Source organism: Chitinimonas sp., assembly GCF_036568685.1.
Lineage (GTDB): Bacteria > Pseudomonadota > Gammaproteobacteria > Burkholderiales > Chitinimonadaceae > Chitinimonas.
The window spans coordinates 1-105,240 of sequence record NZ_DATCSC010000129.1 but is presented as its reverse complement, the minus strand read 5'-3'; the positions used below and the strand labels follow the sequence as shown (position 1 = coordinate 105,240).

Genomic DNA, 105,240 nt, shown 5'->3' with positions numbered 1-105,240 from the left:
CACCTCGGCCAGCGGCAACAGCACCACCGCTACCGATACCGAGGGTTACTCGGTCGACGTGACCGCACCGAGCAATGCCACCACCGCGATCTCGGTCGACAACATTACCGCCGACAACATCGTCAACGCCGCAGAGGCTGCAGGCAATGTCACCGTCACCGGCAAGGTCACGGGCGAATTCCAGGCTGGCGATAGCGTCACCCTGAGCGTGAACGGCACAAGCTACACCACCGCCGTAGCCGCCAACGGGACCTACTCGGTCTCGGTCAAGGGTGCTGACCTCGCCGCCGATACCACGATTAATGCGACCGTCGCCGCCCATGACGCCGCCGGTAACGTCGGTACCGTCAGCGGCATCCATACCCACGGCGTGGACGCCACGGCCCCGAGCAATGCCACCACGGCCATCTCCGTCAACAGCATCACCGCCGACAATGTGCTCAACGCCGCCGAAGCGGCGGGCAATGTCACCGTCACGGGCAAGGTGAGCGGCGAATTCCAGGCCGGCGATACCGTGACCTTGCTGGTCAACGGCGCGAGCTACACCACCACCGCAGCGGCCGACGGCAGCTACTCGGTCTCGGTCAAGGGTTCGGACCTCGCAGCCGACACCACCATCGATGCCAGCGTGCAGGCCCACGACGCCGCCGGCAATGCCGGCACCGTGAGCACGGTCCATGCACATACGGTCGACACTACCGCACCGAGCGCATCCATCACCGTCGACAAGGTCACCGCCGACAATGTGATCAATGCGGCGGAGGCAGCTGGCAACGTGACCGTCACCGGCAAGGTCGCTGGCGAGTTCCAAGCCGGCGATACCGTCACCCTGCTGGTGAACGGTGTGAGCTACACCACCACCGCAGCGGCCGACGGCTCCTACTCGGTCGCTATCAAGGGTTCCGACCTCGCGGCCGACACCTCCATCAACGCCAGCGTGTTGGCACATGACGCCGCCGGCAATAGCGCCACGGCAAGCACAGTACACAGCCACGCGATCGATACGACCGCACCGGGCGCGACCATCACGGTCGACAGCGTGACCGCGGACAATCTCATCAACGCCGCCGAAGCAGCCGGCAACGTGACCGTCACCGGTAAGGTGAGCGGTGAATTCCAAGCCGGCGATACCGTCACCCTGCAGGTCAACGGCGCGACCTACACCACCACCGCCGCAGCCGACGGCAGCTACTCAGCCTCGATCAAGGGTTCCGACCTCGCGGCCGACACCTCCATCAACGCCAGCGTGTTGGCACATGACGCTGCAGGCAATAGCGCCAACGCAAGCACCGTCCACAGCCATGCGGTCGACGTCGCCGGCCCGAGTGCGACAATCACGGTCAACAGCATTACCGCCGACAATGTGCTCAATGCCGCCGAAGCCGCTGGCAATGTCACCGTGACCGGCAAAGTCGGTGGTGAATTCCAGACCGGAGACACCGTCACCCTCGTGGTCAATGGCACCAGCTACAGCACCACGGCCGCCGCTGACGGCTCCTATTCGGTCTCGGTCAAGGGTTCCGACCTCGCGGCCGATACGACCATCAATGCCAGCGTGGTCGCGCATGACGCTGCCGGCAACACGGCCACGGCCAGCGCGGTCCATAGCCACACGGTGGATACCAGCGCGCCGAACAATGCCACGACGGCGATCAGCGTCGACAACATCACCACCGACAACGTACTCAATGCCGCAGAAGCGGCTGGCAATGTGCTGGTGACCGGCAAGGTCACGGGTGAATTCCAGACTGGCGACACCGTCACCCTGCTGGTCAACGGTGCGACCTACACGGCGACGGCAGCGGCCGATGGCAGCTACTCGGTCTCGGTGAAGGGTTCCGACCTCGCCGCCGATACCACCATCGATGCTTCTGTCGCCGCCCACGACGCCGCCGGTAATCTGGGCAGCGCCAGCGCAGTCCACAGCCACACCGTGGATACCAGCGCGCCCAACAACGCCGGCACGGCGATTTCGGTCAACAGCATCACCGCCGACAATGTGGTCAACGCCGCCGAGGCTGCAGGCAACGTCACTGTTACCGGCAAGGTCACGGGTGAGTTCCAGACGGGTGACACCGTCACCCTGCTGGTCAACGGTGCCACCTACACCACCACCGCGGCAGCCGATGGCAGCTACTCGGTGTCGATCAAGGGTAGCGACCTCGCCGCCGATACCACCATCGATGCCAGCGTGCAGGCACACGATGCCGCCGGCAACGTCGGTACGATTGCCACCGTCCACGCCCACACGGTCGACACCACCGCACCCAGCGCCACCATCACCGTCAACAGCATCACGGCCGACAACCTCGTCAATGCGGTGGAAGCCGCCGGCAATATCACCGTCACTGGCAAGGTGGCCGGTGAGTTCCAGGCTGGCGACACCGTCACCCTGCTGGTGAACGGCGCGACCTACAGCACTACGGCGGCGGCCGATGGTTCCTATTCGGTCTCGGTCAAGGGTAGCGATCTCGCCGCCGATACCACCATCGACGCCAGCGTCACGGCACACGATGCCGCCGGCAACAGCGCCGTCGCCACGATCGTCCACAGCCACAACGTGGATACCACCGCACCGAACAGCGCCAGCACCAGCATCTCGGTCAACAGCATCACGGCCGACAATGTGCTCAATGCCGCCGAGGCCGCCGGCAACGTCACGGTCACGGGCAAGGTCACGGGTGAATTCCAGACGGGTGACACCGTTACCCTGTTGGTCAACGGCGCCACCTACACCGCGAGTGCAGCCGCCGACGGCAGCTACTCGGTGTCGGTCAAGGGTTCCGACCTCGCCGCCGATACCACCATCGACGCTAGCGTCGCGGCCCACGATGCCGCTGGCAATGTCGGCACCGTGACGACGGTCCATGCCCACACAGTCGATACCACAGCGCCCAGCGCCAACATCGCAGTCAACAACATCACCGCCGACAATGTGCTCAACGCCGTCGAAGCCGCCGGCAACGTCACGGTCACCGGCAAGGTGACGGGTGAGTTCCAGGCGGGCGACGCCGTCAACCTGGTCGTGAACGGTACGACCTACAGCACCACCGCTGCGGCCGACGGCAGCTACTCTGTGGCCATCAAGGGCTCCGACCTCGCCGCCGATACCACCATAGACGCGAGCATCATCGCCCACGACGCGGCCGGCAATACCGCCACGGCGACCACGGTGCACGCGCATACCGTCGATACCACGGCACCGAACGCAAGCATTGCGGTAAACAACATCACGGCGGACAACGTGCTGAACGCCGCCGAGGCCGGTGGCAATGTCACCGTCACCGGCAAGGTCAGCGGCGAATTCCAGGCCGGCGATAGCGTGACCTTGGTAGTGAATGGTGCGACTTACACCACCACGGCCGCTGCGGATGGCAGCTACTCGGTCTCGGTCAAGGGTTCCGACCTCACAGCCGATACCACCATCGACGCCAGCGTAATCGCCCACGACGTTGCCGGTAATACGGCGACGGCGACCACGGTCCACGCCCATACCGTCGACACCACCGCCCCGAGTGCAAGTATCACCGTCAACAACATCACCGCCGACAACGTACTCAACGCCGCGGAAGCGGCTGGCAATGTGGTGGTAACCGGCAAGGTGACGGGGGAATTCCAGACCGGCGATACCGTGACCCTGCTGGTCAACGGTGCGACCTACACCGCCACGGCCGCCGCCGATGGCAGCTACTCGGTCTCGGTCAAGGGCTCCGACCTCGCCGCCGATACCACCATAGACGCCAGCGTGATCGCCCACGACGCTGCCGGTAATACGGCAACGGCGACTACGGTGCACGCCCATACCGTCGACACCGTCGCGCCGAGCGCGACCATCGCGGTCAACAACATCACCGCCGACAACGTGCTCAACGCCACCGAGGCTGCGGGCAACGTCACGGTAACCGGCAAGGTCAGCGGGGAGTTCCAGACTGGCGACACCGTCACCCTGCTGGTGAACGGTGCGACCTATACCACCACGGCAGCGGCCGATGGTTCCTACTCGGTCTCGGTCAAGGGCTCCGATCTCGCTGCCGACAGTACTGTCGACGCCAGCGTGTTGGCGCACGACGCCGCTGGCAACACGGCGACGGCGACCACGGTCCACACCCATACCGTCGACACCACCGCACCGAACGGCGCAAGCACCGCGATCTCGGTCAACAACATCACAGCCGACAATGTGCTGAACACCGCCGAGGCCGCCGGCAATGTCACCGTGACCGGCAAGGTCACCGGTGAATTCAAGGCTGGCGACGCCGTCACCCTGCTGGTGAACGGTGTGAATTACGCCACCACGGCCGCGGCTGATGGGAGCTACTCGGTGTCGATCAAGGGCTCGGACCTTGCTGCTGATACGACGATCGACGCCAGCGTGGCAGCGCATGATGCCGCCGGCAACGTTGGCACGGTGACCACGGTACACACCCACACGGTAGATACCAGTGCGCCGAGTAACGCCACCACCGCCATCTCGGTCAACAACATCACCGCCGACAACATCGTCAACGCCGCCGAGGCTGCGACCAATATCACGGTCACCGGCAAGGTCACGGGTGAATTCCAGACTGGCGATACCGTCACCCTGCTGGTGAACGGCACGACCTACACCACCACCGCGGCGGCCGACGGCAGCTATTCGGTGGCCGTGAAGGGCTCAGACCTGGTGGCCGACACCTCCATCGACGCCAAGGTGGCGGCGCACGACGCTGCCGGCAACCTTGGCAGCGCCACCAGCGTGCACAACCACAGCGTGGACACCACTGCCCCGAGCGGCGCCACCACCAGCATCACGGTCAACAGCGTCACCGCCGACAATGTGATCAATGCCGCCGAAGCCGCTGGCAACGTCACCGTGACCGGCAAGGTGACGGGTGAATTCCAGGCCGGCGATACCGTCACCCTGGTGGTGAACGGCGTGAGCTACGCCGCTACGGCCGCCGCTGACGGCAGCTACTCGACCTCGGTCAAGGGTTCGGATCTCGCCGCCAACACTACCATCACGGCCACCGTGGCAGCGCACGACGCGGCCGGCAACGTCGGTAACGTCTCGGGCACCCATACCCATGCCGTGGACCTGAGCGCGACCGCCAGCATCACACTCAACTCGGTCACCGCCGACAATATCGTCAACGCCAGCGAGGCCGCCTCCACCGTGGCCATCACCGGCACAGTGGGTGGCGACGCCCATGCTGGCGACACCGTGACCCTGACCGTGGGCAGCAAGACCTACACCGGCACGGTGCAGAGCGGCAACACCTACAGCATCAATGTGGCCGGTAGCGATCTGGTTGCCAGCGGCAGCCATAACCTGACCGCCTCGGTCACCACCAGCGACGCTGCCGGCAACCCGGCCAATGCCAGTACCACCGGCAGCTACAACGTGAACGAGTACGCTCCGGTCTCGAACCCGGTGGCGGTCACCGGCACCGAAGACACCAACTATGTCTTCAACTGGAGCGACTTTGGCACCACCGACGCCAACGGCAACACCGGTCTCTCGATCAAGATCACCAGCCTGCCGGCCGATGGGGTTCTGCAGTACAACAATGGCAGCAGCTGGGTGAGCGTGACCAACAACCAGCTGATCACCCAGACCGATATCTCGGCCGGCAAGCTGCGCTTCGTGCCCGATACCAATGAGTCGGGCATAGACAGCTACAGCACGCCGGGGGTAGGTGACCAGAAGCAGGACTACGCCCGCTTCACCTTCAGCGCGACCGACGGCCCCAATACCGGCAACAGCGCGACCATAGCCATCGATATCACGCCAGTGGCGGACAAGCCGACCATGACCATGGCGGGCGGCAGCCTGCCCACGACGCCGCCGACCGGTAATGGCCTGACGCTGGACTACTTCAGCAAGATGTCGAACTACGACAGCAACGCCGCCGGCAATGTGGCCACGCTGGAAGCCGCCATGAAAGCACTGACGCCCACCACCACCAGCGTGGTGACCAGCGTCAACTACGACAACGCCAGCCACAACGCGGTGGGTGAGGACGACGGCGTGCGCGTCACCGGCCTCGTCTACCTCGAAGCCGGCAAGACCTACACCTTCAGCGGCTACCGTGATGACACCTTCCGCCTGGAGATCGGCGGCACCGTGGTGCGCTCGGACAATTTCAATACCTGGGGCAGCTATACCACCACCGCCTACACCCCGAGCACCAGCGGCTACTACACGCTGGAGGCCTTCCAGTACAACGGCAACGGCATCGGTGCGTTGAGCATCCAGGTCTCGGTCAATGGCGCCACCGCCGGCGCATTGGGCACCCTGCCTCTCTACACCGGCATTACCAGCATCGATACCGGCGGCGGCCAGCACGGCAGCTTCGTCACAGTGGGTGGCGGCGGTTACTACCCGGCGGTCTACAACCAGGGCAACACCAACAGCTGGATCTCGGTCTCCAAGCTGGTCCCGGCCACGCCCGATACCGATGGCTCGGAAAAGCTGACTGTCTCGCTCAGCGACCTGGCCAATGGCGTATCCATCCGCGACGGCAGCGGCCACAGCTTTACCGCCACCGCCACCTCGCGCACGCTCAGCCTGGCCGGCTGGGACCTCAATACCCTGCAGGTCAAGGCACCGACCAACTACACCGGTACGCTCAATATCAGCGTGCTGACCACCAGCACCGAGACCGCCAACGGCTCCAGCGCGGTGACCAGCAGCTCCTTGGCGATCACGGTCAATGCGGCGACCGCCACCACGCCGATGATGGTTGCCTCGCTGGCCAGCGAGGACAGCCACGCCACCGCGGCCAGCAGCGCGGCCGATACCAGTCATGCCACGACCACCAGCACGCTCAGCCATGACCAGGGCAGCACGGCCATCAATACCAGCAAGCTGGCCGTCGCCCTGCCGCATGCGCCTGTCGCCAGCGAAGACGTGCTGCACCAGCCCGTCGTAGCCAGTGCCGCGCCGGCAGCCGGTCAGGGTGCTCAGTCACTGCATCTGGGCGGGGATACCTTCCGTTGGTCCTTGGCCGACAATCATGCTGCACCGGCCAGCAGCCCGCTCAAAGCGAGCGATGCCAGTACCGCCGGCAGCCACGGGCTGGATCTGCGCGACCTGCTGCAGCAACGGCACGAGCTGGGTGGCGACCTGAACCAGCATCTGACCAACCATGATGCAGACAAGGCCACGACCGTCGCTGGTAACGGCCCGGCCGGGCAGGATGCCAACCGTCCGCCGGCACCGCTGGCGCACGAACAGGCACCGCTCCTGGATAGCGATGCCTCGGGGCATGCGGCGCTGATGGCGGAATTGTTGAAGAAGGCGGACACCGGCCACAACCATCATTAAAAGCCAACTGCCCGGCCACCCCTTGGGTGGTCGGGCGGATCAGCGACCCGCTTGCAATTGGGTGGCGTAGGGGCCGGTCATGCCATGGATGCCAAGCTGTTGCAGCGTGCGCCATTCCGCCTCGGCGTGTACTGCCTCGGCCAACACCAGGAGGCCCGCGCCGCCGGAGACACCGACGATGGCCTTGAGCAACTGTTGATTCCCGGCTTGCTGATCGATATCGCGGATAAAGCTGCCGTCGATCTTGAGATAGTCCAACCGCAGATCGTAGAGGGCGGGAATACGCCCGAACTGGCGGCCAAAGTGTTCCACCCCGAGCTTGGCACCATGGCTGCGCACCAGTGCGGCCAACGCTTCCAGGCGTTCGTACTGGCCGCCCAGCCCCTGCTCGTTGACCTCCAGCCATAAGCGGCGGCAGGCCGCTGCATGACGGGCCAACAAGGTAGACAGCGCCTCGAAGAAGGTCAGGTCGGCGATCGAGGCCGGCGCCAGATTGACAGCCAGCTGCTCGTCACCCTGCTGCAGCCGCTCACAAGCCAGCTCCACCGCGATCAGGTCCAGCTGCGGCAAAAGACCCAGACGGGCCGCCATGGGCATGAACTGGCCGGCAGTCTGCAACTTGCCATCTGCCCCCCGCAAACGCAGCAGTACCTCCTGGTGCAGCACCGCTCCCTGCCTATCGAGTACCGGGAAGCTCGCCAGCGTGAATTGCCGACGGGCGATGGCCGACTCCAGCATTTCCCGCCACTGTGCTGCGGTCTCGGCACTATCCTGTTCCAACCCCGCTACCGCGATCCCCGCCTCGCCCCCGGCCTCGGCCTGCGCCAGGGCCTGGTCGGCCAGCGCCAATACCCGCCGCTCGCCGTCCTCGTGTACAAAGCAGACCACGCCAACGTGCGCACCGCCGGCGCCGCTCAAACCGCCGGCTAGTGCGGTTACCGCCTGCAGGCAGGCCCGGCCGCAGGCCTCCGCCTCGGCGCGATCCACGCCGGGGAGGATGACCGCGAAGTCGGCACCGTTCAGGCGGGCCAATACCGCCTCGGTAGAATCGGGCAGCGATTGCGTCAATGCCGCCGCCACCTGGCGCAGATACTGATCTGTCGCCGCCCGGCCATGGTTACGGTTGAAGCCAGCCAAATCCTCCAGCCGCAGCAGCAGCAACGCCCCCTTGGCGGCTTCCTCGCCGCTCAGTGCCAGCCGCAGACGGCCCAGGAAATAGTCGCGGTTGGGCAGACCGGTCACCGCGTCACGGTTGGCCTGGGTGCGTAGTTCATCGATCCGGTCGGCCTGCTCGGCGAACATGGCCTTGACCCGGTCCACCATGGCATTCATGGTACGTACCACCAACCGGAGCTCGGTCACGTCCGGCTCGCGCATGGTGATGAAGTTGCGCTCGCCAATGGCCGCCGCTTGCTGTACCAATTCCCGCAAGGGTTTACGTACCCAGCGGATCAGTACGGTCACGGCGATGCCCGACACCAGCCCGGTCACGGCCATGACCAGCAGGAAGGTCAGCATGCCCCTCCAGAGCGACTGGTAGGCAAAACGCTCATGCGCTACCACCACCACGCGACCGGCCTGGTTCCAGCCGCTGGACACCTGGGCCACACCCGGTTTGACCTGCAGCGGCAGGAGCCTTGGGAACCAGGCCGGGACTCGGTCCGGTGCCGTGTCGTTGCGCCGCTCAATCACAGTACGGCCATGCACGTCCTCATAGCGGATTAGGCGGAAGTGGCCCGAATCGAACAGCGCACTGACCATCAGCTCCACCATTGCCGGGTCCTTGCTCTGCTGCGACATCGAGAGCGCCAAGGAGGCGGCGTTGTCCGCACTTTGCGTCAACAGCTGCTGCTCCAGATATTGCTTGGCGGTAGTGAGGTTGACGGTAAAGCCGCCGGCAAAGGCCAGCAGGGTGGATAGAAGAACGATCAACCAAAGTTGTCGGAGTAGGGACATGGCAATTACTTCCCAAAAAAACGGACAGGGAATCGGTTCATGGCTCGAAACCTTCGGCACGCATGCGGGTCAGCAGCTCGGTCCAACGCGACAAACGCTCGACCGATGAATTAGGCTGGCGACCACCACCCACCCACACGCCGTTGCTGTTGAAACTGAAAACCGGGGTCAAGTCCGGCCGTCGCGAAGCCGGCCGTATATCACCGATCAGATTATCCAGGACCAATGGTTCGGCATCGGGCTGGGAATAATAGGTCAGCACCATATGCGCCTGACTGATGCTGCTGCCAGCACCACCGATACGCGCCTTGACGTAGGTCAAACGCATTTTGTCTATGGGCACGCCCAGATAGCTAAGGCTGAAATACTTGGCGATCACGAAATCCTCGCAATCACCCGCCCCCTTGCCCAGGGTCTCCAGTGGCGTGGCCCAATAATCGTCGAGACCCCATACCGTCGGGTCGTCGCTGAAAACAATCTGCCGGTTGAAAAAGTCGTTGACCAGCTTGAGCCGCTCCGGCTCGCTACCTGTCGCATTGCGCAGCAAATCGCGCCAAGCCTGGAATCGCGGCAGGTTGGCCGCACCCCAGCGCTGGCTATAACTCTTTTGCAGCTGATCGAAGTTTGGCAAACACAATGCCAACGTCATCGACAAAAGGATTAGTATTACGCTTTGGCATAAATGGATAAAACCAGGCCAAATCTTTGTAAAGACGGTTCTTTTAGGCGGGATGCAATTATCCAATGGCATCGGGCTGTCTATCGGCACCGTTGTTTATCCACAGGTCAATTAGCTTTGACTAATGGAAAGTCATTGATTTATAAGTGTTTATATTCAATTGAGCCGATACAATAAGCAATCGCAAGGCTTATGGGTGACCACAAAAAATGCCAATGGCGCCCAGCGACAGTACCCAAGGCACCTTACAGGAAAGACCGACCTAGATGAAGACGAAATACCAGCTGGCCGTGCTGGCGAGCATGATAGCCCCGCTCTCAGCCCTGGCAGCAGAGCAGCCGGCCACGCTCAAGGCCGCGGTCGAACAGGCGATCATGCAGAACCCCGATGTCCTGTTGCGCTACCACGCGCTGACCGCTTCCGACCATGAGCGGCAGGCTGCCAAGTCTGGTTGGCTGCCCAAGGTCGACCTGCAGGCCAGCACCGGTCGTATGCGTAGCGAGTCGCCCATCCTGCCGCGCGAGAGCTACACCGATACCGCAACCACGGTGCAACTGCGCCAGACCCTGTTTGACGGCTTTGCCACGCTCAATGACGTGCGTCGCCTGAGCCATGCCCGCCAGGCCCGCTACTTCGACCTCCTGGCCACCACCGACGATACCGCACTGGAGGCGGCCCGTGCCTATATCGACGTACTGCGCTACCGCGAGCTGGTGGAACTGGCCAAGCAGAATTATGCCAAGCACGCCGAGATCCACAGCCAGCTGCAGGATAAGGTCAAGGCCGGCGTAGGCCGCCGGGTCGATCTGGAGCAGGCTGCTGGCCGCTTGGCGTTGGCGGAATCGAACTGGCTGACCGAACAGAGCAATCTGCAGGATGTGGCCGCTCGCTTCCAGCGCATGGTAGGTGACTATCCTGCCGGCCAGCTGGCAGCCCTGCCCAATCTCGATACCAATCTGCCACAGCGCGAGGGTTTTCTGGCCGACACCATCAGCCGCAACCCGACCTTCCGTTCCGCCGTGGCCACCATCCGTTCCAGCCGGGCCGATGCCGAGCTGCGCAAGTCCAGCCGCTGGCCGACCCTGGAGCTGCGTGCAGCGCAGAGCTATGAGAAGAACCGCAACGGTCTCTCCGGCGAATACAAAGACAGCAGCGTGATGCTGGTGCTCAACTACAACCTGTTCAACGGCGGCGCCGACAGCGCCCGTATCCGCCAGTACGCCGAGCAGCTCAATGCCGCCTACGACTTGCGCGACAAGGCCTGCCGCGATATCCGGCAACAGGCCCAGATCGCCTGGAACGACCTCAGCCGCATCCAGGAGCAGATCCGTTTGCAAAGCCAGCACGAACTCTCCACCGCCAAGGCACGCGATGCCTACCGGCAGCAGTTTGACATTGGCCAGCGTTCCCTCCTGGACCTGCTGGACACCGAAAACGAGCTGTTCGAGGCTCGCCGGGCGCTGACCAATGCCGAGGAGGACCTGAACCTCGCCAAGGTACGCGTACTGTCCTACTCCAGCCGCCTTCTGCCAGCGCTGCAACTGCGTCCGGTGGTCGACCCCATCGAGGATGAGAACGGCGGACTGGATGCCAAAGACGGTCAACTGAGCTGCAACACCAGCCTGCCGCCGCCGGCCACGCTGGATAAGCAGGGTCTGTTACCGCCCCCAAGCGCCAGATGAAAAAGGGAGCCGCCGGCTCCCTTTTTTGTATGCAACGAGCTTACTCGACCGGCTCGCAGGCGAGGACGATGCCGTCTTCGTCGGCATACAGCCAGTGGCCCGGGGTAAAGCTGACACCGGCAAAGTGCAGTACCAGGTCGCGGCACCCCTCGCCCCGCTTGACGCTCTTGCGCGGATGGGTGCCCAAGGCCCGAATGCCGACGTCCTGGGTCTTGAGTTCAGCCGAATCGCGCACGCACCCCCAGACCAGGATGCCGGACCAGCCGTTCTGCACCGCCAATTCACCCAACTGACCGCCAACCAGGGCGCAACGCAGGCTGCCACCACCGTCCACGACCAGCACGCGGCCGTGCCCCTGCGTTTCCAAGGCCGAGCGAACCAAGCTGTTATCTTCAAACACCTTGAGGGTGGCTATCGGCCCGGCGAACTGGGTCCGCCCGCCATAAGCCTGGAAGATGGGGTCGACGACCTGTACCCGGTCGCCGTGGTGGTCGCTGATATCAGTGGTATGAAAAGGCATGCTCCGCACTCCGTGGGTGGACATAGAACGAGCCTAGCAAAACGGGAAGCACAAGGCTTCCCGTTTGTCAGCAGGCGCGGGCTGCGCGCAACACTACGCCTATTTCAGGCCAAGTACATCCTGCATGTCGTAGAGACCGGCAGCCTTGCTACGCAGCCAGCCGGCGGCGCGCACAGCGCCCTGCGCAAAGGTCGCGCGCGAGCTGGCCTTGTGGCTGATCTCCACCCGCTCGCCGTCGGCCATGAACATGACCGTGTGGTCGCCGACCACATCGCCGCCCCGCACGGTGGCAAAGCCGATGGTGGACGGATCGCGCGCGCCGGTCACGCCTTCGCGGCCGTACACAGCACATTCCTTGAGGTCACGGCCCAACGCACGCGCCACTGCCTCGCCCATCCCGAGGGCAGTGCCGGACGGCGCATCCACCTTGTGGCGATGGTGCGCCTCGACGATCTCGATGTCGTAGCCTTGGTTCAGCACCTTGGCGGCCATCTCCAAGAGCTTGAAGGTCAAGTTGACGCCCACGCTCATATTGGGGGCAAAGACAATGCCGATATCGGCGCCGCCGGCCTTCAGCGCTGCCTTGCCGGCGTCGTCAAAACCGGTGGTACCCACCACCAGATTGACCCCCAGCTGACGGCAGATCGCCAAGTGGGCGAGCGTGCCTTCCGGGCGGGTGAAGTCGATCAGCACATCCGCCTCACGCAACGCCTCGGCCGCGTCGGAGCGGATCAGTACCCCGGTCTCCTTGCCCAGCACCAGGCCGGCATCGGTACCCAGGCTGGGGGCGCCTTCACGATCCAGCGCGGCGACCAATCGGCAATCCGGGTTGGCCAGGACGGTTTCTATCAGCACCTTGCCCATGCGGCCGGAGGTGCCGGCGATGGCAACCCGAAGCGGCCCGCTCATTGCCCTTGTTCCTTCTGGGTGGCCTGCAAGGCCTTGGCAGCTGCACGCGGATCTTCCGGTGCCTTCTCGGCGACGTTGGCCTTGGCTTCAAGGGTCTCGCCACCCATGCTGATCACACGGTCGCCGTCGAACATCACGTTGTAGCGCTTGTTGTTCTGCAACTTGCCGCCGCGGCTGTCGTAGTAGATGTAGTCCCAGCGGTTGGGGTGGAAGGCATCGACCAGCAGGGGCGAGCCCAGCAGGAAGCGGACTTGCGAGCGGGTCATGCCAAGCTTGAGCTTGGCAACCTGGTCGGCAGTCACGACGTTGCCTTGCGGCACATCCAGCTTGTAGGGAGTAAGGTAGCTGCAGGCAGAGAGGCCGGCGAGCAACAGGGCGATCAGCAGTGTACGCATGGAATACTTGAGCAGGAGTAGGAGCGTTGGAGACTGCGGCAAGGCGCGGAAGTGCCGTATCATACCTAGGTTCTGTTGCCATGGGTCCGCTCGACGCATCCTTGCGCCAGATCTGATGCGGCCACGCTGCCGCCGGGCGGCCCGGACACCCCATGGGGGCGCCCTTCCCGCCGGTTGCCAGCAACAGCAGCTAAACTAGTTACCCATACTTTATTGCGGACGCGATTATGAGCAAAGCAAGCGATCTCAAGGATGCCGGTCTCAAGGCGACCGGCCCGCGGCTGAAGATCCTCAACCTGTTCGAGACCAGCGAGCAGCGCCACATGAGTGCGGAAGAGGTCTACCGACTATTGCTGGATGAGCAGGATGACGTCGGGCTTGCCACGGTCTACCGGGTGCTGACCCAGTTCGAGCAGGCCGGCCTCCTAGTGCGTCACCACTTCGAATCCGGCAAGGCCGTGTTCGAACTCAACCAGGGCGGTCACCATGACCATCTGGTCTGCGTCAAATGCGGCAAGGTCGAAGAGTTCTACGACCCGGAGATCGAAAAGCGCCAGGATGCCATCGCCGACAAGCACAACTTCCTGATCCAGGACCACGCCATGTATCTGTATGGCGTGTGCGCCGACTGCCAGACCCGCCTGGCCGGGAAGCTGAAGAGCAAATGATCCCCTGGCTGGGCCGGGCGCTCGCCTTTCCACCACTGGAGAGCGCGCTGCAGGAGCCCAATGGCCTGCTTGCCGCTGGTGGCGACCTGGGCCCGGATCGGCTGCTGTTGGCCTACCAGCAGGGCATCTTCCCCTGGTTCTCGCCGGGTGATCCCATCCTGTGGTGGAGCCCGGACCCACGCATGGTGCTCTACCCCCAGGAGCTGCATATCCCACGCTCCTTGGCCAAGACGGTACGCAACCGGTCCTACGAGATCCGCCTCGATACCGCTTTCCGGCGGGTGATCGAAGCCTGCGCGCAGAGCCCGCGCCCAGGTCAGGACGGTACCTGGATCGTGCCCGAGGTGGCCGATGCCTACAGCCGCCTGCACGAACTGGGATGGGCCCATTCGGCGGAATGCTGGATGGACGGTGAGCTGGTTGGGGGGCTCTATGGTGTGGCCATCGGTAAGATGTTCTACGGTGAATCCATGTATGCCCATCGCCCCGATGCCTCCAAGCTGGCCTTCGTGCACCTTGTGCAGTGGTTGCGCGCGGCCGGCTTTGGCCTGATCGACTGCCAGATGCGCACCGCCCACCTGAGCCGCTTTGGCGGGCGGGAGATAAGCCGGAGCGAGTTTCTTGCCACGATGCGGCGCTTGATTGCCCAACCCGGCCTGACGGGCCATTGGCAGTATCAGCCGCCCGCCGGGCTGGGCGGCCTAAACGGAGGCGAGGTGCCATGAGCCACCCCAGCGATAGCCGCCTGATCCGGCTGCAGTTCTACGCCACGGCCCCCTACCCCTGCAGCTACCTGGACGATCGCATGGCGCGCTCGCAGGTAGCCATTCCGGCCGAACTGATCGACACCACCATCTACAGCCAGCTGGTACGTAACGGCTTCCGCCGCAGCGGCCTGTTTACCTACCGCCCCTGGTGCGACCAGTGTCGCGCCTGTGTACCAGTACGGCTGCGGGTGGCCGAGTTCCAGCCCGACCGTACCCAGCGCAAGGCCTTTCGCCGCCACAGCGATCTGGAGGTGGCCATCCTGCCCTTGGATTACCACGACGAGCACTACCTGCTCTACCACCGCTACCAGCAAAGCCGGCATAGCGGCGGCGGCATGGATGAGGACAACCGCGAGCAGTACGAGAACTTCATCCTCAAGAGCCAGGTAGATAGCTTTTTGGCCGAGTTCCGGCTGGGCGGGCAGCTCAAGATGGTGAGCTTGGTCGATCGGCTGGACGATGGCCTCTCCTCGGTCTACACCTTCTTCGAGCCCGATGATCTGCAAGCCAGCTACGGCACCTACAACGTCCTCTGGCAGGTCGAGATGGCACGCCAGCTCAGCCTGCCCTATGTCTACCTGGGCTACTGGATAGGTGAATGCCGCAAGATGGCCTACAAGACCCGCTACAGGCCGATCGAAGGCCTGCAGGATGGCGCCTGGCGGCTGTTGCCCGACGAGGCCTGATCGCCTGAAAAGGCGTTAAGCGCCCACCCTGAAATGGGCGACGTGCTGCTGCAATTCACCCACCACCTGCCGCAGGCGCTCGGCGCCGGCATCGATATCACGCATCGCGCTGGCGGCGGACTCGATACGCTGACCGATCTCGCCCATGCCGACCGCGGTCTCTTCGGCAGCCGCCGCCTGACCGCGGGCCGTGGCGGCGATCTCTCCGGCCAGCTCACGCATCTCACCCGTCGCACGGACAATGGCATCCTGGTCCGCCATGGCGCTGCGCATATCGGCCGCACCTTCGCGCACACCGCCACTGAGCTGTCGTACCGCTTCAGCCGCAGCACGGGTGGCGCCGCCTATCTCCTGGGTCATACGGGCAATATCGGTGGTCGAAGTCGCCGTGCGCTCAGCCAGTTTGCGAACCTCGTCCGCTACCACTGCAAAGCCGCGGCCCTGCTCACCGGCACGCGCTGCCTCGATGGCCGCATTGAGCGCCAGCAGATTGGTCTGTTCGGCAATCTCCTTGATGACTGCTGCCACCGAATCGATCTGCGCCGCCGCCTCGCCCAGCTGTTCGATCATGGCCGATGACTGCTGGCTGGCTTCGGTCAGCCGCTCGGTCGCCGCCTGTGAGCGGCCCATGGTCGCCTGCGCGGCCCGCGCCGTCTCTGCCGCCCCATCGGCCTGCTCAACCGAGTGCTGGGCATTGCGGGTCACATTCTGCACGGCGGCAGCCAGGGCGGCGGCGGCCTCACCGGCGCGCACCGCCCGTTCACTGGCCTGCTCGGTCAATCCGCGGGTATCGCTGGCGCGCTGCTTGAGCTCGCCGGAGATCCCATCTACCCCGGCGACGGTACGCTGGATCAGTTCGATGGTATGGGCCTGCTCCTCGATCAGCCGGTTGACCGAACGGGCGGTATCGCCAATCTCATTGCGACCAAAGTCCGGCAGGCGGCGGGTCAGATCGCCCTCGATGCGCTGCAGGAAGTCACGGATGTGCCCCAGTGCACCGGAGATACCGCCGGCTATCCACCAGACCGCCCCGAACAACAAGACAGCCCCGACCACGATCACGGTCAGGATGGTCAGTTGAGCGCGACGGGAGGTAGCAGCCTCTTCCTCGTTATGGCGGCGGGCATCGTCCTCTATCAGGCCACTGAACTTCTCCATGCTGCCCTCCAGCCGCTCGAAGCTGGTGGCGAAGTCGGCATAGGCGGTATCGGCATCAGCGGCATGGGTGGCGAATTTTTCCTGCACGAGCTGCGCCTGCCGGGCATAGCCACCCAGGTCAGGCTTCAAGACCTCCAACGCAGCACGCTGCTGTGGCGGCAAGGTCGCCTTGTCGTTCTCGCCCACCAGCCGGTTGAAGTTGCCCAGGTGCTCAGCCAGATCGTCACGCACCGCTTTGAGCTCCTCGGCCTTGGGACTGGCCTGGCTCGCCAGGCGGTACATATTGAGCACATCGGAACGGATGGCGTCGTGCATCATGTCCGCCTCGGTCTGGTTACGCAGTACCGAGACAATCTGCTCCGAGCGCTCGATGGCCGCAGCCAGATTGCGACTGCTGACATAGCCCACGGTGCCGACGGCCAGCAAGATCAGCATGGCGATCGCGCCCAGTAGGAGGAGCCGGGCTTTGATCGTGATATGTTTCATTGCTCCGCCATCCATTTATTTGACCCTGCGGGTGCCAGACAACACCGGCGCCGCGGCAATTCCCCCCTCTCGCGGCGGCGAGGGCGGGGCGCGGAACCTATCAGTAAGGGGCCGTTGAATTGTCATCACTCAAGAGCGCCCGGGTCTCCCGGGCGAAGCATGAATGTTTGAGTTATCGCTTAGCGTTGAGCTTCCCTATGTATAGCCGATCCCACCCCGGCCGAACGGAGCGCTGATGCGCTTCCCCCCCGCAGACGCCCGCCACCTGCACCTGCATCTGGCCGACGCCGCCTCCGGTACACCCTGCCAGTGGTGGCATCTGGAGATCGCGGCCCGCCACCAAGCCGGTCCCGCTTCAGCCCCCGCTCGCCTGCTGGGCACTTTGCTACGCTGGCCCGGCAGCGCCTGGATGACGCCGCTGCTAGACCGGCTAGGCCTGCCGGGCCTCGCCCCCTACCGCTTGCCGCCACCTGCCCAACGCCTGCAAAGGGCCGAAGATGCGGCCCTGGCTGCCGCCTGCCTGCTAGGCGCGCTGGCAGGGCTCGGCAGCCTCAATGCCACGCGCGAAATGCTGCTGGTACTACTGGCTCTCCTGGGCGGCCTGGCTGCTGCCTGGCAAAGTGGTTGGCAGGCAGCCCGGCAGCGCCGCGAGCTGTTGCAACAACAGGCTGCCAGGGCAGCGCTGCTAACCCCCAGCGAATCGACCCTAGGCTTGACCGGCCTCTTGGTGGCGGCGGGCCAAGACTATGCAACGGCCCTCGCCCGCACCGAGCAGCTGGCCCTGCAGCCCAGCCAGGTCAGCCGGCTTGAGTTGGCACAACTGGGCTTGACCATGCCTGCCCGTGGCGAGGTCGCCTGGCAGGCAATGCAAGGCGGGCTGAGCTGGCTGCTCGGTGCGGCCGCCGTGGCTTGGCCCTGCTGGCTCACCGCCAGCCGCTGGCAGTTCATACCGGCCCTGCTGGGCCTCTTGCTGGTGCACTTCGTGAGCGCGGCAGAGCGCCCTCGGCAAGCTTGGCGGCGACCGCTGCAGCACCTCCTGGCGGCAATGGTCTGCTTGGCCGCAGGCAGCCTTGTTCATTGGCTCTGAATCCCACATCGGGCGCCACAAAGCGGCATTTACTTGATAACAATTCCCATTACTTTTACCATTCAGCATATCTCAACCCGGCCCAGCTCAAAGGACTCCTCCATGGTCTTGCTCCGTCGCACCCTGATCGCCGCCGCCCTGGCTGGCAGCCTGTTCGCCCAGGCCGAACCGGTCACCCCTGGCGCGGTTGCCGGCCACTACGCCAACCTCGTGCATGCCGGCTACCTGGATTCGATCCAGAGTGCCAAGGCCATGCAGACCAGCATCGAGGCCTTTCTGGCTGCACCGTCCGAGGACACCCTCAAGGCAGCTCGCCAGAGCTGGATCGCCGCGCGCGAATATTACGGCCAGACCGAGGCCTTCCGTTTCTACGGAGGCCCGATCGACGCCGAGGATGGCCCCGAAGGTCGCATGAATGCCTGGCCCATGGATGAAGCCTATGTCGACTATGTGCAAGGCAAGCCCAAGGCTGGCCTGATCAACAACGCCAAGGTCAAGATCACCCGCGAGGTGCTGGTTGCCGCCAATGAAAAAGGTGGTGAGGAGAACATCAGCACCGGCTGGCATGCGATCGAATTTTTGCTCTGGGGCCAGGACCTCAGTGCCGACGGCCCTGGCGCACGCCCGGCCAGCGACTTCGTCGATGGCGGCAAGCCCAATGCCGAGCGTCGCCGCACCTATCTGAAGATCGTGACCCAGTTGCTGGTGGATGATCTGGAGAGCGTGGCCAAGGCCTGGGAGCCGAATGCCAACAACTACCGCAGCAAATTCGTTGCCGATGACGCCTCCATCCAGAAGATGCTGACCGGCCTTGGCGCCCTGTCGCGCGGCGAGCTGGCTGGCGAGCGCATGGAAGTAGCGCTGGCCTCCAAGTCACAGGAAGACGAGCACAGCTGCTTCTCCGACAATACCCACCGCGATATCGTCAACAATGCCAAGGGTATCCAGAACGTCTGGGAAGGCCACTACAAGCGTGCCGATGGCAGCGAGCTGAGCGGTCCTTCGCTACGCGAGCTGGTGGCCGGCAAGGACGCCAAGGTTGCCGACAAGACCAGTACCGACATCGCTAACTCGCTGAAGCTGGCCGAAGCGATCCAGCCGCCGTTCGATCGCGAGATCCTGGGCAAGAACAGTGCCCCCGGCCGCAAACGTGTACGGGCCGTGATCGATGCCCTGAAACTGCAGGCCAATGATCTGGTGCAGGCCGCCAAGGTGCTAGGCATCAAGAACTTGAACACCAAGGTCTAAAGCACTTATTCTGCGTCGCCTCGGGGCACGGCCTGATCCAGGTCGTGCCCTTTTAGCTGGTAAAGAAGTCCCATGATGTCCATGAAGCCACTGCTCCCACTGCTGCTCCTGACCGGTACCGTCGTGGCCGGCACCCTGCTTATCGACAGTGTTGTCGTGCCACCTTTCGACCGGGCCGAGACCTTGCCCGGGGGTGACACCACGGTATTCGATACCGGCAAGAACGCACTCGCCCTGCCCAGCGCCACGCTCAATGATGCGCAGCGTACCGAGTTCGTGATCGGCAATTCCTTCTTCAAGAAAAACTGGGTGGAGGCGCCGTCTTCGACCACTGCGCGCGACGGCCTGGGCCCGCACTTCATCGCCCGCTCCTGCGGCAGCTGCCACACCGAGGATGGCCGCGGTGCACCACCGGACTTCGAGAATGGCTTGCAGAAAGAGCAGCCGGTCGCCTTGCTGTTCCGTCTTTCCATTCCCGGCAAGGATGCCCATGGCGGTCCCAAGCCCGAGCCCACCTATGGCGGCCAGTTCGCCAACGACGCGGTCAGCGGTGTGCAGCCCGAGGGCCAGGTAGCGATCAGTTACGAGGAAGTCCAGGGGCGTTTTGCCGACGGCGAAGCCTATACCCTGCTCAAGCCCAGCTATCGCTTCACCGATCTCAACTACGGCCCCATGCACCCCGCCACCGAGGTCTCGCCGCGCATTGCGCCGCAGATGACCGGCATGGGCTTGCTCGAAGCCATCAAGGAAAGCGATATCGAGGCCAACGCCCGCCGCCAGGCGGAGGCAGGCCAGGGCATCAAGGGCCGCACCAATCGGGTCTGGGATGCCTACGCGCAGAAGACCGTGCTGGGCCGCTTTGGCTGGAAGGCCAATGTCGGCAGCATTGCGCACCAGAGCGCCGGTGCCTTCAACGGCGATATCGGCATCACCTCCAGGCGCTTCCCCGCCGAAGAGTGCACCGCCAAACAGGTCGATTGTCGCAAGGCCCCGCGCGGCGGCAAGCTGGAGATCAGCGACAAGATCCTCGACCAGGTGATCTTCTACAGCCGTACCCAGGCGGTACCCGCCACCCGCAATCTGGAGGACCCGCGCGCCCAGCGTGGCCGCACCGTGTTCTACCAGGCCCAGTGCGCGGTCTGCCATGTGCCGAGCTACGTCACCGGCGACTTCAAGGCCATCCCACAGCTTGGCCGCCAGACCATCTACCCCTACACCGACCTGCTGCTGCACGATATGGGCGAGGGCCTTGCGGACAACCGGCCGGACTTCCTGGCCGGCGGACGCGACTGGAAGACGCCACCGCTGTGGGCACTGGGCATGATCCCGGTGGTCAATGGCCATACCCGCTACCTGCACGACGGCCGCGCCCGCAACCTGCTGGAAGCGGTGCTGTGGCACGGCGGTGAAGCAGAAGCCGCCAAGCAGCATGTGCTGAAGCTGTCGCGTGACGACAGAGAGAATCTGGTCCAATTCCTGCAGTCACTGTAAGTTTCGTGCGTCCGCCCTCTCCGCAGCGCGGGCGCCACCCGTTCAAGGAAATGCCCATGAAACGTCGCACCCTTGCCGTGTTGCCGCTGTGTATCGCTCTATTCGGCATGGCCGGCGCCGCCGAGCTCGATGCCGCTGCCACCGTCGCCAACTGGCAGTCCCAGCAATTGCCGCGCATCCAGGCCCTCAATACCGGCAGCAAGGCGCTGGACGACAGTCTGGCAGCACTCTGCCAGCGCAAGACGCAAGCCAACCTCGACGCCGCCCGGCAAGCCTGGCTGCAGACCTACCTGGCCTGGCGCGCCGTGGAGGCGCTGCCCAGCGGTCCGGCCCTGAGCCGCCGTACCGCCTGGCAGATCGACGTCTGGCCGACCAAGCCGCAAAAGGTGGAAGAAGCCGTGCGGCTGGTGGAGAAAGATGCACCGATCGCCGACAGCGTAGGTGCTACCGCGCAGGGTCTGCCGGCGTTGGAGTACCTCCTGTGGGGCGACGACCGTGCCAAGGCCCAGTTGGGCAGGCTGGCCTTCCGCCAGCGCTGCGAGTACGCCAATGCGCTCGCCGATGGCATTGCCGAAGAAGCCGATGGTCTGCTCAAGGAGTGGCAGACCTATGCCGCCACGCCACTGGACCACGACGCCGGCCGGCAGGCGTTCGAGGAGGGTGTCAACCTGCTGGCAGCCAGCATCGAAGCACTACGCGACAAGAAGCTGGCCCATATCGGCAGCCCCAAGCAAAGCCGGCAACTGAGCCGCCAGGACTTCGACGCCTGGCGCAGCCGTAATACCCGCGCCGGCCTGCAGGCCTCCCTGGATGCGCTGGAAAGCTTGTTCTTCGGTGCCCAACAGGGATCCAGCTTTGCCGACCGGCTGGTACAGGCCGAGAAGCCCATCCTGGTGCGCCGCCTGCGCGAAGAATTCGCCACCGCCCGCAACCTGCTGGCCAAGCAGCCTGAGGACATGGCCAGCTTCCTGGCCGCCAACCCGACGGCGGCCCAGCCGCTGCTCGACTCCTTCAAGCGCCTGCAGCAGTTGGTGGAGCTGCAGGTGGCCGACGCCGTAGGCGTGACCATAGGCTTCAAGGACAGCGACGGCGACTGATGCTGACGCGCCGCGACTTTCTCGCTGCCAGCCTCGGGCTTGCAGCGCTGCCGCTCTGGGCCGGCAAGGACGAGGGTCCGACCATACTCTCGGCCGCTTGGCGGGGCTCGCAGGGCTGGTGTGCCGGTACGCTGGCCCGTGCCGAGATCGAGCTACCCAAGCGTGCCCACGTGCTACTGCCCGACCCCACACGACGCGGCCAGGCCATCGTGGTAGCACGCCGGCCGGGCTACTACCTGGCGCGGATAGACTGGCAGCGCGGCAAGCTGCTGCAACTATTCGAGCTGGAAGACGACCGCAATCTGGTCGGCCACGCTGTGTTCAGCCCGGACGGTCGCCACCTGATCACGGCCGAAACGGACGAGCGCAGCGGCGAGGGCCGGCTGGCGATACGCGATGCGCGTACCCTCAAACGCCTGGCGGACCGCCCCAGCCATGGCGTCGGCCCGCACGAGATTTTGTGGTTGGATGACGTTACCCTGGCGGTCGCCAATGGTGGCATCCTGACCCTGCCGGAAACCGGCCGCTACAAGCGCAATATCGCCCGCATGGACCCATCGCTGGTCACCATAGACTGGCGCGATGGCAGCCTGTTGGCCGAATACCGGTTGGCCGACCCGCAGCTATCCATCCGCCATCTGGCGCTCACCGCCGACGGCACCGTGGGTGCGGCGCTGCAGAATGAAGGTTCGACCAGCGCGCCGCTGCTGGCCCTGCTGCGCAAGGGTGAATTCAAGCTGGCCAATACCCCGTCCGAGCTGGCTCAGGCCATGCATGGTTACGCAGCCAGCCTGTCCGCCCTGGGTAACCGCTTTCTGCTCAGCTGTCCGCAGGGCCAGCTGTTGACCGAATGGGACAGCCAGGGCCAACTGACCGCCCGGCAGGCCCTGCCGCGGGTATTCGGCACCGCCGCCATAGCGGGCGAGTGGCTGGCCAGCGGCGAAGGCGGCGAATTGTGGCGGCTGGAGCCGGGTACGCTGGCGTTGCGGGAGAGTCGCCGCTATCCCGGCATCGCATGGGACAATCACCTCACAGTTATCTGAGGGACCGGTCACCATGCAGTCCAGTTACACCCTGCCGCTCTATATGCTGACCGCGCTGGCCGAATTGCTCGGCTGCTACCTGCCGTTGCGCTGGCTGCAGGGCCAGGGCAGCCCCTGGCTGGTCGTACCGGCCGGCATCAGCCTGGCGGCCTTCGTCTGGCTGCTAAGCCTGCATCCGGCCGCCAGTGGCCGTGTCTACGCCGCCTATGGCGGGGTCTATATCGCCATGGCGCTGGCGTGGCTGTGGCTGGTCGACGGCCTGCGGCCCAGCCCGGCCGACCTGATCGGCGTTGGTCTGGCGCTCGCCGGCACCCTGGTCATTGTTTGCCAGCCCAAGGTCTGAGCACTGTGTCTACGCCAACCTATATCCACCCGGTGCTGTACCGCGACGAGTATCTGGTCGCCATCCACAAGCCCAGTGGCCTCCTGGTCCATCGCAGCGAGATCGACCGACGCGAGACCCGCTTTGCACTGCAGGAGGTACGCGACCAGATAGGCCAGCGGGTGCATGCCATCCACCGCCTCGACAAGGGGACCTCGGGCGTGCTGCTGTTCGGCCTGGACCCTGACAGCGCGCGTGCCGTATCGCGCCAGTTCGAGGCAGGCATGGTGGCCAAGCAGTACTTGGCGGTCGTACGTGGCTGGCCGGACGAAGCCGGGGAGATCAACCACCCGTTGAGCCGGCAATACGATGACTATGAGCAGGCGCCGGATGTGATCGCCCCGCCGCAGGATGCGCAGACCCGCTATCGCCGGCTGGCCACGGTGGAGCTGCCATACAGCGTGGACCGCTACCCGCAGAGTCGTTATGCGCTGCTGGCCCTGGACCCAGTGACCGGCAGACGGCACCAGCTACGGCGGCATCTCAAGCACCTGTCCCATCCCATCATTGGCGACGCCACCTATGGCAAGGGCCGCCACAACCGGCTGTTTACCGAGCTGTTCGGCAGCCAGCGCCTGCTGCTGGCCTGCACCCGCCTGAGCTTCAGCCACCCCGTGCTCGGTACACCGTTGACCGTGGTCGCCCCCTTGGCCGAAGACTTCGCCGCTGTCTGCCGCCAACTGGGCTGGCCGGATAGCGTGGCCTGAAGCTTGCTGCCTATTTTTTAGGCAGCGCCCAAACATCCCTTCGCCGCCAGCGACTTGCCGTAACTATCCACAGCCTGCGCACAGGCTTGTCCCGGTAGCTTGTTGATGAACCCTGATTTCCCCCGGCCAGACTGCCTGTTTTTTAGGCAACCCTAACAAAGTCTTCGCCACCAAGGGCTTGCCGGGGCTATCCACAGGCTGTGCACATGCTTACCCAGCGGCCATGTTGACAGTCCTCAGGCAGAGAACCGGCGCACCAGCCTTTGCAGCTCCGCCAGTGACTCCCTGCCGCCATAACGGCTTGCCAAGTAAACCGACAAGATGGCATCGATCGCTTCGGCACGGGCAGGCAAGGCCTGCTTGGCACGGCCGGCGAAGTCCATCGGTCCCTCAGCCAAGCCTTGCTGCAAGCCTTGTGCCGCCAACTTGCGGGCAAAGCGCTGCCAAGCCAGCCGGGCCGGGTCCAGGCGCGGTGGCCGCATACGCCACAACAGCCAGGCAGCCGGTACACCCAGCAGGACTGCCAGCCCGCCAAGGAACCAGGCCAGGAAGCGACCCGAGGTCAGGCCATCGATACCCAGGCCGGCCATGAGCTGGCGCTGCCGCTCCGGGCTGTAGCCCACCACCCACTGGTTCCAGCCGTTGACCGCACTGTCGATCAGCAGTTGGGCCTGCTTCACCCAGTTATTGTCCAAGCGCAATAGATAGGGCAGCTCATCGGCCGGTACGGCCGAGGCCAGGCCTTCCTGGATGCGGGCCGGTGCGACCTCGAAGGTCGGGTCCACCCGGCGCCAGCCCTCTCCTTCCAGCCAGACTTCGGTCCAGGCGTGCGCATCGGCCTGGCGGATGATCAGGTAGTCACCGTTGCTGTCACCACCCTGGTACCCCCCCACCACCCGCGCCGGCACACCGGCCGCCCGCATCACAAAGGCGAACGCGCCGGCAAAATGCTCGCAGAAACCCTGCTTGCCGCGGAACAGGAAATCGTCCACCACATCCTGTCCATATAGCGGTGGCGTGAGGGTGTATTGCAACTGTTGGCGGCCGAAAAAACGCAGCGCCTCATCCACCCGCTCAGCCGGCGCCAATCTCCGCCAACCTTCGGCCAACTCACGGGCGCGCGGGTTGCCAGCGCCCGGCAAGACCAGGGCACGGGCAATCAGTTCCGGTCGCTCCTCGCGACCCACGCGGTAGCGATCCAGGGCACTCAGTTCTATCCGCAGGCGCTTGTCCACCAACCGTCTCCCGATCAGCTGCAGATGGTCGGTGAGACGGCCCTCCGGTGGCTCGGCGGCCGGCAGATCCAAGGCCAGCAACCAAGGACGGAAGTGCGGCTCCAAGGTGATGGCGTAACGATAGCGCTGCTGACCAATGGCTTCGATACGCGGCGGCGGGTCGCTCGTGCTTTGCGCTTGGCTCCAGGTGCGGCCATCGTAATCATCGAATACCGGGCCACGCCAATACAGTTGCTCCTGGCGCGGCCGTACTCCCTGAAACACGACCCGGAAGGCAACCTCATCGTTACGGGCCATGGCCGAAAAACTGCCGGGCGCCATGCTGTCCGCCAGGCCCGAACGCGCCGCGCCTCGGTCTTGCGGCAAGCGCCAGAGCGGCCCTTCAATACGTGGGAAGAGCAGGAACAACAGGACCATGACCGGTAGCGCCTGCAGCATCAGTACACCGGCAAAGCGCAGCTGAGCCAGCGCCACCTTCCAACGTCCGGTCCAACCTTGCAGGCTATGCCAGCCCAACAGCAGCGTACTGACCAGTAGCACCATGCCGGCCAGATAGGCCGCCATGACCACGCTTTGGCTGAACAGGAAATTGGTCGCTATCAGGAAGTAGCTCAGGTAGACCAGCAGCAAGGCATCGCGCCGGCCTCTTGTTTCCAGTAACTTGGCACCCACCAAGGCCGCCAGTACCGCCACCCCGCCGGAGCGGCCCAGCAAGGTGTGGTAGTTGAAGAAGACCCCTGCCACCAAGGCCATGGTGATAGGCAACAGCAGCCAGGACGGTGGCAACCTGCCTTGTACCTGGGTCAGCCAGGCCCGCCAACCAAATAGACCTGCCAATGCTGCCAGCAACCACCACGGCAAGCGGCCAGCATGCGGTAGCAGTACCGCCGCCAAGACGGCCAGAAGGCCAAAGGTCTGGTTCCGATCCAGCCGCTCGGCACTCAAGACTTTTCCCCATACAGCGCAAGGGCTGCCAAGCAGGCTGCCAGGTGGGCCTCGCCCCCATCCGGCGACAACGCTTGTCCTGGCAAGCGCAGGCCATAGCTCAGCCCTTGCGCCTGCGCCATCAGCACCCAGGCGACAAGACGCGACAAACGTGCCTCCACCGGCATATCGGGTGGCAGGCTATCCCAGTCCAAACAGAGCGCTTCGGCGGCCTGCCCCTGGAATTCCTTGATCATCAGCACCGATTCGCGCGCCGCGACCTTCCAGGCGACATGACGCGGCGAATCACCGCGCTGAAAGGGGCGCAGGCCAGCGAAATCATCCTGCCCGCGGGGCGTCGCCCGACCCTCGCCTTCCCCATCGGCTGCCGATGGCAGCGCCGGGGGTGTCAGTTCGGCCTGCGGGTAGACCAGCACCCGCTGCTCGAAGTAGGCATAGGACCAGGCACGGAATACTCCCAGCGGCCAATGGGTCTCGATCCGCAGTCTTGGTGCATGCAACCAGCCGCGCCGTGACGCAGGCAGGCTCAACCACACTCTCTGGCTATCACCGGCAGCCACGTCAGCGCCGCTTGATTGCTCTCCATAGCGCAGCAGCAGGTTGTGGCGGGGTAGCCGGCTGAGGTTCTCCAGCACGATCTCGAAACGGGCACTTTCACCGGCAAAGCAGGGCTCGCTGCGGCCTGCCAGCAGATCAAGGCCTAACAGGTTGCGAAAGGTATGGAAGATGGACACCAGTGCCATGGCGCCCAGCAGAAAGACCAGCAGGTAGACCAGCGCCAGGTCGTAATTGACTGCGCAGGCCAGCATGGCCAGCAACACCAGGCAAAAGCCGGCACCACTGCGGCTCAGGAAGATATAGACCCGCTGTTGGTTCAGGCGCTGGCTTCGCGTGCCGACCGGGTGGCGCCGCTGCAGCCAAGCCTGCCAGCGGGCCTGCAACGGTCGCTGCAGGGCCTCAGGGAATAGCCACATCTTGCATCAGCTTGGCCACCAGTTCCGGTTGCGGGCGGTTGCTGGCTCGTGCCAGCAAGCGATGGGTGGCAACCGGCCCAAATACCGCCTGCACATCCTCCGGAATCACCATATCGCGGCCAGCCAGGAGAGCCCAGGCGCGCGCCACCGCCAACAGGCCCAGTGCGGCTCGCGGCGAGAGGCCATTGTGGAAGGCATCGGTCTCACGTGTGGCGCGGCACAGCGCCTGCACATAGTCGACCAGGGCAGGCGCCACATGCACCCGCCGTACCGTGGCCTGAAAGCCCGCCAGCTCGGCAGCGTCCATGGCCGGACGGGCGTCGCGCAACATCGCACGCCGATCCTCGCCCAGCAGCATGGCGCGTTCGGCGGCCGCGTCCGGGTAGCCCAGGGTAATGCGCAGGAGAAAGCGGTCCAGCTGCGATTCGGGCAGGGGAAAGGTACCGATCTGGTACGAAGGGTTCTGGGTGGCGATCACGAAGAAAGGTTCTGGGAGCACCCGGGTCTCCCCGTCCAGCGTGACCTGGCGTTCCTCCATGGCTTCCAGCAGGGCAGACTGGGTCTTGGGTGTCGCCCGGTTGATCTCGTCGGCCAGCACCACCTGGCTGAACACCGGACCGGGATGGAAACGGAAGGCATGGTTATCGCGGTCGTAGATCGACACCCCGATCAAATCGGCCGGCAACATGTCGCTGGTGAACTGTACCCGCTGGAACAAGAGGCCCAGGGTGGCCGCCAGCGCATGGGCCAGTGTGGTCTTGCCCACGCCGGGCACATCCTCGATCAAGAGGTGGCCACGCGCCAACAGACAGGCCAGGGCCAGCCGCGTCTCGCGCGGCTTGCCAAGGATATAGGCGTCGAGTTGCGCCAGCACGGCGTGCAGCGGGGCGAGTAGGGTACGTTCCGGCATAGAGATTTCTTGTTGTGGGCTGCCTGGCAAGGCGGGACAGACTATTGGTTTATACCACCCCCGGCCTTAAACTGTGCGAAGGAGACACAGCGTTCCAAACAACACGGCAACAAGGCAGGCGGACGACTACGCGCCATGGGACGGGCGCGGGTCGGAATGGTTCGCGCTGGACCCGCACGCGCCGCCGAGGAGAACCTATCTTGCTTAGCTGGCTGGCCCGCAAGCTCAGGGGCAGTGCCCCTACGGCATATTTGACCCACCCCGATTGCGCCCTGCACGATATGGGCCATGGCCATCCCGAATCACCGGACCGGCTGGCCGCCATCCAGGATAGGCTGATCGCCGCCGGCCTATGGGACCACCTCTTGCATGTCGAGCCGCCGCTGGTGCGCCGCGAGCAGCTGGCCCTGGTCCATCCGCCACGCTATGTGGAGGCGCTCGACCAGGCTTCGCCCAGCCAGGGCGTGGTCCATATGGACCCCGATACCGTCATGGGGCCACATACGCTGCAAGCCGCGTGGCGCGCGGCCGGTGCCGTGGTCAAGGCCACCGACCTGGTGATCGATGGCACGGCCGCCAATGCCTTCTGCGCCATCCGGCCACCCGGCCACCATGCCGAATCCTGCAAGGCCATGGGCTTTTGCTTCTTCAACAACCTCGGCATCGGCGTTGCGCACGCCTTGAGCCGCGGTATCGAACGGGTAGCGGTGGCCGACTTCGACGTGCACCACGGCAACGGCACCGAGGAGCTATTCCACGACAACCCGCGGGTGCTGATGGTGTCGACCTTCCAGTCCCCCTTCTACCCCTACAGCGGCGAGCTGCCCATGGGGCCCAATATGCACAATGTGCCGCTCAAGGCCGGCAGCCGCGGCGAGGAATTTCGCGCTGCGGTGGAGCGCGAATGGTTGCCGGCATTACAGGCCTTCCAGCCGCAGATGTTGTTTATCTCGGCCGGCTTCGATGCCCACCGTGAAGATGATATGGCCAGCATGGGCCTCGTTGAGGACGACTACGCCTGGGTCACCGAACGGCTCATGGAAGTAGCGGCGGAGTATGCCGAGGGCCGCATCGTCTCGGTACTCGAAGGCGGCTACGATCTCTCCGCACTGGGGCGTAGCGTTGCCGCCCATATCAAGGTGCTTGCTGATCTATGAGCACAGGCGCGGCAGCTGTCCGCGTGCCTGCGAACCAAAACAGGCCTCGCCGCTCCATAGCGGCAGCCCAATCTTTCCTACCTTTCGACGAGGAGCATACCGTGGCAGAGACCGTCATCCCCCCGCAACTGAGCCGTCGCGACTTCATGGTCACGTCCCTCGCCACCGGCTTTGCGCTGGCCGTGGTACCGAACGCCGAGGCCGAAACCATCGTCACAGATAGCAAGGGGCTGACCGCCGGCGAGGTGAAGATCCCGGTCGAGGGAGGCGAAATTCCCGCCTACCGTGCAGCCCCAGCCGGCCCCGGCAAGTACCCGGTGGTACTGGTGGTGCAGGAGATCTTCGGGGTACATGAGCATATCCGCGACGTCTGCCGCCGGCTGGCCAAGCAGGGTTACTTTGCGGTGGCAACCGAGCTGTACGCGCGGCAGGGCGATGTCTCCAAACTGGAGGACATCAAGGCCATCCAGGCCGTGGTCGCCAAGGTGCCAGATACCCAGGTGCTGTCCGACCTCGACCGAACCGTGGCCTGGGCCAAGGCGCAGGGAGCAGATACACAAAAGCTGGCGGTGACCGGTTTTTGCTGGGGCGGCCGGATTACCTGGCTCTATACCGCCCACAATCCGGACATCAAGGCCGGCGTGGCCTGGTATGGCCGCCTGCTAGGCCAGCCCAGCGAGATGACGCCGCGCCATCCGATCGATCTGGTCAAGGACTTGAAGGCCCCGGTGCTGGGCCTCTATGGCGGGGCCGATACCGGTATTCCACTCGATACGGTGGAAAAGATGCGCGAAGCGCTCAAGTCGGCCGGCAAGGCAGGCGAGATCGTGGTCTACCCCGATACGCCCCACGCCTTCCATGCCGACTATCGCCCGAGCTACCGCAAGGAAGCCGCCGAAGACGGCTGGCGGCGCATGCTGGCCTGGTTCAAGCAGAACGGGGTCTGACCCGTCCTGCTCAGTAGCTGACTGCTGCGACCGCGCTACGGGTGGCGCTCTTGCCGCCCAGCGGGCGGCTGGCCTGGCGGCCGTTGTCGTGCTTGGCGACAGCGGCGGTATTGCATTCGATCTGGCGCAGCTGCTCGCCACGGAAGCGGGCGGCCTGGGCGCGGAAGGCAACGGCCTGCTGCTTGTAGTGGGCAAGCAGCTCGCGCATTTCCTGCGGCAGCATCAGGTAGGAAGCACGGCGCGACATCGCATCGGCCAGCTGATCGAGCTGGACCGCCTGCGCTTCGTAACTCTGGGCACGCATATCCGGGGTCTGGTTGTACCAGAGGTTGGGCACCACGACGAGCTCACCGCTGTCGAGGTAACGGTATTTCAGCTGCCCGCTGCGGAACGGGTCGATGCCATCCATCTGCAACTCGTGCGGGCGGCTGCGGTCCAGGGTTTGCTGAAACAACGGGGTATCCATATTGCACTCCAGTCTCTTGAGTCTCGCGGTCCATGCGGCCACGCATGGTTGTAAAAACGCGCGACATGGCCGTCAGTTGACCGCAGATGACATGAACAGATACTGAAATTTGCATGGCGCAACATCTGGAAAGATTCGACCATCGATTTGCCTTGCTGGCGCGGGGCTCTTAGAGTGCCGCCTGTATACACCGGCGGTGTGCGCTGCAAGCCGCATCCCGCCTTGAGGAGACCCATTCCGCATGGCCGCCACCCCGACCTTTTTCTGGCACGACTACGAAACCTTCGGCATTAATCCCAAGCAGGATCGCCCCGCTCAGTTCGCCGGCATACGTACCGATGCCGAGCTCAACGAGATTGGCGAGCCGGTCGAGTTGTTCTGCCTACCCAGCGACGATTTCCTGCCCGACCCGGTCTCGGTGCTGATCACCGGCATCACCCCGCAAATTGCGCGCGAACGCGGCGTACCCGAACCCGAATTCGTCGCCCGCATCCATGCCGAGCTGGCCGCACCCGGCACCTGTGGCCTGGGCTACAACACCCTACGCTTTGACGACGAACTGACCCGTCACCTGTTCTGGCGCAATCTCTACGACCCCTATGCCCGCGAATGGCAGAACGGCGGTTCGCGCTGGGACCTCCTGGACTGCGTACGGGCGACCTTCGCCTTCCGGCCCGAAGGCATAGCATGGCCGCGGCACGAAGATGGCCGGGTCTCTTTCAAGCTGGAGCAGCTGACCGCCGCCAACGGCCTGGCCCATGAAGCCGCACACGATGCGCTCAGCGATGTACGCGCCACCATCGCCTTCGCCCGGCTGATCCGCGAGCGCCAACCCCGGCTGTTCGACTTCTGCTACCGCCTGCGCAAGAAAGACCAGGTGGCCAACGAGATCGGCGCGCTCGACGGCCATGCCTTCCTGCATGTCTCGGGTATGTACCCTACCGAGCAGGGCTGTCTGGCGCCGGTCGCCGCCGTAGGCTGGCATCCCACCAACAAGAACGAGCTGGCGGTATGGGACCTGCGTTACGACCCGAGCGAATTGTTCGAACTCGACGCCGAGCAGATCCGCCGTCGCCTGTTCACCCGTAGCACCGACCTCGCCGAAGGGGAGACCCGGTTACCGGTCAAGACCATCCATCTCAACAAGTCGCCGGTAGTGGTCGGCAATCTGCGCACCCTCTCCACCGAGCGGGCCGAGCAGCTGCAACTCGATATGGCCCAGGCGCAGCAGCACGCCGAACGGCTGGCCGTACTGTTGCAGCAGCATGGCAAGACCCTGAACCAGACCCTGCGCCAGGTCTACAGCCGTGACGCCGCCCCCGGCGGCGGCCCACGTGACGTGGACGGCGCCCTCTACGACGGTTTTGTGGGCGACGGCGACAAGCGCAAGCTCGACAAGCTGCGCGACATGGATGGCCTGAGCCTGGCACGCAGCGCCAGCGGATTTGACGACGCTCGGCTAGAGGAGGTGCTGTTCCGCTACCGTGCCCGCAACTGGCCGGCTACGCTGAGCGAAGCCGAGCAGGCCCGCTGGCGGCAGCACCGCAGTGAGCGGCTGATCGACGGGGGCCATGGCGGACTCAGCCAGGCAACCCTCGCCGCGCGCGTGGCCGAGCTGCGCCAGGAGCACGCCGACGACGCCCGCGCCCAGGCCTTGCTGACCGCCGTAGAGGAATTCGCCGAGCAGCAATGCCAGGACCTGGCCTGACCCTATCCCCATCAAGGAATCACCATGCAACACACCATCCTGCTCACCGGCGTGAACGGCCAAGTCGGCTTTGAACTGCAACGCACGCTGCAAGGCCTGGGTACCGTCCATGCGCCGCAGCGTGCCGCACTGGACTTGGCCAACCCCGACGCATTGCGCGCCGCAGTGCGGGCGCTACGCCCCACCCTGATCGTCAATCCAGCGGCCTATACCGCGGTGGACAAGGCCGAGAGCGAGCCGGAGCTGGCCCATGCGATCAATGCCACCGCCCCGCAGGTGCTGGCCGAAGAAGCCAAGCAACTGGGCATACCGCTGATCCACTACTCGACCGACTATGTCTATTCGGGCGAGGGCGAGACACCCTGGCGCGAGAGCGACCCGGTTGCACCGCCCAATGTCTACGGAGCCAGCAAGCTGGCTGGCGAGGAGGCGATCCGCGCCAGCGGCTGCCAGCACCTGATCCTGCGTACCAGTTGGGTCTATGGCCCGCGCGGCAAGAACTTCCTTCTGACCATGCTCAAACTCGGCCGCGAGCGCGATGCACTCAATATCGTCGCAGACCAGATCGGTGCGCCGACCAGCAGCCGCACCATCGCCACGTTGACCGGCCATATCGTCGCCGGCCGGCCCGATTGGGCCGCCGTCAGCGGCACCTACCATCTGGTCAATGGCGGCACCACCAGCTGGCACGGCTTTGCAGAGGCCATCTTCGCGCTGGCCGCAGCGCAGGGCGACAAGGTGCCCGCCACGCTGGGAGCCATCGCCAGCGAGGCCTATCCCACCCCGGCCAAACGGCCCAAGAATTCCCGGCTCGACCTTGCCAAGCTCAAGGCCACCTTCGGGCTGACCCCACCCAGCTGGCAGGACGCGCTGGCGCTCTGCTTTGCCGAACTGAAGGCGGGTTGAGCAGACTACGCCGCCGGCGTGGCAAACCGTAAGCATCGATAACAAAGGAAAAGAGGAAAACCATGCAACAACTGAAACGCTACGCCCTGGCCCTGCTGGCCGCCTGCCTCTTGGGCAGCGCCCAGGCTGATGAAATCCCGGCCGACAAGCGCCAGGCCATCCAGGAGCTGATCGAGGTGATGAACCTGAAGGCACTGGGGCCGCAGATGCTGGCGCAGATCAGCGCCCAATCCGGCGCGCTGATGAAACAGGGCGCCGTGGCCGCCATCGAGCAGGACAAGCGCTTGAACCCGGCCCAGCGGCAGGCGGCACTGAGCAAGGTGGAACAGGAGCTGCCTGAACTGGAGAAGGCCTTCAACGACAGCCTGGCCAAGTTCGACATGGGCGGCTTGATGCAGGAGGTGATGTACGGCACCTACAGCAAGTACTTCGAGACGGCGGAAATCCAGGACATCACCGCCTTCTATCGCTCGTCCACCGGCCAGAAGATGCTGGCCAAGATGCCGCAGATCATGCAGGAGTCCATGCAGATCAGCATGGCCCGCATGGGACCGGTGGTGAACGATATGGTGCAGAAGACGCTGGAGCGCCAGAGCGCGCAACAGCAGAAAAAGAAGAAGTAAGCCCGTCAGCCCCCTGAGTACCCGCCCCCAAGGCGGGTACTCAGGGATTCAAGCCCGGCATCAGGCTGCGTATGGCGGCGTTGAGCCGCTCCATAGTGGCCGTATCAAGCCGCTTGCTGCACATCAGGTAGCGCTTGAGTCCCGGCGGCGCATCGGCAAAGTCCACGCGTACCAGGCCCGCTTCGGTCACCTCGCGGCGCTGATCCAGATAGGTCAGGTCCTCCTGATCGATCAGCATATAGTCGGCACGCCGGGCCGAGATCATCTTGGCCAGTTGCAGCGGCGCCACCGTAGCACGCATGGCCGGTCGCGGCATGGCGGTGATCATGCGATCCAGTTCAGGCCCGTAAGAGGCGCCGTCGACCACACCCATGGACAGTTTGGTATCTGCCAGCAAGGATTGCAGCGACTTGTGGGCACGTACCGCCGTCAACGCATGGTTGCCCGCCAGCACTACCTGGGGCTTGTCCTGGTGCATAGCCAGGGAAAAGCGGGCATAGGCTTCGCGCTCCGGCAACTTGTACCAGCCTGGCGAACAGATGAGTACGCGGTTGGCCTGCAGATCGGCCGTCAACCGCTTGGTGGGGATTTCCAGAAAGGTCGCCTGCACCTTGGCCAAGCGGAAAATCTCGGCGGTGCGGTCCAGCAGGAAACCACGCGGCTGACCATGCTCGCTATAGCTGTAGGGTGGCTTGTCACGGTACTCGATCAGCACCGGACCGGCAGCCGCCGCCAGCGGCGGCAGGGTCAGCAACAAGAAAGAAAAGATCTTCATGCCTATGATCCTAGAACCTGCCGCGTCCAAGCCCAAAGACCAGCAAGGTAGGCCCCAACCAAGGTTGGGTAAACTTCCATTAAGAGATATCTAAGATATTCACCATGCCAGACAGCAGAACGGCACGGTAAACCGTGCCGTTCCATGTCCAACGACGTTGGTATATTACCAGACGCCGATATACTCCAATATCCCCTCGGCAGCCTGCCTCCCCTCGAACACCGCACGCACCACCAGATCGGCACCCCGCACCTGGTCACCACCGGCAAAGACCTTGGGGTGGCTGGTCTGGTGCTTGTAGGTCTGGCGTGCCTGAGCCACGGTACGGCCACGTTCGTCGACCTTGATGCCGTGCTGCTCGAACCACTGTTCTGGTTTGACCTGGAAGCCGAAGGCCACGATCACGTGATCGCAGGCGATGATCTCTTCCGAGCCCGGCACCACCACCGGCGAACGACGGCCCTTGGCATCCGGCTCGCCCAGCTGCGTGGTTACCAGCTTCACGCCCAGTGCACCGTTGTGCTGCACGATCTCTACCGGTTGGCGGTTCCACAGAAAGGCCACGCCCTCCTCCTTGGCGTTGGCGACCTCGCGCTTGGAACCCGGCATATTGGCCTCGTCACGACGGTAGGCGCAAACCACCTGGGCTGCACCCTGGCGAATGCTGGTGCGGTTGCAGTCCATGGCGGTATCGCCACCACCCAGCACCACCACCCGTTTACCTTCCATGCTCAGGTGGCGCTCGCCCTCAGGCAGGGTGTTCATGCGGTAGCGGATGTTGTTGACCAGGAAGGGCAGCGCCTCCAGCACACCCGGCAATTGCTCTCCAGGGAAACCGCCCTTCATGTATTCATAAGCGCCCATACCCATGAAGACCGCATCGTATTCGGCCAGCAGGGTTTCGAACTCGACGTCGGTACCGATCTCGGTATTGAGGCGGAATTCCACGCCCATCTCTTCGAGGATGCGGCGGCGGCGAACCACGATGTCCTTCTCCAGCTTGAACTCGGGAATACCGAAGGTCAGCAGGCCGCCGATCTCTTCATAGCGGTCGTACACCACCGGCTTGACGCCATTGCGCACCAGCACGTCGGCAGCGGCAAGGCCGGCCGGACCGGCGCCGATGATGGCGACTCGCTTGTCGGTCCAGAGCACCTTGGACATATCCGGCCGCCAGCCCTGCTTGTAGGCCTCGTCGGTGATGTATTTCTCCACCGAGCCGATGGTCACCGCGCCAAAGCCCCCCTGGTTGAGGGTGCAGGCACCTTCGCACAGGCGGTCCTGCGGGCAGACGCGGCCGCAGATCTCGGGCAGCGAATTGGTCTTGTGGCTCAGTTCGGCCGCTTCGAACAGCTTGCCTTCCTCAACCAGCTTGAGCCAATTGGGGATGTAGTTGTGGACCGGGCACTCCCACTCGCAATAGGGGTTGCCGCAGCTCAGGCAGCGGCCGGCCTGCTCGGCAGCCTCGCCCTTCTGCAGCGGCGCGTAGATCTCGATGAACTTGCGGCGGCGGAACTCGGCTTCGAACTTCTGGCCGGGGTCGCGCGGCAGGTTGAGGAACTTGAAAACATCACCCATGACGGTTGCTTCCTTTCACCCCGTGGCCACCTGGGCCACGGACGGCATGTTTAGTCTTTCAACAGGCTTTCGATCTTGGCGGCCTTGGGCTTCACCAACCAGAAGTAGTCGACGTAGTCGTCGAAGTCTTCCAGGATCTGTGCGCCGATCACCGAGCCGGTCAGGGCCACATGCTGCTCGATCTTTTCCTTCAGGAAGGCGCGGTACTGGCCCATCGCCTCGCCATTGATCAGGTGGATATCGATCAGCTCGTTGTTGTAGCGATAGGCAAACTTCTCGTCGCGGTCATACACGAAGGCAAAGCCCCCGGTCATGCCCGCACCGAAGTTGATGCCCGTCTGGCCCAGCGCGATCACGCAGCCACCGGTCATGTATTCGCAACCATGGTCACCCATGCCTTCCACCACCGCCAGCGCGCCGGAATTGCGCACTGCGAAGCGCTCACCCACCAGGCCGGAGGCGTACAGCTCGCCGCCGGTTGCACCGTACAGGCAGGTATTGCCGATGATGGTGCCCTCGTGTGGCTGGTACATCACGCCGGCAGGCGGATAGATCACCAACCTGCCACCGTTCATGCCCTTGCCCACGTAGTCGTTGGCGTCGCCTTCCAGCGTCAGGTGCAGGCCCTTGGCGTTCCACACGCCAAAGCTCTGCCCGGCCGAGCCCTTGAGGCGCACATCCAGCGTACCGGCCGGCAGGCCATCGGCACCGTGCTGGCGGGCGATCTCGCCACTCAAGCGCGCACCGATGGAGCGGTTGATGTTGCGTACGTTGTACTCGAGCGTGACCGGCGTCCTGGCGACGATGGCCGGCAGTGCGTCCTTGAGCATCTTCTCGGCCAGCTCGCCCTTGTCGAAGCTCGGGTTGCCCTCGGTCACGCAGTAGCGCGGCTCATCCTCGGGGATGCCACCCTGGCTTAGCAGCACACCCAGCTGCAGCTGACCTTGGCGGCGGCTTTCGCCTTCCAGCAGCTCCAAGAGGTCGGTGCGGCCAATCAGCTCGGCCATGCTGCGGATACCGAGCTTGGCCATCCACTCGCGGGTCTCGCGGGCGATAAAGGTGAAGTAGTTCACCACCATGTCCGGCAAGCCGATGAAGTACTTGGAACGCAGCTTGATCTCCTGGGTCGCCACACCGGTCGCGCAGTTGTTGAGATGGCAGATGCGCAGGAATTTGCAGCCCAGCGCCACCATGGGGCCGGTACCGAAGCCGAAGCTCTCGGCGCCCATGATGGCGGCCTTGATCACGTCCAGGCCGGTCTTGAGGCCGCCATCGGTCTGCACCCGCACCCGGCCGCGCAGGCCGTTGGCGCGCAGCACCTGCTGCGCCTCGGTCAGGCCCAGCTCCCAGGGCGAACCGGCATACTTCACGCTCGACAAGGGGCTGGCGCCGGTACCACCGTCGTAGCCGGAGATGGTGATCAGGTCGGCATAGGCCTTGGCCACACCGGCGGCCACCGTGCCCACGCCGGGCTCGGCCACCAGCTTGACCGACACCAGGGCCGAGGGGTTGACCTGCTTGAGATCGAAGATCAGCTGGGCCAGATCCTCGATGGAATAGATGTCGTGGTGCGGCGGCGGCGAGATCAGGCTGATACCTTCCTTCGCGTGCCGCAAGCGGGCAATGAGACCGCTGACCTTGTCACCGGGTAACTGGCCACCCTCACCGGGCTTGGCACCCTGTGCCACCTTGATCTGCAGCACTTCGGCATTGACCAGATAGTGCGGGGTCACGCCAAAACGGCCGGAGGCCACCTGCTTGATCTTGGACATGCGCACCGTGCCATAGCGGGCCGGATCTTCACCGCCCTCACCGCTGTTGGAACGGCCGCCCAGGCGGTTCATACCCTCGGCCAGTGCTTCATGCGCCTCGGGCGAGAGCGCGCCCAGCGACATGCCGGCGGAATCGAAACGCTTGAGGATGGCCTCCAGCGGTTCAACCTCGTCCACGGGGATGGCGAGGGCCGGATCGACCTTGAGCTTCATCAGGTCACGCAGCATGGCCACCGGGCGGGTGTTCACCAGCTCGGCATAGCGCAGATACTCGGCGTAGTCGCCATTCTGCACTGCCTTTTGCAGCTGCATCACCACGTCCGGGTTGTAGGCGTGGTACTCCTCGCCAAACACGTACTTGAGCAGACCACCTTGCGAGATCGGCCGCATCGCGTTGAAAGCCTGCTTGTTGAGCGCGCGCATATCGGCATCGAAGTCGGCAAAGCCTGCACCACCCACCCGGCTGACGGTGAAGGGCATGCAGGTCTCGACGATCTCCTCGGCAATACCGACCGCCTCGAAGAGCTGCGCGCCACGGTAGGAGGCCACCGTGGAGATGCCCATCTTGGACAGCACCTTCAGGAGACCCTTGTTGATACCCTTGCGGTAGCGGCTCATCGCCTCGGACTGCTTGTCGGTAATCACACCGGCCTGCATCAGGTCGGCGATCACCTCGTAGGCGAGGTAGGGATGGACCGCGGTCGCACCATAGCCGATCAAGCAGGCGAACTGATGTGGATCGCGCGCGGTGGCGGTATCGACCAACAGGTTGGTCTTGCAGCGCAGGCCGGCGTTGACCAGTGCGGTATGCACCGCACCGGTGGCGAACAGCGCATGGATGGGAATGCGGCCCTTGGCAATATGGCGGTCCGACAGCACAGCGATTGCGATACCAGCACGCGAGGCCGCCACCACCTGCTCGCTCAGCGCTGCGATCGCCGCTTGCAGCGTGGTGCTCTCGGCATCGTAGCAAAGATCGAAGGTTTGCGAACGGAACTGCGGGTCTTCGTGCTGGGTGAGCAGCTTGAACTTCTCGAAACTCAATACCGGGCTGCTGACCTCGATGCGCTTGGCGTGGTCGGCGGTCTCTTCGAAGATGTTCTTCTCTGAGCCGAACACGGTGTTCAGCGACATCACCACCGCCTCGCGGATCGGGTCGATCGGCGGGTTGGTCACCTGGGCGAACTGCTGGCGCAGGTAGTCATAGGGCGAGCGAACCTTCTGCGACAGCACCGCCATGGGGGTGTCGTCACCCATGGAACCAACCGCCTCCTGGCCGTCCTCGGCCAGCACGCGGATCACCGCATCGCGTTCCTCAAAGCTGATCTGGAACTGCTTCTGATAGACATTGAGCTGGTCGCGCGACAGTTCCGAGCGGCCGCTGTCCTCGTCCATGCTGAGCTCCAGCCGGGTGGCGTACTGCTTGATCCAGCGCCGGTAGGGGTGAGCGGACTTGAGCTTGATATCGATCTCGTGCGGCAGCAGCAGCTGTCCGGACTGCAGATCCACCGCCATGATCTGACCGGGCCGCACACGGCCCTTCTTCACCACGTCTTCGGGCTTGTAGTTCCAGACACCGATCTCGGACGAGATGGTCAGATGACGATCACGGGTCAGCACGTAGCGGGCCGGGCGCAGGCCGTTACGGTCCAGCATACAGCCGGCGTACCGGCCGTTGGTGAGCACAATGCCGGCCGGGCCGTCCCAGGGCTCCATGTGCATGGAGTTGTATTCGTAGAAGGCACGCAGCTCCTTGTCGGTGGTATCGACGTTCTGCCAGGCCGGCGGTACCAGGAGGCGCAACGCGCGGAAGAAGTCGATGCCGCCCATCAGGAGGCCTTCGAGCATATTGTCGAGGCTCATGGAGTCCGAGCCATCGGTCTGCACGATGGGGCGGATATCGTCCATGTCCGGGATCAGCGGCGAGGCCATGATGGCTTCGCGGGCGCGAGCCCAGGAGCGGTTGCCCGAGATGGTGTTGATTTCACCGTTGTGGGCAACATAGCGGAACGGTTGCGCCAGCTTCCATTGCGGCCAGGTATTGGTCGAGAAGCGCTGGTGAAATACCGCCAGCGAGGAGGTGAAGCGCTCGTCCTGCAGGTCGGGGAAGAACACCGGCAGGTTTTCGGGCGTCACCAGACCCTTGTAGGAGATGGTGTGGGCCGACAGGGTGGGAATGTAGAAGCTGGCGTCGCCCTTGTTGGCCTTCTCGGCCAACCGGCGGCCGATATAGAGGCGGCGCTCGAAGCTGGCGGCATCCATATGGGCGGGGCAGTTCACGAACACCTGGGCAATGGCCGGCAGGGTCTTGAGCGCATACTCGCCGCAGGCACGGGTATCGGTCGGTACAGTGCGGAAACCGGCCACCTCGAGCCCCTGCTCTTCAAGCTGGGCCTTGAGGGTGTTGAGCGAGGCCTTGCCGAGCTCAAGGTCGGCGCTGTGGAAAACCAGGCCGGCAGCGTAGTGATGCGCCAGCTCCAGGCCTTTTTCCTTGGCCACGGTGCGCAGAAAGCTGTCTGGCTTGCGGAACAGCAGGCCGCAGCCGTCGCCGGATTTACCGTCGGCCGCCACGGCGCCGCGGTGGGTCAGATTGGCCAGCGAGGAGATCGCGGTCGAGACCAGCCAGTGCGATGGCTTGTCGTCCATATTCGCGATCAGGCCGAAGCCGCAGGAGTCCTGCTCGAAGCTGGGGCGGTAAAGCGTACCGTCTAGGCGGCGCTGTCTGTCATCCATGTGCGTGATACCCGTGTACGTGCGGAGCGACATAGGGCAATGCGCGCGGCTTGTGGCTGCAGCATGCTCTCATCGCCCCTTTATCTGGGGAGCGGCGCCTGGTTCCGGCCGGCGTGGAAACACGCGGGGGGATGCGTTGCGGCCAACCGGTCGAGGTTCGCTCGATCTGGTGGCGGACATCGCGCGGGTGTCGCGATGTAGGGAGGGGCAACGGCGTTGGGGTCGGCATACAGCCAGCCAGGCACATCGAAAACAAAGCCTGCCGAACTCCCTTGAGTTCTGACAGGCTTGAACGATTCTAGCGGAGCAAACACCGCGTGTGCAACGCTTTTGTGCAGCGCATGATTTGTTATAAATCAATGGCTTATGTCTATATAACTGTCAAAGATTTTCAACATAACGACAGATTGTGACAAAAAAGCGACCAACGGGGCTTTGTAGTCGTTCTTGGCATGACAACAGATGCAATCGGGGATAACGGCAATGAATGGAGGAATCTGCCAATTCAGTTGAGCGGCTTGGCGGCTGACGCCGCCTTATCCGCACTTCGTGCGATTAGGGCGTGAGTGTGTCCCGCCCCAAATCGCGCAACACGCGGATACTGCGGCGATAGCTGCTAAACCTATCCCCAATCCAAGCAGCCATGACCCGGCGCAAGATAGCTTGGCAGTAAACACACCCACCGGAACACGCTTCTGTGTCAGGATGACTATATCGGTCGCACGACCACGATTCAGGAGCTCACCATGACCGCCTACGTCCCTGCCATCATCTGGCTGCTCTCCACCGTGATCTGCCTCCATATCGCCAAGCAGCGGCATATCAAGCCGACCCATAGTTGGAAGATGCTGGTCGCCCTGCTCGGTCCCTTCGCCATCCCTCTGGTGATGGCAGCCAAGCCCGAGCCCGTTCGCCGTCGTATCGGCCGCTAAAAAGATGACGGCGCAATCCCTCGCAGGACTGCGCCGCATCATTCAATTCACACCATGGCGCCTCAGGCGGCAGGCGTCGCCAGCCAATCCCTGGCGGTCAGGAAGTCGCTCAGCAAGGCCGCCTCGGGCGTGCCTGCCGCCGGGTGGTAGTCGTAGCGCCAGTTCACCACCGGCGGCATGGACATCAGGATGGACTCGGTACGGCCGCCCGACTGCAGACCAAACAGCGTACCGCGATCCCAGACCAGGTTGAACTCCACGTAGCGGCCGCGGCGGTAGGCCTGCCAGTCGCGCTCGGTTTCACCATAAGCCATGCTGCGGCGACGCTCGACGATGGGCAAGTAGGCCGTCAGAAAGGCATCGCCCACTGAACGCAGCATGGCAAAGCCCTGCTCCACACCCAGCTCGCTCACATCATCGAAGAAGATGCCGCCTATACCGCGCGGCTCGTTGCGGTGCTTGAGGAAGAAGTATTCATCGCACCAGGCCTTGTAGCGCGGGTAGCGCTCCTCCCCAAAGGGGGCCAGTGCATCGTGGCAGGTGCGGTGGAAATGTACCGCATCCTCCTCGAAGCCATAGTAAGGCGTCAGGTCCATGCCGCCGCCAAACCAGCAGACATCCGGCTGGCCGGGGGCATGGGCGCGGAACATGCGCACATTCATATGCACCGTCGGCACATAGGGGTTGCGCGGGTGAAATACCAGCGATACGCCCATGGCCTCCCAGGCACGTCCGGCCAGCTCCGGCCTGTGCGCGCTGGCCGAGGGCGGCAGCTTGTCACCGGTCACATGGCTGAAGCCCACCCCGCCGCGCTCCAGCAAGGCACCACCTTCCAGTAGGCGGCTGATGCCACCGCCGCCGGCCGGGCGCTGCCATTCATCGCGCAGAAAGGCTTGGCCGTCGGCCTCAGCCAGCGCGCTGACGATGCGCTCCTGCAGATCGAGAAGGTATTGCTTGATCGAGGCGGTATCCATGAAAAGCACTCAGGGGCTAGGAGGTTCAGAAGAGGGCAACAGGCTGGCCAGCCAACCGCTGGGGTCAAAACCCAGCGCAGTACATTGGGCCGCCTGCTCGGCGGGCGACAAAGCCTGCCACCATGCCAAGGCCTGCAAGGTGGCGCGACTCAGGTCCTTGGCGTCGGGCGGTGGCAGCTCGCCCAGCAGCAGGTAGTGGGTACGCCAGTTGCTGGTATAGGCCACGCTGGCTTGCGCCAACTGACCCATGCGCAGGCCGGCAGCGGCCAGCATCAGCCAGAACACCCGGTCGCCAAAGGCGTGCAGTGGTCCCGGTATGCGCTGCCAGGCACTGGCCAGCGGCAAGGCCCGGCCCGCCAGGAACAGACAGTTGGTATCCACGCCGGTACGGGCGTCCATCTGGTCGGCCAAAGGCATCAAACGGCCGTCAGGGTAAACGAAGAATCGCTGGCTCGCGATGACGTCGATCAAACCTTGTTGCGCCTGCCAGGTCGCGACCAGACCGGCGATATGCTCCGGCAGGTAGTAATTGTCGGCGTCGAGGTAGGCGATGGCATCAAAACCCTCCGCCATTGCCAGCAAGGATCCCACCGCACGCGGCGTATCGCCGTAGTCGCCATGCGCTTGCCCCAGCTCGACATGGCGTACCCCTGCCCTGCCGCTCACCAGCGGCTCGGCGCGGTCGTCGGCGATCAGGAAGTGGGTGCAGGGGTAGTGCTGTGCCGCCACGCTGTCCATACAGCGCTGCAGATAGAAGTCGGATTCGCGGTAATAGGGGGTGATCACCGCCACCCGCGGCTTGGCAACCATCATGTTCAGCCTCCGGTTGCTGGCCGACCCGGATATCGGTAGCGCACGTCGGGGCAACGCTCCTCATTGCCGGCACCATCGGTCTGCTCAAGCAGTTGAAAGCCTCGTGCCTCATAGAAGTGGCGGGCCGACGTATTGCCGGCAAAGCACCACAGCTGGCGAGGCCGGCCATCCGCCAGCGCCAGGTCCAGCAAAGCGCTGCCTATACCCTGGCGCTGCGCCGTTGGTGCGAGATAGAGGTGGTCTATCCAGTCCGCATCAAAGGCGACAAAACCCAACAGGGCGCCCTGCTCAGAGCGAGCCAGCCAGAGTTCGTGACTGGTGGCGAGGCCACCCAGATAGTGCGCCGTATCGGCCGCATCATGCAGCACCGGCAGCCAGGGCATGGCCGCCGCACGGGAGGCCATGAACAGCTCGGCCAGGGCAAGGCCCCGTGCCGGGCCCTTCGCGGCCGGCAATAGCTCAAGCCGAAATCGGCAGGTTGGCACCGGGCAGGTTCACTTCGAGGTTGTCGATCAGACGGGGCTTGCCCAGGCGGGCGGCAGCCAGGATCACCAGCGCCTTGTCGCCGGGGCGGGCGTGCTCCAGCCGCTCCTGGTCGCGGATCTCGACATAGTCCACCCTCCAGCCGTGGTTCTCTAGGTCGGCACGGGCTGTCTCGGTCAGTTTGACGAAGTCAGTCTCGCCGGCTTCCAACGCGGTCTTGATGGCCGTCAGATTGCGATACAGGCGCGGTGCCTCGGCCCGTTCAACCTCGGTCAGGTAGCCATTGCGCGAGGATAGCGCCAGGCCGTCGGCGGCGCGCCCGGTATCCACCGGTACGATCTCTACCGGCATGTCGAGATCGGCCACCATGCCCTCGATCACCTTGAGCTGCTGGAAGTCCTTCTTGCCAAACATGGCGGCATCGGGCTGCACGATATTGAAGAGCTTGGTCACCACCGTCGCCACACCGCGGAAGTGACCCGGGCGGAACTGCCCATCCAGCTCATGCTGGATGGCTGGCGGTTCCACCTTGTATTGCTGCTCGGTACGCGGGTAGAGCTGACCCACGTCTGGATGGAAGACCGCATCCACGCCAGCGGCCGTGAGCTTGGCGCAGTCTTCTTCGAAGGTGCGCGGATAAGTATTGAAGTCTTCGCCCTGACCGAACTGCAACGGGTTGACGAAGATGGACACCACCACCTTGCCACCGCGCGCCTTGGCGGCACGGCACAGCGAGATATGGCCCTCGTGCAGGTTGCCCATGGTGGGGACGAAGGCGAGGTAACCGGCCGTTTTGCGCCAGGCCCGGAAATCCGCAATGGTGGTGAATATCTGCATGGTTCAGTCCTGCCTAGTGAAACGGGGTAGGGCCTGGCCGGGTAGCGAGGCCCGGCCGGCGCTTATCAGAAAGTATGCTCTTGGGCGGGGAAGGTCTTGGCCTTCACTTCGCGCACATAGGCTTCGACCGCACCATGGATGCTGGTCACGCCCTGCATGAAGTTCTTTACGAAGCGTGCCTTCTTGCCGGGGTAGACACCCAGCATGTCGTAGACCACCAGCACCTGGCCATCCACATCCACGCCGGCACCGATGCCGATGGTAGGCACGCTCAGGCTGTCGGTGATCTCACGCGCCAAGCTAGCCGGCACCATCTCCATCAGCACCATGGCGGCGCCTGCCGCCTCCAGCGCCTTAGCGTCGCGCTTGAGCTGCTCGGCGCCGCTGTCGGTCTTGCCCTGCACCTTGAAACCACCGAACACATGCACCGACTGCGGGGTGAGGCCAATATGCGCACAGACCGGAATGCCACGCTGCACCAGGAAGGCCACGGTCTCGGCCATGTATTCACCGCCCTCAAGCTTGACCATCTCGGCGCCTGCAGCCATCAACCGGGCAGCGGCTTCAAAGGCCTGCTGCGGGCTGGCCTGGTAGGCACCGAAAGGCAGATCGGCCAGCACCATGGCCTGCTTGGCATTACGTGCCACGCAGCGGGTGTGGTAAACCATCTGGTCCATGTCTACCGGCAGGGTAGAGGTCTCGCCCTGGATCACCATGCCCAGCGAGTCGCCGATCAGCAACACTTCCACGCCGGCATCTGCCATCAAACTGGCAAAGCTGGCGTCGTAGCAGGTCAGCATGACGATTTTCTGGGCTTCCTGCTTGAGCTTCTGCAGGGTGGAGACGGTGATCTTCATGGGGGGAGTCCATTCCTTGATCTAGCGCTTGCTTTGCGCAATATGCGGGTATAAAGCGTCCTCGCGCAGCGAGCGCCATTGTGGGGCGCTGCCAGCAAGCTTGCCTTATTTCGATGCGGCGCAACAATAGCCGAAACTCCGCACCCGGCTCAACCCTGCCGCGCACGATATAACCGTGCAATTGCACTAGGAAAGCGCTGCAAAAGTAGCGAGAGCCGCCTACAACCTGTAAGCCGCCACGACCTGGCTCATGGCAGAAGCCAGCCGCTGCAGTTCGACCGAGAGCTCGGTACTGCGTTCGGCGGCGCGGCTGTTCTCCTCCGCCATCTGCGCCACCCGCTCCACCTGGCCGGCAATGGCATTGCTGGCCGAACTCTGCTCGCGCAGCGCCCCGGCGATCTCCTCGACCAGGCTATTACTTTGTGCTGCAGAGCCGGCGATACGATCCATGGCATCACGCGTACCCGCCCCTTCGCCCACCCCCTGCCGTACCGAGGCCACCGCCTGCGCCATGCGGGCCGAGACCTCGGCCGAGCGCTGCTGGATGGCCTCGACCATGCCGGCAATCTCACCGGTGGAGCTGGCAGTACGTTCTGCCAGCTTGCGTACCTCGTCGGCCACCACCGCAAAGCCCCTGCCCTGCTCGCCGGCGCGAGCCGCCTCTATAGCGGCATTGAGCGCCAGGAGATTGGTCTGCTCGGCCACGTCCTTGATCACATTGACCACGGCGCTGATCTGCCGGCCGCTCTCTTCCAGCAAAGCCATCTGCTGGGCGGCCTCGTCCACCGCGCCGGCGACGGCCTCGATGCGCGCCACGGTGCTCACCACCGACTCACGCCCTTCCAGCGCAAGGTCGCCCGCCTCGCGAGTCAGCTGGTTGGCCTCGTTGGTGCGGCTGGAAACGTGGTTGATGCTGACCGTCACCTCTTCCACATTGGCCGCCATGGCCGAGGAAGCCTCGCTTTGCGCCAAGGAGCTGGAGGTGACCTGCTGGGCCGAGCCGGCCAGCTCCAGCGAGGCGCTGGCCAATTGCTCGGCGTCGTGCCGGATAGTGCCCAGCCCTTCGCGCAAGCGTTCTATCAAACCATTGAAGGCGCGCAGCAGGTCGGCAATCTCGTCTCGCCCGCTGACCGGGATGGTGCGGCTGAAGTCCAGCTCGCTCGCCACCCGCGCCACCTGCCGGCTGGCCTCATTGGCGGTTCCGGCTACCGCCTTGTAAGTGGCAAAGGCATTCCAACCCAGTACCAGGGTGGTCGCCAGCACCAAGGTCAAGGTCAGCCAGAAGGCAGCTCGGTAGTCGCGTTCGGCCTGTTGCTTGTAGATGGCGGTCAAGTGCCGGTTGTATTCGACATGGGCGGCAAAGGCCGCCAAGGCATGGTCGGCAGCGGGCTTGAGGGTGCTGGTCGCATATTGCTGCGCCGCCTCGGTCTGCTGCTGGCGCGAGAGATCGAGCGCACGTTCCAGATGGGTGAAGTAGTCGGCCAGCGCCTGCCGGTCGCTGCCCAACAGGCGACGGTCCTCGTCATCATCGAGCAGGGCCTCGTAGTCCTTCAGGTCCTTTTCCACCCCGCCACGCTCCTGCTGCAACTGCTGTTCCATGGCCGCCTTGGCGGCGTCGCCCTTGAGCAAGATGTGGTTGAGCACGGTGGTACGTACCTTCATGAACCGCAGCTGGGCGCTCTCCAGTATCAGGATGCTGGGCACCACATTGTCGCCCATGGCCTCGATCGCATCGCGCGACTTGATCAGTTGGAACAAGCCATTGCCGCTGGCCAGCCACAGCCCCGCCAAGGCCACAAGGATCAACAAGGCAAGACGATGCGAGATACGCTGCAACATGATGGTCTCCAGACGGGACTAAGCCCCAGCAACCATCTTAGGAAGGCTTTCTGCTGCCTCCAAGCCGACTCAGCAAAGGGAAAGGCCCGATCAAGGCCCTGAAAAACATAGGCGAACAGTGGCGTACACCGTCGCATCCACTAGCGAGCCAGCCGTCGCAGCGCAGAAGGTGCCAAAGCTCACTAACGAGCGTCAGCGAGGTTCCCCGCCGGTGGAGCGGCTGCCAGCGTTCTTGGTGAGCTTGCGAGCCTAGAACTTGTGCGTGCAAAGCTGCGGGAGGGGTAGGGACTAAAGCAGGGACAAAGCCACTGCCTCAGCGCTCACAAACGATAAGCGCCCGGGTCTCCCGGGCGCCAGCGCCGCACTCAACCGCCCCACTCCGCCAGCAACAATCTAGGCTTTGTTGAAGTACTCCCGCGCACTCCGCATCCCTGCAATCCGCGTCAGCAAGAGCCGGAAGTCATCGGCGTTCTCCACCAGATTGAGATTCTCGGTATTGACGATCAGCACCGGCGCCTCGTTGTAGTCGTAGAAGAAGCGGCTGTAGCGCTCAGCCAGCTTGCGCAGGTAGCCATCGCCTATCCTGGCCTCGTAGTCGCGCGAGCGGGTCTGTACCCGGCTGATCAGGGTGTCGATATCGGCCTGCAGATAGATCACCAGGTCGGGCGTGGGGGCGCGCACCCTGAGGTGGCGGTAGATGTCGGAGTAGAGTCGGTATTCATCGTCGCTGAGGATCAGCTCGGCAAACAGCGGATCCTTGTCGAACAGGAAATCGGCCACCGTCTGGCCGCCGAACAGATCCATCTGGGTCAGGCTCTCGACCTGCTCCACCCGCTGGAACAGAAACGACAGCTGGGTGGGCAACGCATAGCGCTGCATATCGGCATAGAAACGCGGCAGGAAGGGTATGGCGTCCGGGTTCTCGAGCAGCAGGTTGGCTTCGAGCTGCTCGCCCAGCTTGCGTGCCAGGGTGGTCTTGCCTACGCCGATCGGACCTTCAACGACGATGTAACGGTAACGCTCCAAACCCATTGCCGATTTCCTCGTGCCGCACCCGAGCGCAGCGGTGATTTATTCGATGCGTTGCAAACCCGTCTGGTCACAGCCTGCCGTCAGCGTGGCCAGCGCCCGTCCATCCGGCAACTGCAGGCCTGCAGCGATCTCGGCCAGGGGCAGCAGGACAAAACCCCGCTCCAGCATACGCGGGTGCGGTACCGTCAGGCGCTCATCATGCAGTTGCCGCTCGCCGTAGAGCAACAGGTCCATGTCCAGTGTACGTGGCGCGTTGCGGAAGCTACGCTGCCGGCCGTGTACCTGCTCGATCCCGAGCAGCCCGTCGAGCAGGGCGTGCGGCGCCAGTTCGGTGTCGATGGCGGCCACCGCGTTGATAAAGTCAGGCTGATCCAGGTAGCCCACCGGCGCACTGCGGTACAAGGAGGAGGTCGCAACCAAGCGTGTTTGCGGCAGCTCACCCAATGCCGCCATGGCGGCACGTACCGTGGCCTGCGCGTCGCCCAGGTTGGCCCCCAGGCCGATAAAGGCGCGCACACTCACTGGCCGTCGTCCGCCGGCGCGGTGTCGCCCTGGCCCTTGCCACCACTGCGGCGACGGCGGCGCTTCTTGGTACCTTCGCCGGCTTGCGGGCGTACCAGCATCGCTTCGCGCTCGGCGCTGTCGGCGTGTTGGAAGCGGGTCCACCAGTCGGCCAGTTCCTGGTCGGCTTCGCCGACCGAGGCACGCAGGCAGAGGAAGTCGTAACCAGCACGGAAACGTGGGTTTTCCAGAAGACGGAAGGGCTTGATGCCGCTGCGCTGCTCAAAGCGCGGCTGCAGGGTCCAGATTTCCTTCATGGCGGTGCCGTAGCGGCGCGGAATGGCGAGCTTCTGCTCCTGCACCGCTTCCACCTCGTCGATGGCCGAGAACAAGGCCAGCATGGCCTTCTCGCCAGCCTGCTTGCGGGCCTCCCAGTTGTCGAGCACTTCCAGCCACAGGAGGGCTGCGAACACATAGCCGGCCGATACCGGCTTGTCCTCACGAATGCGGCGGTCGGTGTTTTCCAGTGCATTGCGCAGGAAAGCCTCGCCCTGCGGCATCTTGAGCATCTTGTCGAGCAAGGGGAAGAAACCGTGGTGCAGGCCTTCGTCGCGCAACTGCATCAGGCAGGCCCAGCTCTGGCCGGAAAAAAGCAGCTTGAGCATCTCGTCGAAGAGGCGTGACGAGGGCACATTCTGCAAGAGCTGCGCCAGCTCGCGGATAGGCTTGCGGGTAGCCGGATCTATGGCCAGGCCGAGCTTGGCAGCGAGGCGCACGGCACGCAGCATGCGCACCGGATCCTCGCGGTAGCGCACGGCCGGCACACCTATCATGGCCATGCGCTTCTTTTCGATATCTTCCACGCCACCGTGATAGTCGATGATCTCTTCGCGGCTCGGGTCGTAGAACAAGGCATTGACCGTAAAGTCACGGCGCTTGGCATCGTCCTCCTGGTTGCCCCAGGTGTTGTCGCGAATGATACGGCCGGCTTCATCAGTCAGCGATTCGCCGCTGCCGCGGAAGGTGGACACTTCCACCACTTCATCGCCGAACAGTACATGTACCAGCCTGAACCGCCGCCCGATGATGCGGGAACGGCGGAACACCTTGTGCACTTCCTCCGGCGTGGCGCTGGTGGCCACGTCAAAGTCCTTGGGTTCCTTGCCAAGCAGCAGGTCGCGGACTGCACCGCCAACGATAAAGGCCTCGTAGCCGGCTGCCTGCAGTTGGTCAGTGGTCTTGAGTGCGAAGGAAGGCAGGCGGTTGCGGCGTATGCCGTGCCGCTTCAGGGGTATCACCACGCGGCCGCCGCCATGACGCTTCTTGAGCTTGAGTACGCGGCCGATCAGTTTACGGATCATGTTGTTGTTACGGACTTTGGTGCTGGATAAGCGCCGATTATAGCCGGGAAGCCGGCCCAGATATTTTTCCAGACACATGCGGCCGGCCTGATTGCGCAAACGGCGGCCGCCTACAAGCGGAGGGAAGCCATGCCTGTCGTACGTTATCGCCTGTTGAACGTCTTTGCCGAAACCCCTTTCGGCGGCAACCCGCTGGCCGTGATCGAGGATGGCAGTACGCTGAGCGAGCAGGAAATGCAGCTGATCGCCCGCCAGTTCAACCTCTCCGAGACCACCTTCCTGCTGCCGTCCAAGGACGCCACCGCACGGGTACGTATATTCACACCGGCCTACGAGATGCCCTTTGCCGGCCACCCCACGCTGGGCTCGGCCCATGTGGTAAGGCAGCGACAAGCGGCCGGCGATGCCATCCGCCTGGAAATGCAGGCCGGCATCATCCCGGTCAATGCGCTGGGCGACCGTTGGACCCTGCAGGCCAACGCCCCGAGCCACCGCCCCATGGAAGCCAGCCCCAAGGACCTGGCCGCCATGCTGGGCCTGCCCGAGAGCGCCATCGCCGGTCCCGCGCTTTGGGTCAGTTGCGGCAACGAACAGGCCATGATCCCGCTCGCCTCGCCGGAACTGGTACACGCCTGCAAGCCCAGTGCAGAGCTGATGCAACGCCATAGCGTCAACGACACCGGCCGCCCCAAGGCCTATGTCTTTGCCCGTACCGAAACCGGTTTCGAATCCCGCTTCTTCTGGACCCCGGACACCGGCATCGCAGAAGACCCCGGCACCGGCTCCGCCGCCGCCAACCTCGGCGGCTACTGGCTGGCCACAGAGGGCAGCCGCCCACTCAAGGCCACCATCCACCAGGGCACGGCCATGGGTCGACCGAATGTGCTGAGTTTGCAGGTCGAGGACGGCTGCATTCTGGTGGGTGGCCGGGTAGTGGAAATTGGCAATGGCGAACTCGCCTGGTAACACCGGCTAAGCACCCCCACCAATGCCGGCTACGGAGAAGGTTGGGGTCCCCGTGCGAGCCGCTGAGCATCGCAGCGTTCTGCGGGGTAGTCCGGGGCGCGTTGTTTGAGCCAGCGCGGCCGGCGACTTTCGCGCCTTGGCCGCAGGGCGCGAGAAGTACAAGGAACCCTCACGGCTTCTAGCGAAGGCGGTCTACGCGGGTCTAAAGACCCGCCCTACAAAAGCATCAAGCCCCTGCCAAGGCCCGACGGAACACCAGCGTATCGGTGCTGCTGACCTCAGCCTCATAGCGGTAACCTTCCACATCAAAGTCCCGCAGGCCATCGACCTTGTCGATGCGGTGCTGCAGCGCAAAGCGTGCCATCAGGCCGCGGGCGCGCTTGGCGTAGAAGCTGATGATCTTGTACTTGCCGTTCTTGTAGTCCTCGAACACGCACTCGACCAGCCGTGCCTTGAGCTTCTTGGGCTTGACCGACTTGAAGTACTCGTCGCTCGCCAGGTTCACCAGCACCGGCGACTTCTGCGCCGCCAGCTCGGCATTGAGCGCCTCGGTAATAGTATCGCCCCAGAACTCATACAGATTCTTGCCGCCGGGGTTGGCAAGACGGGTCCCCATCTCCAGCCGGTAGGGCTGCATCCGGTCCAGCGGCCGGAGCAGGCCATAGAGACCCGAGAGGATGCGCAGCTTCTGCTGTGCCCGCTCCAGGGTCTTGCCATCCAGGGTGGCGGCATTCAGGCCCTCATAGACATCGCCCATAAAGGCAAAGATCGCCTGACGGCTGTTGGCCTCGGTGAATTCCGGGCTCCAAGCCTGGAAACGCGCCACATTGAGCGCGGCCAAGGGGTCGGAGATGCTCATCAGCTGGCCGATCTCGGCCGGCGTCTTGTCTCTCAGCACCTCGATCAAACGCGCGGAATGGGCAGTGAAGTCGGGCTGGGTGGCCTTGCGGGTGGGGACGGGGGTTTCGAAATCCAGCGTCTTGGCGGGAGAAAGCACGAACAGCATGGGAGGTCCTACGTGGGCTAGCCCGCTATTCTACCGTCCATTCATCGCTACGCCGACCAGGTGACTACCATGTAAGGACAATGAGCCCTGCACGACCAAGTTGCATCCCAACCGGAGTCTTCCATGCCCCACCCTGCACATCGCCCGGTCGATCCGCTGCTCAAAAGCCTCTACGTCATGGCCGCCATGGTAGAAGCGCGCGACCCCTACACCGGCGGCCATCTATGGCGGGTGTCACAGTTTTCCCGTCTCTTGGCGCAGGCCTTGGGGCTCAATGCCGCCGAAGTGGCACGGGTAAGCCTGGGCGGTTTCCTGCATGATCTGGGCAAGATCGGCGTACCGGACGCCATCCTCAATAAGCGCGACCGCCTGAGCGACGAGGAATACGCAGTGATCCGCACCCACCCGCAGATCGGCGCCCGGCTCTTGGCCGGCCACCCGCTCGGCCCGCTGGTGCATGCGGCGGTCACCCAGCACCACGAGACGCCGGACGGCCGCGGCTACCCCGAGGGTCTGCGTGGCGAAGCCATCCCGCTGGACGCCCGCATCATCGGCCTCACCGACGCCTTCGACGCCATGACCAGCACCCGCCCCTACCGCCAGGGCATGCCTATCACCAAGGCCCTGGAGATACTCAACCAGCACGCTGGCAGCCAGTTCGATGCTGCCTTGGTCGAGCGTTTTGTAGTACTGGGCCAGGCAGGGGCGCTCGACCCCATCGTCGGCCACAGCGAATCGGGCATCCCACTGTTCCACTGCCTGATGTGCGGCCCCACCATCGTGGTGCGGCGCAGCCAGCAGGCCGGCGAGGCCGTGTATTGCCGGGCCTGCAGTGGTGCAGCCGAACTGCAGCGGGATGGCGAGCAGCGACAGCTCAAGCCACTGGACCGCCGGGGTAGTGCCGCCGAACTGGAGCCGGACGTGGACGAAGCCCTGATCGACCTGCTGGCGGCCGAGAATGGCCCTGCACTGGGTTTCAGGCCGGTGGAGGCCGGCCTCTTGGGCCGCGTGCGGCAGGTATTGCGCAGCGTCGCTGCTGGCTGAGCGGTGCAGCAAAGAAAAAAGGCGCGAATTGCTTCGCGCCCCAGAGGCGTCAGACCCTGAATCGTTATTGATCAGGCCAACCGTTTTTCGGTGGCCGGATCGAACAGCAGTGCCTTGCCTGGATCGAGCATGAGCTTGACTTGCTCGCCCGGCGAGCCGGCGGCTCGCGGGTGGCAGCGGGCCACCGTCTTGGTGCCGTTCAAGGTCACGGTCACCAGGGTGTCGGGGCCGGTCGGCTCGGTGATCGCCACGGTGGCGGTCAGCGTTTGCAGATCGTCGCGCTCGCTATGGGCGCTGGAGGTATCGGTCAGCTGCTCCGGGCGTACGCCCAGCACCACCGGCTTGCCCACATAGGCACGCTGGGTGTCGCTGATCGCACCCAGCACGATGCGCTGCTTGTTGCCATCGCCGCTATCGAGCGCCACCACCGCGCGGCCGGCGTCTTCCGCCAGCTCGCAGGGGATGAAGTTCATGGCCGGCGAACCGATGAAGCCCGCCACATAGAGGTCGGCCGGCGAATCGTAGATCTGCTGCGGGGAACCGAACTGGCGCACTTCGCCGTCCTTCATCACCGCGATCTTGTCGGCCAGGGTCATGGCTTCGATCTGATCGTGGGTCACGTAGACGATGGTGGTGCCCAGGCGTTGGTGCAGAAGCTTGATCTCGGAGCGCAGTTCCACCCGCAGCTTGGCGTCCAGATTGGACAGCGGCTCATCGAACAGGAACAGCGCCGGGTTGCGGGCCAGGGCGCGGCCCATGGCCACGCGCTGGCGTTGGCCACCGGAGAGCTGGTGTGGCTTGCGGTCCAGCAGGTGTTCCATCTGCAGCATCTTGGCGACGCGGCCGATGATCTCGTCCTGCTCGCCCTTGGGCACCTTGCGGATATCGAGGCCGAAGGCAATGTTCTTGCGCACCGTCATATTGGGGTAGAGCGCATAGCTCTGGAACACCATGGCGATGTCGCGATCCTTCGGGGAGAGCGTGTTGACCACGCGCTCGCCGATGGCGATCTCGCCCGAGCTGATGTCGTCGAGGCCGGCGATCATGTTCAGCAGGGTGGACTTGCCGCAACCGGAGGGGCCGACCAGGATCAGGAACTCGCCCTTTTCGATCTCGATGTCGATGCCCTTGAGGATGTGGGTGTTGCCGTAGCTCTTCTTGACGTTGCGGATACTGAGTGCGCCCATGGCGTGCTCCCTTAGCCTTTAACCGCGCCGGCCGTCAGCCCGCGCACGAAATATTTGCCGCCGATGGCGTACACGACCAGTGTGGGCAGCGCCGCGATAATGGCGGCCGCCATGTCGACGTTGTACTGCTTCACGCCGGTACTGGTGTTGACCAGGTTGTTCAGTGCTACGGTGATGGGCTGGCCATCGCCGGAGCTGAACACCACCCCGAACAGGAAGTCGTTCCAGATCTGGGTGGTCTGCCAGATCAGACACACCATGATGGTGGGGATCGAGATCGGCAGCAGGATGCTGAAGAAGATGCGGAAGAAACCGGCACCGTCGATGCGTGCCGCCTTCACCAGCTCGTTCGGCACCGTTACGTAATAGTTACGGAAGAACAGGGTGGTGAACTGCAGGCCGTAGATCACGTGCACCATGATCAGGCGGGTGGTACCGCTCTCTATGCCCAGCATGCCCAGCACCTGTGCCATCGGCAGGATCACGACCTGGAAGGGCAGGAAGGTGCCGATCAAGAGTGCCATGAAGAAGGCATCCGAGCCCTTGAACCGCCACATCGACAGGATGTAGCCGTTGAAGGCGCCGACCAGGGTGGAGATCAGCACCGAAGGGATCATCATCTTCAGGCTGTTGCCGAAGTAACCCTTCATGCCGCCGCATTCCACGCCGGTACAGGCGGAATCCCAGGCAGTCTTCCAGGCATCGAAGTTGAGCGAGCCCGGCAGCGACATCAGGTTGCCACCGCGGATTTCGTCCAGCGTCTTGAGGCTGGTGCTGATCATCACGAACAGCGGGGCGAGGTAGAAGATCGCCACCAGCACCAGGACGGCGTAGATCACGAAGCGGGCAAAGCGCGCCTGCGGGGTCTGATGGTAGGCAAGATTAGCCACGGCGTTCCCTCCGCAGTTCGGAATACAGGAGCGGCATGACCACGGCGCAGGCGGTGAACAGCATCATCATCGCGCTGGCGGCACCGAGGCCGAGCTGGCCGCGGGTAAAGCCGTGCTGGTACATGAAGATCGAGGGCAGGTCGGTTGCAAAGCCCGGGCCACCGCCGGTCAGGGCCATGACAAGGTCGAAGCTCTTGACCGCAATATGGGCAAGAATCATGAAGGCGCTCAAAAATACCGGCCGCAGGCTCGGAATGATGATGCGGGCGTAGATGGTGGGCAGGGATGCGCCATCGACCTGCGCCGCCTTGATAATCGAATCGTCGATGCCACGCAGGCCGGCCAGGAACAAGGCCATGACGAAGCCGGACGACTGCCACACACCGGCAATGACCACGGTGTAGATGGCGTAGTCCGGATTGATGATCCAGTCGAAGGTGAAATTGGTGAAGCCGAAGTCGTGCGCCAGTTTCTCCAGCCCCAGACCCGGGTTCAGTATCCACTTCCAGGCGGTACCGGTCACGATGAAGCTCAGCGCCATCGGGTACAGATAGAGCGTGCGCAGGGCGCCCTCAAAGCGGATCTTCTGGTCCAGCAGCACGGCCAGGATCAGGCCAACCGCCAGGCTGATCAGGATGAAGAGGCCACCGAAGATGCCGAGGTTACGCATGGACTGCCACCAACGATCATTGTTGGAGAACAGTTCCACATACTGGACGAAACCAGCCCATTCATACTTGGGCAGGAGCCGCGATTCGGTGAACGAGAGCCAGCCGGTCCAGGCGATGAAGCCATAGAAGGCGATCAGGCAGGCAAGCACCGTGGGGGCGATGACCAGCCGGGGCAGTATCGTGTCGGCTAGTCGACTGAGCGAAAGACCCGGCGCGCCGTGACGGGAAGCTGTCATGGCGTCTCCTTTGCGTGGTTGGGAACGAGAACGGCTAGGGGGTACTGCAGACTCCGGCGCCCATGCTGGCGCGCCGGAGAATTCACTCCTCGCTGACGCGAGTTTTTATTTACTTACTTCTTCTTAGAGGCAGCCAGCAGTTTTGCAACCGCTTCCTTGCTCGTCATGTTGGAGTTCATGAACGAGGAGATCACGTCCTGGGTCGCGCCTTGCACAGCCGACGGCATGGCCATCTGGTGGGCGAAGGACGGAACCAGCGAACCTGCCTTGTTGGTGGCGACGAAGTCGGCGGTGGACTTCTTGGCGCAATCGTCGAACTTGCTCATGTCAGCGCCCAGGCGAACCGGGATGGAACCCTTGTTCAGGTTGAACACTTCCTGGAAGGCCGGCGACAGCACGGTCGAAGCGAAGTCGTTGGTGGCCTTCTGGTCCTTGTTCTTCTGAGCGAAGACGATGAAGGAGTCGATGTTGAAGGTGTAGGCCTTCTCGGTGCCCGGCGCGGCAACGCACAGGTAGTCGGTACCCGGCTTCTTGCCAGCGGCGGTGAATTCGCCCTTGGCCCAGTCACCCATGAACTGCATACCGGCTTCGCCCTTGATCACCATGGCGGTGGCCAGGTTCCAGTCGCGGCCGGCGGCATTCTTGTCGATGTGGCTGCGAACCATGCGCAGGGTATCGAAAGCCTTCAGGGTGGTCAGGCTGTCGATGGCCTTGGGATCCAGTTGGATAAAGGCCTTCTTGTAGTAGTCGGCACCGCCAACGCCCAGGGCCACCGATTCGAACACGGTGGCGTCTTGCCACGGCTGGCCACCGTGGGCCACGGCGATCAGGCCGGCCTTCTCGATCTTCTTGGCGGCTTCGTCGAACTCAGCCCAGGTGGTCGGCACCTTGGCGCCGGCCTTCTTGAATACTTCGGGGTTGACCCACATCCAGTTCACGCGGTGCACGTTCACCGGCACGGCCACGTAGTGGCCCTTGTACTTCATGCCGTTGGCGACCACGGGCGGCAGCAGGCTGTCCCACTTTTCGGCGCTGGAAACAGCGTCCAGATTGGCCAGCACGCCTTCCGAAGCCCATTCCTGGATCGACGGGCCCTTCACTTGGGCGGCAGTCGGGGGGTTACCGGAGACGACGCGGGTCTTCAGCACGGTCATGGCGTTGTCGCCAGCACCGCCGGCCACGGCGAAGTCCTTCCAGGTATGGCCCTTGGCCGACATCATGGTCTTCAGCTCGGCGACCGACTTGGCTTCGCCACCGGAGGTCCACCAGTGCAGCACTTCGACTTCACCGGCAAAAGCATTGAGGGAAAACGCGCAGGCGACGGCCAGCGCCAGGTTCAGGCGACGGGATTGCATGTGTCTCGCTCCTTGTTGGAATGGTGTCGCAAGCAGCCGGCTTGCGACTGCTGCGAAATATAACTACGGGTGTAAGTTTTGTGAAGGTTTTCTGTAAGTTTTCAGTAAGTTTCGATGCTGCGCCGCACCAGAAAAATGCATAAACCCGCAGCACGCCTCGCTTTGGGGCGGTTTTACGCGCCGTCTCATTGCAGAGACAGATTGGAGCAATTGCTCGGTATGGCGTTGCAAAATGTCGGATTGCTACAGTCTCGTAGCGAACTTGTAGTCGCCTCCAGGGAAGCGCCGGCCGCGCTTCCCTAGACCGCGCCGGTCAGGCGGAAACGAACGGTTACGACAAGGCCTTGCGGGGTATTTTCGTCGAGGGTGACCTGGGCCTGATGGCGACGGGCGATCTCCTGCACAATGGCGAGGCCCAGACCACAGCCCTTGCCCTGCCCTTCCATGCGGCCACGGTAGAAGCGCTCGAATACCCGCTCACGTTCCTCGGCGGGGATGCCAGGTCCGTTGTCGCGCACCTCTACCCTGGCGGTGTTGTGCTCGTCGATCACCCGCACGCCGATCTCGCTGCCCGGGGGGCAGTACTGGATGGCGTTGTCGATCAAGTTGCCGATCAGCTCGCGCAGCAGCGCCTCGTGGCCACTGATCAAAAGGTGGTGCGGCGCCTCATCCAGCCCCAGGTCTATGCCACGCGCCAAGGCCCGCGGCACCGCCTCCATGGTGCATTCGCGCGCAAGCCGCGCGAGGTCCAGCGGCGCCAGGGTCAGCGGTGCCTCTGGCTCGGCCCGTGCCAGCGCCAGGAGCTGGTTGACCATGCGGATCGCCCGTCCCACGCTGGTCTCGATCTGCCCCAGTCGCTGGGTCAACGCCTGCCGGTCCGGTTCTATGCTGGCGAGTTCGCCACGGGCCAGCTCGGTCTGCGACTTGAGCCCCGCCAGCGGGGTGCGCAGCTGGTGGGCGGCGTCGGCGATAAAGCGCCGTTGCGCCGCCACCTGGGTATTTACTTCCCCCAGCAGGGTGTTGATGGCGCGGGTCAGGGTACGGACCTCGGCCGGCGCGTCTTCCACTTCCAAGGGTGCCAGGTCGCGTGGTGAGCGGTTCTCCACCAGCCGGCGCAAATGCCGCAGCGGTGACAGGCCGCGGCTGATGCCGGCCCAGACCAGCACGCTGGTCAATATCATCAACATGGACAGCGGCATGACCGTGTCGACAAAGATATCGCGCGCCAGTTGGGTGCGCAGGGTGGTGCTCTTGGCGACCTGTACCAGCATGCTCTGCGGCCGACCTTCGGAGCCGACCCGCAGATAGAGCGCGGCCACCCGTACCGGCCGGCCGCGCAAGGTACCGTCGTAGAAATAGGGGTGGCCAAACTGCCGGGCAAAGCCATTGGGGGTAGGCGGCAGATCCTTCTCGCCCAGGATAAAGGCCCCGGGTGGTGTACTCACCATGTAGTAGAGCCGGTCGCTGGGATCTTCCTCAAGTATTTCCCGCGCTGCACGCGGGAAATCGATATAGAGACCGTCGCCAAAAGGTTTGACCTGCCGCGCCAGGGCCCGGCTCGATTCGGCCAGGCTGCGGTCTATCACCTCGTTGGCGTAGCGCAGCGCCACCGAATAGGAGACAAAGGCCGCCGCCAGCCACAGCACCAGCTGTGGCAGCAGCAACCAGACCAGCAATTGTCGTCTCAGCGATAGCTTGCGTGGCGCCGCCAACTCAAGCCTCCAGCGTGGTCACGGCGTACAGCGCCTCGACACAGCGCAGCTCGGGTGGCGTGGCTCCGGCGGCAAGGCAGGCCGCCGCACCGCAGGCGACCGAGAAGCGCAGGTGCTCTCCGCCCTGCCGCTCGGGCCAGTTCAAGAGGCTGAACAAGAGCCCCCCGATACTGGCGTCGCCAGCACCGACGGTATCCACCACCTCGATCCTGGGCGGCCGGCACTGCCAGCTGGCCATACCCTGGTGCAAGGAGGCGCCGTCGGCACCACGGGTATAGAGGAAAGTCGCAGCCGGATTCCAACTACGCAGGGTGGCAAACGCCGCCTCGATATCCTCGCTGCGGAAAAGACCCACCAGGTCTTCATCCGAAACCTTCACCACGTCCGCCAGCCGGGTCATGGCGGCCAGGGTGGCGTCGTAGCGCTCGTCCATCAGCACCCGGAAGTTGGGGTCATAGCTGATCTTTGCCCCCGCCGCCTTGAGCTTGCCGGCCAGCTCGACCAGGCGGGCCGCCAGGGGCGGGCGGGCCAGGCTGATGCCGCAGAAGTGCGCCCAGCGCACCGACTGCATCCAGCCCTCGGGCAGCTTGCTGGGGTCGAAGTGCAGGTCGGCTGCGTCGTCGCCGACAAAGAAGTACTTGGGCGGCTGGGTCTCATGCACCACGGCCAGGAGCGGCGACTTGGCCACGCGCTGCAAGAAGCGCATATCCAGCCGGGCAGCCTCGGAGGCGCGCCACAGGTCATCGCCAAAACAATCCTGGCTGATGGCGCCGGCAAAGGCGCTGGGCACGCCCAGGCCGGCCATGACCCGGGCCACGTTCCAGGTGGCGCCGCCCACCTTGCTAACCCAGCTGTCGGGGCCGGTGCGGATCAGATCGGTCAGCGCCTCACCCGGCGCGACAAACAAGGGCAGCGTGCTCATGCGGTCACCACATTCAATACCTCGTAGCAGGCACCCATGGTGTGATAGTCGGTCTTGCCGGCCGGGCTCTTCTCGTCGGTCAGCTTGCTGTTGTCCGGCGCCAGGATACGGTACCAGGCACCATGCTTGTGGTCGACGAAGTGCTGCCAGCTATAGGCCCACAGCTTGTCGTACCAGTTCCAGTAGTAGCTGTCGCCGGTAGCGTCGCCCAAGAGAGCCGCCGTTGCCAGGCTCTCGGCCTGGACCCAGAAATACTTGTCGGCGTCACAGATGCTGTCGTCCGGCGCAAAGCCATAGACCAGACCGCCGTTGACGGTATCCCAAGCCCGTTCGACCGCCGCCCTGAAGAGCGCCTCGGCGCGCGGCAGCAGCCAGGGCTGCGGGCGGTGACGGGCCAGGATCAAGAGGAGCTTGGCCCACTCGGTCAGATGGCCGGGCTGGTAGCCCCAGGGACGGAAGATATTGGTCTTGTCGTCCTTGTTGTACTCCCAGTCCACGCTCCAATCGGCGTGGTAGTGCTCCCACATCATATTGTTGGCCAGCGCCGACTGGCGACGGGTGATATGGTCGGCCAGCAGCTCGGCGCGGTCCAGGTAGCGCGCCTCGCCAGTGGCCTCGAAGGCCGCGAGCATGGCCTCGCAGGCATGCATATTGGCGTTCTGGCCACGGTAGGGCAGCAACTGCCAGTCGGCAGTCGCCTCATCGGCATAGAGGCCGTACTGCGGCTCCCAGAAGCGCTGCTCCATCAAGTCATAGGTTTCGGCCAGCCACTCACGCGCCTCCGTAACACCCGCCATCAGCGCATGGGCGTAGGCCAGCACTACAAAGGCCAGGCCATAGCAGTGATTGGTCGCGTCGAGGACCTTGGCCTCGCCGTCGCGCCAATCCAGCAACCAGGCGTAGCCGCCGGTCACCGGGTTGTGATGGGCACGGCGCAGGAAGTCCACGCCATGGCGGGCCGCCTCCAGATAGGCGGGATCCCCGAACTGGCGGTAGGCCATGGCGTAGTTGAAGACAAAGCGGGTGCTGCTGACCAGGTGGCGGCTGTGCGCATCGTAGATCGCGCCGTCATCCTTGAAGAAGTGGTAGAAGCCGCCGCTGGCATCGATGGCACGCGGCGTATAGAAGGCCAGGGTGTGGCGGATGTGGTCGAGCAGGACGCCACGCTGGCGGAAATCGGGAAGGGCCATGAGCCGGAACACTCCTTGAACGCAATGGCGGCGGGGCATCTGCGCAACCCGCCGAAGCCGGCCCTGGCCCTAGGCCCGACCGGAACGGCGGAATTGTAAGCGCGGCGTAAGCAACTCAGCGAATCGGGACGTATTGCAGCGCAGCACGTCAGTCCTGGCGGGCTTCCAAGAGGTAACCCAGGCCGCGTACCGCCCTTACCCCTACCCCGGCCGGCTCGATCTTCTTGCGCAAGCGGTGCACATAGACCTCGATGGCATTGGCGCCCAGCTCATCGCCACCCAGCTCGGCGGCAATCTGCTCCTTGGTGACCACCCGGTCGGCATTGCTCAGCAGCACATCCAGCACCGCCAGCTCACGGGCAGAGAGATCCAGCGGCACATCCTGCGCCCAGGCGCGCTGGCCGGCCCTGTCCAGCCGGAGCGAACCAAAGCGGGCCTCACCACGGGCCTCGCCATGGGCCTTGCTGCGGCGCAGCAGCGCACGCAAGCGGGCCTCCAGCTCGACAAACTCGAAGGGCTTGGTCAGGTAATCGTCGGCGCCGGCATCGAGACCCGCCACCCGGTCTTCCAGACCATCGAGTGCAGTCAGGATCAGGATGGGCAGGGTGGGCTTGCCGGCGCGCACCTTGCGCAGCAGCTCCAGCCCGCTCTGGCCCGGCAGGCCAATATCGAGGATGACGGCGTCGAAGTCGGCTCCCAACAGGCGCGGCTCGGCCGTGAGGCCGCTGGCCGCATGCTCGGTCTCAAAGCCCAGCCGTGAGAGGCTGGTGAGCAGTGCGTCCGCCAGGACGGCGTCGTCTTCGGCCAGAAACAGTTTCATGGTGCCGCTTTCCTCTTCGCTAGTGCCGGTATTGATTATCTGCATGACCCGCCGCTCGCCAGATGCCCCGGCGGGGCAATCGGTAATCGGCGGCAGGTGGCAACAGATTCTAAGCCAGCCGCCTGCTGCCCGCCATGCGGCTTGCCTCGCCCGACTTCGTCCACCAAGATGGGGCATACGCAAACAGGATGCGCCATGGCTTGGTTGGGACTGATCGTCGGCTTGCTGTTGGGAGCCCTGCTGGGGCAGGAACAAGGCTGGTGGGTAGGTGCCGCCCTGGGCTGGCTATGGGGCCGCGACCGCGTACAGGCCGCCGAGCTGCGTACCCTCAAGGCTGCCTTGCAAAAAGCTGCGGCCACGCCGGTTGTCCAAGCCCAACCTACCAGCGAGCCAGCGGAGGCAGCGGCCGAGATCAGCCCGGCCGAAGCAGCCACGCCGCTACCCATCACGCAGGAACCGGCACCGGAGCCCATACCCAGCCTCCCCTTAGCCGCCGCGCCAACGGCTGCCCCCACTACGCCTCCACCACTCCCCGCCACCGAACCGACCCTGGCGCTGACCGTCTGGTCCAGCTGGGCCACGCAATGGCTGCTACAGGGCAACCCGGCGGTCAAGGTCGGCGTGCTGCTACTTATCATGGGTGCCGCCTTTCTACTCAAGTACGCCGCAGCCTACGTCAGCTTTCCGCTCGAGGCCCGTTATCTCGGATTGCTGCTGGGTGCCGGCGGGGCGATCGCCTTCGGCTGGCGGCAGCGCGAGCGGCGGCCAGCCTTTGCCCACTCGCTGCAGGGCGGAGGCCTGGGCATCGCCTTTCTGACCGTCTTTGCCGCCTTCCGCCTGCACGGCCTCGTGCCGGCCGGCGCCGCCTTCGCCCTGCTGGCCGGCCTCGCCACCTTCTCGGCCGCGCTGGCGTTGGCCCAATCGGCCCAGGCTCTGGCAGTGATCGGCCTGGCCGGTGGCTTTCTGGCGCCTATCCTGGCCAGTACCGGCCAGGGCAGCCATGTGCTCCTCTTCAGCTACTACGCGGTGCTCAACCTCGGGGTGGCCTACGTCGCCCAGGCGCGTGCCTGGCGTGGGCTCAATCTGCTGGGCTTTCTGTTCACCTTTGTGATCGGTACCGCCTGGGGGGTGCTGCGTTACCGAGCAGAGCAATTCTCCAGTACCGAACCCTTTTTGATCGGTTTCTGGCTGCTCTACCTGGGCCTGGCCATCGCCTTCACCCGCCATAGGCAAGCAGAGGCCGGGCTGGGTCGGCTGGCGCGCGACCCAGTCGACGCCACCCTGGTCTTTGGCGTGCCGCTGGTAGGCTTTGGCCTGCAGTCCTTGCTGGTGCAGCAGCATGCCTACGGCGCCGCCTGGTCGGCCGGTGGCATGGCCCTGGTCTATGGCATCTTGTGGCAGACCTTGCGCCGGCGGCTACAGTACGCGCTGCTGGCAACGGCCTTCTGCATCCTGATGACCGGCTTTGCCACCCTGACCATTCCGCTCGCCCTGGGCGCGCATTGGACGGCCGCCAGTTGGGCGCTGGAAGGGGCGGGGCTGGTCTGGCTCGGTACCCGGCAGCGGCGCAGGCTGAGCCGTTGGAGCGGCTATCTGCTGATCCTGCTGGCCGGTGGCATTGCGCTGGTGCAGCTGGACGAGCTGGGGCGCAGCAGCAGCTGGCTCAACGGTACCCTGCTGGCCATCGTGCTAGCCGCCCTCTCGGCCTGGCTGGCCGGCGCCGTGCGTGGTCAAGTACAGGGGCGGCTGCAACTGCCGCTGCTGTTGTGGGGGCTGTTGCTCTGGCTGGCCGGTGGCCTGGCCGGCATAGACCACTACACCGCCCTGCCCCGGCAGATTGCCGCCATGGTGTTGCTGCTCGCCAGCACCGCCGTGCTGCTGACCGCACTGGCGCAGAGACTGCGTTGGCCCATGGCACGCTTGCCTGCGCTGGCCCTGCCCGTAGGTCTGGGCCTGTTGCTGCTCTACGCCGCTGACCAGCAACAAACACCGCTGCAGGACGGCGGTTGGCTGGTCTGGCTGCTGGCCGCCCTGGCCTGCTACGGCTGCCTGCGTTGGGACGAGACCGCCCTGCCACGACTAGGCCGGCAGTGGGCGCACCGTACCGGGTTCTGGCTATGGACGGCCTGGCTGACCTGGGTAGCGGCGGATGCGAGCAGCCGGCTGGGATCGGGCTCGGCCTGGATCTGGCTCGGTGCGCTGGCGGTGCCCGGCTTGGTGTTGTGCTTGTGCAGCAGCGCGCCGGCTCGCCGCCACTGGCCGCTCAAGCGCTACCGGCGTGATTACCTGCGCCAGGGGCCGGCCCTGGTCGCCGGCCTGCTGCTGCCCATCCTGCTTGTTGCTCCCTGGGCCAGCAACGGCAGTGCTGCCCCATGGGGCTGGCTGCCCCTGCTCAACCCACTGGACCTCGGCTGGATGTTGGCGCTGCTGGGCCTGGCCAACTGGCTGCGGCAGCCCTACCGCGGCCGCCGCCGGCTCCTGGGCCAGGCCGCCTTGCCGGCGCTCTTGGCCCTGATCGTCTTTGGCTGGCTCAATGCCCTCTTGGCGCACGGCTTCCACCATTGGGCTGGCCTGCCCTATGTGGCCGATCAGCTCTGGCGCGAGCAATCCTTCCAGGCGGCATTGTCCTTGCTCTGGACCACGGTGGCACTCTTGACCATGCTGCTCGCGCATCGCGGTGGTTGGCGCCGGCCCTGGTTGGCTGGTGCAGCGCTGATCGCCCTGACCGTGCTCAAGCTCTTCCTGATCGATCTGGACGGCGCCGGCGGCCTGGCACGTATCGTCTCCTTCCTGGGGGTCGGCCTCCTGCTGGTAGCGGTGGGCTGGTTCGCACCGGCCCCACCCGATGGCAAGGCACCGTCTGAACCGGGGTAGAAAATTTATTTCACCTCCTATTAACCCGAAATGCCGGATCGGTTCGTTCAAGTGGCATCCCAGCCACGAGGAGTCCGTCATGTCATTGCGTTCATCCACCCTGCTCAGCCTGTTGCTGGGCGCCTGCCTGGCCGCCTGCTCCACCCAGCGCGTCAGCACACCGGCCGAGGCCGCGCCCTCGGCTTCTGAACAGCCCGCCACCGAAGCCAAGGTCGAGACGGTCACCGTCACCGGTGCCGCCATCCGCCGAGCGGACCTCATGGCCGCCTCTCCGTCCGCGCCACCGGCACCGCCGCCGGCCCCCAAGCCACTCAGGCAGCTCGGCCAAGCGCAGGAAAAGCGCGCCGCCGACGCCCAGCGCCTGAACGTTGCCCCGCCGGCTTTCGTTGCGCCGGCCCTCCCGGCACCGGTAGGCATCGCCGCGCTGCCCGAGCCGGCAGACCGCGAGCGCTACCAGACCATCGTCCGCCACGGTGTGCAGCGTGTAGCCGAAGCACCGGTCTCCACCTTCAGCATCGATGTCGACACCGCCAGCTACAGCAATGTGCGGCGTCTGCTCAACCGTGGCCAGTTGCCACCGCAGGACGCGGTGCGGGTGGAGGAACTGGTCAACTACTTCCCCTACCAGTACCCACAGCCCAGCGGCAATGCGCCGTTCTCGGTCAGTACCGAGCTCGCGCCCACCCCCTGGAACCCGGACAGCCTGCTGCTGCGCATCGGCATCCAGGCGGCGGACCCGGCCAAGGCCAGCCTGCCACCAGCCAATCTGGTCTTTCTGGTCGATGTTTCGGGCTCGATGAACGAGCCGGCCAAGCTGCCGCTGCTCAAACAGGCGCTCAAGCTGTTCGTGCGCGAGCTGCGACCGCAGGATCATGTCTCGCTGGTCACCTATGCCAGCGGTACCCGGGTCGTGCTGGAGCCGACCGCTGGTGACCGCAAGGCGGTGATCGAGGCGGCCATCGATGACCTGCGTGCCGGCGGCGCCACCGCCGGTGCAGCCGGCATCGAGCTGGCCTACCGCATGGCGGAACAGGGCTTTCTCAAGCAGGGCATCAACCGCATCCTGCTGGCCACCGACGGTGACTTCAACGTCGGCATCACCCGCTTCGAGACCCTCAAGAACCGAGTCGAGGAAAAACGCCGCAGCGGCATCTCGCTCTCGACCCTGGGCTTTGGCGAGGGCAACTACAACGACGCCCTGATGGAACAGCTGGCCGACGCCGGCGACGGTGCCTACAGCTATATCGACAACCTTAACGAGGCGCAGAAGGTGCTGGTCGACGAGTTCACCTCCACCCTCGCCACCGTGGCACACGATGTGAAGATCCAGCTGGAATTCAACCCCGACGCAGTACTGGAGTATCGCCAGATCGGCTTTGAAAACCGCGCCCTGCGCCGCGAGGACTTCAACAACGACAAGGTCGATGCTGGCGAGATCGGTGCCGGCCATCGCGTGACCGCGCTGTACGAGATCACCCTGGTAGGCCAGCGTGGCAAGGTCGAACCGCTGCGTTACCGCATCAACAAGCCTCAGCTCAGCGGCAAGGATGCAGAACTGGGCTTCCTGAAGCTGCGCTACAAGCCCGCCCACGGCCAGGCCAGCCTGCTCCTGTCGGTACCGATTGCCCGCAGTGCCGTTGCGGCACAGGGCAGCGAGGACTTCCGCTTCGCCGCCGCAGTCGCCGCCTTCGGTCAACGCCTGGCCGACGGTGGTCGCTATCTGGGCAAGTTCGACCTGCCCCAGATCCGCGAGCTGGCGGCTGGTGCGCGCGGCGAAGATCGCTTCGGTTACCGCGGGGAGTTCCTGCGACTCGTGAATCTGGCGCAGAATCTGGCCCAGGGTACGCCGCCAGCCACCAGTGCGGCCGCCGCCGTTGCCGACTAGAGGAGCCAAGTAGCAGCACATGGATAGCGAAGGCTACAGCCAGACTATACCGGTCATGCCGCGTGACAACGCGGCACGGCCGGCGGCTGCACCCCTGCTGGCCGAGGATGCCAGGCTGATGCTGGCCTATGTCGCCGGTGACGCGGCCGCCTTCGAACGTCTCTACGCCCTGCACCGCGGCGGCCTGTATGGCTTCCTGCACCGGCAGTGCCCCCGCCCGACCTGGGTGGACGATCTATTCCAGGAAACCTGGCTGGCTGTGGTCCGCGCCCGTGCCGACTACCAGCCCAGTGCCGCCTTCCGCACCTGGTTGTACGGCATAGCCCGCAACAAGCTGATCGACCGCTTGCGGCTACATGAGCCCGCCCTGCTGGCAGACCTTCTGCCCGAAGGCGAGGAGGACGAGGACCCATTGGACCGCCAGCCGGCCGAGCCCGCGCAAGACCCAGCCCGGCAGCTGGCCAACCGCCAGTTGGGGCAGGCGCTGGAGCAGGCCCTGCGTGCCCTGCCGGCGGCACAGCGCGAGGTCTTTCTGCTGCGCGAGCAGGCCGATATGGGGCTCGATGAAATCGCCGCACTGACTGGCGTGCCGGCCGAGACCGCCAAAAGCCGGCTACGCTATGCCGTGGCCAAGCTCAAGGCCGTGCTGGCGGGAGTAGCTTGAGATGGAGACCATGAAGCCCGATCTGCCGGACGACGATACCACGCTGAGCCAGGCCTACCAGGCGCTGCCCAAGCCCGAGCCGAGCGCCGCGCTGGATGCCGCCATCCTCGCCGCCGCGCGCGAGGCGGTGCAGCCCAGCGCCCAGGTCATCGCTTTCCCCAAGCGGCGCCGCAACTGGTCGGTACCGCTGGGCCTGGCAGCCTCCTTGGTGATCGCCGTCGGTCTGGGCTACCAGTTGCAACAGTCGGGTGAAGGCCGGCTGGATAACAGCGAGGCCAAGGTCGTGGTGCCAGGACCCACCAGCCCAGCACCTGCTGCCGCGGCACCGGCACTACCCAAGGCTGACCAAATCACCCCACCCGCCGAGCTACAGACTGACGCGCAGGCCACCCCACCCGCGCCGTCACAAGCGGCGGCCACCGCACGCCGCGAAGTCATGGCCGAGGCCAAACAGCGGGCCAAGGAACCACAACCGGCAGCCAGCCCGGCGCCACAGGCTGCCCCCGAGGTCGCCATGCCAGCCCCCGCACCGGCGGCGCCTCCCGCACCACCCCCACCGCCGGCCTTTGCCGCGCCCCCGTCCGCCCCTTCGGCACTCCTGGAACAGCCGCCTGCCGCCAAGCCGGCCGCGCCAGCGACGGCTGGCCGCGCAGCAGACAGTGCCTCCGTCACGGTGACCGGTTCCGCAATCAAGCGGATGACAACGGCCAGCCCCGCACCCGAACCCGCCGCCGCGCCCCAGGAACGTGCCAAGGTCAGCGAGGAAGGCCGCCTGCAGCTCCGCCAGAACCTTGCTGCCCCCGCCCCCAAGGCAGAACAGCCCGCGCTGGATGCCGAACGCACGCTGCAGGAAGTCCGGCGCCTGCAGGCCGCCGGCCAGGACGATGCCGCCCGTACGCTGTTGCAACGGCTCAAAGCGCAGCAGCCGGACTATCCCATCCCCGCTGAGCTGCACAGCCTGCTGATCACGCCGCCGCGCGAGCCTTGAGCGTCGCCAACTGGCGACAGGGCTGGCACCCGCAGTACAGGCGCGATAAGCGCTTATCACCGCCCCGGCGTCGTCCTGTAGCGACAACGCAGCCCCTTGCAAGTGCCAAGAAAAACGGCAAGCAACTGGTTTTAAAGCAAAAACCATCATTGGCATGGCATTTGCCATGTATTCGGTACCTACTCACCAAACCGAAAGGCCAATGCCATGAAATCCCTCCTCACCGCCTCCGCCCTCGCCACCGCCCTCGCCACCGCCCTACTGCTCGGTACCACCCTGCCGGTCCAGGCTGCAGATACCACCGAGCCTGCCGCCAGCAAGCCCATCGTGGACGACCAGACCATCACCAGTGCCATCCAGGCCGCCCTGCAGGGTGACCAGGCTCTGGCCGGTGCGCAGATCCAGGTAGAAACCACCAGCGGTGTTGTGAAGCTGTGGGGTTCTGCCAGCCAGGCCGCCAAGGCCAAGGCCATCGACCTGGCCTGGCGGGTACAGGGCGTGAAGGAAGTACGCGAGGCCATCCAGGTCCAGAACTAAGCGACCTCCAAACGACCTCGGTTACGCCATTTCCTAGTTACCGGTGCTGGGCGTCCGCCACGCCGCCCGGCCCGCTCAAGAGGAGTGCGCCATCATGTTCTATTGGGCAGCCGTCTTCTTCATCATTGCCATCGTCGCCGCCGTGCTGGGTTTCAGCGGCATCGCCGGCACCGCCGTCTGGGCCGCACAGCTGCTGTTCCTGGCCGGCCTCGTACTCGCCGTCGCCTTCCTGCTGCTGGGCCGCAAGCCACCGTTATCCTGATCCCGACCAGGATAGACAGGCCACGATCCATCCCTCTCTCACCGAAAGGCATGGCCATGAACAAGGACATCGTCGAAGGGCAATGGAAACAGCTCAAGGGCAAGCTGCGTAGCGCCTGGGGTGAGCTGACCGATGACGACATCGATCGTATCGCGGGCCGCCGCGAGCAATGGGTCGGCACCTTGCAGCAACGCTACGGCAAGGCCAGGGACGAGGTGGTACGCGAAGTCGATGCCTTCCTGGCGCGACATCTGCCACCGCAATGACAAACGGGCCGCCCCAGGGCGGCCCGCCAGACACCGTTCGATACGAGGTAAACCGTCCGCCTGCCGCTAGTGTCTACTGGCAAGTGAGAAGAAGATAAACAACGCGATCAAGCCCAGCAGCACCGCAAAGGTAATCTTCCAGGCCGACCAGGGGCGCTCGCCCTGGACCTCGCCGGTCTGTCCATTGACCACAAAGCGCCAGGTCTTGCCGCCGTACTGGTAGCTCGACAACCAGATGGGCAGAAGGATGTGCTTGAAGGTGATGTCGTAGTAACGCGGCGAAATATCGTAGATACGCTGCTCGTCGCCGCCAATGTCACGCAGCACCGCCTTACGGATCGGCTCCTGCATACGTTCGGTCGCCGCCGTAAAGCCTGGCTCCAGGCCGAGCTGGTAGGCCTCGACGGTAAAGCCGCTCAGATAGTCCTCGCGATAGGGCTGCAATTCGCCCAGCCGCCAGGGCTCCAGGTTGTCGAGATAATCACGCGGCAGCGAGGCGCTGGCCGGCACCATGACGTCGTCAAAGGCGACCGCCACCTCCCCCGATACCGACGTCCAGCGGGTGCGGCGCACCTCACGGGTACGGGTCTCGCCATTCTCGGTATAGCTCTCGGTCTCGTAGTAGTAGTCGCCCCGCTCAGCACGGTAGCGCGATTCGGTGCCGGCATCATAGGTCCAGTAAGGCAGGTAGATACCCTTGATGCCGGTAGCCGCCCTATAGGCACGCTTGAGCGCATTGGGCGCGAACCACAGCCCACCGATCCAGTCCTTGAAACGCTGCCGGGCATCCACCTCCTTGACTGCGAACGGCGCCACCGCGCGCGGCTGTATGGTGCGCTGGGCATAGGCCTCGGCGGCGATCAATGGCACTGCACAGAAGGGGCAGCGATCGGCCGTGGTATTGGCGGGCAGCTGCGATACCGCGCCACAGCCCGGGCATTTGACCGACTGCCGCTCGATCTGCGGCTCGTTGCCGGCCGCACGGGCCAGATAAGCCTGGTAGTCCAACTCCTCCACCGCCACGGCGGTCGTCTCGGCGTCCGCCTTGGCGATGGCGTTCTCCGAGCCGCAATAGGGACACTTCAAGGCCTGCTGGCCGGGCGCGAATTCAAGCTTGGCGCCACACTGCCGGCAGGGATAGGTGGTCGTGCTCATGCATGTTTCCAATCAGAACAAGCTCCCCGCCCATAGGGTGACGGGCGAGGTCGTGGTTTTCTTGTGGGAACAAGGGGCCGGACAGCCCCCTGGGGATGGGATGCGCTCGGCCATCGAGGCTTACCCAAGCGTCATGCCGTGCATCAATTGCTGCCCTCATCACGCCGCGCGCGTTCCATGACTCCCTCCTTCTGCATGGCCTTGAGCGCCTGATCCAGCTGGGGGATCAACTCGCTGCGGCTGACATGCAGGTAGTGGTAGGCAGGCAGGTACTCCAGCACGGCAGAGCGGAAACGCTCCGAGCCATTCAACACCCCGGCCGCCTTCAGCTTACGTAGCGTGGGGCCCAGACTTGGCTCACGGATCACCAGCACGTCGACCCGGTCCTGCATCAGCATCTTGAACATCGCGTCGTAGGAATCGACCAGGTTGACCTTCATACCGGCCGTCTTGACCTCGGCGATCCGGTAACCACGACGTATCCCGATATTGAGGCTGCGCATTTCTTCCCAGCTCTGCACCTTGACCTCGGGCTTGAGACTCACCGCCAGGAAGGTCATGGCGCCGATCGGAGTCGGTACCCGCCGCATATTGGGAAACGCCTCCTCGATCACCGGCAAGCGGGCTAGCAAGGCATCCGATTTACCCGTATTGGCCATCATCAAGCCGCGCGAGGCTGGCATATAGCTCAGCTCGACCGGTTGGCCTATACGGCGATAGGCCTCCCGTACAATCAGCTCGAAAGTCCGCTCGGTCCCCTCGTCGTCCTCCACCGCCGCAATGCGTACCGGACTTTCCCCCACCGCCATGACTGGTGGCGCAAGCAAGACCAGCAGCAGAGCGAGGCGCTGGAGCAAGACCATGGGCGGCTTACATCGGCAAGGGCGGCGGCGTATTGGCAAACAGCGGTGCCAGCTCGACCTGCTCGCCGGCCTTGCCCCAGGCTGCCATGCCGGCCTTCCAGACCAGGCTGTCGCGGCCCAGGCTGCCTGCCGCCACCTGTGCCTGCAAGGCGGTCAGATCAAAGGGGCCGGTCTGCTGGCCGTTCACCGCCACATGGAAGCTCACGGCGCCCGGAATGGGCGGTGGCACCGGTGCAGCCGGGGCCGGCGCGGTACCAGAGATGCCACCGCCGGCCTGGCCGGGCTGCTGGAACAGATTGCCCATGCCTTGCCCGAGCATGCCGCCCACACCGATGCCCAGCATGCTGCCGGCCGTGCCGGTATTCTGGGCGGCGTCGCGCAGTGCCTGGGCGGCCTGGTACTGGCCGAACTGTTGCATATTGCCGATGGCGCGCATGGCGCCCTGCTGGTCGATGGCGCGCTCGACCTCTTCCGGCAGGCCGATGTCCTGCACCTGGATCTCGCACAACTCAAGGCCCATGGCGCTGAAGTCGCCGGCAATGCGTTCGCGGATCTTGTCGCCGACTACGGTGACCTTGCTTTCCAGGTCGATCACCGGCACGCCGATCTCCGGCATCACTTCCTTGATGCGTACGCCGACCTTGCCGCGCAGATTGGCCTCGATATCCTCGGTGGTGAAGTCCGCCTTGGTGCCCATCAGGTCAACGAGGAAGGTCTTGGCATCGACGATACGGATCACATAGAGGCCGAAGGCCGTCACCCGCACCGCGCCGAACTCGGGATCGCGCATGGTGGCGGGACCGGCCGTGCCCCACTTCATATCGGTGAACTTGCGGGTATTGAAGAAGTACACCTCCGCCTTGAACGGCGAGTTGAAACCGTACTTCCAGCCCTTCAGCGTTGCCAGTATCGGCAGGTTGGCGGTATTGAGCTCATACATGCCTGGCGTGAACACGTCCGCCACCTGGCCGCGGCCCAGCTGCCCTTCGTTGACCACGACCGCCAGCTGACCTTCCCGCACGGTCAGCTTGGCGCCGTGCTTGATCTCGTTCTGATAGCGCTCGAAACGATGCGCCATGATTTCGGGACGGTCCTCGGTCCATTCGATGATATCGATGAACTCGTTGGTCAACTTGTTCCACAGACCCATTTTCCACACTCCTTCAGTCTTGGTGATGCCACCGCGGCCAGCGAGCACCAGCCTGCAAAGTGACGACCTTTGCCCGGCGGGTCACGCCGGGGCTATACACGATAGACCCGTCTAGCCTCGCGGCCAAGTCAAAGACCAGGGATTGGTAAAACGTCGCATAACCGGCTCCCATTCCGGCCCCAGCCAGTGCTCACCCACGCTCGGCGGGCAGTGGAAGGCAAATTGCTCTCCCTCCAGCATGAACTGCAGCGCGAAGGCATGCAGATAGCCCCGATCGGCGGGGCTGCCGGCATAGCGGCTGTCTCCCAGGATAGGGCTGCCCAAGGCCTTCATGGCCACCCGGAGCTGGTGGGTGCGACCGGTCAGCGGACGTAGTACAAAGGCGCGCAAGCCATTGCCGAGCCCCGCGCTGAAAAACTGGGTACGGGCCGGATCGTCCTGCCGCTGCAGCAATTTCCAGCTGCCATTGCGGCCCTTTTCCATATCGCCGCAGATACCGCCCTGCTTTTTCTTGGGCGCACGGTCCGAGAGTGCCAGGTAGTACTTACCGATCTGCCGCCGGCTGAAGAGTTCACCGAACAAGGCGGCCGACTCTGCCCCCTTGGCCACCAGCAGGAGGCCCGAGGTCAGCCGGTCCAGCCTATGTACCGCATGCAGCGGCTCAACGCCGGTCTGCTCACGCAAGAGATCGAGCACCCCTGGCGCATCGTCCTCGCGGTGGAAGCTGAGACCGGCAGGTTTATCGATCAACAGGAAGCGGGGGTGGTCGGCGAGCAGGGTCAACATGGCTTATTCAGTATGGCGGCGCAAGAGCTCACTGAGCTGCTTATCGCGCTGCAGGCGGGCAATGCCGGCATTGAGGGTGTTCAGAAAGGTGGTGCCATCGCGCATATGGGGGCTGACGGCAAAGTGGGCCACCAGTGGCGGTGCCTCGGGTAGTGGTCGGCCTTCCAGGAGGCCAGCGTCGGGCGGCAGGCGGCCCAGCCGGCGCTGGCCGGCCATGACCTCCAGCGACTCGATCAAGAGGTCGCAGCGTCCCAGGGCCAGCTTGCCGAGTACAGCCGGGTAATCCAGCGCGCCGGTATCGATCTGAGCAGTGGCGAGGCCGGTATAGGCATAGCTATAGCCGAACAGGCCACACACGCGGTAGCGCTGCAAGGCAGCAAGAGAGGGAATGACCAAACCACCGGGGAAAAAGTCGCGACGGTAGTAGTAGCCCGGTTGAAAGTGCAGGTAGGAGGCACTGAGCTGGTAGTTGCGCGCGCGTTCGGCGCTATACAGCACCCCCATGGCGAGCTGATACCGGCTGCCGTCCTGTACCTCGCGCTGGCAGCGCTGCCAGGGCAGGAGGCTCACTGCCACCCGGTAGCCGCTGCCGGCCAGGGCGGCCTTGAGCACGTCCGGCGAGTAGCCCGCCACATCACTGGTCTTGCGACTACCGTCGCGCTTGTAATAGCTGGAGGGCACCCATTCCCCCTCCCCGCCACAGGCCCGGATCAGGGTCTCGGCATGCAGTGGCAGAGCCAGCAGGAGAGGGAACAGGTAGTGGCGGCGCATCGCGGCAGGCGGCAGCTGCAAGCAGCATAGCCCGCGAGCCGGGCCACCACGGCCGCCACGGTCAGGGTCAGTTGGCGTTACGCGCTTGCAGGCGGGTCACCAGACCCTCGAGATTGCTCAACGAGAACAGATGGGCATAGATCAGCGACATGATGCCGTTCTTCAGCCACTCTTCGGCCTTGGCGGCCGGCAGGGTGCGCAGCTTCTCTTCATCCACCACCCACATGCCGTCCATGCTGATGGATTCACCGGAAGCCAGCTGGGCCGAAGCGGAAACCTGGCGCAGCAGGCCAGCCTTGCCGAGCTCGGTACCAAACTCGCGCGAGCGGTTGGCGTCGTCGCGCGACTGGAACATCAGGTTGGCGAAATTCTTCATGGCGTCGGAGGCCTGACCATTCTCGAACACCAGCGGGTCTTCTTCACGCTGGATGGCACGCGCAGCGGTCTCTTCGATGCACAGCACGGCATCGTTGTTCTCCACTTCCACCGTCACGAAGGGATAGCGGCGGACGAAGAAGGGAATGTACTCGGCGTGCCACTTGCCGTCGGCGTCGACGAACAGGTTTTCCTCGGTCTTGAGGCCCAGCATCACGGTCGGGGTGTAGGTGTTGTCGCCCGATTCGGCAAACACGATGGCGTATTCGCGCAGCAGGGTGGAGAACTCGCCGCCGACCACCGGCACCGCGTGCACCTGGCTGGCGTAGACAAAGTTCTGCGCCAGGCTGATACGCAGGTCGGCATGCTGTTTGGCGTCCAGGGGGACGACGTCTTTGTAGAACATGGTATTCCCTCGAAGGCGACCCTGGGCAGCTAGCAGCCCGGGCCATTGAATTATTCCGGAGGCGTGCCGGACGCAGGAGAACGCGCCAGCAGCAGGACGGCAGCGATGATAACCGCCCCGCCGATCCACTGCGAGGCCGTCAAGCGCTCACCCAGGAGCGAGGCGGCCAATACCACTGTCACCACTGGCTCGAAAGTGGACAGCATGGCGGCTTCCGAGGCCCCCAACCGCGCCAGCCCGGCAAAGAAGGCCAGTGCGGCGATTACGCTACACAAGAGACCGATGGCCGCCACCGCCAACCAGCCGCTGCTGCTCTGCGGCAGGGCCGGTGCATGCCAGACCGAAACCACGCCAAAGGTCAGCGCACCGCCCAGCATCACCAGGGTGGAACTGGCGAGCGCGCCAGCCCGTGGCGTCAGCCGGGTGCCCACCGCGATATAGATCGAGTAGATCAGGGCCGCCGCCAGACCAAAGGCAACACCAGTCAGCGAACCGGACAGTGCGTCGCCAACCGTCAGTGCCAGCCCCAGGCTAGCCAGCGCCAGGGCGAGCACCTTGCGGCGGGTCAGGGGCTCGTGCAGCCAGACCGCGGCGATCAAGGTCACGATGACCGGAAAGGTGTAGAGCAGTAGCGCGGTCAGAGAGGCACTGGCATAACTCAGCGCGGTGAAATAGCTGAAGGCCTGGCCGGCATAGCCGATCGCTCCCATGGCCAAGAGCCCCAACGCCAACCGGCCCCGCGGCCAGGGCTCGCGCTTGAACAACATGATGAGGGCAAGGCAAGCGGCGGCGATGCCGAAGCGCAGCAACAAGATAGCCTGCGCATCGGCACCGGCAGCATAGGCCAGCCGGCCAAAAAGCGGCATGACGCCGAAGCAGGCGGCCGACAGCAGGATCAACAAAGCGCCCCATAGGCGCGGGTGCTTGGACATGGACAATATCGCCGGGCGTGTGACCCGACGATATTGCCACAGTGCCGCTTAGTACCTGCTCATGAACTCAGCGCAGCTTGACCACGCGCTTGTCCACCCAGCCCTCACCCTGGTCGCTCACGACCTTGAGCCGGCCTCCCTGCTCTACCCCCATGAAGACCAGACCATCCTGGCGACTCAAGAGTGCCAGCACCTGGGCGTCGTCACCGGCAGCCTGGTAGAGCTTGATATTGTCGATCTTGCCGACCAGCTCGGCCCCATCAGCAAAAGGCTGCGCCAAGGGCGAAACCGCGGGCAAGGCGGCAGGTGCGGTTACAGGAGCGGCGGGCCGGGTAGCCGGCAGAGATACGCCCGGCATGGGTGCAACCGGCGCCGCGGCTTGCATCCAGGGTGTGCCGGTGAATAGCTTCTGTGCCAGCACGGCGGCCGACCATTCGCCATTCACCTGCTGGATCAGCTTGCCATCCTCGAACAGCAACGCGGTTGGTACACCCTTGATCTCGTAGCGTTGCGCCAGCGGGTCGGCAGCAAAGCCACTCCAAGGCTCCCAGTGCGCCATGACAAACTGCACCTGCCGGCCGTATTGCGCTGCCAGCGCCTGGTAACCGACGCTACCGCGTACGCAGTAGCCGCAGTTTGTATCGTAGGAGCTGAACAGCAGCACCAGGGGACCTCGCGTATGCTCCAGCAAGGCCGAGGCCTGGCTCGAGCGCAGCAATCGGATGTTCCCGTCGAACACCTGGACAGCCTCCGGCACCGCCTTGGCAAGCTCTAGCTTGCGCCCCACCGGCTGGGCCTGTTCCAGCTTGGCGAAGGGGCTGGCATCCAGAATGCGCCCCTTGGCCACATAAAGGTCGACGATGGCCTCGCCACTTTTCATCTGCTTGGTGCCAAGCAGCACCATGCCAGTCTTCCTGTTGCTGTAGATCGTGTAGCGGCTCTCAAGCACAGCCGTGGGCATACGAATGACCAGGCCAGTGTTCAGGTTCGCCTGTATCACCGGGAAATATTCCTCCAGCGGGCGTGGCGTACCGACCACCTCCTCCAGGTTGCACTGCAAGTCGCAGTCATAGCCATGGATCAGCTCAAAGCCGCGCTCGGCCAGCATGCGCTCATAGTGTTGGCGTATCTGCACCGCGTCGCCACGCGGATAGTTGGCGCGACGGTACCAGCTCTCACCTTCGAACGGGACCATGAAGTCGGCCGTCCAGCCATTCTTGGGATGTTGATAGACCGTGGAAATGGGGATACGTGTCTTGAGCTTGGCGTCCCGTACTGCCTGGCCACCACCGAGAACGCCGTAATGTTCCGTGGTCCCGGGAAACAGCGGCAGGTCAAACAGCGGGACCGCCCCGTTGCTATTACTGTCTGCAATCTGCGCCGTGCTGGCCGCTGCACCGCGCGCTACACCGTAACCCACGGGGCCGGCGGCCCCCGCCCCGTTTGCGTCAGGTGGCATCGTTGCCGCCACATCCCCAGCGCGAGGTGCGACCACCCCCTTGGCTTGCTCAACAGCAGACGCCGCATTGCGCAGCGCATTGGCCGACTTGTTGAGCTTGTCTGTGCCGTCGGCCAGCAGCATCAGGCTGGCAGCCGCCAGCAGTACCGGCAAGGTACGCATAGCCTTTTTCATCGGTGTGTCTTCCCGCCTCGAAGCCGTCACCGCGGCCTCGTCATTGTTGGCCTGCCGGCATGGCATTACACCTCCATGCCGGCAGATTGATCAGGGCAGCTTGACCAGGCGCTTGTCCACCCAGCCGTCGCCTTGTGCCGTGGTCACCTGCAGATAGCCACCGCTTTCGGCCCCCATGTAGACGAGGCCGTCGGTACTACCCAAGGTAGCCACCACCTTGCCACCCGGCGCAGGCGTTGCCAGCAGCTTGGCACTCTTGAGCTTGAGTACCAGCTCAGCGCCATCGGCGTAGGTCCCGGGCACGGTCGGCTTCTGGGCCACGGTTGTGGTCGGCGCGGTTGGCGTCTGCGGCGTTGCATTCCCTACCGGTGCTTGCGGGTTCTGGCCCACAGTACTGGTACCAGGCTGTGGCTGGGTCGCCGTTACCCGCTGCCAGTTGCTCAGGTCGCCGACCTTGCCTTCCACCAGCTTCACGAAGGAGGAGAATTGGTAGATATGGGTCCCCACCCCCACCAGGGCCATCGCGCCCGGCTTGTAGGCCGCGATATAGGCCGGCCGCGAGGGCAGGTAGTTGGTATCGACGCGGCGCGAAGCATCGGCGACATTCGACCAGTTGTAACCGGACTCCAGCGCCTTGCAGGGCGCGGCACACACAGTCACGACCTCGAAGCCCTGGGCCGACAGCCAGGCCAGGTAGTGGCGCATGATCAAGGCCGGGCTGTCATCCTGGCGGTGCTCGTACTGCAGCATGGTGACCTTGCCTTCGACCGGCACGGTGTAGGGAGCCAGATAGCCATCCGGACCGTTGATCGGCACCACCACCGGGATAGTCAGGCTGTCGTAGGGGTTGTCGATGCGTTTCTTCAGATCGGCCTTGGGGTAGGCCTCAAAGCCCATGGGCAGCTGGTAGCTGCTGCCATTGGGCATGCCGGTCCGCTGCGCCGGGGTGCCACCAGGCACCGTATTGCCAGCGGCAGAGCCGGCGGACTGTACGGCGTCAGACGCCTTCTTGATGGTATCGGAGACCTTGCCCAGCCCATCGAGCAGACCGGCCGAAGCATACTGGCCGGCAAGACCCAGCACCACGGCGGCGACAAGGGTAGAGAGACGCTTCTTTTGCATGGTGATTCCTCCTTGTATCTGACTATGCTCATTGCTCTTAGGCTCGGCATTCTGCCCTGAGCCGCCAGGTCATGACATACAAATACTCACACTCTGCACCATGAAAAACGCCCCGAGGCCGGCCAGGCCTCGGGGCGTTGACGCCAGACAGGGTGATATCAGCCCAGCTTGACGAGCTGTGCCCTGAGCTTATCCACAGTCTCGCTGAAGCCTGCCAGGCGGGCACGCTCCTGTTCCACCACCGCGGCCGGGGCCTTGTCGGCGAAGGCCGGGTTGGCCAGCTTGGCGGTAGCCTTGGCGATCTCGCCTTCCAGGCGGGCCACTTCCTTGCCGATGCGCAGCTTCTCGGCGGCCTTGTCGATCTCCACCTTGAGCATCAAGCGGGTACCGCCCACCACCTGCACCGGTGCGTCGTCGGCCGGCAGATGCGCCACTACCTGTACCTCGGCCAGGCGGCCCAGGAGCTGCAGATAGGGGCAGAACTCGGCCAGCTCGCTCTCGGCGCCCTCGATAAACAGCGGCACACGCTGCGACGGGCCCAGGTTCATCTCGGAGCGCAGGGTACGGACCGCCAGGGTCAGGGCACGGAAGTCTTCCATGCGCGCAACCGCTGCCGGCTGGATCTTCTCCGGCTGGGCCACCGGCCAGGCAGCGAGGCTGATCGACTCGGCCTTCTTGGCATTGGCCAGCGGGGCCACGGTCTGCCACAGCTCTTCGGTGATAAACGGAATGATGGGGTGAGCCAGGCGCAGCGCCACTTCCAGCACCCGTACCAGGGTCCGGCGGGTGGCACGTTGCTGCGCCTCGTTGCCGTTCTGGATCTGGACCTTGGCCAGCTCCACATACCAGTCGCAGTAGGCGTTCCAGACAAACTCGTAGATCGCCTGGGCAGCCAGGTCGAAGCGGTAGGTATCGAGCGCCTCGGTCACCGCGGTCTCGGTCTGCTGCAGTTCGCTGATGATCCACTGGTCGACAAAGCTGAATTCGAGCGGCAGGGTTTCATCCTGACCGCAATCCTTGCCGTCCACATTCATCAGCACAAAGCGGGTGGCGTTCCACAGCTTGTTGCAGAAGTTGCGGTAGCCCTCGGCGCGCTTGAAGTCGAAATTCACGTTGCGGCCCAGCGTGGCGTAGCTCGCCATGGTGAAGCGCAACGCGTCGGTACCGTAGGCGGGGATGCCTTCGGGGAAGAGCTTCTCGGTAGCCTTGGCGATCTGCGGGGCCTTCTCCGGCCGGCGCAGGCCGGTGGTGCGCTTGGCCACGAGTTCGGGCAGGTTGATGCCGTCGATCAGGTCCACCGGGTCGATGACGTTGCCTTCCGACTTCGACATCTTCTTGCCTTCGTGGTCACGCACGATGCCGTGGATGTAGACATCCTTGAACGGCACCTTGCCCATGAAGTGGGTGGTCATCATGATCATCCGGGCAACCCAGAAGAAGATGATCTCGTAGCCGGTGACCAGCACGCTGGACGGTACGAAGGCCTTCAGTTCCGGCGTCTCGTTGGGCCAGCCCAAGGTGCTGAAGGGCACCAGGGCCGAGCTGAACCAGGTATCGAGCACGTCGTCATCGCGGCGCAGCACCTTGCCTCCGGCCTGCTTGGTGGCCTCGGCTTCGCTGCGGGCCACGTAGACCTTGCCCTGCTCGTCGTACCAGGCGGGGATCTGATGGCCCCACCACAGCTGGCGGCTGATACACCAGTCCTGGATGTTCTTCATCCACTGGTTGTAGGTATTGACCCAGTTCTCCGGCACAAAGCGCACCTGGCCGCTTTCCACCGCCTCGATGGACTTCTCGGCGATGGTCTTGCCGGTCGGGTCGCCCTCACCCACTCGGCTCATGGCCATAAACCACTGGTCGGTCAGCATGGGCTCCAGCACCGAACCGGTGCGGTCGCCACGCGGGGTCATCAGCTTGTGCGGCTTGACCGAATCAAGCAGGCCTTGCCCTTCCAGGTCGGCGACGATGGCCTTACGCGCGTCCTTGACGCTGAGGTTGGCATAGGCCGCCGGGATGGGCAGGGTGCCCAGCACGCCGCCATTGAAGTCGAACACCTGCGCCTCGGCCAGGATGGTGGCCTTGAGGCTCATCACATTGATGAGCTGGGTGTTGTGGCGCTTGCCGACCTGATAGTCGTTGAAGTCGTGCGCCGGGGTCACCTTGACCACGCCGGTACCGAATTCCTTTTCCACGTAGCTGTCGGCGATCACCGGAATCTCGCGGCCGGTCAGCGGCAGACGCACCCGCTTGCCGATCAAACCGGTGTAGCGCTCGTCCTCCGGGTGCACCATCAGCGCCACGTCGCCCAGCATGGTCTCGGGACGGGTGGTGGCCACGGTCAGATGGCCCGAGCCATCGACCAGCGGGTAGTTGATGTGCCACAGGCTGCCATCTTCCTCGACGTTTTCCACTTCGAGGTCAGAAACCGACGTACCCAGCACCGGGTCCCAGTTCACCAAGCGCTTGCCGCGGTAGATCAGGCCCTGCTCGAACAGGCGTACGAACACCTCGGTCACGGTCTCGGAGCGGACCGAATCCATGGTGAAGTATTCACGGTCCCAGTCCACCGAGCAGCCCATGCGGCGCATCTGGCTGGTGATGGTGCCACCGGACTTGTTCTTCCACTCCCAGACCTTGCTGATAAAGGCTTCACGACCCAGGTCATGGCGACTGACCTTCTGCTCGGCCAACTGGCGCTCCACCACGATCTGGGTGGCGATACCGGCATGGTCGGTACCCGGCACCCACAGGGTGTTGCTGCCCTTCATGCGGTAGTAGCGGGTCAGGCCATCCATGATGGTCTGGTTGAAGGCATGCCCCATGTGCAGGGTGCCGGTGATATTGGGCGGCGGCAGCTGGATGCTGAAGGATGGTGCAGCCAGGTCCATGCTGGGCTTGAAATAGCCCGCGGATTCCCACTGCTGGTACCAGCGGCGCTCGATGTCACCGGGTTCGAAGCTCTTGGCGAGTTCCATGATGCGATCTGTAAGGTTTGTGTATCGGAAGCTGCGGATTATACGAGCAAAAGCCCCCAAGAGCCTGCGCATGATCTTTTCGCGGCGGCGCCCGCAGCCGTCCGGGTGAAGTGCAAGCGACGTGCCGCGTCGCGGTACTGGATGGCTTACCATAGCGGCATGTCCCGCCTGCCCTTGCCCCGCCATCATGTGCCCAATGCCCTGGGCCTGGGCCTCTTGCTGCTCGCCCTGCTGGCGCTCTTGGCGGCCGGCAGCGGGGCCGTGACCATCCCTTACTGGAAGATCCCCAGCCTTTTGCTGGCCGAACCGGCCGATGCCCCGTCCCAGCTCTGGCGCAGCGTGCTGCTGGACGTGCGGCTGCCGCGCATCGTGCTGGCACTGGTCTCCGGTGCGGCGCTGTCGCTGGCCGGCTGCGTGCTGCAGGCCGTATTTCGCAATCCCTTGGCCGAGCCCGGCCTGATCGGTGCCTCGGCAGGCGCCGCACTGGGCGGCGCACTGGCGCGCTGGCTGCTGCCCAGCCTGGCACTGGCACCGGCCGCCTTTGCTGGCAGCCTGGCGGCCACCTGGCTGGCCTGGCTGATAGGTCGGGGGCAGGATGCCGCCCGGCTGCTGCTGGCCGGTGTGGCCATCAATGCCATGGCCGGTGGCGGCCTGGCCCTCTTGAGCCAGCTGGTCGATGACGCCGTGTTGCGCGGCACCACCCTGTGGGCCTTGGGCAGCCTGGCCGCAGCCAGCTGGCAGACGCTGGCCTGGCTGGCTCCGGCCTTGCTGGCTTGTGCCCTCTTGCTCTGGCGTGACCGACGTGCGCTGGATGCCCTGCTACTTGGCGAGCGGGAAGCCTGGCATCTGGGCTATGAGCTTGCCGGCCTGCGCCGTCGCCTGGTCGCGTTGACTGCGCTGACCGTGGCGCTGACCGTCTCGGCCTGCGGCGCTTTGGCCTTCGTCGGCCTATTGGCACCCCACCTGGCCCGTTTGCTGCTGGGCCCCGGCCACCGAACCCTTTTGCCTGGGGCCGCCATCGTCGGGGCCGCCAGTCTGTTGGCGGCCGACTGGCTGGCCCGGTTGGCAATGCAGCCGGCCGAGCTACCGCTGGGCGCGGTGCTGAGCGTGGCCGGCGCGCCGGTGTTTTTATTCCTCCTGGTCAAGACCCGCCAGCTCAGCAACTGAGCCGGCTCAGGGAATGAACTGCAGGCAGTAGACTGGCGGCAACTCCGCAGATAGGCGTGACCATTGCTCGCCCTGCTGTTCCCCCACCCACAGTGAGCCGGTCGTCGAGGCCATGGCCAGCCGCTCACCGCTGTCATCCACCGCCAAGGCGTGACGATAGATCAGGTGGAAGGCCGGTGCCGCCGGCAGGCCTTGCTGCAGCTTATCGAAGCTGGCGCCGCCATCACGGGTGCGCAGCACATAGAAGTCCCCCTCATGCGGTACCCGTACCTGGTCCACTTCGGCCGGCACAAACCAGGCAGTCTGCGGGTCGTGCGGATGGGCCGCTACTGCAAAGCCAAAGCTGGACAAGGGCGTGGATGGTGCGATCTCGCGCCAGTTCGCCAAGTCGTCGTCGCTGCGGAATTCACCATTGTGATGCTGGCACCAGAATACGCCGGGGGCCGCTTGGCACTGCGCCAGCCGATGCGGGTCCTGGATATCGGGGTCCTCGCGCCCCTCGGGTGGCATATAGGCCGCCCACATGCCACGGCTGTATTTGTCCCAGCTTTGCCCAGCATCACGCGAGCGCCATACCCCGCCGCAAGAGATGCCCAGCACCAGGCTGGACGGGTCGCGTGGGTCGATCAGGATGGAATGGATGCCCGCATCGTCAAAGCCGCCACCAAACCACTTGCTCCGTTCCGGCCGCCGCCAGAGCGATTCCACCAGTTGCCAGCTGCGGCCCTGGTCATCGGAGCGGAATAGCCCGGCCGGTATGCAGCCAGCCCACAGCACCCCATCCCCACCCAGCGCCAAGGTCCATATCTGGTCCAGTGGCTTGTCGGTATCGCCACTAGGCAGGGCCGGCACCGCCAATTCCTGCCAACTTGCCCCACCGTCATCGCTGGCGTGCAGTTTGGGGCCGAAGTGACCATTGCGCAGCGCCACATACCAGCGTGCCCCGTGCGCCAGGGTGGCACTGACCTGTACGCCCTTGAAGTGGTGGCCGCGCAAGGCCCAGGCACCACCGACCTGACTGAAGTGCAACAGGCCCTTGCGGGACCCGACCAACAAGCCGTTCTGCATGGTTATCCTCCAGACAATGCCTGCATGACATAGACCTCGGCCTCTGCTGCCAGCGGCTGGTCCAACCCCTCCCGCTTGAGCTCGCCATCAATAAACAGCGCCACATGCCGGCGCAGGCGGCCATGCTCGTCCAGCACATAGCCGCGTAGCGCCGGGTAGTCGGCAAAGATCAGCTCCAGCGCCGCCCGCGCCGTGCCGGCCTGGCTTGCAACCGGCAGCGGCGGCGCGTGCTGGCGTAGATGGTGGGTAAAGCTGACGGTAGGCATGCCGCCGTTATAGCGCCATCCACCCTTGCCCACCACGCCGCCTGGCGCGGCCGACGCAATCGGCCATAATGGGCGCTTCGCCCCAACCGGCTTTCAGCCCTCTGGCCATGCCCGCCTATCGCCTGCTCCGCTACCTGCCCAGCCTGCTTGCCTTACCGGTATTGGCCGGTCCTGAAGTCCGCTGCCATGTGGACTACGGTGGCGAGCGCTGGGAGATCAGCGCCCAGCCCAGCACCACCCCCTACACCATCGCGCCCACGGCCATCGGCTCCTATTTTCTGTTCCGGCCGGTGTTCGAGGTGCAGCCCAGCGACCAGGCGGCCATCAAGCTCTATGTCTATGCCGACCGGGACGAGGGGGCCGTACCCATCCAACAGGCCAACTACCCCTACCCCGCCCATCGCGCACGCGGCCCCTACGGCTTTACCGGCCTGCAGACGGTTTATGAACCGGTACGCGATGGCGAACTGCAATACTGGTGCGAGCTGGCTACCACCCAGAAGCGGAGCAAGCCATGAAGCGCCTCGGTGTTTGGCTGTTGAGCAGCCTGTTCGCGGCCTCGGTGCAGGCCGGTACCGCCAGCCTGCTGTTTGCCGGTGACCTGATGCTGGACGACGGCCCAGGCCGCACTATCGCCGCCGGCGGCGACCCACTGGCTGCCTTTGACGACATCTTCAAAGGCGTCGACTATCGCATCGGCAATCTGGAGTGCCCGGTCGCAAGTGGTGGCAAGGCGCTGGACAACAAGATCTACACCTTCCGCGCCGACCCGCGTGTGCTCAAGGTACTGCAAGGCCGCTTCGACGCCGTCTCGGTCGCCAACAATCACGCCGGCGACTATGGCAAGGCCGCCTTTATGGAGACGCTGGGGCACCTCGACGGCGCCGGCATCGCCTATGTGGGCGGCGGCCGCAACCTCAGCGAGGCACACCGTCCACTCTGGGTGGAGCGCGGTGGCCTGCGCATTGCCATCCTGGGCTACGACGAATTCAAGCCTCGCTCCTTCGAGGCGGCTGCCCGCCAGGCCGGCGTGGCCTGGAGCGAGGACAGCCACGTGGTGCGCGACATCCGCGCCGCGCGCCGGGCGGGTGCCGATGTGGTCATCCCCTTTATGCACTGGGGCTGGGAGCGGGAGTCCGGCCCCTCGCGCCGGCAGCGCGAGCTGGCGCGGCTGATGATCGATGCCGGGGCCGACGCAGTGGTGGGTGGCCACCCCCACGTCACCCAGGGTGCCGATCTCTACCGTGGCAAGCCCATCATCTGGAGCCTGGGCAACTTTGTGTTCGACGGCTTCGCCGAGGGACCGACCCGGCAAGGCTGGCTGCTCAGGCTGCAGCTCGATAAACATGGGGTAGCCAGTTGGGACACCGTAGCCGCCCACATGGACGAGGACGGCACGCCCACCCCCGAGCATGGCGCCCGCACACCCTGCGGCCGGCGCGGTCAGGCTGGCATCGGTCTTTGTACGACACCCTGAGCGGACAGGCGCTATCATCCGCCCGAGCTGTTATTCGAACCCGGTAACCCGACGACACCATGGCCTACCAGACCGAACCCGACTTCCGCCACGACCAGGCTGCACGCACCGGCATACTGCTGATCAACCTCGGCACCCCCGAGGCACCGACCGCCCAGGCGGTCCGTCCTTACCTGCGGCAGTTCCTATCCGACCCGCGGGTGGTCGAAATTCCCCGGCTGCCGTGGTGGTTGATCCTCAACTTCTTCATCCTGCCACGCCGGCCGGCTCAGTCCGCCGCCAAGTACGCCAGCATCTGGACGCCCGACGGCTCACCACTGGCCATCCATACTCGCGCCATGGCCAAGCTGCTGCAAGGTTATATGGGTGATGCCGGCCAGCAGGTCGCGGTGGAGTGGGCCATGCGCTATGGCCAGCCCAGCGTGGCCAGCAAGCTGATGGCGCTCAAGGAGGCCGGTTGCGAGCGGGTATTGGTGGTGCCGCTGTACCCACAGTACGCCGCCAGCAGCAGTGGCAGTGCCATGGATGCGGTGGCTGACGCGATCAAGACCCTGCGCAACCCGCCCGAGATCCGCTTTATCAAGCAGTTTCATGATGCGCCGGACTATATCGATACCCTGGCCCGCCGTGTGGAAACCCACTGGGCCCGCAACGGCCGGGGCGACCACCTGTTGATGAGTTTTCACGGCGTGCCGCGTTTCAGCCTGGACAAGGGCGACCCCTACCACTGCCATTGCCACAAGACCGCCCGCCTGCTGGCCGAGCGGCTGGGCTTGCCGCAGGACCGCTATACCGTCGGCTTCCAGTCACGCTTTGGTCGCACCGAATGGCTCAAGCCCTATACCAGCGAGGTCCTGGCTGGCCTGGGGCGCAAGAAGACCGGCAAGCTGGACGTGATCTGCCCCGGCTTCGTGGCCGACTGCCTGGAGACGCTGGAAGAGATTGCCATCGAGGGCAAGGCCGAGTTCCTGACCCGCGGTGGTGGCGAGTTCCGCTATATCCCGGCCCTCAATGCCGAGCCGGACTGGATTGTGGCGCTGTCGCGCATCGTCGCGCCGCACCTGAGCGGCTGGCTGACGCCGGCGAACGCCGAAGAGGCCAAGGCGCGCGCCAGCCGCGCCCGCCTGTTAGGTGCGAAGGCTTAGTATTTAACGCCGGTCGACCAGCAGCATACGCACCGCCAGCACCCCCAGCACGCTGCCCATCAACCAGCGCTGTACCAGGGCGAAACCCGGCCGCTGGGCCAGAAAGGTCGAGACGGTACCGGCGGCGGTGATCATGCTGCCGTTGACCAACAGGCTGATCAGTATCTGCACCCCGCCCAAGGTCAGGCTCTGTGTGAGCACGCCACCACGCGCCGGGTCGATGAACTGCGGCAGCAGCGAAAGGTAGAGCACCGCCGCCTTGGGGTTGAGCAGATTGGTCAGGAGCCCCATCAGAAAGAGTTTGCGCGGGCTGTCCGGCGGCAGGCTGCGTAGCGCGAAGGGCGAGCTGCCACCCGGCCGCACCGCCTGCCAAGCCAGCCACAGAAGATAGAGCGCACCGGCAAGGCGCAGCCCTTCGTAGGCCAGCGGCACGCTGAGCAGCAGCACCGAGATGCCCAGCACGGTGCACAGGATGTAGAACACAAAGCCCAGCGCCACCCCCAGGAGGGAGATATAGCCCGCCCGGCGCCCCTGGCAGACCGAGCGCGAGACCAGATAGAGCATATTGGGGCCGGGCGTCAGCGACATGGCCAGTGCGACCAGGGCAAAGGACAGCAGGATATGGCTGGGCATGGTGGCGGCTCGTAAAAGGGAGCGCCTACCTTAGCGCCCGGCTCGGGGCACCTAAAGATACAGAAACGGGTTTCGGAGGCAGAACAGCCGCGGCTTAGGTCTTACTTCCAAGGCCAGCCAAGAGGTTGGCGAGCTTGGCCTTGCCCTCTTCCTTGCTGACCGCCACATTCTTCTGCCCGGCCAGCCGACCGCTGACGCGGATATCGTCCTGCGGCAATTCCAGGAGGAAGCGGCTGGGCTCGACGATGGACCACTCGCCGGCCTTCTTGCGCTTGCCGCAATAGGTAATGGTAAGGCTGCGCTGGGCGCGGGTGATGCCCACGTACATCAGCCGGCGCTCTTCTTCCACCATCCCACCGTCGATGGAGGCCTGGTGGGGCAGGATGCCCTCCTCGCAGCCGACCAGGAACACATGGCCGTACTCCAGCCCCTTGGAGGCATGCAGGGTGGAGAGGCGCACCGCATCCATCTCTTCTTCGCTGCGACCTTCCAGCAGGGTGATCAGGGCGATCTTCTGCGCCATATCGGTCAGCGTGTCGCCGTTTTCCTCGGCCCGCTTGTCAAACCAGGCCACCAGTTCCAGCACGTTCTTCCACTTGCTTTCGGCCGGGCGCGGCTCGTCGGTCTCGTAAAGCCAGGTCTCGTACTCAATGGCGGTCAGCAATTCCTTCAAGAGCGCACCGGCCGGCTCGCGGCTGGCGCGGCCGGCAATGCGGTTGATGAAGTTGCCAAAGGTCTGCAGCGCCTCGTACTGGGCGGCCTGGATCAAGGTTTCCAGGCTGGGCAGGAAAACCGCCTCAAAGAGGCTGATCTTGTTGTCTGCCGCCAGCCGGCCGAGCTTTTCCAGGGTGACGTTACCCACCCCGCGCTTGGGCGTGGTGACCGCGCGGATAAAGGCCGGGTCGTCGTTCTGGTTGGCGATCAGGCGCAGATAGCCCAGCACGTCCTTGATCTCGACCTTGTCGAAGAAACTCTGCCCACCGGCGATCTGGTAGGGGATCTTGTGATTGCGCAGCTGCGCTTCCAGCACCCGCGCCTGGTGGTTGCCGCGGTAGAGGATGGCGTAGTCGGCAAAAGTGGTGCGGTTCTCGAACTTGTGGGCCAAGAGGCGCATGGCCACCATCTCGGCCTCGTGCTCGTCATCCTTCATCTCCACCACGCTGATCGGATCACCCACGCCCAGCTCGCTCCAGAGCTGCTTCTCAAAGAGCTTGGGGTTGTTGGCGATCACCGAGTTGGCGGCCTTGAGGATGCGGCTGGTGGAACGGTAGTTCTGCTCCAGCTTGATCACCTCCAGCCTGGGGAAGTCCTCCTTGAGGAGGTGCAGGTTCTCCACATTGGCGCCGCGCCAAGCGTAGATGCTCTGGTCATCGTCCCCCACCGCGGTGAACTTGCCGTGAAAGCCGGTAAGTTGCTTGATCAGACGGTACTGACAGACATTGGTATCCTGGTATTCATCGATCAAGAGGTAGCGCAACTTGAGCTGCCACTTGGTCAGGATGTCCTTCTCACGCTCGAACAACTCCACCGGCAGGCGGATCAGGTCATCAAAATCCACCGCCTGGTAGGCGTAGAGCGTGTCCTGGTAGGCCCGATAGACGCGGGCATAACGCAGCTCGCCATCGTTCTGGGCATTGCGCAGCGCGTCGTCCGGACCGACAAAGTCGTTCTTGAGCCGGGAGATGGTGCCGATGGCATTGCGGATCTCGTCCTTATCGGTGGTCTCAAGGATGTCAGAAATGATCTTGGCTGCATCGGCACTATCCAGAATGGAAAAGCGCGGCTTGTAGCCGAGGGCAGCATGCTCGGCCCGCACCAGTTGCAGGCCCAGCGAGTGAAAGGTCGAGACCGTCAGGCCCTTGAGCCGGGAGGCATCCAGCAGATGCCCGACCCGCTCCTGCATCTCACGCGCTGCCTTATTGGTAAAGGTAATGGCAGCGATATTGCGGGCGTCGTAGCCCGCCTGATCGATCATATAGGCGATCTTCTGCGTGATTACCCGGGTCTTGCCCGATCCGGCACCGGCCAGCACCAAGAGCGGCCCATCCAGATGGAGGACCGCCGCGCGTTGGGGGGGATTCATTTTGTCGAGCATGGCTAGGCGGGCAAGGGCGGCAAAGGCGCGCCACTTTAGCATGAGTCAGCGGCCTCCCCACCCTCGCCTGCCGGGCGGGACAACGCTAAGCATCTGGCGAAAAAGGAATTCCCTGCAACAGGGCATTTGACACCGGCCGTTCAACTCGCTAACATTCGGCCTCTTTGCGTTTCCACGCGTGTTGTGCGTTGCCCTCAAAGGCGCATCACAGCAAGCTTTTCGAAGAATCTGTCACAGAAATAGTCGGGAGTCCAAAATGGCTCGTGTATGCGTCATCACCGGCAAGAAGCCGATGGTCGGGAACAACGTTTCCCACGCCAATAACAAAACCAAGCGTCGTTTCCTGCCCAACCTGCAATATCGCAAGTTCTGGGTGGAAAGCGAAAACCGTTGGGTTCGCCTGCGTGTATCCAACGCTGGCCTGCGCAACATCGACAAGCTCGGCATCGACGTGGTGCTGGCTGACCTTCGCGCCCGCGGCGAACTGTAATCCGGGAGTTAATGAATCATGCGTGAAAAGATCAAGCTCGAGTCGACCGCTGGTACCGGTCACTTCTACACCACCACCAAGAACAAGCGCACCATGCCGGAAAAGATGGAGATCAAGAAGTTCGATCCCGTCGCCCGTAAGCATGTCGCTTACAAGGAAACCAAGCTCAAGTAAGCCGACGCTTGAGTTGTGGTGACGCATACTGCAAATTCCCCGCCCTGGTGCGGGGTTTTTGTTTTTGCGGCAGCATAGGCCCATGAGCGCACCCGCCATCATCCTGTTCGCCCACGGCGCCCGCGATCCACTCTGGGCCCAGCCCTTCGAGCGGTTGGCGACCCTGGTCGCTGCCCGTTGGCCAGGCAGCCCAGTGCAGCTTGCCTATCTGGAGCTGATGTCACCCAACCTGTCCGATTGCGTAACCGCGCTATTCGCGGAAGGCCACCGTCACATCCTGGTCAGTCCCATCTTCATGGCCCGCGGCGCCCATCTGCGGCGCGACCTGCCGGCCCTGCTGGATGCCCTGCGGGCACAGCATCCGGGCCTCAGTCTAGAGGCCACCGAAGCCGTCGGCGAAGTCGAGGCCTTGCAAGAAGCCATGGCGGACTGGATTGTCCAGCGCGCCGGTGGCTGATCACACCGCCGGCTGCGGCCATATCTCTGCCAGCACCTCACGCAAGAGGCCCAGCAAGGGCTCATCTTCGCGCTCGCCCGGGTAGATGAAGGAGAGCGGCATGCTGATCTCCGCATCGCCCCACACCCATAAGCGCCCTTCCCGCTCGGCCGCCTCGGCTACTTCCTTACGCAGCATGCACAGGCCCAGGCCCGCCTCTACGCAAACCAGCATGCTTTGCTCCTGGTCTACCTCATGCACCTTCTTGGGCGCGATATTGTGTTCGCGCCAGGCCTCGGCATGCAGCTTGGAAAGGCTGGAGAACTGGCTGGCCCCGACCCAGGGTTGCCGCCCCAATGTGCGCCAGTCCACCCCTTCCAGCTCCGCACGCCAGGCCGGCGGCGCCGCCACCACATAGGGCAACTCCGTCAGCGGCTGCACATGGACTGTCTGGTAGGGGTTGCGACCTATAAAGAAGGCTGCATCCAGCTCCTTCTTGCGCACCTCGTTGAGAATGATGCCGGAGATGCCCTGCATGGTCGTGAGCTGGACCAACGGAAAACGCTCGCGCATACGGGCCAGCAAAGGCCCCAGGCGCAGCAGCTCCGGCGTGAGGATGGTGCCGATACGCAGCTTGCCGCTGGGCTGCCCCTTGAGTGAACGGGCCTTGTTGAGCATCTCGCGGCTGCCGGCAAGGATGCGTTCGGCCTCGGGCAAGAGCAGCTTGCCAGCCTCGGTCAGCGTCACGCCGGCCGAGGTACGCTCGAACAGGCTGATTCCGGCTTCTTCCTCCAGCGCCTTGATCTGGGCCGTCACCGCGGGCTGGCTCAGGTGCAGTATTTCCGCCGCCTGGGTCAGGTGCCCCTGCTGCGCCACCGTCACGAAAGTGCGCAGTTGGTAGATTTCCATCGTCTCTTCCCTCGCTTGTTATGGCGGCATTGTGCCGTTTGTCGCGTGGTTTGCACCATCCCAGTATAGGCCGCGGCAGACCCTACCTGCGGCGGACCTTTTACCCTGAAAGCCGCCTGCAGACTGGATATGTCGCTTTGCAGCATTGCCCTGCTGATGCCCGCTATCGAAATTTGCGATTGGATTGCCATCTTGGCCCGGGCATAGATTCGGCCACACAGCACGGCCGGGTCCGCCCGTCACGCGCCCACCATGGCTCAAAGAGGCCACAACCTTGAGGGCTTTGCCCGCCAGAGAAGATGGAGACAATGCAATGACCGACATCGCCAACGCCGCAGGGGGCGTTCATGCCGCACCGCGGCCCATGACCAAGGAGGAACGCAAAGTCATCTTTGCCTCCTCGCTCGGTACCGTGTTCGAGTGGTATGACTTCTACCTGTACGGCTCGCTCGCCGCGATCATTTCCAAGCAGTTCTTTGCCGGCGTCAACGAGACTACCGGCTATATCTTCGCGCTACTGGCCTTTGCCGCCGGCTTCGTGGTCCGCCCCTTCGGCGCGCTGGTGTTCGGCCGCCTGGGCGACATGATCGGCCGTAAATACACCTTCCTCGTCACCATCCTGATCATGGGTCTCTCGACTGCGGTGGTCGGCCTCTTGCCTGGCTATGCCACCATAGGCGTAGCAGCGCCCATCATCCTCGTTGGCCTGCGCCTCTTGCAGGGCCTGGCACTGGGTGGTGAGTACGGCGGTGCCGCCACCTACGTGGCAGAGCATGCCCCGCACGGCAAGCGTGGTCTCTACACCAGCTTTATCCAGACCACAGCGACCCTGGGCCTGTTCCTGTCGCTGCTGGTGATCTGGCTCACCCGCAACCAGCTCGGCAAGGAAGTATTCGAATCCTGGGGCTGGCGTGTGCCTTTCCTGGTGTCCATCCTGCTCCTGATCGTATCGGTCTATATCCGCATGCAGCTGAGCGAGTCGCCGGCCTTCAAGAAGATGAAGGAAGAGGGCAAGCACTCCAAGGCGCCGCTGACCGAGTCCTTCCTGCGTTGGCCCAACCTCAAGATCGTACTGCTGTCGCTGTTCGGCGGCACCGCCGGCCAAGCCGTGGTGTGGTACACCGGCCAGTTCTACGCCCTCTTCTTCATCACCAAGATCCTCGGTGTCGAACCCGACCGGGCCGATATCCTGATCGCCATCTCGCTGGCCATCGCCACACCGTTCTTTATCGTGTTCGGCAGCCTGTCGGACAAGATCGGCCGCAAGAAGATCATCATGGCCGGCTGCCTGATCGCCGCCGTCACCTACTTCCCGATCTTCAAGGCCCTGACCCACTACGCCAACCCGGCGCTGGAAACCGCCGTCGGCAAGTCACCGGTGGTGGTGGTCGCCGACCAGGACAAGTGTGCACCGCAGTTCGACCCCGTGGGCAAGGCGAGCTTCAAGCAATCCTGCGACCTGATCAAGTCCACCCTGGCCAAGAAGGGCATCCCCTATACCAACGAAGCCGCCCCGGCCGGCACCGTTGCCAGCGTCAAGATCGGCGAGGTGGTGGTCAACAGCTTCGAAGGCGGCCCGCTGGCCAAGGACGACTTCAAGAAACAGAACGATGCCTTCACCAAGCAGTTGGGCGATGCGCTGAAGACCGCCGGCTACCCGGCCAAGGCTGATGCTGCCGCGATGAACACCCCCATGGTCGTGGCCTTGCTGACCATCCTGGTGATCTACGTAACCATGGTCTACGGCCCGATCGCCGCCTGGCTGGTGGAACTGTTCCCGACCAAGATCCGCTACACCTCCATGTCGCTGCCCTATCACATCGGCAATGGCTGGTTCGGCGGCCTCCTGCCCTCCATTGCCTTCGCGATGGTGGCCGCCACCGGGGATATCTACTACGGTCTGTGGTATCCCATCATCGTGGCGCTCGGCACCTTTGTGATCGGCCTCTTGTTCTCGCCGGAAACCAAGGATCGCGATATCTACGCCCACGATTGAGCCCACCACGGGCCAGTACCAGCAGGGTCGGCGTAGCCCGCCGGCCCCAGCCAGCCTGACAGGAAACGGGAACCTTCGGGTTCCCGTTTCCACGAAGTAGCCTCATCAGCCAGACTGATGACACGCATAGAAACAAGCAATACCCCATAACAAAGGAGCCACCATGTCCACGCTCGATTCCATCCTCAAGGAAACGCGCCTCTTCCCACCGTCCGACGAATTCCGCCACCGCGCGACCGTCCCGGGCATCGATGCCTATAACGCCCTGTGCGAACAGGCAGACGATCACTACCTGTCGTTCTGGGGGGACCTGGCGCGCGAACTGATCAGTTGGAAGAAGCCCTTCTCGCGCGTGCTGGATGACTCCAATGCCCCGCTGTTCAAGTGGTTCGACGATGGCGTGCTCAATGTCAGCTACAACTGCCTGGACCGACACCTGGCACAGAACGCCAACAAGATCGCCATCATCTTCGAGGCTGACGACGGTGCCATCACCCGCGTCACCTATGCCGAGCTGCATCGCCGGGTCTGCCAGTTCGCCAACGGCCTCAAGTCGCTGGGCATCAAGAAGGGTGACCGGGTGGTCGTCTACATGCCCATGAGCATCGAGGCCGTGGTGGCCATGCAGGCCTGTGCCCGTATCGGTGCCATCCATTCGGTGGTATTCGGTGGCTTCTCGGCCAAGTCGGTGCAGGAGCGCATCCTCGACGCCGGCGCCGTGGCGGTGATTACCGCCAACGAGGGCCTGCGTGGCGGCAAGGCGGTACCGCTCAAGGCCGTGATCGACGAGGCCATCGGCCTGGGCGGTTGCGAATCGATCAAGCAGGTCGTGGTCTACCAGCGCACCAACAACGGTGCAGCCCAATGGCAGGAAGGTCGCGATATCTGGTGGCACAAGCTGACCGAAGGCCAGGCCGTGCAGTGCGAACCGGAATGGATGAATGCCGAGGACCCGCTGTTCATCCTCTACACCTCGGGTTCTACCGGCAAGCCCAAGGGCATCCAGCATTCCAGCGCCGGCTACCTGCTGGGCGCCATCAATTCCTTCCGCTGGGTGTTCGACCACAAGCCCAACGACGTCTTCTGGTGTACCGCAGACGTGGGCTGGATCACCGGCCACAGCTATGTCTGCTATGGCCCGCTGGGCAATGCCGCCACCCAGGTCATCTTTGAAGGCGTACCGACCTACCCGGATGCCCACCGCTTCTGGCAGATGATCGAGCGCCACAAGGTCAGCATCTTCTATACCGCACCGACCGCCATCCGCTCGCTGATCAAGCTGGGTGCCGACTTCCCGCAACAGCATGACCTCTCCAGCTTGCGGCTCCTGGGTACCGTGGGCGAGCCCATCAACCCCGAGGCCTGGATCTGGTACCACGAGGTGGTCGGCGGCGGCCGCTGCCCCATCGTCGATACCTGGTGGCAGACCGAGACTGGCTCGGTGATGATTTCCCCGCTACCGGGTGCCGTGGCCACCAAGCCCGGCTCCTGTACCCTGCCACTGCCCGGCGTGATCGCCGACATCGTCGACGAATCCGGCGCACCGGTGGAACCCGGCAAGGGCGGCATGCTGGTGATCAAGAAGCCCTTCCCCAGCCTCGTGCGCACCATCTGGGGCGACCCGGAGCGCTTCAAGAAGACCTATTTCCCTGAGGAGTTCAACGGCAAGTACTACCTGGCCGGTGACTCGGCCAACCGTGACGAGCACGGCTACTTCTGGATCATGGGTCGTATCGACGACGTGCTGAACGTCTCCGGCCATCGCCTGGGTACGATGGAGATCGAGTCGGCCCTGGTGGCCAACCCCCTGGTGGCCGAGGCCGCCGTGGTCGGCAAGCCGCATGAGATCAAGGGTGAGGCGGTGGTCGCCTTCGTGGTACTCAAGGGCCAGCGCCCCGAAGGCGACGAAGCCAAGAAGGTGGCCGAGCAGCTCAAGAGCTGGGTGGCGCACGAGATCGGCAAGATCGCCCAGCCGGACGACATCCGCTTTGGCGACAACCTGCCCAAGACCCGCTCGGGCAAGATCATGCGTCGCCTCCTGCGCTCCATTGCCCGTGGTGAAGAGATCACCCAGGACACCTCCACCCTGGAGAACCCGGCCATCCTCAAGCAGCTGCAGGCACCAACCTGAGCGACCAGCCAGTCATGAAAAAGCGCCCCATGGGGCGCTTTTTCATGCAGGAACGATTTGATCCCGACCCTCACCCGCCTATCGGCAGCGCGGCTAGCTCGTCGGAACCTGCCAATTACCCTGCTGCAAGCGCAAGGCCATATCCTGGCTGGGCAGCGGCCGGCTCACCAGATAGCCCTGCACCTCATCACAGGCCTCATGCTTGAGGAAATGCCACTGCTCGGCGGTCTCCACCCCTTCGGCAATCACCTGCAGCCCGAGGTTGCGTGACAGATTGACGATGGCGCGGGTGATGGCGCTATCGTCGGCGTCTCCGGGTACATCCATCACGAAGGAACGGTCGATCTTGAGCTTGTCCACCTTGAAACGCTTGAGGTAGCTGAGCGAGGAATAGCCGGTACCGAAATCGTCGATGGCGAGCTTCAGACCCAGGCTCTTGAGCGCCGCCAGGGTTGCCACCGTCGCCTCGACGTCCTGCACGATCACGCTTTCGGTTACCTCCAGCGCCAGCCACCGCGCCTCCAGCCCGGATTCGCGCAGTATGGTGGTGATGTCCTCGGTCAGATCGCGGCGGTGGAACTGCATGGCCGAGAGGTTGACCGCCACCTCGATGGGCGGCAGGCCCGCATCCTGCCAGGCGCGGTTCTGCCGGCAGGCCTCACGCAGCACCCAGTGCCCGATGGCGCCGATCAAACCGCGTTCCTCGGCAATGGGGATGAACTGCATCGGCCCCAGAAGACCGCGCTCCGGGTGCTGCCAGCGGATGAGCGCCTCGGCACCGACCAGGCGACCGCTGCCCATCTCCACCTGGGGCTGGTAGTGCAGCACGAACTCATCGCGCTCCAATGCTCGCCGCAGCTGGTTCTCGACGGCCAGGATCTCGCGCGCCCTGGCGTTCATATCGGCAGTGTAGAAGCGGAAGGTATTACGACCATTTTCCTTGGCGTGGTACATGGCCGCATCGGCATTACGCACCAGGGTGTCGTAGTCCTCGCCGTCGCTGGGGTAGAGGGCAATGCCCAGCGAGGGCGTCACCACCAGCTCGTGCTCGGCCAGGTAGAAGGGTTGCGCCAGCCGCTCCAGCACCCGCTGCGCCACATAGCTGGCGTCGCCGCCATCCTCCAGATTGCGCAGCAGGATCACAAATTCGTCGCCACCCAGCCGGCCAACCACATCGCCGGCGCGCAGTGCCTCGCTAAGGCGGGTCGCCACCTCCTTGAGCAACTGGTCGCCCATGTCGTGACCAAGCGAATCGTTGATGGTCTTGAAGTGATCGAGGTCGACAAACAGCAAGGCCCGGTGTTCGCCATGGCGGCGCGCTTCCTGTAGCGCATCCTCGGTCAGCTCGCGAAAGTAGGGCCGGTTGGGCAGCTCGGTCAGCGCATCGAAGCGCGCCAGGTGCAGGATGCGCTCCTGTGCCTTCTTCACGTCGCTGATATCGCGGATCAGCGTCACCACGTCGCCGATACGGCCAGTCACGTCGCGCGCCACATTGACCTGAACCCAGGCGGTGAACACCTCACCCGATTTGCGCCGGAACGGCACCTCGCCCTGCCAGGCGCCGTGGTTGATGTATTGGTTGTTGACGTTCTCGTACAGCGTCGCGTCCTGCAGGGGATCACGCAGCACGCTGCTGGATTGTCCCACCACCTCCTCGGCGCTATAGCCCAGGATATCGGTGAAGGCACGATTGACCGAGGTGATGTGATTGTCCGGCGCGATCACCATGATGGCCTCGGCGGTGTTGTCGAACACCTTGGCCGCCAGCTCCATGCGCACCGCCGCCGCCTTGCGCTCGGTCAGGTCGCGCAGGATGCGCCAGACGCCGATAGGCTCGCCGTCGGCATCGCGCATCAGCACCCCCTTGGCACTGACCGGCAGAGGCCGGTCACCCGGTCGCTGCAACTCGATCTCGTACTCGCCGCAGTGACCATCGACCAACACCCGCTGGACGATCATATGGTCATCGTAGTTGCGCCAGGCCTCGACGATAAAGTCGGCCAGCGGCTGGCCCACCAGTTGCTCGGCAGGCACCCCCACCAGCGTCAACATGGCCGGGTTGGCATCCAGCACCACCCCGTCGAGGTCCACCACGCAGATACCGTCGAGGTTGGACAGGAAGAGCTCGCGGTACTTGGCCTCGGAGGCACGCAGCGCCTCTTCGGTCTGCATGCGCTCGATGATGTCCTGCTCGAGCGCATCGTTCTTGTCGTTCAGTTCGCCAAACAGGCGGTGCAGCTCGCCCCTGGCCCACTCCAGCTGGCGGCCAAGATCGCCGATCTCGTCGTCACGCACCCAGGGTGGGGAGGCCGGCGCGTCGTGGTCGGTCAAGGCACGCGCCTGCTCGGTAAGCCGGCGCAGAGGATGGAGAAAGCGGGAATCGAGCAGCAGCAGGATGAACAACAGGCTGACTGCCAGCTCCAGACCGATCAGCAGCACATACTCACGGACCTGGGCGCCGAGCCTGCGGCGCAGCTCGCCATCGTCGAATTCGACGATGACCTTGCCAATATCCTGATCGCCAAAATGAACCGGCCGCACCTGGGTCGATACCGATCCCTGGTGCCGTTCGGGGCGGCGCAGGACGATGAAGGGTTCGCCCGGGAAGCTGCCGTCCACCCGGACCGAGACGATGCGCGGGTCCTTCATCGCCGTCTCGACCAAAGGCTGGCCGGCGTTCTGCGACAGATCCCACAACGGCTGGCGCAGCCCCAGTGCCAGGGTCTCCAGCACCCGCTCCTGCTCAGCCTTGAATTGCCGGGTCAACTCCTCGCGCCGCCAATCCAGCATCAGCAGGGTGAACAATACCCCCGGCACCAAAAGGCCGCCCGCCACCACCAGCACGAATACCTGGCGCAGACTGAAGCGCGCCAGCCAGCGCCGGCTGCGCTTGAAACGGGTACGGCTGCCTGCCACTTCGGTCGATGTCAGGTTTTCCATTCAGTCTCCGTGCATGCCGCCGGTAAGCCGACGGGCAGCGCCCGCTGGCCAGATGTGGCAGCAGGCTTGATGTTGCGAGTATCCGACAGCCGCTCTGCATAAGCAAAACCGACATGAAAAAAGCCCGGCTCAGCCGGGCTTTTTCGTCACGCAAGCACGACGGTGATCAGGCTTCGGTCACCGGCGCGGCCGGCGCAGCCTGCTCGCCTTCTTCGGCCAGCGCAGCCTTGATGCTGAGGCGGACGCGACCCTTCTCGTCCTGCTCCAGCGCCTTGACGCGCACAATCTGGCCTTCCTTGAGGTAGTCGGCCACATTGTTGACGCGCTCGTTGGCGATCTGGCTGACGTGCACCAGACCATCACGACCCGGCATGATCTGCACGATGGCGCCGACGTTCTTGTCGAGGATCTTGATGACCGGACCTTCGTAGATCTTGCCGATCTCGATCTCGGCAGTGATCTCGGCGATACGGCGCTTGGCCTCATCGGCACCTTCGCTCGAAACCGAAGCGATGGTGATGGTACCGTCGTCCTGGATGTCGATCTGGGTGCCGGTCTCTTCGGTCAACGCACGGATGACAGCGCCACCCTTGCCGATCACGTCACGGATCTTTTCCGGATTGATCTTCATCACGTAGAGGCGCGGAGCGTGCTGCGACACTTCGGCACGAGCGGTGTTCAGCGAACCGTTCATGATGCCGAGGATGTGCATACGGCCTTCCTTGGCCTGATCCAGCGCAACCCGCATGATCTCCTTGGTGATGCCGTCGATCTTGATGTCCATCTGCAGGGCAGTAACACCATTCTCGGTACCGGCCACCTTGAAGTCCATATCGCCCAGGTGATCTTCGTCACCCAGGATGTCGGACAGCACGGCAAAGCGGTTGCCTTCCTTGATCAGGCCCATGGCGATACCGGCCACGTGCGACTTCAGCGGCACGCCAGCATCCATCAGCGCCAGGCTGCCACCACAGACCGAAGCCATGGAGGACGAACCATTCGATTCGGTGATCTCGGAAACCACGCGCATGGAGTAGCTGAAGTCTTCCTTGGCGGGCAGCACGGCCACCAGGGCGCGCTTGGCCAGACGGCCGTGGCCGATCTCACGGCGCTTGGGGGTACCGACACGGCCGGTTTCACCGGTCGAGTACGGGGGGAAGTTGTAGTGCAGCATGAAGCGGTCGCTGTACTCGCCCATCAGCGCGTCGATCTTCTGCTCGTCGAGCTTGGTGCCCAAGGTGGCAACCACCAGGCCTTGGGTCTCGCCGCGGGTGAACAGTGCGGAACCGTGGGTACGCGGCAGCACGCCGGTACGCACTTCGATCGGACGCACGGTGCGGGTGTCGCGACCATCGATACGCGGGTAGCCGTCCAGGATCTGGTTACGCACGATCTTGGCTTCCAGACCATGGAAGATGTCCTTGATCTGGTTGGCCAGGGTGGTGTCGGTCTCTTCGGTGATCAGCGCTGCCTTGACCTTGGCCCAGGTGTCGTTGATCTGTGCCACGCGCAGTTGCTTTTGCGGAATGCGGAAGGCCAGCTTCAGGCCTTCGTCGGCCAGACCGCTGATCTGAGCAACCAGGGCTTCATCGGTAGCCGGGGCTTCCCAGTCCCACACTTCCGGGTTGACGGCATCGGCCAGCTCATTGATGGCGTTGATGGCGGCCTGCATCTGGTCGTGGCCATAGACCACGGCGCCCAGCATGACCGACTCGGACAGCTCTTGCGCTTCCGACTCCACCATCAGCACGGCGTTGGCGGTACCCGCCACCACCAGGTCCAGCTGCGAGGTCTCGAGCTCGGTCTTGGTGGGGTTCAAGAGGTACTGGCCATCGTGGTAACCCACACGGGCAGCGCCGATCGGACCCTGGAAGGGCAGACCGGAGATAGCCAGAGCGGCCGAAGCGCCGATCACGGCCGGGATATCGGGATCGATCTCGGGGTCGACCGACATCACGGTCGCGACGATCTGGATCTCGTTGTAGAAGGACTCGGGGAACAGCGGGCGAATCGGACGATCGATCAGACGCGAGGTGAGGATTTCCTTCTCGGAAGGACGGCCTTCGCGCTTGAAGAAGCCACCGGGGATCTTGCCGGCAGCGTAGGTACGCTCTTGGTAATCAACGGTCAGCGGGAAGAAGTCCTGACCGGGCTTCACATTCTTGGCACCAACTACGGTAACCAGCACAACGGTGTCGTCCATCGACACCATGACTGCGCCAGAGGCCTGGCGGGCGATTTCGCCGGTTGCCAGGGTCACGGTGTGCTTGCCATAGGCAAACGATTTGGAGATGCGATTGAACACGCTTGTCTTCCTTTTCAACGGGTCACGCCCAACGTGAATGACCCTTAGCCTCCGACGCGTTGGGCTCGATCCGATCGGATCGACGTCGGGGTTCCAGCCAACTTGCTAGCCGCCATGCGTGGCCGGAACCACTTCACGCGGGGCGGATGGTCAGCGCCGCGCCATCTGGCCCGGCCCTGCTATTGCTGCCGCTTGTCCACCATGGGTGCAATCAAGCGGGCTGAATCTCTGGGGGGCTGGTCAGGCCCCAAATAGCAAAAAGCCGCTGCAGAGAGCAGCGGCTTTTTTTGACACGCTTACTTGCGCAGACCCAGCTTGGCGATCAGATCGCGATAGCCGTCCAGGTTGGTGCGCTTGTAGTAGGCCAGCAGCTTGCGACGCTGGTTAACCATCTTCAACAGACCACGGCGGCTGTGGTTGTCCTTGGCGTTAGCCTTGAAGTGGTTGGTCAGGTCGTTGATGCGAGCGGTCAGCAGGGCCACTTGCACTTCGGTCGAACCGGTATCGCCAGCAGCGCGTTGGTACTGTTTGACGATCTCGGCCTTTTGTTCGACGGTAACTGCCATTTGGTATTACTCCAGATACTGAAAAGCACCACATGGTGCAGACGAGCAGGGCGAGTTGTGTGTGCAACCCCTCCCGGCTCCCAATCAACCACTGCTAACTGTGAACCACAGTCGACAGCAGCCTGCGCGGGTAGAGCACCTGATCAGCGGCTTCGCCCAGACCCAGAAAGGTCGGCTGGCCGGCGCCGGTATCCCCGTAAATGCGCAAGCCGGGGATTATCCCATTGTTATCGGAAAAACGCACGGACAATCCGTGGGTTAGCTTCGCCGTCGCCGCGGCATCGAGCGTCACCGCCGGCAGATCGGCCAGCAGACTGTCCGCCGGCAGCAGCAGCGCGTCGCGCTCCGGAAGCTCCAGCGCCTCGAATTGCTCCACCGTGATCGCGTCTTCCAGCTTGAAGCCCGCGGTTGCGGTACGGCGCAGGCCAGTCAGATGGGCACCACAACCGAGCAGCTCGCCCATGTCCTCGGCCAAGGTCCGGATATAGGTCCCCTTGCTGCAGCGTACGTCCAGCACCAGGGCCTCACCCTCGAAGGCCAATACCTCGATCGCATAGATGGTGACCGGCCGTGCCTCACGGGCGATGGTCTCGCCAGCCCGGGCGTATTCATACAAGGCCTTGCCCTGATGCTTGAGAGCCGAATACATGGGCGGCACCTGCATAATGGGGCCGGTGAAACGAACCACCGCAGCATCCACATCGGCGCGGCTCACCGCTACCGGCCGCTCCAGCAGCACTTCGCCCTCGGCGTCGCCGGTGGTGGTGGTGGCGCCAAGCTTCACATGCGCCACGTAGCGCTTGTCGGCGTCCAGCATGCGCTGGGCAAACTTGGTCGCATCGCCAAAGCACAGCGGCAAGAGACCAGTCGCCAGAGGGTCGAGCACACCGGTATGGCCGCCCTTCTCTGCCTGCAAGAGCCAACGGCACTTCTGCAGCGCCTGGTTGCTGGAGGCGCCGAGCGGCTTGTCCAGCAGCAACACGCCGTGTACCGGCCGCTTAATCCGCTTTATCTGGGTCTGCTTGGTCATCGGCGGGACCGGTGGTTTGCATGGCCTGGTCGATCAGCTTGTCCAGCGACATGCCGTATTCCACCGAGCGGTCGTACTCGAAATGCAGCTCCGGCATCTTGAACAGCTTGATACGCTTGGAGACCTCGCTGCGCAGCCAGCCGGCCGAGCGGTTGAGGGTGTATTGCGTCTCCTGCTCATCGCCCTTCATCAGGGTGTAGAACACCTTAGCGTGGCTCATGTCGCGCGTGACCTCGACACCGGTCAGGGTCACAAAACCGATGCGCGGGTCCTTCAGCTCGGTACGGATCAGCTCGGCCAGCTCGCGCTGCATCTGCTGGGCCACCCGGTCGGAGCGGGTAAAATCCTTGGCCATGATGGCCTCCTTCAAAAGGTTGAAGGGGGAAGCAGCCTGGCACGAGGCCCCGCCGCTTCCCCCTCCGCCCTGCCCCTAACGGGGGTTACAGGGTACGGGCGATTTCGATGATCTCAAAGACTTCCAGCATGTCGCCTTCCTGGATGTCGTTGTAGTTCTTGAGCTGCAGACCGCACTCAAAGCCGGCCTTGACTTCCTTGGCGTCGTCCTTGAAGCGCTTGAGGCTTTCCAGCTCGCCCTGGTGGATGACCACGTTGTTGCGCAGCAGGCGTACGCCGGCACCGCGCTTGACCACGCCTTCGTGCACCAGACAGCCAGCGATGGAGCCAACCTTGGAGACGGTAAAGACCTGGCGGATTTCCACCGAGCCGATGACCTGCTCCTTCTTCTCCGGAGCCAGCATGCCGGACAGCGCAGCCTTCACCTCATCCACGGCGTCGTAGATGATGTTGTAGTAGCGGATGTCCACGCCTTCGCTCTCGGCCAGCTTACGGGCCATGGCGTCGGCACGCACGTTGAAGCCGATGATGACGGCCTTGGAAGCCAGTGCCAGGTTGACGTCGGATTCGGTGATGCCACCCACGCCCGAATGCAGGATGTTGACCCGCACTTCGCTGGTGGAGAGCTTCTGCAGGCTTTGCGACAGCGCCTCGAACGAGCCTTGCACGTCGGCCTTGATGATGATGGGCAGGTTCTGCACCTCGCCCTCGGTCATCTGGGCCATCATGTTTTCGAGCTTGGCGGCCTGCTGCTTGGCCAGCTTCACGTCGCGGAACTTGCCTTGACGGAACAGGGCGATTTCACGCGCCTTGCGCTCGTCGGCCAGCACCATGGCATCTTCACCGGCGTTCGGCACTTCGGACAGCCCGAGGATCTCGACCGGGATGGACGGGCCGGCTTCGTTGATGCTCTTGCCGGTTTCATCCAGCATGGCACGCACCTTACCGAACACGCCACCGGCCAGCACCACGTCACCCTTACGCAGGGTGCCGGACTGCACCAGCATGGTCGAGACCGGACCGCGGCCCTTGTCCAGACGGGCTTCAATGATGATGCCCTTGGCCGGCGCATCGGCCGGAGCCTGCAGTTCCAGCACTTCAGCCTGCAGCAGGATGGCCTCCAGCAGCCCATCGATATTGGTGCCCATCTTGGCGGACACCTCGATGAACTGGGTATCGCCACCCCAGTCTTCCGGCACCACTTCGTGCGACACCAGCTCCTGGCGGATGCGCTCGACGTTGGCACCTTGCTTGTCGATCTTGTTGACCGCAACCACGATAGGCACCTTGGCGGCCTTGGCGTGGTGGATGGCTTCGATGGTCTGCGGCATCACGCCGTCGTCCGCCGCCACCACCAGCACCACGATATCGGTGGCGCTCGCACCACGAGCACGCATGGCGGTGAACGCCTCGTGACCCGGGGTATCGAGGAAGGTGATCATGCCCTTGTCGGTTTCGACATGGTAGGCACCGATGTGCTGGGTAATGCCACCGGCTTCGCCCGCCGCCACCTTGGCGCGACGGATGTAGTCCAGCAGCGAGGTCTTGCCGTGGTCGACGTGACCCATCACGGTCACCACCGGAGCGCGCGGCAGCAGCTCGTGCTCCTGCTTCTCGCTACCGTCAAGGTAGGTTTCCGGATCGTCCAGTCGTGCAGCAACCGCCTGGTGGCCCATTTCCTCGACCACGATCATGGCCGTTTCCTGGTCCAGCACCTGGTTGATGGTGACCATCATGCCCATCTTCATGAGCACCTTGATCACTTCGGCAGCCTTGACCGCCATCTTGTG

General features: G+C 64.2%; 88 protein-coding genes. 36 read left to right on the top strand and 52 right to left on the bottom strand.

Annotated elements, in window-relative coordinates; genetic code table 11:
• The coding region (locus VIM95_RS18800) for an Ig-like domain-containing protein (RefSeq protein ID WP_331988796.1) at nucleotides 1–7,306 on the top strand (7,306 nt) is incomplete at its 5' end.
• 39 nt (nucleotides 7,307–7,345) lie between these two features.
• On the opposite strand, the gene VIM95_RS18795 is transcribed toward VIM95_RS18800, so the two are convergent.
• Nucleotides 7,346–9,262, bottom strand: a complete 1,917-nt coding sequence (locus VIM95_RS18795) for a bifunctional diguanylate cyclase/phosphodiesterase (protein ID WP_331988794.1) — start codon at nucleotides 9,260–9,262, stop codon at nucleotides 7,346–7,348.
• A gap of 37 nt (nucleotides 9,263–9,299) precedes the next feature.
• Nucleotides 9,300–9,893, bottom strand: a complete 594-nt coding sequence (locus VIM95_RS18790; protein ID WP_331988792.1) for a transglutaminase-like cysteine peptidase — start codon at nucleotides 9,891–9,893, stop codon at nucleotides 9,300–9,302.
• Between the two features lie 314 nt (nucleotides 9,894–10,207).
• Here VIM95_RS18790 and VIM95_RS18785 point away from each other — a divergent pair, with 314 nt between their 5' ends.
• Nucleotides 10,208–11,623, top strand: coding sequence for a TolC family outer membrane protein (locus VIM95_RS18785; protein WP_331988790.1), 1,416 nt, complete (start codon nucleotides 10,208–10,210; stop codon nucleotides 11,621–11,623).
• 40 nt (nucleotides 11,624–11,663) lie between these two features.
• Here the strand turns inward: VIM95_RS18785 and rraA are convergent, their stop codons facing one another.
• From rraA to VIM95_RS18770, 3 genes are all read right to left on the bottom strand, one after another.
• Nucleotides 11,664–12,143 (bottom strand): ribonuclease E activity regulator RraA, encoded by a 480-nt coding sequence (gene rraA, locus VIM95_RS18780; RefSeq protein WP_331988788.1) that lies wholly within the window; start codon nucleotides 12,141–12,143, stop codon nucleotides 11,664–11,666.
• A gap of 99 nt (nucleotides 12,144–12,242) precedes the next feature.
• On the bottom strand, nucleotides 12,243–13,052 hold the full coding sequence (gene dapB, locus VIM95_RS18775) for a 4-hydroxy-tetrahydrodipicolinate reductase (RefSeq protein ID WP_331988786.1): 810 nt from the start codon (nucleotides 13,050–13,052) through the stop codon (nucleotides 12,243–12,245).
• Complete coding sequence (locus tag VIM95_RS18770; RefSeq protein ID WP_331988784.1) at nucleotides 13,049–13,447, bottom strand: outer membrane protein assembly factor BamE; 399 nt, start codon at nucleotides 13,445–13,447, stop codon at nucleotides 13,049–13,051. Before VIM95_RS18770 ends, dapB begins: the two co-directional genes overlap by 4 nt.
• 227 nt (nucleotides 13,448–13,674) lie before the next feature.
• On the opposite strand from VIM95_RS18770, the gene fur reads away from it, so the two are divergent.
• The 3 genes from fur to VIM95_RS18755 are packed head-to-tail and all read left to right on the top strand — an operon-like array spanning nucleotide 13,675 to nucleotide 15,568.
• Nucleotides 13,675–14,115 (top strand): ferric iron uptake transcriptional regulator, encoded by a 441-nt coding sequence (gene fur, locus VIM95_RS18765; protein WP_331988782.1) that lies wholly within the window; start codon nucleotides 13,675–13,677, stop codon nucleotides 14,113–14,115.
• Nucleotides 14,112–14,840: a leucyl/phenylalanyl-tRNA--protein transferase gene (gene aat / locus VIM95_RS18760; protein WP_331988780.1), complete on the top strand. Its 729-nt coding sequence runs from the start codon at nucleotides 14,112–14,114 to the stop codon at nucleotides 14,838–14,840. Before fur ends, aat begins: the two co-directional genes overlap by 4 nt.
• A complete protein-coding gene (locus VIM95_RS18755; protein ID WP_331988778.1) occupies nucleotides 14,837–15,568 on the top strand; it encodes an arginyltransferase in 732 nt (243 codons plus the stop codon). Before aat ends, VIM95_RS18755 begins: the two co-directional genes overlap by 4 nt.
• A gap of 15 nt (nucleotides 15,569–15,583) precedes the next feature.
• Here VIM95_RS18755 and VIM95_RS18750 read toward each other — a convergent pair whose 3' ends face one another.
• Nucleotides 15,584–17,212 (bottom strand): methyl-accepting chemotaxis protein, encoded by a 1,629-nt coding sequence (locus VIM95_RS18750; protein ID WP_331988776.1) that lies wholly within the window; start codon nucleotides 17,210–17,212, stop codon nucleotides 15,584–15,586.
• Between the two features lie 235 nt (nucleotides 17,213–17,447).
• On the opposite strand from VIM95_RS18750, the gene VIM95_RS18745 reads away from it, so the two are divergent.
• The 7 genes from VIM95_RS18745 (at nucleotide 17,448) to VIM95_RS18715 (ending at nucleotide 24,267) form a co-directional block, all read left to right on the top strand.
• On the top strand, nucleotides 17,448–18,299 hold the full coding sequence (locus VIM95_RS18745; protein WP_331988774.1) for a hypothetical protein: 852 nt from the start codon (nucleotides 17,448–17,450) through the stop codon (nucleotides 18,297–18,299).
• 102 nt (nucleotides 18,300–18,401) lie between these two features.
• Entirely contained in the window at nucleotides 18,402–19,547 is a 1,146-nt protein-coding gene (locus tag VIM95_RS18740) for an imelysin family protein (protein WP_331988772.1), read from the top strand.
• A gap of 81 nt (nucleotides 19,548–19,628) precedes the next feature.
• Nucleotides 19,629–21,038 carry a di-heme oxidoredictase family protein gene (locus tag VIM95_RS18735; protein WP_331988770.1) on the top strand — a complete coding sequence of 470 codons (1,410 nt, stop codon included), beginning with the start codon at nucleotides 19,629–19,631 and terminating at the stop codon, nucleotides 21,036–21,038.
• Between the two features lie 56 nt (nucleotides 21,039–21,094).
• Nucleotides 21,095–22,135, top strand: coding sequence for an imelysin family protein (locus VIM95_RS18730; RefSeq protein ID WP_331988768.1), 1,041 nt, complete (start codon nucleotides 21,095–21,097; stop codon nucleotides 22,133–22,135).
• Nucleotides 22,135–23,178 (top strand): DUF1513 domain-containing protein, encoded by a 1,044-nt coding sequence (locus VIM95_RS18725; protein ID WP_331988766.1) that lies wholly within the window; start codon nucleotides 22,135–22,137, stop codon nucleotides 23,176–23,178. Before VIM95_RS18730 ends, VIM95_RS18725 begins: the two co-directional genes overlap by 1 nt.
• 13 nt (nucleotides 23,179–23,191) lie before the next feature.
• Nucleotides 23,192–23,521: a YnfA family protein gene (locus tag VIM95_RS18720; RefSeq protein ID WP_331988764.1), complete on the top strand. Its 330-nt coding sequence runs from the start codon at nucleotides 23,192–23,194 to the stop codon at nucleotides 23,519–23,521.
• Between the two features lie 5 nt (nucleotides 23,522–23,526).
• Entirely contained in the window at nucleotides 23,527–24,267 is a 741-nt protein-coding gene (locus tag VIM95_RS18715) for a pseudouridine synthase (RefSeq protein ID WP_331988762.1), read from the top strand.
• Between the two features lie 236 nt (nucleotides 24,268–24,503).
• On the opposite strand, the gene VIM95_RS18710 is transcribed toward VIM95_RS18715, so the two are convergent.
• From VIM95_RS18710 to VIM95_RS18700, 3 genes are read right to left on the bottom strand one after another with little or no spacing between them, the layout of a single operon-like run.
• A complete protein-coding gene (locus VIM95_RS18710; protein ID WP_331988760.1) occupies nucleotides 24,504–26,447 on the bottom strand; it encodes a DUF3488 and transglutaminase-like domain-containing protein in 1,944 nt (647 codons plus the stop codon).
• Nucleotides 26,444–27,421, bottom strand: a complete 978-nt coding sequence (locus VIM95_RS18705; RefSeq protein WP_331988758.1) for a DUF58 domain-containing protein — start codon at nucleotides 27,419–27,421, stop codon at nucleotides 26,444–26,446. The genes VIM95_RS18710 and VIM95_RS18705 overlap by 4 nt, the downstream gene beginning before the upstream one ends.
• Nucleotides 27,405–28,331, bottom strand: a complete 927-nt coding sequence (locus VIM95_RS18700; protein ID WP_331988756.1) for a MoxR family ATPase — start codon at nucleotides 28,329–28,331, stop codon at nucleotides 27,405–27,407. The genes VIM95_RS18705 and VIM95_RS18700 overlap by 17 nt, the downstream gene beginning before the upstream one ends.
• A gap of 200 nt (nucleotides 28,332–28,531) precedes the next feature.
• On the opposite strand from VIM95_RS18700, the gene VIM95_RS18695 reads away from it, so the two are divergent.
• Both VIM95_RS18695 and VIM95_RS18690 read left to right on the top strand, forming a co-directional pair.
• Nucleotides 28,532–29,488, top strand: a complete 957-nt coding sequence (locus VIM95_RS18695) for a histone deacetylase family protein (protein ID WP_331988754.1) — start codon at nucleotides 28,532–28,534, stop codon at nucleotides 29,486–29,488.
• Nucleotides 29,489–29,589: 101 nt separating this feature from the next.
• Entirely contained in the window at nucleotides 29,590–30,435 is an 846-nt protein-coding gene (locus VIM95_RS18690) for a dienelactone hydrolase family protein (protein WP_331988752.1), read from the top strand.
• Between the two features lie 10 nt (nucleotides 30,436–30,445).
• Here VIM95_RS18690 and VIM95_RS18685 read toward each other — a convergent pair whose 3' ends face one another.
• A complete protein-coding gene (locus VIM95_RS18685; RefSeq protein WP_331988750.1) occupies nucleotides 30,446–30,901 on the bottom strand; it encodes a hypothetical protein in 456 nt (151 codons plus the stop codon).
• A gap of 241 nt (nucleotides 30,902–31,142) precedes the next feature.
• Between VIM95_RS18685 and sbcB the strand changes: the two genes are divergently transcribed.
• The 3 genes from sbcB to VIM95_RS18670 all read left to right on the top strand — a co-directional run bounded on the left by sbcB (nucleotide 31,143) and on the right by VIM95_RS18670 (nucleotide 34,138).
• Nucleotides 31,143–32,609, top strand: coding sequence for an exodeoxyribonuclease I (gene sbcB / locus VIM95_RS18680; RefSeq protein WP_331988748.1), 1,467 nt, complete (start codon nucleotides 31,143–31,145; stop codon nucleotides 32,607–32,609).
• Between the two features lie 24 nt (nucleotides 32,610–32,633).
• Nucleotides 32,634–33,515, top strand: a complete 882-nt coding sequence (gene rfbD, locus VIM95_RS18675) for a dTDP-4-dehydrorhamnose reductase (RefSeq protein ID WP_331988746.1) — start codon at nucleotides 32,634–32,636, stop codon at nucleotides 33,513–33,515.
• A 62-nt stretch (nucleotides 33,516–33,577) separates the two neighbouring features.
• Entirely contained in the window at nucleotides 33,578–34,138 is a 561-nt protein-coding gene (locus VIM95_RS18670) for a DUF2059 domain-containing protein (protein ID WP_331988744.1), read from the top strand.
• A gap of 40 nt (nucleotides 34,139–34,178) precedes the next feature.
• Here the strand turns inward: VIM95_RS18670 and VIM95_RS18665 are convergent, their stop codons facing one another.
• From VIM95_RS18665 to gltB, 3 genes are all read right to left on the bottom strand, one after another.
• Nucleotides 34,179–34,913 carry a substrate-binding periplasmic protein gene (locus VIM95_RS18665; protein WP_331988742.1) on the bottom strand — a complete coding sequence of 245 codons (735 nt, stop codon included), beginning with the start codon at nucleotides 34,911–34,913 and terminating at the stop codon, nucleotides 34,179–34,181.
• 165 nt (nucleotides 34,914–35,078) lie between these two features.
• Nucleotides 35,079–36,491 carry an FAD-dependent oxidoreductase gene (locus VIM95_RS18660; protein WP_331988740.1) on the bottom strand — a complete coding sequence of 471 codons (1,413 nt, stop codon included), beginning with the start codon at nucleotides 36,489–36,491 and terminating at the stop codon, nucleotides 35,079–35,081.
• 50 nt (nucleotides 36,492–36,541) lie between these two features.
• Nucleotides 36,542–40,996 (bottom strand): glutamate synthase large subunit, encoded by a 4,455-nt coding sequence (gene gltB, locus VIM95_RS18655; protein WP_331988738.1) that lies wholly within the window; start codon nucleotides 40,994–40,996, stop codon nucleotides 36,542–36,544.
• Nucleotides 40,997–41,742: 746 nt separating this feature from the next.
• Between gltB and VIM95_RS18650 the strand changes: the two genes are divergently transcribed.
• Complete coding sequence (locus VIM95_RS18650; protein ID WP_331988736.1) at nucleotides 41,743–41,928, top strand: hypothetical protein; 186 nt, start codon at nucleotides 41,743–41,745, stop codon at nucleotides 41,926–41,928.
• 62 nt (nucleotides 41,929–41,990) lie between these two features.
• Here the strand turns inward: VIM95_RS18650 and hemF are convergent, their stop codons facing one another.
• The 9 genes from hemF to pcnB all read right to left on the bottom strand — a co-directional run bounded on the left by hemF (nucleotide 41,991) and on the right by pcnB (nucleotide 50,625).
• On the bottom strand, nucleotides 41,991–42,902 hold the full coding sequence (gene hemF / locus VIM95_RS18645; protein WP_331988734.1) for an oxygen-dependent coproporphyrinogen oxidase: 912 nt from the start codon (nucleotides 42,900–42,902) through the stop codon (nucleotides 41,991–41,993).
• Between the two features lie 9 nt (nucleotides 42,903–42,911).
• On the bottom strand, nucleotides 42,912–43,715 hold the full coding sequence (locus VIM95_RS18640; protein WP_331988732.1) for a glycosyltransferase family 2 protein: 804 nt from the start codon (nucleotides 43,713–43,715) through the stop codon (nucleotides 42,912–42,914).
• A 2-nt stretch (nucleotides 43,716–43,717) separates the two neighbouring features.
• Nucleotides 43,718–44,119, bottom strand: a complete 402-nt coding sequence (locus tag VIM95_RS18635; protein WP_331988730.1) for a GNAT family N-acetyltransferase — start codon at nucleotides 44,117–44,119, stop codon at nucleotides 43,718–43,720.
• A gap of 55 nt (nucleotides 44,120–44,174) precedes the next feature.
• Nucleotides 44,175–45,035 (bottom strand): pantoate--beta-alanine ligase, encoded by an 861-nt coding sequence (gene panC, locus VIM95_RS18630; protein WP_331988728.1) that lies wholly within the window; start codon nucleotides 45,033–45,035, stop codon nucleotides 44,175–44,177.
• A gap of 65 nt (nucleotides 45,036–45,100) precedes the next feature.
• Nucleotides 45,101–45,892, bottom strand: a complete 792-nt coding sequence (gene panB, locus VIM95_RS18625; RefSeq protein WP_331988726.1) for a 3-methyl-2-oxobutanoate hydroxymethyltransferase — start codon at nucleotides 45,890–45,892, stop codon at nucleotides 45,101–45,103.
• A 219-nt stretch (nucleotides 45,893–46,111) separates the two neighbouring features.
• Nucleotides 46,112–47,731 (bottom strand): methyl-accepting chemotaxis protein, encoded by a 1,620-nt coding sequence (locus VIM95_RS18620; protein WP_331988724.1) that lies wholly within the window; start codon nucleotides 47,729–47,731, stop codon nucleotides 46,112–46,114.
• 393 nt (nucleotides 47,732–48,124) lie between these two features.
• Complete coding sequence (locus tag VIM95_RS18615) at nucleotides 48,125–48,763, bottom strand: deoxynucleoside kinase (protein WP_331988722.1); 639 nt, start codon at nucleotides 48,761–48,763, stop codon at nucleotides 48,125–48,127.
• Between the two features lie 39 nt (nucleotides 48,764–48,802).
• On the bottom strand, nucleotides 48,803–49,285 hold the full coding sequence (gene folK, locus VIM95_RS18610; RefSeq protein ID WP_331988720.1) for a 2-amino-4-hydroxy-6-hydroxymethyldihydropteridine diphosphokinase: 483 nt from the start codon (nucleotides 49,283–49,285) through the stop codon (nucleotides 48,803–48,805).
• Nucleotides 49,282–50,625, bottom strand: coding sequence for a polynucleotide adenylyltransferase PcnB (pcnB, locus tag VIM95_RS18605; protein ID WP_331988718.1), 1,344 nt, complete (start codon nucleotides 50,623–50,625; stop codon nucleotides 49,282–49,284). Before pcnB ends, folK begins: the two co-directional genes overlap by 4 nt.
• Before the next feature lie 129 nt (nucleotides 50,626–50,754).
• Between pcnB and VIM95_RS18600 the strand changes: the two genes are divergently transcribed.
• On the top strand, nucleotides 50,755–51,591 hold the full coding sequence (locus VIM95_RS18600) for a PhzF family phenazine biosynthesis protein (RefSeq protein ID WP_331988716.1): 837 nt from the start codon (nucleotides 50,755–50,757) through the stop codon (nucleotides 51,589–51,591).
• A gap of 226 nt (nucleotides 51,592–51,817) precedes the next feature.
• On the opposite strand, the gene yaaA is transcribed toward VIM95_RS18600, so the two are convergent.
• Entirely contained in the window at nucleotides 51,818–52,597 is a 780-nt protein-coding gene (yaaA, locus tag VIM95_RS18595; protein ID WP_331988714.1) for a peroxide stress protein YaaA, read from the bottom strand.
• A gap of 123 nt (nucleotides 52,598–52,720) precedes the next feature.
• Here yaaA and VIM95_RS18590 point away from each other — a divergent pair, with 123 nt between their 5' ends.
• Entirely contained in the window at nucleotides 52,721–53,641 is a 921-nt protein-coding gene (locus VIM95_RS18590) for an HD-GYP domain-containing protein (RefSeq protein WP_331988712.1), read from the top strand.
• Between the two features lie 71 nt (nucleotides 53,642–53,712).
• Here VIM95_RS18590 and VIM95_RS18585 read toward each other — a convergent pair whose 3' ends face one another.
• The 8 genes from VIM95_RS18585 to VIM95_RS18550 all read right to left on the bottom strand — a co-directional run bounded on the left by VIM95_RS18585 (nucleotide 53,713) and on the right by VIM95_RS18550 (nucleotide 62,624).
• On the bottom strand, nucleotides 53,713–54,828 hold the full coding sequence (locus VIM95_RS18585; protein ID WP_331988710.1) for a sn-glycerol-3-phosphate ABC transporter ATP-binding protein UgpC: 1,116 nt from the start codon (nucleotides 54,826–54,828) through the stop codon (nucleotides 53,713–53,715).
• A gap of 11 nt (nucleotides 54,829–54,839) precedes the next feature.
• Nucleotides 54,840–55,718, bottom strand: coding sequence for a carbohydrate ABC transporter permease (locus VIM95_RS18580; protein ID WP_331988708.1), 879 nt, complete (start codon nucleotides 55,716–55,718; stop codon nucleotides 54,840–54,842).
• Complete coding sequence (locus VIM95_RS18575; RefSeq protein WP_331988706.1) at nucleotides 55,711–56,625, bottom strand: sugar ABC transporter permease; 915 nt, start codon at nucleotides 56,623–56,625, stop codon at nucleotides 55,711–55,713. The genes VIM95_RS18580 and VIM95_RS18575 overlap by 8 nt, the downstream gene beginning before the upstream one ends.
• Before the next feature lie 113 nt (nucleotides 56,626–56,738).
• Nucleotides 56,739–57,980 carry an ABC transporter substrate-binding protein gene (locus tag VIM95_RS18570; RefSeq protein WP_331988704.1) on the bottom strand — a complete coding sequence of 414 codons (1,242 nt, stop codon included), beginning with the start codon at nucleotides 57,978–57,980 and terminating at the stop codon, nucleotides 56,739–56,741.
• 299 nt (nucleotides 57,981–58,279) lie between these two features.
• Entirely contained in the window at nucleotides 58,280–59,692 is a 1,413-nt protein-coding gene (locus tag VIM95_RS18565) for a sensor histidine kinase (RefSeq protein WP_331988702.1), read from the bottom strand.
• 1 nt (nucleotide 59,693) lies between these two features.
• Complete coding sequence (locus VIM95_RS18560; RefSeq protein WP_331988700.1) at nucleotides 59,694–60,614, bottom strand: carbohydrate kinase; 921 nt, start codon at nucleotides 60,612–60,614, stop codon at nucleotides 59,694–59,696.
• Entirely contained in the window at nucleotides 60,611–61,804 is a 1,194-nt protein-coding gene (locus VIM95_RS18555; RefSeq protein ID WP_331988698.1) for an AGE family epimerase/isomerase, read from the bottom strand. The genes VIM95_RS18560 and VIM95_RS18555 overlap by 4 nt, the downstream gene beginning before the upstream one ends.
• 148 nt (nucleotides 61,805–61,952) lie before the next feature.
• Entirely contained in the window at nucleotides 61,953–62,624 is a 672-nt protein-coding gene (locus tag VIM95_RS18550) for a response regulator transcription factor (RefSeq protein WP_331988696.1), read from the bottom strand.
• A 195-nt stretch (nucleotides 62,625–62,819) separates the two neighbouring features.
• Between VIM95_RS18550 and VIM95_RS18545 the strand changes: the two genes are divergently transcribed.
• From VIM95_RS18545 to VIM95_RS18515, 7 genes are all read left to right on the top strand, one after another.
• Nucleotides 62,820–65,498, top strand: a complete 2,679-nt coding sequence (locus tag VIM95_RS18545; RefSeq protein WP_331988694.1) for a DUF2339 domain-containing protein — start codon at nucleotides 62,820–62,822, stop codon at nucleotides 65,496–65,498.
• A 79-nt stretch (nucleotides 65,499–65,577) separates the two neighbouring features.
• Entirely contained in the window at nucleotides 65,578–67,383 is a 1,806-nt protein-coding gene (locus VIM95_RS18540) for a VWA domain-containing protein (RefSeq protein WP_331988692.1), read from the top strand.
• 19 nt (nucleotides 67,384–67,402) lie between these two features.
• On the top strand, nucleotides 67,403–68,047 hold the full coding sequence (locus VIM95_RS18535; protein ID WP_331988690.1) for an RNA polymerase sigma factor: 645 nt from the start codon (nucleotides 67,403–67,405) through the stop codon (nucleotides 68,045–68,047).
• Nucleotide 68,048: 1 nt separating this feature from the next.
• Nucleotides 68,049–69,035, top strand: coding sequence for a hypothetical protein (locus VIM95_RS18530; RefSeq protein ID WP_331988688.1), 987 nt, complete (start codon nucleotides 68,049–68,051; stop codon nucleotides 69,033–69,035).
• Between the two features lie 207 nt (nucleotides 69,036–69,242).
• Entirely contained in the window at nucleotides 69,243–69,572 is a 330-nt protein-coding gene (locus tag VIM95_RS18525) for a BON domain-containing protein (protein ID WP_331988686.1), read from the top strand.
• 94 nt (nucleotides 69,573–69,666) lie between these two features.
• Nucleotides 69,667–69,834 carry a DUF1328 domain-containing protein gene (locus tag VIM95_RS18520; RefSeq protein ID WP_331988685.1) on the top strand — a complete coding sequence of 56 codons (168 nt, stop codon included), beginning with the start codon at nucleotides 69,667–69,669 and terminating at the stop codon, nucleotides 69,832–69,834.
• 56 nt (nucleotides 69,835–69,890) lie between these two features.
• The gene (locus VIM95_RS18515; protein ID WP_331988684.1) at nucleotides 69,891–70,100 is read left to right on the top strand and encodes a CsbD family protein; all 210 of its coding nucleotides are present in this window, start codon (nucleotides 69,891–69,893) and stop codon (nucleotides 70,098–70,100) included.
• A gap of 66 nt (nucleotides 70,101–70,166) precedes the next feature.
• Here the strand turns inward: VIM95_RS18515 and VIM95_RS18510 are convergent, their stop codons facing one another.
• The 10 genes from VIM95_RS18510 to VIM95_RS18465 all read right to left on the bottom strand — a co-directional run bounded on the left by VIM95_RS18510 (nucleotide 70,167) and on the right by VIM95_RS18465 (nucleotide 82,268).
• Nucleotides 70,167–71,255, bottom strand: a complete 1,089-nt coding sequence (locus tag VIM95_RS18510; protein ID WP_331988683.1) for a hypothetical protein — start codon at nucleotides 71,253–71,255, stop codon at nucleotides 70,167–70,169.
• Nucleotides 71,256–71,398: 143 nt separating this feature from the next.
• On the bottom strand, nucleotides 71,399–72,118 hold the full coding sequence (locus VIM95_RS18505) for a transporter substrate-binding domain-containing protein (RefSeq protein ID WP_331988682.1): 720 nt from the start codon (nucleotides 72,116–72,118) through the stop codon (nucleotides 71,399–71,401).
• Nucleotides 72,119–72,125: 7 nt separating this feature from the next.
• Nucleotides 72,126–73,268: an SPFH domain-containing protein gene (locus VIM95_RS18500; RefSeq protein WP_331988681.1), complete on the bottom strand. Its 1,143-nt coding sequence runs from the start codon at nucleotides 73,266–73,268 to the stop codon at nucleotides 72,126–72,128.
• A 111-nt stretch (nucleotides 73,269–73,379) separates the two neighbouring features.
• Complete coding sequence (locus tag VIM95_RS18495) at nucleotides 73,380–74,054, bottom strand: TIGR01621 family pseudouridine synthase (protein WP_331988679.1); 675 nt, start codon at nucleotides 74,052–74,054, stop codon at nucleotides 73,380–73,382.
• A 3-nt stretch (nucleotides 74,055–74,057) separates the two neighbouring features.
• Entirely contained in the window at nucleotides 74,058–74,846 is a 789-nt protein-coding gene (locus tag VIM95_RS18490) for a substrate-binding periplasmic protein (RefSeq protein ID WP_331988678.1), read from the bottom strand.
• Between the two features lie 46 nt (nucleotides 74,847–74,892).
• Entirely contained in the window at nucleotides 74,893–75,606 is a 714-nt protein-coding gene (locus VIM95_RS18485; RefSeq protein ID WP_331988677.1) for a SapC family protein, read from the bottom strand.
• Between the two features lie 50 nt (nucleotides 75,607–75,656).
• On the bottom strand, nucleotides 75,657–76,538 hold the full coding sequence (locus tag VIM95_RS18480; RefSeq protein WP_331988675.1) for a DMT family transporter: 882 nt from the start codon (nucleotides 76,536–76,538) through the stop codon (nucleotides 75,657–75,659).
• A gap of 67 nt (nucleotides 76,539–76,605) precedes the next feature.
• Nucleotides 76,606–78,171: a thioredoxin family protein gene (locus VIM95_RS18475; RefSeq protein ID WP_331988673.1), complete on the bottom strand. Its 1,566-nt coding sequence runs from the start codon at nucleotides 78,169–78,171 to the stop codon at nucleotides 76,606–76,608.
• A gap of 90 nt (nucleotides 78,172–78,261) precedes the next feature.
• Nucleotides 78,262–79,293 carry a hypothetical protein gene (locus tag VIM95_RS18470; protein ID WP_331988671.1) on the bottom strand — a complete coding sequence of 344 codons (1,032 nt, stop codon included), beginning with the start codon at nucleotides 79,291–79,293 and terminating at the stop codon, nucleotides 78,262–78,264.
• Between the two features lie 158 nt (nucleotides 79,294–79,451).
• Complete coding sequence (locus tag VIM95_RS18465; protein ID WP_331988669.1) at nucleotides 79,452–82,268, bottom strand: valine--tRNA ligase; 2,817 nt, start codon at nucleotides 82,266–82,268, stop codon at nucleotides 79,452–79,454.
• Between the two features lie 159 nt (nucleotides 82,269–82,427).
• On the opposite strand from VIM95_RS18465, the gene VIM95_RS18460 reads away from it, so the two are divergent.
• Nucleotides 82,428–83,435, top strand: a complete 1,008-nt coding sequence (locus VIM95_RS18460) for an iron ABC transporter permease (protein WP_331988667.1) — start codon at nucleotides 82,428–82,430, stop codon at nucleotides 83,433–83,435.
• Between the two features lie 6 nt (nucleotides 83,436–83,441).
• Here VIM95_RS18460 and VIM95_RS18455 read toward each other — a convergent pair whose 3' ends face one another.
• On the bottom strand, nucleotides 83,442–84,503 hold the full coding sequence (locus tag VIM95_RS18455) for an exo-alpha-sialidase (protein WP_331988665.1): 1,062 nt from the start codon (nucleotides 84,501–84,503) through the stop codon (nucleotides 83,442–83,444).
• A gap of 2 nt (nucleotides 84,504–84,505) precedes the next feature.
• Nucleotides 84,506–84,769: a MoaD/ThiS family protein gene (locus tag VIM95_RS18450; protein ID WP_331988663.1), complete on the bottom strand. Its 264-nt coding sequence runs from the start codon at nucleotides 84,767–84,769 to the stop codon at nucleotides 84,506–84,508.
• A gap of 107 nt (nucleotides 84,770–84,876) precedes the next feature.
• On the opposite strand from VIM95_RS18450, the gene VIM95_RS18445 reads away from it, so the two are divergent.
• From VIM95_RS18445 to hemH, 3 genes are read left to right on the top strand one after another with little or no spacing between them, the layout of a single operon-like run.
• Entirely contained in the window at nucleotides 84,877–85,287 is a 411-nt protein-coding gene (locus tag VIM95_RS18445; protein ID WP_331988661.1) for a hypothetical protein, read from the top strand.
• On the top strand, nucleotides 85,284–86,246 hold the full coding sequence (locus VIM95_RS18440; protein ID WP_331988659.1) for a CapA family protein: 963 nt from the start codon (nucleotides 85,284–85,286) through the stop codon (nucleotides 86,244–86,246). Before VIM95_RS18445 ends, VIM95_RS18440 begins: the two co-directional genes overlap by 4 nt.
• 59 nt (nucleotides 86,247–86,305) lie before the next feature.
• Nucleotides 86,306–87,391 carry a ferrochelatase gene (gene hemH, locus VIM95_RS18435; RefSeq protein ID WP_331988657.1) on the top strand — a complete coding sequence of 362 codons (1,086 nt, stop codon included), beginning with the start codon at nucleotides 86,306–86,308 and terminating at the stop codon, nucleotides 87,389–87,391.
• A 3-nt stretch (nucleotides 87,392–87,394) separates the two neighbouring features.
• On the opposite strand, the gene VIM95_RS18430 is transcribed toward hemH, so the two are convergent.
• A complete protein-coding gene (locus VIM95_RS18430) occupies nucleotides 87,395–88,024 on the bottom strand; it encodes a LysE family translocator (protein WP_331988655.1) in 630 nt (209 codons plus the stop codon).
• Between the two features lie 94 nt (nucleotides 88,025–88,118).
• Nucleotides 88,119–90,107 carry a UvrD-helicase domain-containing protein gene (locus VIM95_RS18425; RefSeq protein ID WP_331988652.1) on the bottom strand — a complete coding sequence of 663 codons (1,989 nt, stop codon included), beginning with the start codon at nucleotides 90,105–90,107 and terminating at the stop codon, nucleotides 88,119–88,121.
• Between the two features lie 268 nt (nucleotides 90,108–90,375).
• Between VIM95_RS18425 and rpmB the strand changes: the two genes are divergently transcribed.
• The 3 genes from rpmB (at nucleotide 90,376) to VIM95_RS18410 (ending at nucleotide 91,240) form a co-directional block, all read left to right on the top strand.
• Complete coding sequence (gene rpmB / locus VIM95_RS18420; protein ID WP_269532705.1) at nucleotides 90,376–90,609, top strand: 50S ribosomal protein L28; 234 nt, start codon at nucleotides 90,376–90,378, stop codon at nucleotides 90,607–90,609.
• 18 nt (nucleotides 90,610–90,627) lie between these two features.
• On the top strand, nucleotides 90,628–90,783 hold the full coding sequence (gene rpmG / locus VIM95_RS18415; RefSeq protein WP_072427662.1) for a 50S ribosomal protein L33: 156 nt from the start codon (nucleotides 90,628–90,630) through the stop codon (nucleotides 90,781–90,783).
• 82 nt (nucleotides 90,784–90,865) lie between these two features.
• Nucleotides 90,866–91,240, top strand: a complete 375-nt coding sequence (locus VIM95_RS18410; RefSeq protein WP_331988645.1) for a CbiX/SirB N-terminal domain-containing protein — start codon at nucleotides 90,866–90,868, stop codon at nucleotides 91,238–91,240.
• Here the strand turns inward: VIM95_RS18410 and VIM95_RS18405 are convergent, their stop codons facing one another.
• Nucleotides 91,241–92,128 (bottom strand): LysR family transcriptional regulator, encoded by an 888-nt coding sequence (locus tag VIM95_RS18405; protein WP_331988643.1) that lies wholly within the window; start codon nucleotides 92,126–92,128, stop codon nucleotides 91,241–91,243.
• A 313-nt stretch (nucleotides 92,129–92,441) separates the two neighbouring features.
• On the opposite strand from VIM95_RS18405, the gene VIM95_RS18400 reads away from it, so the two are divergent.
• Both VIM95_RS18400 and acs read left to right on the top strand, forming a co-directional pair.
• Nucleotides 92,442–94,124, top strand: coding sequence for an MFS transporter (locus tag VIM95_RS18400; protein WP_331988641.1), 1,683 nt, complete (start codon nucleotides 92,442–92,444; stop codon nucleotides 94,122–94,124).
• A gap of 163 nt (nucleotides 94,125–94,287) precedes the next feature.
• The gene (acs, locus tag VIM95_RS18395) at nucleotides 94,288–96,255 is read left to right on the top strand and encodes an acetate--CoA ligase (protein ID WP_331988639.1); all 1,968 of its coding nucleotides are present in this window, start codon (nucleotides 94,288–94,290) and stop codon (nucleotides 96,253–96,255) included.
• A gap of 93 nt (nucleotides 96,256–96,348) precedes the next feature.
• Here the strand turns inward: acs and VIM95_RS18390 are convergent, their stop codons facing one another.
• The 6 genes from VIM95_RS18390 to infB all read right to left on the bottom strand — a co-directional run.
• Nucleotides 96,349–99,195 (bottom strand): EAL domain-containing protein, encoded by a 2,847-nt coding sequence (locus tag VIM95_RS18390; RefSeq protein ID WP_331988637.1) that lies wholly within the window; start codon nucleotides 99,193–99,195, stop codon nucleotides 96,349–96,351.
• A gap of 166 nt (nucleotides 99,196–99,361) precedes the next feature.
• Nucleotides 99,362–101,500 carry a polyribonucleotide nucleotidyltransferase gene (gene pnp, locus VIM95_RS18385; protein ID WP_331988635.1) on the bottom strand — a complete coding sequence of 713 codons (2,139 nt, stop codon included), beginning with the start codon at nucleotides 101,498–101,500 and terminating at the stop codon, nucleotides 99,362–99,364.
• A 296-nt stretch (nucleotides 101,501–101,796) separates the two neighbouring features.
• Nucleotides 101,797–102,066 carry a 30S ribosomal protein S15 gene (gene rpsO / locus VIM95_RS18380; protein WP_331988633.1) on the bottom strand — a complete coding sequence of 90 codons (270 nt, stop codon included), beginning with the start codon at nucleotides 102,064–102,066 and terminating at the stop codon, nucleotides 101,797–101,799.
• A 94-nt stretch (nucleotides 102,067–102,160) separates the two neighbouring features.
• Nucleotides 102,161–103,096 (bottom strand): tRNA pseudouridine(55) synthase TruB, encoded by a 936-nt coding sequence (gene truB / locus VIM95_RS18375; RefSeq protein ID WP_331988631.1) that lies wholly within the window; start codon nucleotides 103,094–103,096, stop codon nucleotides 102,161–102,163.
• Complete coding sequence (rbfA, locus tag VIM95_RS18370; protein WP_331988629.1) at nucleotides 103,065–103,451, bottom strand: 30S ribosome-binding factor RbfA; 387 nt, start codon at nucleotides 103,449–103,451, stop codon at nucleotides 103,065–103,067. Before rbfA ends, truB begins: the two co-directional genes overlap by 32 nt.
• A gap of 85 nt (nucleotides 103,452–103,536) precedes the next feature.
• Nucleotides 103,537–105,240 (bottom strand): translation initiation factor IF-2 (gene infB, locus VIM95_RS18365; RefSeq protein WP_331988627.1); only part of this gene is annotated, 1,704 nt, incomplete at its 5' end.

Coding starts and splice junctions, on each gene's coding strand:
- VIM95_RS18795 (WP_331988794.1), bottom strand. CDS start 9,262: ATGTCCCTACTCCGACAACTTTGGTTGATCGTTCTTCTATCCACCCTG.
- VIM95_RS18785 (WP_331988790.1), top strand. CDS start 10,208: ATGAAGACGAAATACCAGCTGGCCGTGCTGGCGAGCATGATAGCCCCG.
- rraA (WP_331988788.1), bottom strand. CDS start 12,143: ATGCCTTTTCATACCACTGATATCAGCGACCACCACGGCGACCGGGTA.
- dapB (WP_331988786.1), bottom strand. CDS start 13,052: ATGAGCGGGCCGCTTCGGGTTGCCATCGCCGGCACCTCCGGCCGCATG.
- VIM95_RS18770 (WP_331988784.1), bottom strand. CDS start 13,447: ATGCGTACACTGCTGATCGCCCTGTTGCTCGCCGGCCTCTCTGCCTGC.
- fur (WP_331988782.1), top strand. CDS start 13,675: ATGAGCAAAGCAAGCGATCTCAAGGATGCCGGTCTCAAGGCGACCGGC.
- aat (WP_331988780.1), top strand. CDS start 14,112: ATGATCCCCTGGCTGGGCCGGGCGCTCGCCTTTCCACCACTGGAGAGC.
- VIM95_RS18755 (WP_331988778.1), top strand. CDS start 14,837: ATGAGCCACCCCAGCGATAGCCGCCTGATCCGGCTGCAGTTCTACGCC.
- VIM95_RS18750 (WP_331988776.1), bottom strand. CDS start 17,212: ATGAAACATATCACGATCAAAGCCCGGCTCCTCCTACTGGGCGCGATC.
- VIM95_RS18745 (WP_331988774.1), top strand. CDS start 17,448: ATGCGCTTCCCCCCCGCAGACGCCCGCCACCTGCACCTGCATCTGGCC.
- VIM95_RS18740 (WP_331988772.1), top strand. CDS start 18,402: ATGGTCTTGCTCCGTCGCACCCTGATCGCCGCCGCCCTGGCTGGCAGC.
- VIM95_RS18735 (WP_331988770.1), top strand. CDS start 19,629: ATGAAGCCACTGCTCCCACTGCTGCTCCTGACCGGTACCGTCGTGGCC.
- VIM95_RS18730 (WP_331988768.1), top strand. CDS start 21,095: ATGAAACGTCGCACCCTTGCCGTGTTGCCGCTGTGTATCGCTCTATTC.
- VIM95_RS18725 (WP_331988766.1), top strand. CDS start 22,135: ATGCTGACGCGCCGCGACTTTCTCGCTGCCAGCCTCGGGCTTGCAGCG.
- VIM95_RS18720 (WP_331988764.1), top strand. CDS start 23,192: ATGCAGTCCAGTTACACCCTGCCGCTCTATATGCTGACCGCGCTGGCC.
- VIM95_RS18705 (WP_331988758.1), bottom strand. CDS start 27,421: ATGTGGCTATTCCCTGAGGCCCTGCAGCGACCGTTGCAGGCCCGCTGG.
- VIM95_RS18700 (WP_331988756.1), bottom strand. CDS start 28,331: ATGCCGGAACGTACCCTACTCGCCCCGCTGCACGCCGTGCTGGCGCAA.
- VIM95_RS18685 (WP_331988750.1), bottom strand. CDS start 30,901: ATGGATACCCCGTTGTTTCAGCAAACCCTGGACCGCAGCCGCCCGCAC.
- sbcB (WP_331988748.1), top strand. CDS start 31,143: ATGGCCGCCACCCCGACCTTTTTCTGGCACGACTACGAAACCTTCGGC.
- rfbD (WP_331988746.1), top strand. CDS start 32,634: ATGCAACACACCATCCTGCTCACCGGCGTGAACGGCCAAGTCGGCTTT.
- VIM95_RS18670 (WP_331988744.1), top strand. CDS start 33,578: ATGCAACAACTGAAACGCTACGCCCTGGCCCTGCTGGCCGCCTGCCTC.
- VIM95_RS18665 (WP_331988742.1), bottom strand. CDS start 34,913: ATGAAGATCTTTTCTTTCTTGTTGCTGACCCTGCCGCCGCTGGCGGCG.
- VIM95_RS18660 (WP_331988740.1), bottom strand. CDS start 36,491: ATGGGTGATGTTTTCAAGTTCCTCAACCTGCCGCGCGACCCCGGCCAG.
- gltB (WP_331988738.1), bottom strand. CDS start 40,996: ATGGATGACAGACAGCGCCGCCTAGACGGTACGCTTTACCGCCCCAGC.
- VIM95_RS18650 (WP_331988736.1), top strand. CDS start 41,743: ATGACCGCCTACGTCCCTGCCATCATCTGGCTGCTCTCCACCGTGATC.
- hemF (WP_331988734.1), bottom strand. CDS start 42,902: ATGGATACCGCCTCGATCAAGCAATACCTTCTCGATCTGCAGGAGCGC.
- VIM95_RS18640 (WP_331988732.1), bottom strand. CDS start 43,715: ATGATGGTTGCCAAGCCGCGGGTGGCGGTGATCACCCCCTATTACCGC.
- VIM95_RS18635 (WP_331988730.1), bottom strand. CDS start 44,119: ATGGCCTCCCGTGCGGCGGCCATGCCCTGGCTGCCGGTGCTGCATGAT.
- panC (WP_331988728.1), bottom strand. CDS start 45,035: ATGCAGATATTCACCACCATTGCGGATTTCCGGGCCTGGCGCAAAACG.
- panB (WP_331988726.1), bottom strand. CDS start 45,892: ATGAAGATCACCGTCTCCACCCTGCAGAAGCTCAAGCAGGAAGCCCAG.
- VIM95_RS18620 (WP_331988724.1), bottom strand. CDS start 47,731: ATGTTGCAGCGTATCTCGCATCGTCTTGCCTTGTTGATCCTTGTGGCC.
- VIM95_RS18615 (WP_331988722.1), bottom strand. CDS start 48,763: ATGGGTTTGGAGCGTTACCGTTACATCGTCGTTGAAGGTCCGATCGGC.
- pcnB (WP_331988718.1), bottom strand. CDS start 50,625: ATGATCCGTAAACTGATCGGCCGCGTACTCAAGCTCAAGAAGCGTCAT.
- VIM95_RS18600 (WP_331988716.1), top strand. CDS start 50,755: ATGCCTGTCGTACGTTATCGCCTGTTGAACGTCTTTGCCGAAACCCCT.
- yaaA (WP_331988714.1), bottom strand. CDS start 52,597: ATGCTGTTCGTGCTTTCTCCCGCCAAGACGCTGGATTTCGAAACCCCC.
- VIM95_RS18590 (WP_331988712.1), top strand. CDS start 52,721: ATGCCCCACCCTGCACATCGCCCGGTCGATCCGCTGCTCAAAAGCCTC.
- VIM95_RS18585 (WP_331988710.1), bottom strand. CDS start 54,828: ATGGGCGCACTCAGTATCCGCAACGTCAAGAAGAGCTACGGCAACACC.
- VIM95_RS18575 (WP_331988706.1), bottom strand. CDS start 56,625: ATGACAGCTTCCCGTCACGGCGCGCCGGGTCTTTCGCTCAGTCGACTA.
- VIM95_RS18570 (WP_331988704.1), bottom strand. CDS start 57,980: ATGCAATCCCGTCGCCTGAACCTGGCGCTGGCCGTCGCCTGCGCGTTT.
- VIM95_RS18560 (WP_331988700.1), bottom strand. CDS start 60,614: ATGAGCACGCTGCCCTTGTTTGTCGCGCCGGGTGAGGCGCTGACCGAT.
- VIM95_RS18555 (WP_331988698.1), bottom strand. CDS start 61,804: ATGGCCCTTCCCGATTTCCGCCAGCGTGGCGTCCTGCTCGACCACATC.
- VIM95_RS18550 (WP_331988696.1), bottom strand. CDS start 62,624: ATGAAACTGTTTCTGGCCGAAGACGACGCCGTCCTGGCGGACGCACTG.
- VIM95_RS18545 (WP_331988694.1), top strand. CDS start 62,820: ATGGCTTGGTTGGGACTGATCGTCGGCTTGCTGTTGGGAGCCCTGCTG.
- VIM95_RS18540 (WP_331988692.1), top strand. CDS start 65,578: ATGTCATTGCGTTCATCCACCCTGCTCAGCCTGTTGCTGGGCGCCTGC.
- VIM95_RS18535 (WP_331988690.1), top strand. CDS start 67,403: ATGGATAGCGAAGGCTACAGCCAGACTATACCGGTCATGCCGCGTGAC.
- VIM95_RS18530 (WP_331988688.1), top strand. CDS start 68,049: ATGGAGACCATGAAGCCCGATCTGCCGGACGACGATACCACGCTGAGC.
- VIM95_RS18525 (WP_331988686.1), top strand. CDS start 69,243: ATGAAATCCCTCCTCACCGCCTCCGCCCTCGCCACCGCCCTCGCCACC.
- VIM95_RS18520 (WP_331988685.1), top strand. CDS start 69,667: ATGTTCTATTGGGCAGCCGTCTTCTTCATCATTGCCATCGTCGCCGCC.
- VIM95_RS18515 (WP_331988684.1), top strand. CDS start 69,891: ATGAACAAGGACATCGTCGAAGGGCAATGGAAACAGCTCAAGGGCAAG.
- VIM95_RS18510 (WP_331988683.1), bottom strand. CDS start 71,255: ATGAGCACGACCACCTATCCCTGCCGGCAGTGTGGCGCCAAGCTTGAA.
- VIM95_RS18505 (WP_331988682.1), bottom strand. CDS start 72,118: ATGGTCTTGCTCCAGCGCCTCGCTCTGCTGCTGGTCTTGCTTGCGCCA.
- VIM95_RS18500 (WP_331988681.1), bottom strand. CDS start 73,268: ATGGGTCTGTGGAACAAGTTGACCAACGAGTTCATCGATATCATCGAA.
- VIM95_RS18495 (WP_331988679.1), bottom strand. CDS start 74,054: ATGTTGACCCTGCTCGCCGACCACCCCCGCTTCCTGTTGATCGATAAA.
- VIM95_RS18485 (WP_331988677.1), bottom strand. CDS start 75,606: ATGTTCTACAAAGACGTCGTCCCCCTGGACGCCAAACAGCATGCCGAC.
- VIM95_RS18480 (WP_331988675.1), bottom strand. CDS start 76,538: ATGTCCAAGCACCCGCGCCTATGGGGCGCTTTGTTGATCCTGCTGTCG.
- VIM95_RS18475 (WP_331988673.1), bottom strand. CDS start 78,171: ATGAAAAAGGCTATGCGTACCTTGCCGGTACTGCTGGCGGCTGCCAGC.
- VIM95_RS18470 (WP_331988671.1), bottom strand. CDS start 79,293: ATGCAAAAGAAGCGTCTCTCTACCCTTGTCGCCGCCGTGGTGCTGGGT.
- VIM95_RS18465 (WP_331988669.1), bottom strand. CDS start 82,268: ATGGAACTCGCCAAGAGCTTCGAACCCGGTGACATCGAGCGCCGCTGG.
- VIM95_RS18460 (WP_331988667.1), top strand. CDS start 82,428: ATGTCCCGCCTGCCCTTGCCCCGCCATCATGTGCCCAATGCCCTGGGC.
- VIM95_RS18455 (WP_331988665.1), bottom strand. CDS start 84,503: ATGCAGAACGGCTTGTTGGTCGGGTCCCGCAAGGGCCTGTTGCACTTC.
- VIM95_RS18450 (WP_331988663.1), bottom strand. CDS start 84,769: ATGCCTACCGTCAGCTTTACCCACCATCTACGCCAGCACGCGCCGCCG.
- VIM95_RS18445 (WP_331988661.1), top strand. CDS start 84,877: ATGCCCGCCTATCGCCTGCTCCGCTACCTGCCCAGCCTGCTTGCCTTA.
- VIM95_RS18440 (WP_331988659.1), top strand. CDS start 85,284: ATGAAGCGCCTCGGTGTTTGGCTGTTGAGCAGCCTGTTCGCGGCCTCG.
- hemH (WP_331988657.1), top strand. CDS start 86,306: ATGGCCTACCAGACCGAACCCGACTTCCGCCACGACCAGGCTGCACGC.
- VIM95_RS18430 (WP_331988655.1), bottom strand. CDS start 88,024: ATGCCCAGCCATATCCTGCTGTCCTTTGCCCTGGTCGCACTGGCCATG.
- VIM95_RS18425 (WP_331988652.1), bottom strand. CDS start 90,107: ATGAATCCCCCCCAACGCGCGGCGGTCCTCCATCTGGATGGGCCGCTC.
- rpmB (WP_269532705.1), top strand. CDS start 90,376: ATGGCTCGTGTATGCGTCATCACCGGCAAGAAGCCGATGGTCGGGAAC.
- rpmG (WP_072427662.1), top strand. CDS start 90,628: ATGCGTGAAAAGATCAAGCTCGAGTCGACCGCTGGTACCGGTCACTTC.
- VIM95_RS18410 (WP_331988645.1), top strand. CDS start 90,866: ATGAGCGCACCCGCCATCATCCTGTTCGCCCACGGCGCCCGCGATCCA.
- VIM95_RS18405 (WP_331988643.1), bottom strand. CDS start 92,128: ATGGAAATCTACCAACTGCGCACTTTCGTGACGGTGGCGCAGCAGGGG.
- VIM95_RS18400 (WP_331988641.1), top strand. CDS start 92,442: ATGACCGACATCGCCAACGCCGCAGGGGGCGTTCATGCCGCACCGCGG.
- acs (WP_331988639.1), top strand. CDS start 94,288: ATGTCCACGCTCGATTCCATCCTCAAGGAAACGCGCCTCTTCCCACCG.
- VIM95_RS18390 (WP_331988637.1), bottom strand. CDS start 99,195: ATGGAAAACCTGACATCGACCGAAGTGGCAGGCAGCCGTACCCGTTTC.
- rpsO (WP_331988633.1), bottom strand. CDS start 102,066: ATGGCAGTTACCGTCGAACAAAAGGCCGAGATCGTCAAACAGTACCAA.
- truB (WP_331988631.1), bottom strand. CDS start 103,096: ATGACCAAGCAGACCCAGATAAAGCGGATTAAGCGGCCGGTACACGGC.
- rbfA (WP_331988629.1), bottom strand. CDS start 103,451: ATGGCCAAGGATTTTACCCGCTCCGACCGGGTGGCCCAGCAGATGCAG.